The organism is Streptomyces telluris, assembly GCF_024519335.1.
Classification (GTDB): Bacteria; Actinomycetota; Actinomycetes; order Streptomycetales; family Streptomycetaceae; genus Streptomyces; species Streptomyces telluris.
Genome location: NZ_JANIID010000021.1, coordinates 1 through 115343, shown reverse-complemented (window position 1 = coordinate 115343; position 115343 = coordinate 1). Strand labels below are relative to the sequence as shown.

Here is a 115343-nt window from a genome sequence, read left to right as displayed (position 1 = left end):
GGGCGTGTGGACGCTCACCACGGGCGACTTCCGCATCCCCGTGCCCGACGTCCTGCGCGTCCTCGCCGGAGACGGCAACCCCGCGTACACGTACATCGTCCAGGAGCTGCGGCTGCCCCGGCTGCTGACGGCCCTTCTGGTCGGCGCCGCCCTCGGCCTGTCCGGCGCGCTCTTCCAGAACGTCGCCCGCAACCCCCTCGGCAGCCCCGACGTCATCGGCTTCACCGTCGGCTCCGCCACCGGCGCCCTCGTGACCATCCTCGTGCTGGGCGCGGGCACCGCCTCGGTCGCCGCCGGATCGGTCACCGGCTGCGCGGTCACCGGTGCCGCCGTCTACCTGCTCGCCTGGCGCGGCGGCGCGGCCACCTTCCGGCTCGTCCTCGTCGGCATCGGCGTGAGCGCGCTGCTCTCCTCGGCCAACGCCTACCTGATCGCGAAGGCGTCCTTCACCGACGCGCAGAGCGCCCAGGTCTGGCTCACCGGCAGCCTCAACGGCCGTGGCTGGGAGCACGTGGGCACGATGGCCGCCGCACTCGCCGTCCTCGCCCCCGCGGCCCTGTTCCTCGCCCGGCCGCTGCGCATGCTGGAGATGGGCGAGGACACGGCGTCGGCGCTGGGCGTACGGGTCGAGCGGGTCAAGGCCGCGGCGCTCGTCGTCGGTGTGGGGCTCACCGCCCTGGCCACGGCCGTCGCGGGCCCCGTGCCGTTCGTCGCCCTGGTGGCGCCCCAGGTGGTGCGCAGGCTCACCCGCTCCCCGGGCCCCGGCCTCGCGCCGTCGGCCGTCCTGGGCGCCCTGCTGCTGACGGCCGGCGACCTGGCCGCGCAGCGGATGCTGGCCCCCACGCAGCTTCCCGTGGGGGTCCTGACCGGGGTCGTCGGCGGCTGTTACCTGGTGTACGTGCTGGCCCGGCAGTGGCGCGCCGGCCAGGGCTGAGCGGGAACGCCCTCCTCGGAGAGCGGCGCCCCGGGCAGGGGCCGGGCGAAGACGCGGGAGCCGCGGGCGGGGTCGAGGGAGGCCGCCCACGTGCGCGGCGCTCGGGAGGCGTCCGTCTCGCGGAAGCCGCTGCGGAGGAAGGCCTCGCCGTCGCCGGTCGTCGCCGCGAACACCTCGGTCACCGACCGGTCGGAGGCGTGCAGCAGCAGCGCCGTCAGCAGCCGCGAGCCGATGCCGCGGCGCTGGCGGCCGGGCCGCACGCAGAAGTTGTGCAGCACGCCCGCCGGCCCGGTGGCCGACAGGCCGTCGCCGGGGAACGTCCGCAGGGCCACGCACCCTTCGAGGGTCCCCTGGGCATCCTCCGCCACGAAGAACTCGGCGAACCGTGCCGCGTAGACGTGGGGTGTGCGGCGGCGCAGCGCACCGGTCCGCATGAAGGGTTCCGACAGGGCGTACAGCCCGGGCGCGTCGGCGGCCCGCGCCGTCCGTACGCCGCCCGCTGCCGGGAGGGCCGGACGGCCCTCTCCTGTACGGACCGTCAGCGGACCCAGCCTCATAAAGGGCTCCCGGTTCTCACGTTTACCTGGAAAGTGAGGTAAGCCTAACCTAACTAAATCTTGGTTCCGGGAGGGGGTGGGACGGCTGGTTTAGTCAGGAGAAGTCCGGGCACCCGACGGGTTCCAGCACCTGATCAGCAGGAGGCACGAACGATGGACCGGGGAAGCAGCAAGCACGGCGCCAAGCGGGACGACGAGCTGAAGAAGGAAGTGGCGGAGCTGACCCGGTCGGGACGGCCCACCCGGACCGAGGAGTGGCGCGACGCGGAACCCCTGACCCCGGAGGAGCCGGGCGCGGAGCCCGGAGCGGGGGAGCGCAGCGCCCCGGGCGCAGGAGAGGCCCGGCCCGGGCGCTCCCGGCCCTAGGGACTCACCGGGCCCCGCGGCCGGGGTCAGAGGATCTCGTTCGCCGTGCGCCGGTAGGTGGAGCGGCGGTTGTCGATGGCGGGCCAGCGGTCGCCGTACACATTCCGCGTGATGCCCGGCTCCCGCAGGAAGTCGTGCGGGAAGCCCAGCGGCACTGCGCTCACCTCGTCCAGCCGCGCCACGGCGTCGGCGTCGAGGACGACGTCCACCGAGGCCAGGTTGTCGGCCAGCTGGCTCTCCTTGGTGGCCGCGACGATCGGGACGACGTTGCCGGGCCGGCCGAGCAGCCACGCGAGCGCCACCTGCGCCGGACTCCAGCCGCCCTGCTCGGCGACCTCCAGGACGGCCGTGACGATCGCCTCCTCGTTGCCGCCCGGCGCGCCCTGCGGGCTCTCCGTGCTCAGCCTGCCGGTCTCGCCACGGCGGTACTTGCCCGTCAGCTTGCCGGCCGCCAGCGGGCTCCACGCCAGCACCGCCTGGTCGAAGGCGCGGGCCTGCGGGAGCAGTTCGCGCTCGGGCGTGCGCTCCAGCAGGTTGTAGCGCAGCTGCGAACCGGCGAAGGCCGTCCACCCGCGCAGCTCGGCGAGCGTGTTCGCCTGCGCGATCTCCCAGGCCGGCCAGTCGGAGACGCCGACGTACAGCACCTTCCCGCTGCGCACGACGTCGTCCAGGGCCCGCATCACCTCCTCCACGGGCGTGAAGTTGTCGCGCGCGTGCACCCACAGCACGTCCACGTAATCGGTGCGCAGCCGGCGCAGGCTCGCCTCCACCGACTGCACCAGGTTCTTGCGGTGGTTGCCCGCGGCGTTCACGTCCCCCTCGGCGGTGGCGCAGCTGTACTTGGTGGCCAGGACGAAGCGCTCCCGGCGGCCCTCCAGCAGCCCGCCGAGGATGCGCTCCGACGTGCCCCCGGTGTAGATGTCGGCCGTGTCGACGAAGTTGCCGCCGGCGTCGGCGTAGGCGTCGAGGATCCGCCGGCTGGTGTCCTTGTCCGCGCCCCAGCCCCAGTCGTCCCCGATGGTCATGGCCCCGAGGCTCAGCTCGCTGACCCGCAGGCCGGTCCTGCCGAACAGTGTGTAACGCACGAAGTTCCCCTTCGGTCCGGTCGTGTGCGACCCGGTCGCGGGGCCGACGTTACGAGCTGGAGCGCGCTCCAGCGCAAACTCCGCGGTCACGCGGTCCGGACGGCAGCGCCGCCCGTACCGCGGGCAGCGACAGCACCACGGCCACCGCCGCGAGCTGCCAGACCGCGCCGAACCCCAGCACCCCCGACGTCCCCACGAGCACCGAGAGCGGCCCCGCGGCGGCCAGCCCGACCGGCCCGAGCGCGAACGCCCCGAACGAGCCGTAGGCGCTGACCCGGGCGAGCGTGCCGGAGGGCACCTGACGCTGCGTGGCGGTCGCGTAGAGCGTGCCGCAGACCGCCGAACCGGCGCCGGCCGCCAGCGCCCCGGCGCATATCCACGGCAGCGGCTGCCCGGTCGCCAGGGCGGCGGACGGCAGCGACCAGGCCACGGTGGCGGCCGTGGCCACGAGCAGCGGCCGGCGCGGCCGGCGGCCGAGCACGGCGACGCCGCCGGCCACCGCCCCCGCCCCGTACAGCGCCATGACCAGTCCCCACGACGTCGCGCCCCCGAGCCGCCGCTCGGCGACGACCGGCCCCAGCACCAGCAGCGGCCCCCACACGAACAGGTTGAACAGGCAGACGTGCGCCGTGGTCACCCACAGCCACGTGCGCGAGCGGAACTCCGTCCACCCCTCCCGCAGTTCGGTGACGAACGAGGCCCGCGCGGCCGCCTTCCGGTCCGGGCCGGGCAGCAGGCGAAGGACGACGACGCTCACCGCGTAACTGGCGGCGTCCAGCGCGAGCACGCAGGACGGCCCGGCCGCCGCCGTCAGGACGCCCGCGAGGGCGGGCCCCGCGACGGACGCCGCCGAACGCGCCGTGCCCAGCAGCGCGTTGGCGTCCGACAGCGACTCGTCGCGGGCCATCCGCGGCACGTACGCCTCCAGCGCCGGTGTGAAGAGGGCCTCCGCCGCGCCCCACAGGGCGACGAGGACGAGCAGCGTGCCGAGGTGAGGCGCCCCGCCCAGCAGGGCCAGGGCCAGCCCGGCCTGGGTCAGGCAGCGCAGGACGTCGGCGGCCAGCATCACCTGACGGCCGCCCAGCCGGTCGGTGAGGACACCGCCCGCGAGCAGGACGAGCACGAGCGGCAGGATCCGCGCCGACAGCACCAGACCCAGCTCGGTGCCCCCGCCGCCCGCCTGCAGGACGGCGAAGGACAGGGCGATCGAGGCCATCGACGACCCGAACAGCGAGGTGGCGTAACCGGTGAAGAAGAGGCGGAAGTGCCGCTCGCGCAGCACAGCCGGGGTACGGAGATCGATTGACATGCGGGCAGCGTGCAGGGTCCGCGGACGGACACGCCAGGACCGAGCGAAATGAAGTTGAGTCGAAGGAAGTCAACTTATGCTGGCTGCAGGGCCGCTCGGAATTCTGTTTACTGCGGTCAGTGGATGCGCCGAACGGACCTGGGGGCCTCGTGAACCATCCGGTGGAGTACGCCGTAGCCGTCGAGCGGTACCTCGCGGCCTCCGGCCTGGGCGCCGGTTCCCGGCGGGTCTACGGCATCGCCCTCGCCACCTGGGCCTGGGCCCTGGTGGACCGCACGCCGCCCGGAGGCGAAGGCCGCCGCAACGCCGTACCCCCGTCCGTACCGCTCACCCTGCTGGACGCCCAGCAGACGCCCGCCCGCCTGCGCGACGCCTTCACCGCCCGCTCGGCGACGGTCGGCGCCCGCACCGCCAACCGCGAACTGTCCGTCCTCGGCAGCGCGGTGACCTGGTGGCGCGCCCAGGGCTGGCTGACCGCCGACCCCACCGCCGGACTGCGCCCCCTGCCCGTACCGAAGCCGCGCGACGGGGCCGCGCAGCTCCGCCCGCACGAGGTCCGGGCCGTCCTCGGACTCCCCGCCCCGCTGCGCGAACAGGCCTTCTGGCACCTGCTGCACGAGACCCGCGCCCCCATCGAGCGCCTCCTCGCCCTCGACGTCGACGACCTGGACCTTCCCGGCCGCCGCACCAGGACCACCCCGACGGCTCCCGTGCTGCACTGGGGCGACGGCGCGGCGCGGCTGCTCCCGCTGCTCGTCCTCGGCCGCGTCGAAGGCCCCCTGTTCACGACCGCCCGCGGCCGCCTCTCCTACCGCCGCGCCGCGGAGACCTTCACGGCGGCCACCCGCCCCCTCGATCCGCGCGGGCGCGGCTGGACGCTGCGCCGCCTGCAGGGCCCGGGCGGCGGGCCCGGGCATCCCTAGCGGAAGACGCCCGCAGCCCGGGTCCGCCGGGAGGCCGACGCCTGTCCTGACGTGAGCGGCGCGCTGGTCGCGGGGCTGCTCGCCGGTTACGGGATCGCCGTGCCGGTCGGCGCCGTCGGGGCCTACCTCGTCACCCTGTCGTCCCGGACGCCGTGGAGGACCGGCGCGTGCGCCGCCCTGGGCGTCGCGACGGCCGACGGCCTGTACGCGCTGATCGCCGTGGTGGGCGGCAGGGCACTCGCCCCGGTCGTCCGGTCCGCAGAGACGCCCCTGCGCTGGGCCTCCGCGCTCGTCCTCCTGGCACTCGCCGCCCGCACCGGCGTCACCGCCGTCGGCCGGTACCGCGGACGTCAGCCGTCCGGACGAGCCGACGGGACCCCGTCCGGCCCGCTCCGCGCCTACCTCACGCTGCTGGGCATCACCCTGCTGAACCCCGCCACCGTCGTGTACTTCACGGCACTCGTCCTCGGCGCCCGCACCACGGCCGCCGCCGCGACCCGCCCCGACGAGGCGGTCTTCGTCCTCGCGGCCCTGGCCGTACGCCTGCTGGTCACGGGCCCGTGAGGCTGCGGTTGCGGACCCCGCGGACCCGCCACAGGGTGGATTGCGGGAGAAACCCCTTCACCGCACGCACACACAGGGAGGCCCGGTCATGGGCAAAGGCAAGGCGAAGGCCAAGCAGGTCAAGGGCAAGCTCAAGGAGACCACGGGCAATGTGACGGGCGACCGGCGCCTGGAGGCCGAGGGCCGCGCCGAGAAGGTGTCCGGCAAGGTCGAGGAGTCCGCGGAGAGGGCCAGGAAGAACCTGCGCGACCGCTGAGCGCCCACGGACGACCACAACACCCGGAGGACGGGCCGGAGCAACCGGCCCGTCCTTCGCCGTGCCCGCGCCGCGGCCCTCACGCCAGCGGCTGCTCCGCCCAGATGACCTTCCCCTCCGGCGTGTAGCGCGTCCCCCAGCGCTCCGCCAGCTGGGCGACGAGGAACAGGCCGCGGCCGCCCTCGTCCTCCGCGGCGGCGTAGCGCAGGTGGGGCGAGGTGCTGCTGCCGTCGGCGACCTCGCAGATCAGGACGCGGTCGCGGACGATGCGCACGCGGACCGGCCCCGAGGCGTGGCGGATGGCGTTGGTGACGAGCTCGCTCAGGATCAGCTCGGTGGTGAACGCGGCCTCGTCCAGGCCCCACTCGGTCAGCTGCCGGGTGACGTCGGCGCGGGCGCGCGCCACGACCGCGGGGTCGGAGGGCAGCTCCCACTCGGCGGTCCGGTCCGGCTCCAGGATGCGCGTGCGGGCGACGAGGAGGGCGATGTCGTCGCGCTGCCGGGCGGGGAGCAGGGCCTTGAGCACCTCCTCGCAGACCTCGTCCGGCGTCCGGCCTGCGTGGGAGAGCGTGGAGCTGAGGATCGCGAGGCCGGCGTCGATGTCGCGCTTGCGGTCCTCGATGAGGCCGTCGGTGTAGAGGACGAGGCTGCTGCCCTCGCGCAGCTCCAGCTCCCCGGCCTCGAAGGGCAGCCCGCCCAGGCCCAGCGGCGGCCCGGCCGGGAGCTCGGGGAACTCCACCGTGCCCTCGGGGTGCACGACGGCCGGCAGCGGGTGGCCCGCCCGGGCCATCGCGCAGACGCCCGTGGCCGGGTCGTAGATCGCGTACAGGCAGGTCGCGCCCGCGATCGCGTCCTCCCCGCCCATCCCCGCGGACTCCAGGTCGATGCGCCCGACCAGCTCGTCGAGGTGCCCGAGGAGCTCGTCGGGCGGCAGATCGAGGGCGGAGAAGTTCTGTACGGCGGTGCGCAGGCGGCCCATGGTGGCGGCGGCGTGCAGGCCGTGGCCGACGACGTCGCCGACGACCAGGGCCACCCGGGCCCCCGGCAGCGGGATCACGTCGAACCAGTCGCCGCCCACCCCGGCCTGGGCCGGCAGGTAGCGGTAGGCGACGTCGAGGGCGTTCTGCTCGGGCAGGCCGCGCGGCAGCAGGCTGTGCTGCAGGGTCACGGCCATGGCGTGCTCGCGCGTGAAGCGCCGGGCGTTGTCGATGCACACGGCGGCGCGCGCCGCCAGCTCCTCGGCCAGCGACAGGTCGTCCTCCTCGAAGGTGGGGCTGTCCCCCGCCCGCCAGAAGTTGGCGATGCCCATGAGCACGCCGCGCGCCTTGAGCGGCACGGTGATCAGGGAGTGGAAGCCGTAGTCCAGTATGGCCTGCGTGCGCTCGACGTCCTGGGTGCGCCAGCCGGAGGAGTCCGACAGGTCCGCCACGAGGATGGCGTGACCGCTGACGAAGCCCGTCGCCTGCGGGGTGGGCGCGGCGAACCGGTGCATCTCGCCCGCCCGGTACAGCGGGTGGTCGTCGCGGATGCCGCTGAGCGCCACCCGCCGCAGCTCGGGGGCGTCGCTGCCGACCCCCGACCGCGGCTCGTCGCCGCGCAGGACGGGCTCGGCGAGGTCGACGGTGGTGTAGTCGGCGAACCGGGGAGCGGCCACCTGGGTGAGCTCCTCGGCGGTGCGCTGGACGTCGAGGGTCGTCCCGACGGCCACGCTCGCGTCGTACAGCAGCTTCAGCCGCTCCCGCGCGGCCTCGGCCTTTCCGGCGAGGGCGCGCAGCTCGGTGGAGTCCCGCAGGGTCGCCACGCTGCCCGGCGGCCCGCCCCGGCTGTCCGTCGGCCGGTTGTTCACGGCCAGCAGCCGGTCCCCTACGGGCAGCACCTCGTCGTTGGCGACGCGCCGGGACTCCAGCAGCTCGGCCATCCGGGGTTCGAGGTCGAGCTCGGCGACGGCCCGGCCCTCCACGTCCTGCGGCAGGCCCAGGAGCCGGCGCGCCTCGTCGTTGGCGAGCATCACGCGGCCGTCGCCGCCGACGATCACGACGCCCTCGCGCACCGCGTGCAGGACCGCGTCGTGGTGTTCGTACATCCGGGTCATCTCGGCCGGGCCGAGGCCGTGCGTCTGGCGCTGCAGCCGCCGGCTGACCAGGGCGGCGCCACCCGTGGCGAGGGCCAGCGCGGCGCCGCCGGCGGCGAGCACGAGCGGCAGCTGCCGGTCGACCGCGCTGCTCACGGAGGTGACCTTCACCCCGGACGAGACGAGGCCGACGACGTTGCCGTGGTCGTCCTGCACCGGGACGACGGCCTGCACCTCCTCGCCCAGGGGGCCGTTGACGCTCTCGATGGTGACGTGGCCGGCCTGCGAGGGCCCGATCGTGCCGATGAACTGCTTGCCGATGAGCTCGGGCCGGGGGTGCGTGTAGCGGACGCCGTCCCGGTCGGTCACGACGATGAAGTCGACGCCCGCCTCCTTGCGGGCGGCCTCGGTCAGCGGCTGCAGCACCTTGCTGGGGTCCGGACCCTGCAGGGTCTCCACCAGGCCGGGGCTGTGGGCGAACGCCTGTGCGGCGGCGAGCGATCGATCGCGCGCCGCCTGGAATCGGTCGCTCCGCGCCTGGAGCACCAGTGTGACCACCGCGGCGACGACGAGCAGCAGAATGATCAGCAGCTGCAGCAGGAACATCTGACCGGCGACGCTGCGGCTGCGCACCATCGACCGGAGACGTCCCGCCGACGGCGCCCGCGAGCCGTTGCGCGACTGCCCCGGCTCACGCCTGCTGTCTCGGCGCCGACCGGTGAACCAGCGGCCCGAGGGCCCCGAGGAGCGGTCCCGGTTTCGGGCCATATCCCATGTCTACCCCGCTCTCTTCCGCGGCGCGAACGGGAGCCGCCGCCGTGGCGGCCCCGTCACCCGCCGCACAGGGCCCCCGCGGCGGCCGGGGGCCGGACTCAGACCGTGGCGATGGCCGGGTCGCTCACCCCCGCCTCACCCGTTTCGACGTGCCCGGCGAAGCGGCGCAGGAAGGCGGCATCCGCGTCCGAGACCACGGTCAGGTCGTACCAGCGCTTGCTGCGCCGCAGGTCCACCGTGTGGACCAGCCGGCCGCCCGGTCGCACGGTGAAGGTCTCGCGCGTCCCGCCGTACGCGTCGGTCACCGTCAGGTGGCAGTCGGTGCCGCCCGCGTTCGTCATCGTCAGGGCGATACTCCCGGTGCGGGCGTCGTGGCGGGCGGTCACCTCCGGTCCGGTCCGTTTGCCGGGCCCGCGGAAGGTGCGCAGGAAGCCGTTGGGGCCGAAGACGGACAGGTCGTAGACGCCCTTCGAGTAGGCCGTGTTCCAGGTGTCCGAGAGCGTCCTGCCGGCTCCGGCCGTGTACGTCCAGGGGCCGTCCGTGCGGTTGCCGGACGTGACCGTGAAGCACACGCCCGCCGCGTCGCCCCCGCCGAAGGTGAGGGTGAAGCGCCCGGTCGACGGGGTCGCGGCGCCGTCCACCAGCGGGGCGTACGGCAGCGGGCGCGCGGGCCGCGAGCCCTTCTCCTGCCCGGGCAGCGAGGGGGCGGACGGCGGCTTCGGCACGTAGTCCGGGTGCCGCTTGCGGTCCGGCGGCTCGTAGGCCGCGGTGTCCGGCAGGGCGGCGGGCCGCGCGTCAGCGAGGCGGAAGTCGAAGGCCGAGGTCAGGTCGCCGCAGACCGCGCGCCGCCACGGCGAGATGTTCGGCTCGCGCACCCCGAAGCGGCGCTCCATGAAGCGGATGACGGAGGTGTGGTCGAAGACCTCCGAGCACACGAAGCCGCCCGTGCTCCACGGGGAGACCACGAGCATGGGCACGCGCTGGCCCAGCCCGTAGGGGCCGGCGCCGTAGCGCGCGTTCCCGGCGAAGACGTCGAGCGCGGTGTCCACGGTGGAGGCGCCCCGGGCGGCGGAGGCGGGCGGGAACGGCGGCAGGACGTGGTCGAAGTAACCGTCGTTCTCGTCGTACGTGATGAACAGGGCCGTCCTGCTCCACACCTCCGGATCGGAGGTCAGGGCGTCCAGGACCTGCGCGATGTACCAGGCGCCGTAGTTGACCGGCCAGTTCGGGTGCTCGGAGAACGCCTCCGGCGCGGCGATCCAGGAGATCTGCGGCAGCTTGCCGGCCTTGACGTCGGACTTGAGGACGTCGAAGTAGCCGCCGCCCTTCTTGACGTTCGTGCCGGTGCGCGCCTTCTCGTAGAGGGCGTCGCCGGGCTTGGCGCTGCGGTAGTTGTTGAAGTAGAGGAGGGAGTTGTCGCCGTAGTTCCCGCGGTAGGCGTCCTCGATCCAGCCCCAGGAGCCGGCCTTGTCCAGGCCGTCGCCCTCGTCCTGGTAGATCTTCCACGAGACGCCGGCCTTCTCCAGCCGCTCGGGGTACGTGGTCCAGTCGTAGCCGGCCTCCTCGTTGCCGAGGACCGGCCCGCCGCCCTTGCCGTCGTTGCCCGTGTGCCCCGTCCACAGGTAGTAGCGGTTGGGGTCGGTGGCCCCGATGAACGAGCAGTGGTAGGCGTCGCACACGGTGAACGCGTCGGCGAGCGCGTAGTGGAACGGGATGTCCTGCCGCGTCAGGTAGGCCATCGTCCCCGTGCCCTTGGCGGGCAGCCACTGGTCGTACCGCCCCTGGTTCCAGGCCTTGTGCCCGCCCGCCCAGTCGTGGTTGAGGCCCGCGATGAACTGCATGCCGAGGTTCGCGGCGTCCGGGTGGTAGGGCGGCACCTCCTTGGACCCGTCCGACTGGTACCACACCGGCTTGCCGCTGGGCAGGGACACCGGGCGAGGGTCGCCGAAGCCGCGCACGCCCCTCATCGTGCCGAAGTAGTGATCGAAGGAACGATTCTCCTGCATCAGGACGACGATGTGCTCGACGTCCCGGATCGTGCCGGCGCTGCGGCGGGCGGGGATGGCGGCGGCACGGTCGATGCTGCTCGACAGGGCCGCGTAGCCCGCGGTCGCGCCGGCGATCTGGAGGAATCGCCGCCGGTTGAGTTCAGGCATGAGTCTGAGGACCTCTTGGGGAGTCGGGGCTGGAAGCCGGTGTTCCAAGAGCAGCGAGTGCCGGGGAAGGGGCCGTGTCGTCGGTGTGACGGGGCGCGGTACGCGAGGCGAACGTAGCGGACGGCGTGGGAGAAGGGGAGCCCTTGTGAAGGGAGTTCGCGAAAGGGGGGCGGCGGTGCGGGCGCCTGCGCGGGGCCCGGGTCCGCCGCGGCGGACGCTACGGACGCTCGCCCGCGGTGCGCCAGCAGTCGCGCTCCCGGTCGTAGGAGAGCGTCCGGCCCGTGCAGGACTGCAGGTCCAGTTCGAGGAGTTGCCGGTAGGCCGCGACGGGCAGGTCCGCCTCGACGAGGATCCGGGTGGCCGAGTGCGTGTCCTCCAGCAGGAGCGGACGCGGCGGCGCGGGCGGCTCGCCCGGGGCGCGGTGCCACACGCCTCCCAGGATCCGCTTGAGCGCGGTGCAGGCGTCCTGGGCGAGGATCTGCCCGACGTTCTGCAGGAAGCCGCTGAGCGGCAGCACGACGAGCACGAGCCAGGTGAGCGTCTCGCCCCTGAGGGCCCCCAGCGTCGCGCTGTACGTCTGAAGCCCCAGCCCCGTCAGCCCGTCGGTCAGCGACTTGCGCTCCGCCTCGCCGGTGCCGGCGTCGAAGTAGACGTGTGCGGTCATGGGCGGGAGTTCGGCCATGCCTGCAGATGCTAGGGCTCAGGCCGCGGCGGAAGCAGCCAGTCCAAGCCTCCGGGGCCTCCTCGGGCATCCTCTCGGCGGATCTTGGTGGACCGGTCCTCCTCCGCGGGGCGGACAGGGTCCGCCTCAGCGGACGATGCGGGGCTGTCATGTTCAGGGCCAGCATGTCCCTCATGACGACAGCGACCGCTCCCCTCCCCGCCCTCCCCGCCCACACCCCCGCACCCGTCTGGGCTCGCCGCGCCGCCCACGCCGTCGCTCTGTGCGCCCTCCCGTCCGGCCTGTGGCGCATCGCCATGGCGTCGGGCGTCTACGTGGGCTACAGCGACCAGGTGCTGCGCGACGTCTTCGACATCCCGGGCTGGGGCATCGCCTACGTCGTCGGCCTCTCCGTCCTTTCCGAACTGGCCGCACTGTTCCCGCTGCTGCTCGTCAGCGACCGTTGGCGGCCGCTGCGCCCCCGGGCCCTCGCCGCGCTGTCCTGGGCCGTCTCGGGCGTCCTGATCCTGGTGGCGCTGTGGCAAGTCGTGGTCGCCTTCACCGTCGAGAGCCAGACGTACATGACGGGAACCACGGCGCATGCCGTCTGGGGCTTCGTCTTCGCCCCGTTGTTCGCCATCCCCGCCCTGATGACCGCGGTGACCTGGTCCTACGCGAAGCGGCACCGGGCGCGGGCCTAGCCTCTACGGGCACGGGCGGGCCGTTCGCGCTGCGGGCCCGGGCCCGGGGCGGCCCGTTCCGCCGGCGGTCCGGGCCACTCCACCACCAGGCGGCCGTTCTCCTCCGCGACGTCCGTGCCGAAGGCCGCGCAGGCCTGCCGGAACCGCCGGGTGATCCACCCGGTCTCGGCCGCGTCGGCGAGCCGGGTGCGGCAGTAGTCGAGCGCAAGGGGCACCGCTTCCACGCGTACGGGGCGGGTGCCGTCGAACGAGACGAGGAAGAGCAGGCCGAGGTCGTTGCGCAGCAGGTCGTCCGTCGCGTAGTCGTCGACGAAGTCCCCGAGGTCGTAGAGCACGCGGTCCCGGACGCCGTGGAAGACGTGCGCGGAGTGCCCGGCGACGAGCGTGGCGCCCGCGGCGAGGAACTGCTGCGCGGCCCGGCGGATGTAGTCGGCCGGGCCGGAGGTCATGTTCGGGCCCCAGTGCGGCGTGACGAGGGTGATGTCCGTGCCGAGGGCGGTGACGGTGCCAAGGAGCCAGGCGGGGGCGCCGGTCTCCAGGCACGCGTAGGCGACTCCCGGCCGGCCGGGGCCCGCCGCGAAGTCGTGCGGGTGGTCGGTGACCCCGACGACGCCGATCCGCAGCCCGCAGCGCTCCAGGACGGCCGGCCGCCGCGCCGTCTCCTCGTCGCGGCCGGCCCCCGCCCAGGCGATCCCGGCGTCGGCCAGATGGCCGACGGTGTCGAGCAGGGCCTCGGGGCCGTAGTCCAGGGCGTGGTTGTTGGCCAGGTTCACACAGCCGACGCCGAGGTGCCGCAGGGTCTCCGTCGCCACGGGCGGCGCCCGGAAGAAGAACGGCTTGAACGGGTCGCGCCACCGCTCGCCGCGTGCGGAGACCGCGCACTCGAGGTTGAGGACGAAGAGGTCGGCCTCGTGCGCCACGGCCACGACCTCGTCGGCGAACAGGCTCTCCGGCGGGTCCGTGGCGAGGCGCTCGGCGACCTTGCGGCCGAGCATGGTGTCACCGGCGAGTGCGAGCTTCATGGTTCAACCACCTCCTCGCCCGCGTCCACGGCCCCGCGCTCCATTGTAGAAAAAGTGGCTTTTGGGGCGGAAACGCGTCGCAGATGTGTCGTATGTCCAAGGGCGGGGAACAGCAGAGCCATGGCCCGGCCGAACGAAGAGGTCGAGGCGCTGCTGCAGGAGTACGCCGACCTCGTCACCATCACCGGCGGGGACGCCTACAAGGCGCGCGCCTACGAGAAGGCCGCCCGCGCGATCGGCGGCCACCACGCCGATGTCTCCCGCCTCGACCTCAAGGGGCTGCTCGACATCCCCAACGTCGGCAAGTCGATCGCCGAGAAGGTCCTCGAATACCTGCGGACCGGCCGGCTCGCCATGGTCGAGGAGGCCAGGGCGGTCATCCCGGCCGGAGTGCGCGAGCTGATCACCATCCCCATGCTCGGCCCGAAGAAGGCCCTGCTCCTCTACGAGGAACTCCACATCTCCTCCGTCGACGAGCTCCTCGACGCCATCCACGACGAGAAGCTCCGCGACCTCAAAGGCTTCGGCGCCAAGACCGAGGAGAACATCCTCCACGGCATCGCCCTGATGCAGCAGGCGGGCGACCGCATCCTGCTGAACGCCGCCATGGACGTCGCCGAACAGATCGTCGCCGACCTCTCCGGAGTCGACGGATGCGAGCGGTGCACGTACGCGGGGTCGCTGCGGCGGATGCGCGAGACCATCGGGGACGTCGACATCCTCGTCGCGGCCGCCCGGTCGGGCCCGCTCATGGAGGCGATCACCGAGCTGCCGATCACCGCCGAGGTCATCGCGCACGGCGAGAAGAAGACCTCCATCCGTACGACGAAGGGCCTCCAGGTCGACCTGCGCGTCCTGCCGGCGGACGCCTGGGGAGCGGGACTGCTGTACTTCACCGGTTCCAAGGCGCACAACATCCGCGTGCGCGAGATCGCGGTCCGCCACAAGTACAAGCTGTCCGAGTACGGCCTCTTCCACGCCAAGAGCGGCAAGAAGATCGTCTCGGAGACCGAGGAGGAGGTCTACGCCCGGCTCGGCCTGCCCTGGATCCCCCCGGCCCTCCGCGAGGACCGCGGCGAGATCGCCGCCGGCCTGCGCGACGAACTGCCCGAGCTCATCCAGGAAGGCGACATCCGCGGAGACCTCCACACCCACACCGACCTCACGGACGGCGTGGCGACGCTGCAGGACATGGTGACCGCGGCGGCCGAGCGCGGCTACGCGTACTACGCGGTGACCGACCACGCCCCGAACCTCTTCATGCAGCGCATGACGGACGCCAAGATCCTCGCGCAGCGCAAGCGGGTCCGTGAGCTCGACGGGAAACACCGCAGGATGCACCTGCTGCACGGCACCGAGCTCAACATCGGCCCCGACGGCGAAGTGGACTGGCCGGACGACTTCCTCGCGGGCTTCGACCTGTGCGTCGCCTCGGTGCACTCGCACTTCAACCAGACCCGCGACGAACTCACCCGCCGCCTGCTGCGCGCCTGCGAGAACCCGCACGTCAGCATCATCGGACACCCCACGACACGGCTCATCGGCAAACGGCGCGGCATCGACGCCGACTTCGACGCGGTCTTCGAAGCCTGTGCCCGCACGAACACCGCCCTGGAAATCAACGCCCACCCCGAACGGCTCGACCTCTGCGACGAGGACATCCTGCGCGCCAGGCGCTACGGCGTGAAGTTCGCCGTGAACACGGACGCCCACTCCGTGACCCACCTGCCGTACATGCGCTTCGGCGTGGGCACGGCGCAGCGGGGATGGCTGACGAAGGACGACGTCATCAACACATGGCCGCTGCAGAAGCTGCGGCGCTTCCTGCGCAAGGGGCGGAGCGGGTGAGGACCGGCTCCGCGGACGGGTTCGAACGTTTCCCTCGGATCATCCGATCGTTGATCCGGGAGCGTCATCGACCGGCGCGGCAGCGTCAACCCGAGGGGTCCCGTGCCCGGATACGAAGGCATACCCGACATCCGGTCGGCCTACGAGGACGAGCGACGAGGAGGCGGCTGCTTCAGACCGGTCTCGTGTCTGAGCGGCTGCCTGGGCGTAAACCTCCTGCTGCTCATACTGGCAGCGGGATGCGAGATGATCTCCGGGACAGGGGAAGGCTCGTCGGGCCGCGCGGAGATCATCAAGACCAGCGGCTTGGACACGTGCGTCATCCGCCTTGAGCCCAAGTCCTATCGCGAGCCCTACCGCGTGGCTTCGGACGCGGTCCTGAGCCGATGCCGCCAGAACATCGGGAGACAAGTCACCGTGCGCTTCGACTCGTCCTGGCACATCACCCGCATCGAGCCCGTGACCTAGCGGGCGCGGCTGCGCCCGGTTCCTCCGGCCCCGCGTACGCGATGTGCTCGGCGCCTTGATCCTCACGTAACGGGAGGACCTACGGTCCCGAGTCATGAAGATTGTTGTTCATGACACCGCCTCCGCCATGCTCGATCTGCTTCAGCGACCGCTGGAAGAGCGGCCCGGCGCCCTGCGGGAGATGCTCAGCCCGCTCCAGGGCGTGATGGCCCCCGTGATGGGCGATGTGGACCTGGTCGAGATGCACCGCCACAGCAGTGGCTTCCGGCTCGATCGCGACGACCCGCGCTATGTGCCCGCCGTGCGGCAGATGCAGGACGCGGGAGTGTGGCGGCGCATCGAGGACACGCTCGCCGCGGCGTGGGAGCGGATCAGCGGTGCGGTCCCCGGCATCGAGCACGCCGGGACCGTGCACGTCGTCGTGGTGCTCGGCAATCCCGACGACGATCAGCTCATGGGGCGCAGCGCCGGCTACTTCGGTGTGGGCGGGATCCCCGGGGCCATCGAGCTGATCATGTGGCCCACCGACACGAGCCTGGAGAAGATCGGCTACGGCGCCGCGCACGAGTTCCACCACAACGTGCGCTACGCGAACGTCACCTGGAACCCGATGACCGTCACGGTGGGGGAGCACGTCGTCGCCGAGGGGCTCGCCGAGGCGTTCGTGCGCGAGCTGGCCGGCGAGCAGGCCATGGGCCCGTGGTCGAAGGCGCTGACCGGCGCCGGGCTGGACAGTGCCTACGCAAGGATCACTGACGACATCGACGTGGCCGGGATGCAGAACCTGGCCGCGTACGTGCTGGGCGACGCCGCCGCGCGGCGCATGGGCCAGGAGCCCGTGGGGCTGCCGGACTTCGCCGGGTACGGCGTCGGCCTGCGGATCGTGGACGCCCACCTCGCGGCCTCGGGGCTGACCGCCGCCCGGTCCACGGCCCTGCCGGCACGCGAGGTCCTCACCAACGCGGGCGTGCCGACCGGGGCGTGACGGGCGCCCGGACCTACTGCGACGCGGGGCAGAACTCCGCCTGGAAGACGTCCCCCGCCGCGTCCGTGTCGCTCACGGTGTCGGTGTTGAAGTTGAGGACGAGGCTGTGCCGGGTGTCCGCCGAGACGAAGGCGATGCTCTGCGTCCCGACGAACAGGCCGGTGTGCCCCCACACTTCCGTCCCGCAGAGGGTGTACCGGAACAGCCCCAGGCCGTACGCCGCGCCCGAGCCGTCGCCGGTGGGGACGGTCGTCCTCAGCTCCCGCTGCTGCGCAGGCGGCAGCAGTCTGCCCTGCAGCAGGGCGGTGAGGAAGCGGTCGAGGTCGGCGCCGGTGCTGATCAGGTCGCCGGTGGCCCGGATCAGGGAGGGGTCGAAGTCGGTGACGTCGTGCATCCTGCGGTCCGGTTCGTCGGTGAACCAGCTGTAGCTGCGTCCGGCGGGGGCCGGGACCGTGCGCTCGTGGCGCGGCAGGCGGGTGGAGTGCAGGCCGAGCGGTGCGATGATCCGGCGCTCCACCTCCTCCTCGTAGGAACGTCCGGTCGCCTTCTCCACGACGAGGGCGGCGAGGACGTATCCAGTGGGGGTGTACGCGTAGCGGGTGCCCGGCGCGAAGTTCGGCGCGTGGGCCGTCGCGGTCCGCACGATCCGCCGGGGTGTCCAGCGGTCGTAGCGGTGCTCGAGGAACGCGGTGGTGGTGAGGTTCCTCAGGACTTCCGGGTCCGTGGTGTAGTCGAAGAGCCCGCTGGTTTGCTGGAGGAGGTGGCGCAGGGTGATCCTGCTGCCGTCGTTCCCGTTCCCCCGCACCAAGCCGGGCAGCCACTTCTCGACGGTGTCGTCCAGAGTGAGCCGGTGCTCGGCCTCCAGCTGCAGGAGGACGGTGGCGGTGAAGGGCTTGCCGATGCTCCCGGCGCGGAAGCGGTCCACGGCGAGCCTCGGCCGCTTGGTGTGCAGGTCGGCGACGCCGGCGGAGCCGTTCCAGGTGCCGTGCGCGTCGCGGACCCGCGCCAGGGCGCCGGGGACGCCCGCCTTGACGGCGGCGTCCAGGGCGGCCTGGGTGCGCTCGTGCCCGCCGCCGCGCGCGGCGGGCCGGACGTGGACGGTGGCGCCCGCCGGAGCGGGTGCCGGTGCGGCCCCCGCCATCGCGGCGGCCGTCAGGAACGCGGCCAGTACGGCTCGTGCCGTACGGACCGTCCTCGGTGAACGCGGACGCTTCGTCATGACAGCCCTCCTTCAGTGGGGGTCGGCGGTGTCGGATCCGGGCGATGGCGCGGTCAGCGCACGGCGCCGCTCACCTCCTCCGGCGTCGTGGGGAGCCCCCGGTCGTTCTGCAGGGACCACAGTTCCCGGAAGAGGCCGGGGGCTTCGACGAGTTCGGCGAAGGTGCCCAGCTGGATGACCCGGCCGTGGTCGAGGACGACGATGCGGTCGGCGACCGCGACGTTGGCCAGGCGGTGGGTGACGAGGACGACGGCCCGCTCCTCGGCGATCTTGCGCAGTCCGGCGAAGATGCGGTGCTCCGCCCGGGCGTCCAGGGCGCTGGTGGGCTCGTCCATGACGAGCAGGCCCGCCGGGCGGTAGAAGGCCCGCGCGATGGCGATGCGCTGCCACTGGCCGCCGGAGAGCTCCACCCCGCCGTACCACTCGCGGGCCAGGAGGGTGTCGAGCCCGCTGCGGAGCTCCTTGACGACTTCGTCGGCGCCCGCGTGCGCGGCCGCCTGGAGGACGACGCCGTCCCCGTCGTGCGCCTGTCCGAGGGTGATGTTGTCGCGGACGGACAGGGGCCAGTGGGCGTAGTCCTGCGGGACGACGGCGGTCTGCCGCCACATGGCCTGCGGGTCGAATTCACCGGAGTCGACGCCGTCCCAGGTGACCCTGCCCTCGGTGGGCAGGTACAGGCCGGTCAGGAGTTTGCTGAGGGTGGTCTTGCCCGAACCGTTCTCCCCGACCAGGGCCAGGACCTCGCCGCGCCGCACCTCCAGGCTGACCTCGTGCAGGGAGGGGCGGTCGGAGCCGGGGTAGCGGAAGGTGAGGGACTCGGCGCGGACGGCCGCGGGGGCCGCGGGGATCCGGGTGCCGCGCTGCATGCGGTGCCCGCCGGCCTCGTCGATGAACTCGGCCCAGTCGTCGAGGTAGAGGCCGGTGCGGAAGAGGCGGGCGCCGTAGGAGACCATGCCGCGCAGGGACGAGCCGACCGACCGCAGGGCGAAGACCGCCGTGCCGGCCGAGGCGAGCGACATGTGCCCGGTGCCCAGCAGGAGGGCGAGCGCGGCCCACACCAGGCCGGAGGCGAGACCGCCGGCCACGGCGCCCGCGAGCGCGTACCGCGCGCCCCGGTGGACCGCCTTGTCGGTGGTGGTGTGGATGCGGTTGCTGATCGAGCGGTAGCGGCCGAGGAGGAACTCGGCCATGGTGCCCGAGCGCAGCTGGTCGGCGAAGAGCTTGTCGGTGACGTGCCAGCGCAGGTGGTTGAGCACGCGGCGGTCGCCGCTCAGGGCGCGGGAGGTCTGGTAGTGGACCCGCGCCCCCTTCACGCTCGCGATGCCCTGCGGGAGGGTGGCCAGCAGGAGCAGCGGCAGCAGGACCGGGTGCAGGAGCGTCACCACGCCGGCCGCCGCGATCAGCGACGCCAGGCAGGCCATGAGGTCCTGGGATTCGGTGAGCAGGTCCTGGGCGACGTCCGCGCCGCGGTCGGCGGCTTCGCGCTTGTCGTTGAAGCCGGGGTGGTCGTAGGCGGCGAGTTCGGCGTTGATCGCCGCGTCGAGCATCTGGAGCTCGGCCTCGCGGGAGATCCGGGGGGCCAGCCGGCTGGAGATGTTGGCGACGGCGATGGCGAGCAGGGCCCGCGTCCCGGCCGCCCCGGCGAGGAGGGCGAGCGAGGGCAGCGCGTCCATGAGCCGGTCCTCGATGTGACCGGAGGTGATCAGCGCGGTGATCGTGCTGCTGGTGGCCAGCAGGCCGAAGGCCTCGAACGCGCCGGACAGCACCTGGCAGACCAGGAGCGTCAGGACGGCTCGTCTGTCCACGCGCCAGGCCAGGTTCAGCGCCTTGCGGACGAGCTGGGGAAGGCGCCGGCTCATCGCACGGGCGGTGAGCGGGCTCTTCTCGAAGGCGGTCAGGGTCGGGGAGCGGAAGCGTAATTCCTCATGTACCTCGGTGGTCTCGGCGGGCAACGTGATTCCCCTTGGTTGCGGGTGTCGACGGTCCGGTTCCGATGGTGAGCGCCTGCACGATGCCGTATGGCGTGGGCGAGTTGCGGCCGAACGCCCTTAATCCACTCGAAGGTGGGCCTTTTGACTGACCACTTCGGAGTGAGGACACTCACCTTTTGACGCGCCCCTGTCAATCAATGGGGCTGCGTGGGACTCTGCCTCTCGCACCGCGCACCACGCACTCCCGGTACGTGCACGTGCCGTATCCGCACCGCAGAAGGAGTACGCGTGAGACGATCCCGCCGTACGACCGCAGGTGTGCTGCTGGCCGCCTGCGCCCTGGTCGCCGCAGGCGCACAGGCCGCGACGGCCGACCCCGCTCAGGGCGGAGCCCCGGCCCCGGCCGTGCACACCGCCGCGGCCTCGCCGGACGCCCTGCAGGCCGTCGCCGACTACTGGACGCCCGAACGGATGCGCACGGCCGTCCCGCTCGACCCGCCCTCCGTCGTACCCGGCACGCTCTCGGCGCCGGTGGCCCGGGGTGAGACGCTCACGGTCGCCGCCACCGCCCCCGCGGCCGGGTCCCTCGCCTCCTTCCCGCAGCCGGGAGGTCCGTGGACCGGTGGCGGCGCGGTGGCCAAGACGTCGGGCCGGGTGTTCTTCACCATGCAGGGCCGCAACGCCTCCTGTTCGGCCGACGCCGTCACCAGCCGCAACGGCAGCACCGTGATCACGGCCGGGCACTGCGTGAAGTACCAGGGCAACTGGCACACCAACTGGACCTTCGCCCCCGGCTACGACGACGGGAAGACGCCTTACGGCACCTGGGCGGCGACCAAGACGCTGGCCACGCCGCAGTGGACGGCCAGTGAGGACATGAACTACGACATCGGCGCCGCCGTCGTGGCCCCGCTGGGCGGCAAGCGGCTCGCGGACACTGTCGGAGCGCAGGGCCTGCAGTTCAACGGCGCCTACAACAAGCCCATGTACGCCTTCGGCTACCCCGCGGCGTCCCCGTACGACGGCAAGAAGCTCATCCACTGCAGCGGGAACTCCACCAAGGACTTCCTCCTCACCAAGGACCACGGGCTGAGCTGCAACATGACCGGCGGCTCCAGCGGCGGGCCGTGGTTCGCGTCGTTCGACGAGGCGACCGGCACCGGCCTGCAGGCGTCGGTGAACAGCTTCGGGTACACGTTCCTGCCGAACACGATGTTCGGCCCGTACTTCGGCGACGACGCCAAGGCCCTGTACGAACAGGCGCAGACGAGCTGACGTGCGGACGTCACGCGTCCGCACGGGAAAGGCCCCCGCCTTCCGGCGGGGGCCTTTCCCTCTCAAGTGCGCCACCAGGGACTCGAACCCCGGACCTGCTGATTAAGAGTCAGCCGCTCTGACCAACTGAGCTAGCGGCGCGAAATGAATACTACCGTACGAATGACGGTGCATCGCCCGTGGTCCGGAGCGGTCGCGGCCGTCGCGCTACGGCACCGCTGCCGGGGCCTGAGCCGGCCGGGCGCCGCTGTCGGTCCTGCCGTTGTCGACGACCGGGAGGGCGAGCAGGGCCAGGCCGAGGCACGCGGCCACCAGCCCTTGGACGACGACGGTGATGAAGGCCCGGGCGAAGGCCAGGCCGACGGCCGCGACCAAGGCGAACCCGGCGAGGACGGCGGCGCATGTCATCAGCTGCCCGGTGGTGTCCGGGGGCGGGGGCGCGTCGCGCTGCCCGCCGTAATCGGCGTTGTACGCCCAGCCTTTGATGCCCACGACGTACAGGCATCCGACGGCCGCGACGACTTCCATCGCCAGGAGGGCGAGGGCGAGCAGCAGATCCGCGTACCAGGGGACGCCGGTGCTTCTGCCGGCCCGGGACCGGTGCGGGACCACGGCAGGGGGTGCCACGGGAAGAGGTGCCATGACCTCAGTTTTCTCCCGGATCGCGGTGGCGGCATGAGTACGCGTACTCATGCTCACCCGCCTCACCCGCCTCCGTCGCGCTCAGGCGACGCCGCCGAGGGTTTCGAGGCTCACCCGGACCAGGCCCTGGTCGGTGTCGGCGATCTCCTCGAACGCGGCCCGCGACAGGTCGATGCAGCGGCTCGTGTCCCTCGGGCCCCGGTCGTTGATCCTGACCATGACCTCGTCACCGGTCGCGGCGTTGGTGACCCGTACGCGGGTGCCGAAGGGCAGGTCCCGGCTGGCGGCGGTCATCGCCTCCGGGTCGAACGGCTCGCCACTGGCGGTGGGCCATCCGTCGAGCATCTCCTCCGGCGCGCCGTACCACGAGGCGACGCACGTCCGCGGGCCGCGGTCGTCCGCGCCGGCGAGGAAGGGGACGGAGCAGAACAGGACCGTCGCCAGCGCCACCGTGGCAGGGGAGCGGCCGGGCGTCCTGGGGTGCGTCATGCGGTTCCTCGGTCCTCGCTCCTCTGATCCTCGGGTCTGGAAGATCGTGTCCGCTGCGGACGGCTTCCAGTCCTCGGCACGGGACGGAGCAGCCGATCGGCGGCATGCGACCGCACGCGCCGACCGGGCGGGAGGAGGAGGGGCCGGGTGCGGAGGAGCGCCGCCCGGGCGCGCGGGTGAGCGTGCCGTGCGGCCCTCCCCGCCGGCTCAGGCGCTGCCCATCACCGTGGCGAAGGCCGCCGGGTCGGCGTCGAACCCGCGGACCACCGGGCGGTACTCCCACGCGCCCTGCCCGGTGCGCACGAACTCCACGACCGTCGCCGCCGTGGCCCCGGCGACCGCCGCGAAGTCGTCCGCGGCCAGCTCGGTGTACCCCTCCGTGACGCGGACGCCGGTGTTGGCCACGTCCCCGAAGGTCTTGCGCCCGCCGCCCTGCTGTATGGCCACCCCGACGACGACCCGCGCGTACGTGGGCGACAGCCGGTCGAGCTCCAGCGTCATGACCTCGTCCGAGCCCAGCCCCATGCCGGTGCGGCTGTCGCGGTTGAGGAGGATGGTGCCGTCGGGCGACCGGCTGTCGAAGTGCACGAGATAGGCGGGCTTGCCGTACGGCTCCTCCGCGGTGTACGTGGCCGCGATGAGGTCCAGGTCGTTGTCGGGCAGGCCCATCGGGCTCGGGTCCCATCTCAGCGACACCTGGACCTTGCCGAGCCCTTTGCTGAGGCCGCCCGCCCCCTTGTTGAGTCCGCTCACCGGACATCCCCTCCCACTTCCGTGTTCCTGGTGCACTCCCACCTTGCCGTCGGAACGGCTGCTGCCGCTACCCCGGGCGGGAGGCATCGACCGCATCGGGCGACGGCTGCGGCTGCGGCAGGACGGTGCGCGCGCGGCGCCGGGGCGGCGCCGGCAGCCACCAGTTGGCGCGGCCTGCCAGCCGCATCACGGCGGGCACCAGGAGCGGGCGGATGACCACGGCGTCGAGGACGACCGACAGGGCCGTCGTGACGGCGAGGAGCTTCATGAGCGCGACCTCGGCCGTCGCCAGGGCGAGCAGCACCGTCAGGACGAGCGCGGCGGACGCGGTGAACAGCGGCGCCGCCGCCTGGAGTCCGGCGGCCGTCGCCCGCACGGTGTCGCCGGTGCGGGCGTGGGCCTCGCCGATGCGGGCCAGCAGCAGGATCTCGTAGTCCAGGGACAGCCCGAAGGCCAGGCAGAAGGCGACGACGGGCATGACGACGCTGACCGTGCCCGTGGCCGTGAACTCACCCACCAGCCACTTCATATGACCCTGCTGGAAGATGAACACCATCGCGCCGAAGGTCGCGGTCAGGCTGAGCAGGTTGAGCGCGAGTGCCTTCAGGGGCAGGAACAGGCTCCGGGTGAAGGCCAGGAGGAGCACGAACGTGGCCACGGCCATCGCTCCCAGCGCCCACGGCAGCCGCTGCGCGAGGGTGTTCCGGGCGTCCCGGAACTGGGCCGTGGGACCGCCGACGAGCGGCGGTGCCGGTGCCCGGGCCTCCTGCAGCCGGGCGACGAGGGCGGTGGACGCGGGGGCGTACGGGTCCGCCTCGCCGCTGACGGCCAGCCAGGTGCCCGCCGGGGAGGTGAAGTGCCGCAGGGCCGGGCAGCCCGGAAGCGTGCCGCGCGCGGGCGAGGCCTCTGCCGGGCAGGCCAGGGGGGCCTCGTGGCCGAGCACGTACGAGCCGGTCGCGGTCCGCACGCCGAGGACGCCGGGGAGGGCCGACAGCCCTCTCGCGTACGCGTCGAGCTCCGCGACGCGGCCCGTGGCATCGGGCCGCCACCCGGGGAGGGCCACCTCGACGGGGTTGCGCAGCTGGGGGAAGCCGTCCCGCAGGGCCTGGGTGGCCTGCACCTCCGGGGCGTCGCGGGGCAGGACCCGGTCGTCGCTGAAGCCGAAGACCACCTGGCGGAAGGGGAGCGCGAGGACGAGCAGCGCCCCGGTGGCGAGCGCCGTGACGAGCAGCGGGCGTCGCATCACGCGCAGGGCCAGCCGCCGCCACCCGGCTCCGGCGCGGCCCGGCGCCCTGCGCCGGCGCGCGAACAGGTCGCCCCGGCCGATCGCCCGGGGGAAGCAGGCCAGCGCCGCGGGGACGAGCACCAGGGCGGCGAGCGCCGAGAGCAGCACCACGCTGACCCCGGCGTAGGCCATCGACCGCAGGAAGTACAGCGGGAACGCCAGGAGGCCGAGCAGGCACAGGGCGACGGCCGCCGCCGAGACGACGACGATCCGCCCGGCCGACCGGACCGCCCCCGCCAAGGCGTCCTCCGGCGGGCTCCCGGAGGCGATCTCCTCGCGGTAGCGCGCCACCAGGTAGAGGCTGTAGTCGACGGAGAGCGCGAGCCCGACCGCGCCGGTGAGGTTCAGCGCGAACGTCGACACCTCGGTCACGGCGGTCAGGCCGCGCAGCGCCGCCAGGGTGCCCGCCACCGCGACCGCGCCCACCGAGAGGGGCAGGCAGGCCGCGGCCACGCTCCCGAAGACGAACACGAGCAGCAGCAACGTGGCGGGGAGGGCGATCAGTTCGGTGCGCAGCAGGTCGCGCTCGCTGTAGCGCTCCAGGGCGCGGTCGAGGACGGCGTGCCCGGTCGCCCGGACCCGCAGGGGGCCTTGCGGCGCGGTGGCGGTGGGCAGGAGCCGCTCGACGGCCGCCCGCCCGGCCCGCCCGCCCCCGTCCAGGCGCACCGACACCAGCGCGGTGCGGGCGTCGCCCGAGCGCAGCGCGGCGTCGTCCACTGCGGCGCCGCCTCCCGGCGCCCCGCCGCTGCCCGCCGCGGGGCACGAGCCGCGGGTGACCGGGCCGGTCCAGTACGAGTCGACGCCGGTCACCCCCGGGTCGCGGCACAGCCGGCCGACCAGGTCCAGGCCCGCCGCGCGCGCCGCGGGCGCGTCCACCGAGTCCGGTGCGCGGGCGAGCAGCACGACGTCGGGCGCGCCCGCGTGGAAACGGTCCGTCAGCAGGGCCTCGGCGCGGGCCGAGGGGGAGCCCGGCGCCGTCCAGCCGCCGCTCGCCAGCCGGGCCGCCACCCCGTGCCCGAACAGCGCGCAGGCCACGGCGGCGAGCGCGGCCAGGGCGAGGACGGGGCGGCGGTGGCGGGCGCAGGCGCGGGCCAGGGACGTCAGCACGGGGCCTGACCCGCCCGGCCCGCCGGGTCCGCGGCCGGGCCGGGCTGCGGGGGCACGCCGGGGCGGGACGCGGGCTCGGCGCCCGGCGCGGGCTGCGGGGCGGGCCGGTCCGTCCCCATGCCCAGCCGCAGCTGGACGATGCGCGCCATGTCGAGGACTGTGCCGCCGCTGCGCATCAGCTCCATGGGCGGCACCTGGACGTCGAAGCGGCGCCGCAGCGTGGCGAGGAGCTCGGCGGCCATGAGGGAGTCCACGCCGTAGTCCTCGAGCCGCCGGGCCGGGTCGATGCGGCCGGCGTCGAGGTGGAGGATGTCGGCCAGGATCCGTACGAGGCTGCCGGTCAGCGCCTGCAGGGCGTCCGCGGGGCTCAGCACCGACAGGGCCTGCACGATCTCCTCGTGGGTGCGGCCGGTCTCCTCGTCGGGCTCGGGAACCAGCTGCCGGTACCGGGGCGCCCCGAGCGAGGGCAGGCAGGCGCGCATCCGTGCCCAGTTGTACCGGCCGACGCCCGCGACCTCCGTGCCGTCGCTCAGCAGCACGCCGGCCGCGTCGAACACCTCGCGCGGGGTCAGCGCCTCCAGGCCGCCGCTCTCCAGGGCGCGGGCGAGGCCGTTGCGGGCCACGTAGCCGGTGCCGCCGAGGGCGCCCCACCCCACGGCCAGGCCCGGCCTGCCGTCCCGCCGGCGCCTGCGGACCAGCGCTTCGAGGAAGAGGTTGCCCGCGGCGTAGGGGGCCTGGGTGACCTGGCCGACGCGTGCGGCGACGGAGGAGAACATCAGGAACAGCTGCAGGTCCGCCCGGCCGCGCGTGAGCGCGTCGAGCACGGCCGCGCCCCCGGCCTTCGGGGCCAGCACGGCGCGGAACCGGTCGTCGGTGAGCTCCTCCAGCGGGGCGTCGTCCAGGTGCATGGCGCAGTGCACCACGCCGCGCAGCCGGTGCCCGCCCGCGTCGACCTCCTCCACGACGCGCCGCATGGAGGGCAGGTCGGCGACGTCCGCCGCATAGGGCACGGCGCGCACCCCGCGCCGCTCCAGGTCCGCGAGGAGGGTCTCGCATCCGGGGGTGCGTTCTCCCCTGCGTCCGACGAGGGCCAGGTGGCGCGCGCCGTGGCCGGCGAGCCAGTGCGCGGTGGCCGCACCGTAGCCGCCGAGGCCGCCGGTGACGAGGTAGGTCGCGCCGGGGTCGAGGTGCGAGGCGCGGGAGCGGGGTTCGACCAGGGCGGGTTCGTCGAGCGGGTCGAAGGAGACGACGACCTTGCCGATGTGCCGGGAGTGCTGCAGGAGGCGGAAGGCCTCCTCGGCGCGGGCGGCGGGGAAGACCGTGTGCGGCAGCGGCCGGTAGTCGCCCGCCCGGACGCGCTCGGTGACCTCGGCGAACAGGGAGGCCGCCCGCCCGGGGTCGGCCAGCAGGGCGAGGAGGTTGACGCCGAAGAACGCCAGGTCGCGCTCGAAGGGGCGCAGCAGCAGCCGGTTGTTCTCCAGGATGTCGCGCTTGCCGAGCTCGACGAAGCGCCCGCCCGGCCGGAGCAGCTCAAGGCTGCGGGAGACGGCCTCGCCCGCGAGGGAGTTGAGGACGACGTCGACGCCGCGCCCGCCGGTCAGCTCCCGCACCCGCTCTGCGAAGGCCAGGCTGCGCGAGTCCAGGACGTGCTCGACGCCCAGGGCGCGCAGCAGGTCGCGCTTGGCGGCGCTGCCGGCCGTGGCGATGACGTGCGCGCCGTGCAGCCGCGCGTACTGCAGGGCCGCGAGCCCCACGCCCCCCGCCCCGCCGTGTACGAGCACGGTCTCCCCGGCCGCCAACCCGGCCTGCCAACCCAGGCCGTAGTGGACGGTCAGGAAGACCGCGGGCAAGGTGGCCGCCTCGGCGAAGCCCGTCCCGTCGGGGATCCGGGCCACGGCGTCCGCGGAGGTGACCATGTGCGAGGCCAGGCAGTCCGAGCCGCTGGCGAAGACCCGCTCGCCCACGGCGATCCCCGTGACGCCCGGGCCGACGGCCGCGACCGTCCCGGCGCACTCCAGCCCGTACACCGCGTCGAAGCGCCCGTCGGCGGTGTCCTCGCCGGCCAGGGCGCCGGTGGCCAGGACCACGTCGCGGTAGTTCAGCGCGGCCGCCCGCACGGCGACCAGGACCTGCCCGGGGCCCGGCACCGGCCGCTGCGTCTCCACCCAGGCCGGCCGGAAGGACAGCCCGGGGTCGCGGACCTCCAGGGCGAACGCGTCGACCGCCGGGGAGGGCACGAGGGGCCGGGGGAAGTCCCGGTCGCGGGGGACGAACCGGCCGCCGCCGCGCGTCAGGACGACCTCGGTCTCCTCCGGCGGGGCGAGGAGCTCGCGGGCGAGGCGCTCCGCGTCCGCCGCCGTGTCGCCGCTGCGGGCCAGGGAGATCCGGCGCGTCGTCAGCGACGCCTTCTCGTTGGCGAAGGACTGCGCCATGCCCCACGCGGCGGCGTCCGCGGGAGCGGGCCCGGGCGATCCGGGCTCCGGGACGGCCCCGCAGGGCCGCGTCACCAGCCACAGGGAAATCTCGCTGCCGGTCAGCCGTCCGCACGCCACGGCGAGGGCGCGCAGCACCGCGCCGCGCCGGGTCGCCCGCTCCACCACGTCGGCCGGGTCGTCGGCGCCGGCGGGCGCCAGCACCAGGACGATCACCGTCTCCCGGGACAGCAGCGGGGCCCACGCGCCGGGGTCCTCGCCGGCCACGGTGGTGTGCACCTCCACGGCGTCGGCCGCCCGCAGCAGGCCCGCCGTGGTTCCCACCAGCGCCTCCTCCTCCGGGGTCTCGGCCGCCACGACCCAGGCGGTGCCGATGCCCGCGGCGGGAAGCGGCGCGGGCCGCACCGGCCCCCCGGCGCGGGCGGTCAGGAAGACGGAGAAGTCCTCGCAGGCCGGCTCGGCGTCGTCCCCGGTCCGTACGGTGCCGGTGAACCCGCACCGCGCGAGCAGCTCGTCCCACTCCTCGCGGCCGAGCAGGGGCGAGCGGAGCCGCAGCCCGGTGTCCGTGCGGTTCCAGAAGCTCGCCAGCGTGCCGAAAAAGGGCAGCAGGAACAGCGGGTCGTGGCTCTCCAGCATCAGCAGCAGACCGCCCGGGGCGGTCAGCGACGCCACCCGGCGCACCGCCGCCTCCAGGTCGGCGCTCGTGTGCAGGGAGTTGGCCGCGACCACCAGGTCGAACCCGCCGCGGGGCAGGTCCTGGCCCTCGGGGTCGGCGTCGACGTCGAAGGTGCGGTAGTCCACGAAGTCGTACGCGGCGAAGCGCTGCCGGGCCCGCGCGAAGAACGACGACGACACGTCCGTGAAGAGGTAGCGGGTGCGGTCGGCCGGCAGCAGGGGCAGCAGGGCCGCGGTGGTCCCGCCGGTGCCCGCGCCGATCTCCAGCACCCGCAGCGGCCGGTCGGCCGGCAGGCCCGCCACGATCTCCCGCACCAGGGACTGTGCGACACGGTTGTGGAAGCGCAGCACCGGCGCCACGTCGTAGAGCTGTTCGAGGGACGACGTGGCGCCCTCGACCCCCAGCAGGTCCAGCGGGTCGCGAGCACCCCGCAGAATGCCGTCCAGGTGGAGGAACTGGCGCACGACCAGGGTCAGTTCGGTGGAGAACGCCGGCTGCTCCTGCAGCGCCTCCCGCAGCATGCCGATCGCGCACCCGGGCGCGGCCTCCCGCAGCCAGCGGCCGTCCGCGTCCTGCCGCGCCAGCCCGTACCGCGTCATGGCGGTCAGCATCAGCTCCATCGCCTGCCGGTGCCCGGGCAGCATCCCGCCCGCGACCAGATCGCCCACCGTGAACCAGCCGACCCCCTCCGGCAGCAGACCACCGAGCGCGGCGGCGTAGGCGTGGGCCGCCGCCTCCTGCAGCCGGGCGGCGAAGCGCGGGTATCCGGCCGAGCGCCAGTCGCGGCGCAGGGCCAGGATCCGGCCCGCGGCCCGCTCGGCGATCTCCTGCGGGACCGCCACGGGCCCGGGCGCCGACGGGGCGCCGGGACGCGGAGCGGCGCGCAGCACCGTCTCCTGACGGGTCACCGGCGTCCGCCGCGCCCCGGTCAGGCGCCGCATGCGGCACCCCTTCAGCTCCACCGCGACCGAGCCGTCCTCGTCGGTGACGGTGATGTCCCAGCACACCTCGGTCGCCGTCCGGCCCCGCTCGCGCAGGTGCACCGCACCCTTGGGCGCCGGGCTGCGCCACACGCGCACCGCGTCCATCGCCGCCGGCAGGTACGTGTGCCCCGCGAGGACCTCCTCGTCCAGCAGGGGCGCCCCCGTCTGCACCGCCCCGTCCAGCAGGGCCGGGCTGACGTCCAGGCCCTCCAGCGGCCCGGGGTCGCTGTAGAAGGCGACGACCTCGCCCTCGCCCGCCCACAGTTCGCCGAGCACCCGGAACGACGGGCCGTAGCCGAGACCGGCCTCGCCGACCTGCCGGTAGTGCTCCTCACCGCTGACGCGGCGTCCGCACCGGGCCCGGGCGGCGGCCAGGTCGACCGGCGCCGGAGGCCGGCCCCACCGGGCACGCACCCGCCCGCGCGCGTGCCTGCGCTGCGCCGTGACCTGGTCGTCCGTGCTGCTGATCAGCACCACCCCGTCCTCGGGGTCGAACGACACCTGCGTGTGCACCCTGCCCGGCTCGCCCCACGGCACGAACAGCGGCCGGACGAACTCCAGATGGTCGGCCTCCACCGCGGTGTCCAGCACCCGGCGGCCCGCCGCCAGGGCCATCTCCACATACGCGGTCGCGGGCATGACGACGGACCCGCCGAGCCGGTGGTCGGCCACCCACGCCAGCCGGGCCGGCTCGACCGCCCCGTGCCACACCGGCAGCGGCGCCGGCATGCGCTCGCCCAGCAGCGGGTGCTCCGTACGGCCGTCCCCGCTGCTGCGCACCCACGACTCCGGGCCGCCGCTCCAGTGCCGTTCGCGCTGCCAGGGGTAGGCGGGCAGCGAGGCCACCCGCCCCGGGCGCGGGAAGCGGGCGCTCCAGTCGGCCTCGGCGCCGGCCGCGAGCAGGGCGGCCACCGCCGTGCGCATCGCCCGCACGCCGTCGTCGCCCTTGCGCAGGGTACGGGTGACCGCCCGCAGCCCGGGCGCGTCGTGGGCGGCGGTGATGCGCCGCAGGTAGCTCTGCAGCACCGGCTGCGGGCCGATCTCCAGGAAGACGTCGGCGCCGCGGCCGAGGGCCTGCTCGACGGCGTCCGCGAACAGCACCGGTTCGCGGACGTTGCGCCACCAGTACTCCGCGTCCAGTTCGGGCCCCTCCAGCACGTCGCCGGTGACCGTGGAGAGCAGGGGCACGCGCGCGGGGGACGGGCTCAGGCCCGCGAGGGCCTCGTGCAGGGGCGCGCGCAGCGGGTCCATCGCGGCGCTGTGGAAGGCGTGGTCCAGGTCGAGTTCGGCACAGACCACGCTCTGCCCGGCCAGGTGCCCCAGCAGCCGGTAGAGCTGGTTGCGGGGACCGGCGACCGTGACGTCCCGCCGGGTGTTGACCCCCGCGATCTCCAGCCCGGGATATCCGGTCAGCAGGTCCGCGGCCTGCTCCCGGGACATGCCGACGGCCGCCATCCGCCCGCAGCCGGCCACCGCCGCCTGGGCCCGGCTGCGTTCGGCGATCACCCACGCCGCCTGGTCGAGGGTCAGCGCCCCGGCCGCGTAGGCCGCCGCGACCTCGCCGACGCTGTGGCCCAGGACGGCCGACGGCGTGATCCCGTAGGCGCGCAGCACGGCCACCACGCCGGTCTGCAGCGTGAACAGCAGCGGCTGCGCCACCTCCGTGGCCGCCAGGCGCCCGGGCGAGGGCTCCGCCAGCTCACGCGCGACCGACCAGCCCAGCCGCGGGGCCAGCGCTTCGTCCACGGCCTCCACGGCCGCCCGGAAGGCGGGTTCCGCCGCCAGCAGGTCGGCTCCCATGCCCGCCCACTGCGAGCCGTTGCCGGAGAACGCGAACGCGATCCGGCCCTGCCGCACCGCCTCGCCGGTGACGGCCTCGACAACCGGGCCCGCCGGAGCCTGCTGCGGGGGCGGCGCGGAGCGGCGGGCCAGCCGCCCCAGGGCCTGCGCCGCCTCCTGCGGCCCGTCCGCCAGAACGGCCGCCCGGTACGGGTGCTTGCCGCGCCGGGCGCAGCTTGTGTGGGCCAGGTCGTAGAACTCCTCCGGTCCCGCCTGCCCCAGCCGCTCCGCCGTCCGCGCCGCGGCCTGCGCGAGGGCCTCGGGCGTCCGGGCGGAGACCACGAACGGCAGCGTGCGCGGCCCGCCCGCCGCGTGCCGGGCGTGCCGCGCGGGAGCCGGTGCGGCCGCGACGACCGCGTGGGCGTTGGCGCCCCCGAAACCGAACGAGTTGACGCCCACGACCGGACGCCCCCGCACCTCCCCGACGGGACGGGCCTCCGTGGCGGGGGCGAGCCCCAGGCCCTCGAAGTCGATGCCCGGGTTGAGGGGCAGGGCGTGCAGGGAGGCGGGGATCCGGCCGTGCCGGAGCACCAGGAGCGCCTTGAACAGCCCGGCCATCCCCGAAGCCGGTTCGAGGTGGCCCAGGTTGGACTTGACCGAGCCGATCGGCAGCGCGCCCGTGCGGCGGCGCGCCCCCAGCGCCCGGCCGACGGCCTCGCACTCGACCGGATCCCCGGCGGGCGTCCCCGTGCCGTGCGCCTCCAGGTAGACGACGTCGTCGGGATCCACGCCGGCCTGCTCGTAGACCGACCTCAACAGGGCTTCCTGCGCACGGGGGTTCGGCAGGGCCAGCCCCGCCGTCCGGCCGTCGCTGTTGGCCGCCGACGCCAGGATCACACCGTGAATGCGATCCCCGTCGGCCAGCGCGTCGCGCAGCAGCTTCAGGACGACGACCCCGCCGCCCTCGGCCCGCACGTAGCCGTCGGCCGCGGCGGAGAACGACGCGCACCTGCCGCGCGGCGAGAGCATCGACGCCTGCGAGAACCCGACGTACGGGTACGGGCTGAGCAGCACGTTCACGCCGGCGGACACGGCCGTGCGGCTGGTGCCCTCGCGCAGCGTCCGGCACGCGCGGTCCAGCGCCACGAGCGCCGAGGAGCACGCGGTGTCCACGGCCATGCTCGGGCCGCGCAGGTCGAAGGCGTACGAGATCCGGTTCGCCGCGATCGACGCCGCGCCGCCCGCCATCGTGTAGGCGTCGACCCCCTCGATCCGCAGCATCTGCTGTGCGCCGTAGGAGGCGTCGGAGACCCCCACGTACACGGCGGTGTCCGAGCCGGCCAGCGCGGCCGGGTCGATCGCGGCGTCGTCGAGGGCCTCGGCCGTCATCTCCAGGAGCATCCGCTGCTGGGGGTCCATCTGCGCGGCCTCCCGGGGCGAGACGCCGAAGTAGCCGGCGTCGAAGCCCGCGATGTCGTCCAGGAAGCCGCCCGCCGCCGTGTAGCTCTTGCCCGGGCGCCGCGCCGACTCGTCCACGAAGCGGGCCGTCTCGAAGCGGTCCCCGGGGACCCGGGTGATCAGGTCCCGCCCCTGCTCCAGGGCCTCCCACAACCCCGCGAGGTCGCCGATGCCCCCGGGCAGCCGGCAGGCCGCCCCGACGACGGCCACGGCCCGGTCGTTCTCCGCCGAACCCTCTGAGCCCTCCGGATGCACGCGTACGACCTTTCCTGGCGGACCGGGCTCCATCGACGAGCCCGCACGGTTGATGACGCACCGCATCTTGTCGACTACGCAACGTGAAGGCAAGCGGCCGGGGCGGGCGGAGGTCGAATGGGTGACAAGGCGGAACATTTACGGCATCGGGGAGTTACTCAGGGCGCGTTCCTCCGGGAACGCGGACCGAGTGAAAGGTGTGGAAGTGCTCAAGAAGGTGATGGCCGCAACGGCCTTGACGGCCTCGGCGGTCGGCGTGATCGCCGGACCCGCGGCGGCCGCCGGCGACGGCCGGGGGGTGGCCAACGCCAACGGCGCGCGAACCGGCTCCGGTGCGACGCTCACCGGCGGCTACATGAGCCCGCAGACCACCGCGGTCCAGGGCACGCTCAACGACCTGTGCATCGGCGTCGGCAAGATCGGCGTGCAGGGCGTCCTGCTCAACAACGTCGGCCTGCAGGACATCCCGGTGCTCACGTCGCAGCAGCAACAGCAGTGCACCAAGGCATCCGTGATCGACAACGGCGACAACCCGCTGTCGCACTTCGCGGAGCGCATCTCACTGCTGAACCGCAACGGGACCGGCAACCGCCACTAGATCCCCGCGCTACACCTCCAGTTCCGCCTCGATCCGCTTGAGCTGGTGGCGCGCCATCGCAAGATTGGCGCGCCGGGCGTCCAGCACCAGGTAGAGGAAGAGGCCGTTGCCGCCGCGGCCGGTCAGCAGCCGGATCATGTGGTACTGCGATCCGAGCGTGATGAGGATGTCCTCGATGGAGTCCTGGATGTTGAGCATCTCCATCGTCCGCAGCTTGGCCCGGACCACGTCCGTGTTGCCCGCCGCGGCGACGTTGAGGTCGAGGGTCTGCGACCCGCCGAGGGTGCCCAGCGCCATGCCGCTGCCGTAGTCGACGAGGGCCGCGCCGAGGGCGCCCTCGATCGAGCTCATCGCGTCCTTGAGGGCCGTTTCGGTGTTCGTCATGAGGTGATTCCGCTCTGGTTGTCGGGACGGGACGGGAGGGGAGCCTGGCGCGGGCGCTCCAGGGCTCCGTCGATCAAGGGGGCGATGCGGGCGCCGGCCCTGCGGGCCTCCAGGTTCAGCCGGCCGACGTTGGCGCCGGCCGAGGCCAGGAGGGTCAGCACGCAGGAGGAACCGGCCGCGTAGGTCGCCACGTAGCCGCGCTCGCCGCTGACGAGCAGTTCGCGAAAGCCGCCGTGGCCCACGGCGTCCGTCAGCCGCGCGCCCACCCCGAGCGCCGCCGCCGTCAGCGCGGCCACGCCGTCCGGTTCCATGTCGGTGACCAGGTGCGCGATCACCAGCCCGTCGGTGCTGGCCACCATCGCCCCGGTCAGGTGCGGGACCCGGGCGCGTAACCCCTGGAGCTCGGTGAGCACCTCGGGTGCGGCGGTCATCGGCTGTCTCCTTCCGGCGAGCTGTCTGAAGGCGCGCCTCATCATGGGATCGGCAGGTGCGGGCAGGCGTACGGCACGGTCGTGCAGGTCGTGCAGGTCGTGCATTTCGTGCAGGTCATGCAGGCCGTGCAGGTCGGACAGGGAGTCACAGGGCCTCCAGGGCGTCGCGGATCCGGTACAGCAGGGAGATCTCCGGAGCGGTGGGAGGCGGCGGTCCCGGCAGGGCCGGGGCGTCCGCGCGGGGCGTGCGGACCAGACCGGCGGCCGCCAGCCGCCGCACGTCGAGGAGGGTGGCGAAGGCCGAACGCCCCAGTGCCCGCGCGATCTGCAGCGGCGTGCGGACGCCGTCGGCCGCGGCGAGCACCGCCCGCCGCCCGCCCGCGGGGCCCGGGCCGCCGCTGCCGCCGTCGCCGACGGGCACCACCGGCGCCGCGTCCACCTCCGGGCACGGCCAGGCCCGTTCCAGCAGCCTCCGCCTGCGGCCGACCTCCCGCTGGAGCACCGGCACGGGGACGGGGCGGATGGGGCCGAGCCAGTGCCGGGCCTCGCCGAGGAAGCGGTCGGGCGCGCGCTGGGAGCGGTCGAGCGGGGACAGGACGAAGTAGGCCGCGTCGAACAGCGCGCTCAGATGGCACAGTTCCAGCTCGCCGCGGCTGAGCCGGCCGCGCTCCACCAGCAGGCTGCCCGCCCGGTAGCCGGGCCCGCCCTCCGCGACCGCCTCCTCCCAGACCTGCGGGGACAGCCGTCCGCGGGCGGTCAGCCGCCACCCCATGTCGGGCACGACCGGGCTCTCGGCGTGCACCACGGCGCCGTCCGAGAAGTAGAGCGCGCCGACGCGGCCGTGCAGGGCGCCGGTCGCTCCTTCGGCGGCGAGCCGGTCCAGCGTGGGGGCGGGCCGGTCCGGCGTGGGGGCGAGCAGGTCCGGGGCGAGGGCGGGCCGGTCCGGGGCGGAAGCCGGTAACTCCCGTACGGGCAGTTCCCGTACGGGCAGCTCGGGTACGGACAGCTCCTGTGCGGGTGACGCCGCGGGTATGCCGGTCACGCCAGGACCAGCCGCTCGGCGAGGCCCTTGAGCCGGAACAGGGCGACGGCGAGATTCGCCTCGCCGCGATCCAGCCACAGGTAGAGGCAGACGCTGCTGTCGAACTCCGTCTCCACGAAGCGGAGGAGGTGGTAGCTGCCGCGCGCGGTCACGATCAGGTCCTCCACCGGCCCGGTCCGTGCGGTCGCCGCGGTGAACGCGCTGTTCTCGAAGGCGAGCCGGGCCAGCTCGGCGGCGTCGGCGGCCGCGCTCTCGTGGTCGCGCCCGGGTCCCTCGCCCGCTTCCCCCAGCGCGAGCCCGCTCGTCCAGTCCACGAGGCTCGCGCCCCGTGCGCCCGGGATGGTCATGGCCTCGGCCAGGCACCCGTCGATACCGGTCACACGATCCTCTCCAGCCCCCCGTGCCCGATTACCAGTGGCGTCATCGCTGCGACGGAAGGTAATCGATGTGGGTGCTGTGAGGGGAGAGTTTTGGCATTTTCTCTCGGCACATGTGAAGCAGGTGTATGGCGGGATCCGGGCGGTGCGCGGACAGGGGTACGGGGCCCGCCCCGTGGAGGTGGGCGGGCCCCGGAACGAGCGGGACGGGAGGCGGGTCTACTTGACGTTGACCGCGCTCCAGGCCGCCCCGACGGTCTTGTACTCGGTGCTCGTGGTGCCGTACAGCGCACCGGCGGCCGACAGCGTCGCGGTGCGCGCGGCCTTGTAGTTGGTGTTGGACGTCATGTACGAGGTCAGGGCCTTGTACCAGATCTTGGCGGCCTTGTCCCGGCCGATTCCGGTGACCTTGGAGCCGTCGGACGTCGGGCTGTCGTACCGGACGCCGTTGATGGTCTTCGCGCCGCTGCCCTCGGACAGCAGGTAGAAGAAGTGGTTGGCGACGCCCGAGGAGTAGTGGACGTCCTTGCCGCCCACGCCGCTGTACCAGCTGTCGACGGAGTTGCCGTCCTTGGACGGCTTGTCCATGTAGCGCAGCGGCTTCCCGTTGCCGAAGATGTCGATCTTCTCGCCGATGAGGTAGTCGCCGACGTCCGAGGAGTTGTTGGCGGAGAACTCCACCGCGGTGCCGAAGATGTCCGACGTCGCCTCGTTGAGCCCGCCGGACTCGGCGCTGTAGATCAGCTTCGCGGTCGCGGCGGTGACGCCGTGGGTCATCTCGTGGCCCGCGACGTCGATGGCGGTGAGCGGCTTCTTGTTGCCCGTCCCGTCGCCGTAGGTCATGCAGAAGCAGGCGTCGCTCCAGAACGCGTTGACGTAGCTGTTGCCGTAGTGGGCGCGGGAGTAGGCGCCCTTGCCGTCGTTGCGGATGCCGTTGCGGCCGAAGGTGTTCTTGTAGAAGTCCCAGGTCACGGCAGCGCCGTAGTGGGCGTCGACGCCCGCGGTGAGCCGGCCGCCGGCCCAGGTGTCGGTCGCGTTGGAGTAGAGCGAGCCGGTGCCGGTCGTGCCCTGGTTGAGGTCGTAGGTCTTGTGACCGCCGCGCGCGCCGTCGTTGAGCTGGTAGCTGCTGCCGCTCTTGGTCGTGGTCAGCGGCACGGTCCCGCTGTACTGGCTGGTGCCGGTGCCCGTCTCGATCGCCTCGTAGCGGAAGAGCTCGGCTCCGCTCGCGGCGTCGGTGACGACGTGCAGCTCGCTCGGCGTGCCGTCGCGCTGCACGCCCTCGACGACCGTCTCGTAGGCGAGGACCGGCGTGCCGGAGGAGGCCCAGACGACCTTGCGCGGCGTGCCCGCCGAGGGCTTCGCGGTGTGCGCCGCGGAGGCGGCCGACAGCGCGGTCCTCGCCGCTGCGGACGCGGGCTGCGCCGCATCGGTGGAGGTGAGGGAGATGGCTGCTTCGGTGGACTTGGTGACGGAGGTGCGGCCGCCCGCCTCCTGGTGGACGACGAGGTCGCCGCCGAGGACGGGGAGTCCGGCGTAGGTGCGCTCGTAGCGGGTGTGCACGGTGCCGTTCGCGTCCTTGACGACGTCCCGGGCGACCAGCTTCTCCTTGGCGCCGAGGCCGATCCTCCCGGCGGTGGCGGCGGCGTTGTCCTGCGCGCCGCGTATCTCGGACGCCCGCTGGTCGGGGCTCATCGGGACCGCCATGGCGCTCGGGCCGCGCTCGGCCTGGGCGCCGGCCACGCCGGTCTGCACGGCTACTGCGCACAGGGCGGCGGAGGCGAGGAGGGCGGTGCTGCGGACGGTGTGGCTGCGGGGGGTGGTGAATCTCAACTCTGTCTCCTAGCAGGGGCGCCGGGCCGCGGCCCGGCGAGGGATCGGACATCCCAGGGCGGACTGCCCGTTGATGCAGGAGTGAATCGAGAGGATGGTGCCAGCTCGCGCTCGAAGTTGACAGGTGCGCGACAAGGAGTGGCGTGGAGTATTCCTACGATGTCCGGTTCGGTGCCGTCGCCGCCGCCGGAGAGGTGGTATCGGCGGCCCGGCCGGCCCGGGGCGTGCGGCCCCGCAGCGCCGTCCCGGCGCGCGTCCCGTCCGCCGCCCCGCTGTTCACGGAGGGGCGGCGAACGGGGCGGCGAGGATCGGCCGGCGGGGGATCAGCCCTTTCTGTCGCTCCACGCGAGTTGTATGGATTCCAGAATGCGGACGTTGTAGCGGGCCGGGTCGTCGCCGAAGCCGTCCAGTCCGACCACCAGGTCGCGGACCTCGGGGAATTCGATGGCGAGCGGCTTGCGGTCGGGGTGCTTCGCGGCGAGTTGCGCCGCTATCTGCTGGATGTCAGTCCATCGCATGCGCCCGAGTGTGACCTACACCGTTCGAACGGTCCAGGGAGTCAGCCGTGCCGAGCGCGGTGTCGCGCGGGGACGCGGCGGCGAGGGCGGCCAGGAGTACGCCGAAGAGCAGGAAGAGGGCGCAGCCGGGCAGTTCGCCCAGGAACAGGCCGGTCAGGGACGCGCCGAGCGGGGGAGTGGCCATGAACAGCAGGCCGATGGCGCTGTTCGCCCGGCCCTGCAGATGAGCCGGGGTGCGCAGGAGGCGGGCGACCGTCAGCACCGAACCCGAGACGGCCACGGCCAGGGTGCACCCCGCCATCAGCACGGCGAGGACCGGCGCGCTCGCCGTGAAGGCCATCGCCCCGACGAGCAGCGCGCACAGCACACCGGTGGCGGACAGGACCCGGGAGGGGGAGAGGAGCCGGCCCACGCGCGGGGCGAGGACGACCCCGGCCATCGCCCCCACCGCCGACGTCGCCGTGAGCATCCCGACGGACAGCCCCGACGCCCCCTGCCGCGCGCTGATCACGACGATGGCCAGGTACACCCCGTCGAAGACGAAGTTCTGCGCCGACGCGATGAGGGTCAGGCGGCGCAGCAGGCGTTCGTTCCACAGGAATCCGATGCCCGCGGTGAACGACCGCCACAGGCCCTCGCGCCCGGCGTCCGGCGGGGGCGGCCGCGTCCGCGTCCGCAGCGCGGCGATACATCCGGCGGAGACCGCGTAGGAGACGCTGTCCAGCCAGAACGGCCAGCTCGCCCCCGCCTCGAACAGCGCACCGCCGGCCACCGGCCCCAGCAGGAACGCGAACTGCCCCCGCACCTGGTTGACCGCCAGGGCGGTGGCCAGTCTGCTCTCCGGCACGACCTGCCGGACCGCCGGCAGGACCGCTGCGTTGAACGGCGCCGTCAGGAACCCGAGCACCACCCCCGCGGCCAGCAGCACCGGAAGCGGCGAGAAGCCCGTCAGGATCGCGGCCGCCAGGGCCGCGCTCGCCACGGCACGGCCGGTCTCGCAGACCAGCAGGACCGTGCGGCGGTCGAAGCGGTCGGCGACCGGGCCCGCCGGCAGACAGGCCAGCGCCAGCGCACCGGTCCACACGGCCTCCACCAGCCCCACGTGCAACGGCGAGTGCGTGGCCTGCAGGACCAGCAGCGGCAGCGCGACGGCCGAGGCGCCCGAGCCCAGCATCGACAGCCCCTGCCCGGCGCACAGCAGCTGGAAGTCCCGGTTGCGGCGCAGGCTGCCGGAGGGCGGACCGGCGCGCCCGGCCGCCGTGGGCTTCACCGGCCCGGCTCCGGCGGACGCCCGCACGGCGCGGGTGGCGACAGCGCCGGCGGGAGCAACGGCGGCGGCAGCAAGGGCGGTGGGAGCAACGGCGCCGGGAGCAACGGCGCCGGGAGCAACGGCAGCGGCGGGTGCGCCATCCGCGCCGGGCCGCCTGCCAGCGCGGTGTGCACCGCCAGCAGCACGCCCGCGGCGCCGGTCGCGAGGTCCATGGACAGCCGCAGCAGCCCGTCCAGGGCGAAGGCCCGCCGACCCCGGAACCGTACGCAGTGGAGGCCCAGACTCCGCAGGTGCGGGACCAGTGCGGAGTCGGGGCCGGCAAGGTGGGCGAGGCCGTACAGCAGCCCCGCCTGGCCGTCCAGGAGCCCGGGGGAGAGGAGCAGTTCGGTGCCGAGGCCGTCGCGCATGCGGTCGCGCAGGAGGGCGAAGTGCGGGTCGTCGGGGCGGTGCTGCAGGTACGCGTCCAGGGCGAGGGCGATGCCCGCGCTGCCGCGGTCCAGGGTCGACAGCCACCGCTGCCCCTCCCGGACGTGGACCTGACCCTCGCGCGGCGCCCCGCAGTGGCCGAGGTCCCGGGCCAGCGCGGTCTCCGCGTGCCGCAGCCACGCCTGTTCGCCCGTCTTCGCGTACAACCCGGTGAACAGCAGCGCCGGGCCCGACCAGCCGTGCGTGAGGCCCACGGCGTCCGGCTTGCCGGCCAGCTGCTCACGGCCCGCGAGCGCGCGGGCGAGGCGGTCGGCGAGCCGCGCGGCCCCGTCCGCGTCACCGAAGTGCAGGCGGGTCAGCCCGATCCCGGCGAGGCCACCGAACAGGCCCGCACCACAGCCCTGGAGGCCGATCCCGTCCAGCCGCGCGAGCACCTCGCGGGCCTCGCCGGGCCGGCCCAGCTCGTCCAGGACGTAGGCGACGCCGGCCAGCCCGTCGTACAGCCCGGGCCGCGGCCAGCGGGTGCGCTCGCAGGCCCGCACCAGCCAGTCGACGTGGTCGCCGAACGCGGGGTGGTCCGCCCGCCCCGTCACGTACAGGGCGTGCAGCACCCCGGCCGCGCCGAACGCCAGCGACGCGCCCTGATCGTCGAACTGCCGCACGTCCCCGGGGAACAGCCGGTCCTCGCGCTCCGGCGTCGCGCTGAGCAGGATGCCCTCGCGGAGAGAGTCCAGTGCGGCCCGCCCGTCGGCTGTACGCTCCTCCGGCCAGGGCGAGCCGTCCGGCGCGACGTCCGCGAACGGCGTGGCCGCGACCCGTACGGAGTCCGGTGGCGCGAGCTCCCTGCGCAGCCGGTCGCCGAAGCCGGCCGGCACCGGGAACCGCCCCTCCACCCAGCCCGCCAGCTGCGCGTACTTCGCCCGGTCGAAGCGCAGCAGCGGCGTCAGCGGGCAGAACAGCGCGAGGGCCAGGGCGGCGAGCGCGTACGTGTCGACGGCGCGACCCGAGCGGGCCCACGCGGCGGTGAAGCCGGGTGTGCCCAGGGCGGGCCGGGGACCGGCGTCTTCCTGCGCGCAGGCCGGCTCGCAGGCCGGCTCGCAGGCCGCCTCGACGCCTGTCCTGCAGGCCGCCTCGTCGGCTGTTCCGAAAGCCGTTTCGAAGGCTGTTTCGAAGTCGACCAGGCAGACGCCGCCGTCGGGGCGCACGATGACGTTGCCGGGCTGCAGGTCCCCGAAGACGATGCCGCGCGCGTGCAGTTCGGCCACGGCCTTCTCGATCCGCCCGAGGACGTCGCAGGCCCACCGCGCGTACGCGGCGACCTCCTCCTCGCCGGAGCCGTGCCGGAACAGCGGGTGGCGCCTGCCCACCGCCTCTTGCAGGGTCTCGCCCTCGACGAACTCCTCCACGAGGAAGTGGTGCTCCCAGTGGCGCGTCCGCGCGTACACCCGGGGCACGCAGTCGAGACCGGCCAGCCGCTCCAGCACCGCGTGCTCGCGCCCCAGGCGCGCCACGGCGTCCAGACCGCTGTCGTCCAGGCCGGCGTGCGGCCGCGCTTCCCGCAGGACGACCCGCCTGCCGGAGTCCCGCTCCACGGCGCGGTACACGCCACCGCCGTTCGAGAAGTGCAGCGCCTTCTCCACCCGGTACGGAAAGCCCCCGGGCGTGCCCGCAGCGGCCGCCCGGATGCGGGCGCCGAGGAAGGCGGGCGCCTCCACCCACGGCGGCACCCGGAAGGCGGTCCCCCGCACGTCGGGCACGAGCACGCCGCCCGGCCCCTCCATCGCCGGTACGTACTCGCCCTCGGGCGAGAAGCAGTAGGCGAGGCTGAAACCGCCGTAGCGCACGTAGAGCGGGCCCTCGTCCCAGCGCAGGTCGCTCAGGACGTACGGGCCTTCGACGCCGCGCAGCAGCGCCGAGAGGTCCGTCAGCGTCCGCTCCAGCTCGTCCTCGCCGGCGGGGTAGACGGTGACGAGCTTGCCCCCGGCCGAGCGCGGCGCCTGCTTGCTGTTGACCTGCTTGAGGACGGTGGCGCTCCGGAGGAACTTGAAGCAGATGCCGCGCCCGGTGCAGTAGTCCCAGACCGTGTCGACCACGTGCTCCGCCCGGGCGGCCGTGGCGGAGGCGTGGATCTTCCAGCCCTGCCGGGGCAGCCGGGCCTCCGGGCGGTGGATGTTCACCCAGCCGCCGCGCTCGGCCCGCTGCCAGCCCGGGGGCGGTGGGCCGGCCGCGCGGGCGAAGCGGTCGGCGGCGTCCTCGATGCGGTCCAGCGTCTCGACGAAGAAGGGGTCCGCCACGAGATGACCTTGAGCGAGCATGGTGACCTTCCCTTGCGGACCTCTGGAATCCCCTGTGGGCTTCCACCGGCGGACGGGGCCTCTGCGGCCCGGACGTCCGATCGCTGACGACCTGCCGGCCGCGGGCAGCCCACGGCCGGCAGCCGTTACGGAGAACGACGCGTCAGGCGACGCCGCGAGCGCTCTCGTAGCTGTTGGCGCAGGGCCACACGGAAGGGGTCTCCTCCTCCAGCTCCTGCAGCTCCAGGACCTCCGACATGTGCTTCACCTCCTCTCAGGTCTTCTCGGAGCGGTGCATCGCGTGGATCCGGCACACCGGTGCACGGACCGTCAGCCCATGCCGAGGGAGCTGTGGGAGCTGTTGGCGCAGGGCCACAGGGAGGGGGTCTCCTCCTCCAGCTCCTGCAGGTCCAGGATCTCCGACATCCGAATCACCTCCGCTCTTCGGCTCGTCGGGTCGGCGGCCGCGGGTCGAGGTACGGCAGGGCGGGGCCGTTGCCCTCGAACGCGGATCCCAGAGCGAGCAGCACGCCCGCCGAACCGGTGGCGAGGTCCGCCGAAAGCCGCAGCATCCGGAAGCCCGGGAACGCGAGGTGCCCGCGGTAGGAGTGCGCGTACCAGGCCAGGCGGCGGATCTGGGTGAGGACCGCGGGCTCGTCCCCGGCCCCCTCCCTCTCCCCGGCCCTCTCTCCGCTCCCGGGGAGAGGGCCGTCCAGCGCCGCGAGCGTGGCGATCGCGCCCGCCCGTCCCCGCAGCAGCCCGGAGTTGCGCACGTAGAGGGCCCGGCAGGTGTGCCGGACGGCGGCGAGCGTCGCCGCCCTCTCACCCCCGGGGCGATGCCTGAGCAGGCCCTGCAAGGGGAACGCGAGCCCGCTGCTCCCGCCGTGCAGGTACGGCAGGTGGTGGGTGCCGTCGAAGAGGGTGAGGGCGCCGTCGGCCTGGACGGTGCACCGGTCGGCGTCGAGCCCCACCGCGCGGTCGGCGAGATCGAGGTGACGCGTCTGCCCGGTCTCCTCGTACAAGTGCAGGAAGAGGAGGGCGAGTCCCGCCGCGCCGTGCAGGAGGCCGCAGGGCGGGGGGACGCCGCGCCGGGCGGCGAGCGGACCGGCCGTGACGACCCCGGCCAGCTCCTCGGCGGTACGCAGCGCGCTCTCGTGCAGCGCTCCGTCCCCGGTGATCCGCGCGAACCGCAAGAGGTTCAGGGCGATGCCCGCCTTGCCGCCCGCCAGGTCGGGGCGGACCGCCTGCGCGTCGAGCGGGCGGCAGCGGGCGAGGACTTCGAGGGCCTGTTCGCGCCGCCCGAGCAGGTCGAGGGTCAGGGCGACGCCGTGCAGCCCGTCGAACAGGCCCGGCCGAGGGGCGGGATCGCGCTCGGCGGCGGCCACGAGCCACGCGACGTACTCCGCCGGCACCTGCGCGCCCACCCGGTGCAGGGCGTGGAGGACCCCGGCCGCGCCGTAGTCGAACGCGTAGCCGCCCAGGGAGTCCGGGCCGGTCGGCGTGCACGGGAAGAGCCGGTCCTCGCGCTCCGGCGTGGCCATGGCGTGGATGCCGGCGACCAGGGAGTCCCGGACGGCCGGCCAGTCGGGGCGCTCCGCGGCGAGCATCCCGGCGTGGTCCTCGGGGGCGGTGTCGTCCCCGCGTACCGGCCCCGCGCTGTGAGGCGGCGGGCCGGGCCAGCCGGGCGGGCCGTACAGGCCGTACAGGCTGGACAGTCCGGGCCGCAGTCCGGTCATCAGTCCGGTCATCAGTCCGGTCATCAGTCCGTCCCCGAAGCGCGCGGGCAGCGGGTACAGCTCGTCCACGGCCGCGGTGAGGACGCGCAGCGTCGCCGGGCTGCGGTACGGGACGGGCAGCAGGAGCCACAGCCGCAGGGCGTCGAGGAGGAAGGCCGTCGCGTCCGCGCCCCGCAGGCCGGGCGGCGCCGTGAACCCCTCCTCGCCCAGTGCCGGCGCCCTGTCGTCGGACAGGTCCGTGGCGGTCTCGAAGTCGGTGAGGACGACGCGCCCGTCGGCGCGGAGCAGGATGTTCTTCGGGTTGAGCTCCCCGAGGCGCAGGCCACGGGCGTGGAGGGCGCGCAGGGCTTCACTGATTCCGTCGACGGTTTCCAGGGCCCGAGCGGCGTACCCGGCTGCTTCCTCGGCGGCCCGTTCGTCCGAGGTCAGCGGGAACCCGGCGGCCGCGGCTTCGGCCAGCGTGCGGCCCTCGACGTGCTCGACGGCGAGGAAGTGGTGCCCGGCGTGGACGTGGTGGCCGAGGGCGCGGGGCACGCAGTCCAGGCCGGCCAGCCGGGCGAGGACGGCGCGCTCGTGGGCGAGGCGGGTGACGGCGTCGTCGCCGCGCAGGTCCAGGCCGGCGTGGGGCCGCGCCTCGCGCAGGACGACCGTGGCGCCGGTGACGCTGTCGGTCGCGAGGTACGTGCCGCCGCCGTTGGTGAGGTTCAGGGCCTTCCGCACCCGGTAGGGGAACGGGCCGTCGGGGGCGGTGTGCAGGGCCGCCAGGTCCGGGCCGAGGATGCCGGGCAGGGGGACCCAGTCCGGGCAGCGGAAGACCGGGCGGCGGTTCTCGGGGACGAGGCTCCCGTCGGGGCGCCGCAGCGCGGGGACCAGGGCGGGCTCGTCGCCGGACCCGTAGGCCCGGCCGTCGCCGGCGGCCTCGGGACACCGCCGGGCCCCTGAGGAGCCGTAGCGGGCGTACAGGGGGCCGGAACGGTGGCGCAGACCGCCCATGACGTACGGGCCCGGGAGCGTCTCCAGCAAGGTGGTGAGCTCCGTGAGCGCACCGGCGAGTGCGGCCTCGTCGGCGGGGTGGAGCGTCATCAGGTCGGCCCCGGTGAGCCGGTCGGCGTGCTCGTCGCCCAGCGCGCGGGCGGCGGCGACACTGCGGACGACGTCGAAGGGCATGCCGTTGCGCAGGCAGAAGCCCCGGACGATCTCCGCCGCCCGCGGCAGGTGGGGGAGCGTCACGGACACGTGGATCCGCCATCCCTGCGCGGGCGGTTCCACCGCCCGCGGCCGCAGGGTCACCCACGAGCCCGCGTCCGTACGTTCCCAGCCTTTCGGCGGCATCCGGTGTGCGGCGGGCAGCCTTTCCGCCGAGTCGTCGAGCCGTTCGGGGAATTCGAAGAAATCCCGGTCCGCCCGGTAGAAGCGGTCGTAGTCCTTGAGTTTCATCATGGGCGGCCCCTCCGTTCGGTAGCGGCGAGAAATTCCATCGGGTGGGGAGGGCGAAGCGGGGACAGGCCGGGACGGAATCCGTCCGGGTGCCGGGTGCCGGGTGCCGGGTGTCCAGGTATCCGGATATCGCGTGCCCGCGGCTGTCAAAAGGCACCGGTCATTGCGTAACGGCAGCGAATTCCGGGGGATTCGTACGGACCGAGCGCCGGCCGATCCTCGCGTGGTCCTCCGGGGAAGCGAAGCGGAGGTCCATCCGCCGGACGGCCTCCGCCCAGGTCTGCATCGAGTGCACCGAGGAGAGGGTCTCCACGACGAACGGATCCTTCAGCCGGTCCAGCGTGCGCTCCCACAGCAGCGCCGCGGGCTCTTCGAGGAGGCTGCCGACCGTCCCCTCGTAGACCGGGATGCCGCGCACCCTGCCGTCCGGCTCCACCTGCATCACCAGGGTGTCGACGCGGCGCGCCACCCGCTCGGGGGCCATGGCGAGGTTGAAGTTGTCCGTGGTGAAGACCGACACCGAAGCGGGGGCGAGATCGCGCAGCCGGGCCAGTTGTTCCGCGCTGGTCAGCCGGGCCACTTGGGCGTCGTCGAGGAGTTCGCGGCGGCAGAATTCCGGGCGGCTGGCGAGCCCTTCGGGGACGGCCGAATTGAAGGCCAGGGTGCGCAGCCGGGGGAACCGGTGGGCGATGTCGGCGGCGAAGTCCTCCAGCTGGCCGAAATTGCTGCGGATCACCACGCAGTCGATGCCGAAGACCAGCCGGTTCCGCCCCGCCGCCAGGCGCTCCTCCGCCACCTCGTCCAGCAGCGCCAGCGCGGCCATGACCCGGGCGAAGGAGCCGGCCCGGCCCCGGATGCGGTCGTGGACCTCCGGCGTCGCTCCGTCGAGGCTGACGATCACCTCGTCGAAGTGGTCGGCGAGGCGTGCGGCGAGCGCCCGGTTCATCACCCAGCCGCTGGTGTTGACAGACATCCTCACGCCTGCGTCGCGCAGCCGCGCCGCCACCTCGAAGATGCCCTGGACGATGAGCGGTTCGCCGCCGGACAGGGCGACGACCCGCGGCCCGAGCGCGACGAGGGCGTCGGCGACCCGCAGCATGTCCGGCGGGCTCAGCTGCCGGGACGGGCGGCGGCCCGACTCCGAGTAGCAGTGCGAACAGCGCAGAGGGCAGGCGTAGGTGGTGTCCCAGACGATCACTTCGGGACCGGGACCGGGACCGCGGCCGGGACCGCGACCGGGGCCGGACTCGACACGGGGTTCAGAGGAAAGGCCGGCGGGAGGAGCGGCAGATGGCTCAGCGCAAGGCTCGGCACAAGGCTCGGAACAAGGCTCAGGACCGGACTCGGAACCGGAGGAACGACTCATGGCAGCCACCCGTTCTCGAAGGACTGGGGGAACCCGGATAAACCGAAAGGCCGGCGGCGGACCGGAAGACCGGGCCCGGGCGCCCCGGAGGGCGCGCCGTCCCGGGTCCGGTCTCCCCCGTACCGCTTCCCTGATGCGATGCTCCGAGTCTGCTGGGAGCCGCCTTTCCGGGGGACCCGGGGGCCCTCCAATGCGCATGGAGGTTAACCGCCATGCACGACGGGGGATTTCTTCTCTGGACTGCCGTCGGGACGGCCCACGATAATGTCCTTCGTGGCAGCAGCCAGAAGCGGGGGTATGCGCGTCATCGCCGTATGCGGCGGACTGTGCATGCTCTGGGCAACGCTCGTCGGGACGACCCAGCTGCAGAACAGGTATACGCTGCCGTGGATCCTGGGTTCCGTTCTCCCGTGCTATTTCGCCGGCTTGTTCCTTTGGTGGCACGCGCCGTCAAGTCCGGTCGCAAGGCGCCTTTTGCTGATCGGTACCTGGCTTTCGATGACCATTGCGATTCGTTACAGCACCACACTTCTGATCAGGGCCTTCGGCTGGAACCTGCGCCCGCGGCCCTACGCCCTCCTCCTGCCGGCCGACTACGGCCTCCAGGTCCTCAGCCAGACCTGCGACCTGATCGTCAGCATCCTCCTCGTCCGGCTGCTCGCCCTGCTGCCCGACGGCGCCGTCCTCTTCCCCTACGAGCGCCGGTTCCTGCGCGCCCTGTGGGGCATGCTGGCCCTGCCTCTCCTGCTGCCCCTGACCGGGATGTCGCAGCTGGCCGTCCACTACGTCGTCTTCTACTACCCCGAGGCCTGGATGCCGGGGATCGGCGCCGTCCTCCTCGTCGTCCGCTGCCTGCGCGCGCCCGCCGCCGGCCGTCCGGACGTCGCCGCCCTGCTGCCCTTCGCCGCGGCCGGCGCGGCGCTCCTGCTGGTCCGGGCCGCCTCCCGGCTCTTCCGCTCCTGGCAGGGCGAGCAGGGCGTGCTCTACTTCGTCGGCGCCGTCCTCGGCGCGCTGCCCTACGTGGCCGTGTCCCTCGTTATCGTCTACGCGGCCTTCCGCCACCGCCTCCTCGGCGTCGACCTCGTGCTGCGCCGCTCGGCCGTCTACGGGTCCCTGTGGCTCATCATCAACAGCTGGTACCTCGGCATGGCCCTGACCCTCGGGCTCACCGCGGGCCAGTACTTCCCCGTCGGCCTGTCCCTGCTCGTCGCCGTCGTCGCCACGGCCCTCTTCCAGCCGCTGCGCGCCCGCCTCAACGCCCTCGCCGAGCGCCGCGTCTTCGGCAAGCGCCTCAGCCGGTTCGAGCTCCTCGTCCAGTTCGGCACCACCCTGGAGCACGCCTACGACCTCGACCGGCTCGCGCCGCAGCTCGCCACCGGCCTGCGCGAGGGCCTGAACCTGCAGTGGGTCGCCGTCCGGCTCGGCGGCGACGGACTGCCCGTGTCCGCCGCCGAGGCCGGAGAACGGCCCCCCGGCGCCGCGCCCCTCGGGGAGTTCCCCCTCCTGTACGGCGAGGACGTCCTGGGCCTCATCGAATACGGCCCCAAGGCCGAGGGCCGCTGCACCCCCGAGGACCACGACATCGGCGAGACCCTGGCCCGCTCCGCCGCCCTGGCCGTGCACAACGTGCGCCTCGCCGCCGAGCTGTGCGCCCGCGTCGAGGAGGTGCAGCGGCAGGCCGCCGAGCTCGACGCCTCCCGCGCCCGCATCGTCCACGCCCAGGACACCGAGCGCCGCCGCATCGAACGCCGGCTCCACGACGGCATCCAGCAGGAACTCGTCGCCCTCGTCGCCAAACTGGCCCTCGCCCGCAACCGCCTGCACCGCGGCGGCGACATCGACGCGGCCCTGACCGAGGTGCAGGACGACGCCTACCGCGTCATCGACGGGCTGCGCGAACTCGCCCACGGCATCCACCCGCCGATCCTCACCGACCAGGGACTCGTGGCCGCCGTGACCTCCTGCGCCCGCCGGATGCCCCTGCCCGTCACCGTCCACAGCGAGGAGTCGCTGGGCGGGGTGCGCTTCGCCCTCGACATCGAGGAGTCCGCCTTCTACCTGGTCTCGGAGGCGCTCACCAACGTGCTCAAGCACGCCGGAGCCACCCACGTCACCATCCGCATCGCCCGCAGCGGCGGCAGGCTCCTGGTGGAGGTCCGCGACGACGGTGCCGGATTCCCCACCGAGACCACCCGCGGATCCGGGCTCACCGGCATGCGCGACCGCATCGAGGCCGTGGGCGGCGAGCTCACGATCACCAGCGGCACCGGTGCGGGCACCACCATCCGTGCGCGGCTCGTGGAGCGAGTGAGGGAGGAGACCCGTGCCTGACCCCCTGCGCGTCGTCATCGCCGAGGACCACTACCTGGTGCGCGAAGGCACCCGGCGGCTGCTGGAGGACACCGGACAGGCCGATGTCGTCGCCGCGGTCGGCACGGCCGTCGAACTCCTCGACGCCGTCGAGCGCTTCCGCCCCGACGTCGTCATCGCCGACATCCGCATGCCGCCCGGCCACCACACCGAGGGCATCACGGCCGCGCACGCCATCCGCGCGGGACACCCCGGCATCGGCGTCGTCGTGCTCTCCCAGCACGCCAACGAGAACTACGCCTTCGACCTCTTCCGCTGCGGCACCGACGGCCTCGCCTACCTCCTCAAGGAACGCATCGGCGAGGTCGACGAACTGCTGCGCGCCCTGCGCGAGGTGGTCGCCGGGCGCTCCGTGGTCGACCCGCGCATCGTGGAGGTGCTGATGGGCAGCCACGCCCGCGCCGCCGACGCGCCGCTGTCGCGGCTCACCCGCAGGGAGCTCGACGTCCTGCGGCACATGGCGGAGGGCAAGACCAACCGGGCGATCGCCGAGTCCCTGCGGCTGTCGGAGTCGACCATCGAGAAGCACGTCAACTCCACCTTCGCCAAGCTGGGCCTCGCCGAAATACCGCAACTGCACCGGCGCGTCAGCGCCGTCCTGGCCTACCTCCGGCACACGCCGCGGCCGCGGGCAGCGGACAACTGACATTCGTTGTCGGGATCCTGACAAGAAGCGGTGCGTGGTGGCACGCTCTTTCCTGCCCCGCGGATCGCCCACGGAGTCCCTCACCGCCGCAGCAGAAGAAGAAGCCGAAGAAGGTGCCGCCATGCCCCGCAGCAAGCCACGCGCGCTCACCCTCGCCCTGCCGGTCGCAGCAGCCCTCCTCGTGACCGGACTGCAGGCCGGTCCCGCGAGCGCCCGCCCGGCCGGCGAGCCGGCCACCGGCACCGGGTGCAGCAGCTACGGAAGGGTCGCGCTCGACACCACCCGCAACACCGCCACGGGCCTGTACGAGCTCGACGACCCCGGGCGCGGCAACCACAGGACGTACGACATGAAGGGCGCGACGACCGGCAACGGCATGCTGTTCACCGACGCCGACAACGTCTGGTGCGAGGACGGCCCGCAGGCCGACGGCGTCGACGCCCACTACGTGCACTCCGTCGTCTGGGACTACTACCTCGGCACCCACGGTCGCAAGGGCGTCCACGGCAACGGCCGCGGCACGTGCAGCCGCGTCCACTACGGCAACCACTACGCCAACGCCTTCTGGGACGGCACGAGCGGCTGCATGACGTACGGTGACGGCGGCCCGAACAGACGGCTCATCACCATCGAGACCGCCGCGCACGAGATGACCCACGGCGTCACGGAGGCGACCGCCAGGCTGACCTACAGCGGCGAGTCCGGCGGCCTCAACGAGGCGACCAGCACCATCTTCGCCGCGGCGGCCGAGTTCTTCGCGAACAACCCGGCGGATCCGGGCGACTACCTCATCGGCGAGCGCACCGACATCACCGGGAACACCGTGAGCGGCCGCATGGACCACCCTTCCAAGGACGGCCGGTCCAAGGACTACTGGTACCCGGGCATCGGCGGCATCGACGTCCACTACTCCAGCGGCCCCGCCCATCACTTCTTCTACCTGCTCGCCGAGGGCAGCGGCCCCAAGGTCGTCAACGGCGTCGCCTACGACAGCCCCACCTACGACGGCAAGCCCGTGAAGGGCATCGGCCGGTCCGCCGCCGAGCGGATCTGGTACCGCGCGCTCACCGCCCACATGACCTCGAACACCACCTACGCGGCGGCCCGCGGAGCGACGCTGCGCGCGGCGGCGGATCTCTACGGCGCGAGCAGCGGCGAGTACGCGGGGGTCGCCGCCGCGTGGGCGGCGGTCAACGTCAAGTAGGGCGGCCCCGCATCCCGTCCGGGACCTCCCGCGACCACTCCGGTGCGTTATACGATCATCACTTTACGTCCGGGGGCGGTCGGGGAGGGGCGGGCATTCATGGGCGCGGGGGGATCGGCGTGGAAGCGGGCGCAGGAGGCCCGGCGGTACGAACGCGAGCTGCGCGAACAGCTCAGGGCTGCCCAGTGGGAGGTCCGCAACTGGGAAGCCGCCAGCGAGGGCGAACGCAAGGTCGCCGCGAAGCTGCAGGTCCTCACCCGGCGCGGCTGGCGCCTGCTGCTCGACCGGCGCTGGCCCGGCACCCGCTCGGCCAACGTCGACATGCTGCTCGTCGGCCCCGGAGGCGTCTTCGTCATCGACGTCAAGAACTGGCGGCACGCCCCCGAGACGGCCGGCGGGCACCTGACGGCCGGCGGGCGCACCTGCGACCGTGAGGTCGAAAAGCTGCTCAAAGTGACCCGGCTGGCGGAGAACGCCGTCTCCGCACGGAACCTGTCACCCGTGGCCGTCCAGCCGCTGATGGTCTTCGCCGGCCGGTCCCTGAACGCCCGGCTCGGCACCGTACGGCTGCTGGGGGAACGGGACGTGACACCGGCGCTCGTCGCCGAACGGCTGCGGCTGCGCCCGTCCGAGGTGAAGGCCGTCGCCGACCACCTGGAGAAGGTGTTCCCCGGCTACGAGGACACCTCGGCCCGCACCGGGCCCGCAGCGCCGGCGGCATCGGTGGCATCGACGGCACCGGCGGTGTCGGCGGCACCCGCGGGGCCCTCCTCGGCCGGGCCCGGGGACGCACCCTTCGAGGACGCGCCCTTCGGGGACGCGCTCTTCGACGCGGAGGGGATACGGAACGCGGCCCTGGAAGCCGCCCGCAGCGCCCCGATCGAACAGTGGATGACATTCCTCCACCCCGACCAGCTCGCCCTCGTACGCCGCAACTGGTCCGGCCCCGCGCGCGTCAGCGGACCGGCCGGCACCGGCAAGACCGTCGTCGCCCTGCACCGCGCCGCGTACCTCGCCGCACGCACCCCCGGCCGGATCCTCTACGTGACCTTCGCCAACAACCTGCCCCGCGTGCAGCGCACGTTCCTGCGGACGATGGCCCCGGCCGTCGCCGACCGGGTCGACTTCAGGAGCCTGCACTCCTGGGCGGGCGAGTTCCTCCGGGCACGCGGCGTCGCGAGCAGGCTCGACCGCGACAGGGCCGAGGGCGCCTTCGGCAGGGCCTGGCAGAGCCACGGCCGCGGCACGGTCCTGGAGACCCTCGACCCGGCACCCGGATACTGGAAGGAGGAGATCGACTACGTCATCAAGGGCCGGGGACTCACGGCCTTCGAGGAGTACGCCCCGCCCCTGCGGCGCTGGCGCCGCCGCACCAACCTGCGCCGCCCCCACCGCGAGGCCGTGTGGGCGCTGTACGAGGAGTACGAGCGCAACCGCACCGGCAAGGGCGTGCACGACTTCAACGACATCCTCGCCCTCGCCCTCGCCGAGGCCCTCGCCCACCCCGGCGCCACCCCGTACACCTCGGTCGTCGTCGACGAGGTCCAGGACCTCACCTTCGTCGGCGTACGCCTGCTCCACGCGCTCGTCGGCGACGCGCACAACGGCCTGCTGCTCGTCGGCGACGGCCAGCAAGCCGTCTACCCCGGCGGATTCCGCCTCTCCGACGCGGGCATCGACGTCCGCGGCCGCGGACAGGTGCTGCGCAAGAACTACCGCAACGCCAAGGAGATCCTCGACGCCGCCCTCGCCGTCGTCGCCGACGACTCCTTCGACGACATCGACGGCACCCCGACGGCAGGGCGCCGCGACGTCGACCTCGCCTACGGCGACGGCCGGGTCACCAGGTTCACCGCGGCGACCCGGGCCGAGCACGACGAGGCGCTCCTCGCCGCCCTGCACGCCCTCGGCCCCGAGGCGTGGCCCGACTCCGCGGTGCTCTGCCGCACCGGAACGGAGCGGGACCGCTACCGGCGGCTCCTGACCCGGGCCGGCATACCCGCGATCACCCTGGAGCAGTACGACGGCCGCCCGGTGCCCGGTGTGAAGCTGGGCAGCTACCACCGCGCCAAGGGACTGGAGTTCAAGCACGTGCACCTGCCCGACCACGACGCCCCGGCCGCGGCCGGGGCGGGTGACGGCGCCGACGAGGGCGTCGTGCGCGAGCGCCGCGAGCTCCACCGCAGCCAGCTCTTCGTCGCGATGACGAGGGCGCGGGACACGCTGTGGCTGGGCTCGGTGACGCGCGGCTGAGCCGGCGGCGGTGGCAGCGGTCGGCGGGGCGGTGGGGCGGTGGGGCGGTGGGTCAGCGCCCCCAGCGCAGCCCGGGCGTCTGCACGGGCGCGTCCCACAGCCGCAGCAGCTCCTCGTCCACCTGGCAGAGCGTCACCGACGCGCCGGCCATGTCGAGCGAGGTGACGTAGTTGCCGACCAGCGTCCGCGCCACCGGCACGTCGCGCTCACGCAGCACGCGGTGCACCTCGGCGGTGAAGCCGTACAGCTCCAGCAGCGGCGTCCCCCCGGCCCCGTTCACCAGCGCCAGCACCGGGCCGGTCGGCTGCAGGTCGGCCAGCACGGCGTCCACGGCGAAGTCCGCGATCTCGCCCGACGTCATCATCGCCCGCCGCTCCCGCCCCGGCTCGCCGTGGATGCCCACGCCGAGCTCCAGCTCTCCGGCGGGCAGGTCGAAGGTGGGACTGCCCTTGGCGGGAGTGGTGCACGAGGCCAGAGCCACCCCGAAGCTGCGCGACGCCTCGTTCACCCGCCGCGCGATCGCCTCCACCCGCTCCAGCGGCGCCCCCTCCTCGGCGGCCGCACCGGCGATCTTCTCCACGAAGAGCGTGGCACCGGTGCCGCGCCGCCCGGCGGTGTACAGGCTGTCGGTGACGGCGACGTCGTCGTTGACGAGCACGCTGGCCACCTGGATGCCCTCGTCCTCGGCCAGTTCGGCGGCCATGTTGAAGTTGAGGACGTCACCCGTGTAGTTCTTCACGATGAACAACACGCCCTCGCCGCTGTCCACGGCAGCGGCGGCCCGCACCATCTGATCGGGAACGGGCGACGTAAAAATTTCGCCGGGACAAGCGGCATCCAGCATCCCGGCCCCCACGAACCCCCCGTGCAACGGCTCGTGCCCGGACCCGCCCCCGGACACGAGCGCCACCTTCCCGGCCACGGGCGCGTCGCGCCGCACGACGACGCGCCGCTCGACGTCGACACTGAGCTCGGGATGCGCGGCGGCCATACCGCGGAGGGCGTCGGGGACGACGGACTCGGGGACGTTGATCAACATTTTCATGCGGGTTCCCTACTGAGCTGATAGGGGGTCAGCTTTTGGCTGAGGCGCTGGACCTGGGAACAGTATCGAGATCGGCGCCGGACGCGGGAGTGAGGGCAGGCTCGGCCTGAGCGCGTCGCCTCGTCGCTCGCGCCGAGGTGACCTGGCCCCCTTCCCTCAGGGGGGCCAGGTCCACCCATGAGCGGTACCCGGCCCCATTCTCCCGCCCGGAACCGGCCGGAAGGGTGGTGAGTGCCGCCGCAGTCCGGCGGCGAGACCTCAGCGACGGAGTCCGAAATGACCACGCAGCGTGCCCTTTCCCCCTTCGAGACCGGCTACTTCAGCGCATCGGACCGGTTCGGGAGCATCCCGGTCGCCGGCATGCCCCTGTTCATCGGGTCGGTGGTGCGCGGCCACGTGGACGCCCTCCTGCTGCGGCGCGCCCTGGCCGAACTCGCGGCCGTACACCCGCTGCTGCGCTGCCAGGTGACTGCGGAGGGCGGGGACGGCGGGAGCGCCGGGCAGGAAGGCGCCCTCGCGTTCCGGACCCGGGAAGACTTCCGGCCCCGGCTCGACGTCACCGAAGGCGGTGACGACGCGTTCCTCCGGCTGATCAACTCTCCGCAGGACTGGGCGGCCGGCCTGTTCCGGGGATGCCTGCTGCGCGACGGCTCGTCGAGCCGGGTCGTGCTGGTGATCCACCACGGGATCGCCGACGGCCGGTCCGCGTTCGCCCTGCTCGACGAGATGTGGCGCCGCTACACCGCGCTGGCCTCCGGCACGGGCCTGCCCGTGCCGGTCGGGAGCCGGCTGCCGGACGCGGTGGACACCCGGCTCGCCTCCGTCGTGGCCGACGCGGAGGTCGACGAGCTCCCCGGCGTGTTCGCCCGGGCGGCCGCCGGCGGACCGGCACCCGCGATGCTGCGACCGGACGCCGACGGCACGGCCGAGGATCCGCTGGGCCGCTTCGCCCTGGACCGCTTCGAGCTCGACCCCCGGACCACCGAGGGGCTCGTCGCCACCTCCCGCGCATACGGTCTGACCGTCAACGCCCTGCTGTGCGGGGCCGCGCTCGCCACGCTCCGGGCGCTGCTGGAGCCCGTGACGGGCGCGCTGCCGATGATCTGCGGCAACGCCGCGGACCTGCGCTCCTCGCTCCGGCCCGAGCTGCCCGCGAGCACCGTGCTCAACTGCGTCTCCGGGCTCGGCACGATGCTGTCGGTGGACGCCGGCGCGGATCCCGTCGCGCTCGCCCGGGAGATCTCCGCCGACGTCCGCGCCGCCCTGGCCCGGCGTGATCCCGCACGCTTCCTGCTCGCCTCGCAGCGGGTCCGCAGCGCGTCGGAGGCGGCGGCCTTCCGCACTCAGCCGACGGTCGCCGTCTCCAACGTCGGCCGGATACCGCGCCACCCGGCGCCCGCGGGCCTGAGCGTCGTCCGAGACGAGGCGTACGCGATGGCGGCGGGGATGCCTCCGAAGCTGACCGCGTTCACCTACGACGGACGGCTGACCGTGCAGGTCGAGTACGACACCGCCGTGTACGGCCGGGAGCGGATGGGACGGCTGGGCCGTGACCTGGAGGCGGCGCTGCGGGAGATCGCGCTCGCCCCCGCACCGGCCGGCTCCGGCCCCCGCGTCTAGCCGGGGTCGGGGTCGCCGACGCCGGTCATGGTGACGTTGCCGCCCCCCGTCCCGGTCGCACGGCGCTCGTCAGGCGCCGCAGGCGGCCCTCAGGCGGGCGGCGGTGCGGAAGGCGTCGCCGCGCCAGCCGTTGCGGTAGGGGTGACGCGGGCCGTCGTGGCGCGTCTCGCGGAAGGACGCCAGCACCTCCGCTGCCTCTTCAAGGGTGTGCTCCTCACTGCCGAGGAGTTCACGGACCGCGACGAGCGCCTCGATGCAGTGCAGTGCGCGCGCGGCGAGCCACTCCTCGACGGCCGCCATGCCGCCCGCCTCGCGCTCGCCCCGGAGGAGGCCCGTGGTGTACTCGAAGGCCGCGGCCAGTTGTGCGTAGGTGCCGTCCTCCTCCGGGTGGAACCCCGGGGCGAGGGCGACGATCAGGCGCGTCAGCCAACCCTCCCCGTCCTCGGCGAGGGCCGCGTGGTCCTTGGCGAACTCGTCCCAGTCGGCCTCGGTCGCGTGGTAGAGGATGTAGCTGAGGCTCGCGGGCTCGTCCGCCTCGGCCAGCACCCGCTCCAGGAGCGGGTACGGGACCCGGACGTGCTCCGCGAGCAGCACGGCGTCGTAGAGGTCCTTGGCCTCGGGGTGCATGTCCGTCACCAGCCACAGGAGCTTCCACACGAGCGAGAGCTCCGGGCTCGCCGCCGGCATCGGCACCCCGGGGAGCACCTCGGTCCGTACGGGTGGGGCGGGCAGGGTCTCGTTGAAGACGAAGTCGAGCTGGACCGTGCCGGAGGGCACACCGTCCGCGACGGCCGTCCACGGCAGGACCAGGCGCCGGCCCGGCACCCGGTCGTAGGTCCAGATCTCGTCGCTCACCGCGCCCGTCGCGTCGATCCGCACCGGGCTCCCGGTCTCCCGCGAGCGCTCCTCGGCGGCCCGGGCGATCTCCTCCAGCATCGTGTCGGTGCGGGCGTCGCCGAGCTGCCAGGTGTCGGGCACGACGACGAAGTCCAGGTCGCCCGGCTCCCGGGCGGCGTCCCCGAACCACGCCTTGAGCAGCACGCTCCCGCGCAGCACCAGGTGCTCCGCCCACGGGGAGCCCGCGACCGCCGCGAGGGTGAGGCCGAGGGCGCGGCGCCGGGCGGCGTACCAGGTGCCGCCCGTCGCCGGGTCGGTGAACTCGGGCTCGCTCAGCCGCATGCCCAGCGCGTGGTGGTTGGCCGCCGGGTCGTACACCGGGTGCTGGAACACCCCTTCACCCGGCACCGGGAGGAGCGTGCGGGGAAGATCCCGCTTCACCCGGGTCTCCTCGTCCGGCGGCAGCTGCGGGACGACCGCCTCGGCGTCCCACGGCCCGTACTGGAACTGCTCCCACGGTGTCGTCGTCATGCGCCCGTCCCCTCTGCGTCATCGTGGCCCTCGTCGATCCAGCCGGCGTCGAGCGACTCGTCGCTGTCGTGGACGACGAACTCCCGCTCCTCGGAGACGACGGTGTACCCGCCGGCCCGCACGGCCGCCACCAGCGCGTCCAGCCGGGCCCCGGCCGTCCGGCGCCCGACCGCGCGGCAGCGCTGCGTGACGAACCGCTCGGCGCGGCCGTCGGTGCGCACCCGGCGTGCGTTGCGCGACAGGTGCGCGCAGTGGGCGGCGGCGAGGCGGGCCGGCACGACGAGGTCCGTACCGGGGGCGAGCAGCAGTTTCAGGTGGTGCTCGAAGTAGTAGCGCGACCCGAGGGCCGCCGCCTCCGTGTCGGTCTCCGGTACCCCGTCGGCCCACGGGGCCGCCTCGATCTTCGTCCGGACGACCGTGAACCCGGCGCCGTCCAGTCCCCGGGCCGCGTCCTCCACCGCCGCCCGCACGTCCGGCAGCGCGCCGGAGCGGCGCAGGGTGAGCATCGGCTGGCTGGGGGTGCGGCCGCGGTCCAGCAGGATGTCGGTGAACTTCATCCCGTGGTCCGCCGCGTACCGCTGGAGGGCCTGGTCGGCCCCGGCGGTCGTGGAGGGGCGGACGGTCAGATGGGCCTCGAAGTCACCGGCGAAGGCCGGTATCGAGGCGGTGGGCGGGGGTGCGGGTGCGGTGGTGCTCGGTATCACCGGCACATGATCGCAGGTGGGCGGGGCCGCGCTCCCGGAATTCCACCGCCGCCCGCTTGCGGTGGTGCGGCGAGCGGCCCTTCGAGGGGCGGGCGGTGGAGCGGGGGCACCCCGCACGGCCGGGGGTGCACGAGACGTGCGCCGTGCAGGGTGGGTTCGAGGGACGCCGGTGGCGTCAGAGGGCGAGTGCGCCGAGGTCGACGGCGGCGGCCATGGCCAGGGCTCCGGCGTCGTTGAGGTGCATGCCGTCCCCGCTGTCGAACTCGGGGCGGATGTGGTCCGGCCGGGCGGGGTCCTCCACGGCGCGGGCGACGTCGAAGACCGAGTCGAAGGTGTCGCCGGTGCGGAGCCACTCGTTGACCTCGCGCCGGGCGGCCAGGCCCTCGGGGGTGTTGTGGCCCGGGTAGATGGCGCCGGCGAACGGGCCGATGGTCGCCGCGTGGATCGTCAGCCCGGCGTCGTGCGCGCGGCGGGCCAGCTCGGTGAACCCGGCCGTCAGCTCGCCGGCCGTGGCGGGGGGCAGGCCGACCATTCCGGGCAGGCCCAGGTCGTTGATGCCGAAGTTCACCAGAACGTGGGCGGCGCCGGGCACGGACAGCACGTCCTGCTCGAAGCGCGCCAGGGCGTGCTCGCCGATCTCGTCGGTCAGCAGCCGGTTTCCGGCGATGCCCTGGTTGACGGTCCAGCCGCGCTCCAGGCGCCGGTTGAGCGCGTCGACGGAGCGCCGGTTGGCGCCGAGGGTGGTGCCGACGCCCTCGAACCAGGAGTCGCCGAACGCGACGGCGACCGCCGTGCCCTCGGGCGCGAGGACGTCGATCCCGGTCACGTAGAACCTGGCCTGCACCTGTTCGGCTCCGGGGAGGGCCGTGGCCCCGGCCCGGTTCCCGCCGGTGACGTAGGCCGTCTCGACGGGCATGTGCGAGTAGGTGGCCGGGCCGGTCTGCGCCGGCAGGTAGAGGCTGAGCACGAGATCGGCGCCCGCCCGGACGGACAGGCCGACCGGGTCGCTGACCACCTCGCCGCCCGCCGGGACCGTCACCTGCGCCGAGCCGTCGAACCGTACGCAGGTGTCGGTCTCGGCGACGATCTCGTCGGCCGTCTTGCGCTCGGCCACCCGGGCCTCGGCGACGGTCAGCGGGGCGCGGCCGTAGCGGTTGGAGAGCCGCACGCGTATCTGCTCGCCGCCGCCCGCCATGTACAGGACCTGACGGACCGTCTGGTCGTCGAAGCCGCGGGGCTCGGTGAGCCGGATCTCCTCGTACGGGCTGATCACCGCGCTGCGGAATCCCGCCACCCACTGCTGGGTCATGACGCGCCTTTCTCTCGTGTGCCTGTCGTTCGTACGGTCGATTGGGTGAGTTCGCCGGGTGCCGTCTCCCGGGGGAGCGCCGCCCGGGCCGCCACCGTCTCCGTCCCGGTGCCGCGCAGCCGCCTCGCGAGGGCCGCGCTGATGGCCAGCGTGACCAGGCAGAGGACGGACAGCACGAGGGGCAGGGCGCCGACGTCGTACTCCTCGATGACCGCGCCCAGCGTGGGCGGGAAGGCGACGGAGCCGAGCATGGCCGCGGCGATGACGTAGGCCATGGCGTTGCCCGCGGCGGGGGCGGAGCGGTTCAGCCAGTTCAGGCCGTTGGGGAAGATGGGGCCGATGCACAGCCCGGCGGCCGCGTACGCCCAGGGGGCGAGGCCCGGCACCGGTACCAGCAGGACGCTGACGGTCATCAGGGCGCAGGCGCCGGTCACGATCGCGGCGGGCGACCAGCGGCGGGCCAGCGGGGCGACCAGGAAGCGGCCGACGGTCATGGCCAGCCAGTACGCCGACGTCGCGACGGTCGCACCGGTCATGCTCTGACCGAGCGCGTGCAGGTGGGTGGGCTCCCAGTTGCCGATGCCGCTCTGCACCGCGAAGTGCAGCATGTAGACGGCGACGAACCCGGCGAGCACGACGGCCGTGCCGCGTCCGCCGGAGCGGCGGGCGGGGGCGGGGGAAGCCCCGGCGAGTTCGGAGGGCGTCGGGCGGGCACGGATCCCGCGGACGCACGCCAGGGGGATCAGGGTCAGGAAGCCGATCGCGATGAACGTGGCGCCGTAGCGTTCGGGGCCGGTGACGGCGATGACGGCCGGCGCCAGGACCGTGCCGAGGCCGAAGCAGCCGTGCGCCACGTTGAGCAGGGCCGGTCCGCGGGAGCCGAGCCCGATGAGGAACAGCCGGCTGATGGCGAAGTCGACGCCGCCGAGGCCGAGTCCCGTGACGACCGCGGCCGCCAGCATCAGGGGCCAGGTCCCGGAGAGGCCGAAGGTGACGGTGCCCGCCAGCATGGTCAGGTAGGACGAGGTGAGCAGGGCCCGGTTGCCGATGCGGTGATGGACGGCGTTGAAGCCGAGGACGCCCACCACCGCGCCGAGGGACTGGGCGGCCAGCGCCATCCCGGCCGTCGGCTCCGACAGGCCGAACCGGTCGCGCAGCGCGGGGACCACCGGGCCGTACAGGGCGATCAGCGCGCCGATGATGACCATGCCTAAGCAGGACGCCACCACGGCGGTGCGGGAGAACAGCGGCTCCTGCTCGCCTCGGGCAGAAGGCGACCCGCCGCCCGGGGCCGTCACTGCGCGTCCTCGCCGGCCGGCGCGAGCGTGGTCAGGAAGGCGGCCACGTGCTCGGCAGCCGCCTCGCGGGCGGCCTGCGGGTCGCCGCCGTCGATCGCCTCCAGGATGCGGGCGTGTCCCGGGTCCCCGTAGTGCTCCTCGGGCCGGCGCACGCCGCCGACCCGGACCGAGTCCCGGACGGAGCCGAGCATGCTGCCGTACAGACGGGTCAGCACGGGGTTGCCCGCGGCCTCGACGACGGCCGTGTGGAACTCCACCGCCGCCCGGTTGAACTCGCCGGCCCTGCCGTCCCGGTGGGCGGCCGTCTGACGCTCGTACACCGCCGCGAGACGGTCCAGGTCGGCCCGGCTGCGGCGTTCGGCGGCGAGTCCGGCCGCCTCCACCTCCAGGCCGCGCCGGGTCTCGAGGACGTAGCGGAGCTCGACGTCGGCCAGGTAGCGGGTCAGGACGGCGTCGACCTCGTGGGTGCCGCGCACGAACGTCCCGCGGCCCTGCGCCGTCTCCAGCAGGCCCACGTACACCAGGGCCTGTACCGCCTGGCGCAGCGTGCTGCGGCTGACCTCGAGTTCTTCCACGAGCTCGTCCTCGATGGGGATCTTGCTGCCCATCGGCCACCGGCCGCTGACGATCTCGGACTTCAGCCGGTCGATGGTGCCTTCGATCAGTGCTGAACGCGGTACTGCGCGCACTCCGCTCACCTCCTCATAGAACATATCATCATCCCTTAGTTAGGTAACCCTAACTCACGGGAGGGGCCGGCACCGTGCCGACGGCGACGGTGGTGCCCTCGCTGACGTACCCGTGCCGGGAGCGGAGCGGATGGTCCTCCGCACCGGCATCGGCGAACGGCACCATCCGGTGGTCCCAGCCGCTGCCCAAGCCGCGTGCCTGCCGGGCGATCAGGGCGCAGATGCGGGTCCAGAACCGCAGGGTCTCGGGCTCCAGCGGAGCGATGTGCTCGATCACCGTCGTGTGCTGGCGCACCGAGGCCAGGCCGGCCTCGCGCAGCCACCGGTGGAGTTCACGGCTGCGCAGCAACTGCCGGGCGTACGGGCAGGACGGGGCCGCCGCGCGGAAGAAGTCGGTGAGGAGGAACGGATCGCCGGGCCGCACCGCGAGCGCCGTGACGTCCGGCACCTGAACGGCCACCAGCCCACCCGGCCGCACGACCCGGCGCAACTCCCTCAGGGCCCGTTCGAGCATGCCGTCGTCCAGGTGCTGCAGGACGTCGGCGCACCACACGGCGTCGAAGGAGCCGTCGGCGTGGGGGAGGTCGAGGACGTTCGCGTGGCGCACGTCCACGGCGCGCCCGGGATCGTACTGACGCATGCGCTCCTCGGCGATCGCCGTGTTCCGCGCGATCCGGTCCACCGCCGACACGCGCCCTTCGGGGCCGACCAGCTCGGCGAGCCAGGGCAGGAAGTCGCCACTGCCGCAACCCGCGTCGAGTACGTGCCATCCGGAGCCGATCCCCACCTGCTCCAGCGCGGACTGGTAGGACTGCAGGCACGTGGCGGGGCGGGCGTGGACCAGGGTGGGAGCAGCGTGTTCCGGCTCGATGACGCGGTCCAGGGTCAGCATGTCGATGTTCCTTAGGTGTGCTGGTCGGGTGAGGACGAGGCGCGCGGCCGGCTTCAGCTCTTGTCCGCGGCGGCCTCGGCGGGGCGCCGCGCCGCGTGCTCCGTCCCGGGCCGTACGAGCGGGCCGCCCGCGGCCACGGGAACGCTCTTCCGGGAGGAACGCCGCGTCGTCAGCAGGCGCATGGCGGGCATCTCCCACCACCGGTAGACCGCCCAGGCGATCAGCAGGGTGACCGCCGCGAAGGCCGCGGCGAGCGCGGACGCCGTCCAGGCGTTCCAGGACCTGTCGTGGCCGAGCAGGTCGTGCCCGATCCGCAGGACGGTCTGGTGCACGAGGTAGAAGGCGAAGGACACCTCGCCCAGCCACACCATGGACCGGCTCCTCAGGGGGGACTTGCGGCCCTCCAGGTCGGCCATCGTGACGGCCGGGATGAAGAGCGTCAGAGGGATCACGGTGATGGCGGAGAGACCGTAAAGGACGGGGGCCTGGACTGCGGCGGCGTAGCCGATCGCCAGCAGGCCCGTGGCCACCGCCACGGGAATCCGGGGCCAGGCGCCGTCCTTGACCAGCTTCGCCACGGCGATGCCCAGGAGGAACTCCAGGCAGCGCGACACCGGGAAGGCGTAGACCAGCCAGTACTGGCGCACGGACACACCGCTGTCCAGCTCGGGGTGCGACACGTCGAGCGGCATGCCGGGCCCGCCGTGCAGGAGGCCGGCGACCACGGGCAGCAGCCAGACGCCCGCGACGGTCGCCGCGACGACCGTCCAGGTGCCGGTCCGGCCGAGCCGTCCGACGAACCGCGCCAGCAACGGGAACATGAGGTAGAAGAACAGCTCGCAGCACAGCGACCAGCTCGGCCGGTTCACGCTGAAGAAGAAGTCGAGGCGCGGGATCCACGTCTGCACCAGCGCGAGGTTCGCCGTGGCGGATCCCGCGGCGACCTGCTCCCCGAACAGCAGCAGGAGGGGCAGGGTGAGCACCCAGAGCAGCAGGTGGTTCGGGTAGATCTTCGCGAGGCGGCGGCGCAGGAATTCACGGGCGGGCCGGTTCGGTTTCGCCGACCAGGCGAGGACGAATCCGCTGAGGATGAAGAAGAACGAGACGCCGACGCCGCCCGCCGGATTGAAGATCTTCGACAACACCGGGTTCGCGCTGTCGTCGTACAGCTTTTCCACGCTCAGGTGGAAGAAGAAGACCAGCAGGGCCGCCACGAACCTCAGGCCGGTCAGGGACGGGAGCCGCGAGTCGGCGAGTGTCCGTTCGTTTTTCATGTTTCCCCCATGAATTCTTGCTTCTGGTGGTGCAGACGGTGCCGCGCCCGGCCGGGCCGGGCGCGGCACCCGTATCCGTGTCCGTCAGGCGGTGAACTCGACGTCCAGGCCCGAGCCCGCGGTGAGCAGGGTCCCGGCCCCGGCGGTCCCGGTCTCCGGGGACCCGGCCCCGGCCGCTCCGGTCACGGAGAAGCCGAAGCGGCGGGTCAGCTCCGCGACCGAGCCGGCCGGGTCGTCCGAGCCGAAGGTCATGCGGGACGCTCCGACGGCGAGCCGGTCGCCCGTCCGCCGGCCCTCGTCCACCACGTGCTCGAACAGCTCGATGTTGGTGTGCTCTCCGATGCGCACCATGGCCATCTTCGACAGCGCCGCGACGGGGGTCTCGAACTGGCGGCCCATCAGATCCCGGTCGGAGGAGATGACGGACCCCAGGACGCGCCGGCCGCCGAAGCAGCTCGTCAGCAGCTCGACCGCGGCCTCCAGGTCCCGGACGCTGTAGCCCACGTGGTCGATCCCCATCAGGGTGGGGACCGGGGACGCCTCCTGCGGCACCTGGCCGTGGAACAGCTCCGAGGCCTCCGCCGAGGGGGACTCGGGCCACTCCTGCAGCTCGCCGTACGCACCCCAGGGGAAGCGGAAGTACACCCACTTGTGGTGGCGCAGCGCCCCCTCGGGGATCTCCATGACCTCGCCGAGGATCCTGATCCCCGGGCACTGCGCGAGGAACTGCGCGGCCTGCTCGATGTTCCCGGTGCGGAAGCAGAAGTGCGCGGTGCCGATGTCCACGACCGAGGCGTCGAACGCCGCCCCGGCGGTCGCCTCGTACGAGAAGAGGCGGAGCCGGGTCTGCGGGTCCAGCTGCAGCAGGACGCTGCGGGCGGGCACACCGTGGTCGTCCACGGAAACCGCTCCGGGGCCGTCCGCCGTCTGCTCTCCGGGCGCGGCCGGCAGCACCTCGGCGCCGAAGACGGTCCGGAACAGGTGCGCCGCGGCGTCCACGTCCGGAACCGCCATGGAGAAACCGTCCAGGCTGTTCTTCACCGAATGCTCCGATCCATGTGGCGTGAGGGGAAGGGGGGCGCGGGCGGTCACGCGAGCACCGCGGACCGGACGGCGGAGTTGAACGCCTCGGCGGCCCGGGCGACGTCCTCCTCGGTGCTGCGCACGCCGACGCCGAACCCGGAACCGAGGTGCGCGTCCGAGACGCCGACGGAGATGGCGACCGAACGGGACAGCAGGTCGTCGGTGCGGGGGAGGTCGCCCTGCGCGTAGCGGATCGATGTGTTCCCGCTCAGCTGGGGCATGTTGCCGTAGTAGTGGCGGCCGGAGTCGACGAGCGGCTTGGTGGAGAGCCCGGCCGCCACCTCGCGGGCGCGGTCCGCGCTGTCGAAGGTGTGGACGACGACGTTGGCGCAGTCGCCCTCGGCGTCGTTGAGGACGCGCTGCCGCATGCCCTCCTGCGGCTCGATGAGCTCGACCAGCCGGTTCCTGATGCCGCGGGTCCCGGCGAGCACGGTGTCGACCCGCTGCAGCTGGGCACAGGCCACGGCCGCACTCAGCTCGGGCATGCGCAGGTTCAGGCCGAACGTGGCCTCGCCCGTGCCGGCCCCGTTGTTGTCGCGCAGGGGCGGCCAGCCCTGGTCCTGGTAGGCGAATCCGCGGGCGTAGGCCGTGCGGTCGCGGAAGACGGCCATGCCGCCCTCGCCACAGGTGATCACCTTGAAGGGGTTGAACGAATAGGCCCCCGCGTCGCCGATCGTCCCCAGCCGGGAGCCCCGGTAGCTTCCGCCGCAGGCCTGTGCGGCGTCCTCGATGAGCAGGATGCCGTGACGGTCGGCGATCTCCTGCAGCCGTGCCATGTCGCACGGCGCGCCCAGCATGTGCACGGCCATGACGGCACGCGTCCTGGGCGTGATCCTGCGCTCGACGTCCTCGGGGTCGAGGGTCAGGGACTCGTCGACCTCCGCGAGGACGGGCGTCGCGCCGAAGTGGCCGATCGAGCCGATGGAGGCGACGTAGGTGTAGCCGGGGACGATGACCTCGTCGCCGGGGCCGATGCCCAGCCCCGCGAGGACCGTGGCGAGGGCCGAGGTCCCGCTGTTGACCGCGATCGAGGGGCCGCTGCGGAAGAGGGCCTCCAGGTCGCGCTCCAGCCGGCGGACGAAGGAGTGCTTCTCCGGATCGTCGAACAGGTACCGGGTGAGGCTCCAGTTCTCGAGTACCTGGTCGATGTTGCGTCGCTCCTCGTCGCCGAGGAATTCAAATCCTGGACCCGGCACGGGTCTCCTCCTGGTGTGGTGGTGCGTAGGGGGTGCGGTGCTCAGTGCTGCAGGGCGAGGGCGGGCAGGTCCTCGCCGGCGGACTGCGCCACGGCCTTGAGCAGGGCGGTGACCTGGTGCAGCTCGTCCCGGGTCACCTCCTGGGTGAAGGTGCAGGAGCCGATCTCCTGGACGACCGGCAGGTTGAGGCTGCCGTCGCGGTGCAGCCGCGCCTCCTCCATGGCGCGCTCGAGCATGTCGATGTCGTAGAACAGCGGGTGGTCGAGGGGGAGTCCGACGCGGTGCATGGTGCGGGCCACCCGCTGGACGTCGGTGCCGCCGAGCCAGCCCCGGACGTACGAGAGCAGCGCGGTGAACAGGCAGTCGATCGCCACCGCCTCGCCGTGCAGCAGCTCGGGGACGACCGCCATCTCGATCGGGGGGCTGAAGGTGTGGCCGTAGTCGACGATGCGGCGCAGGTCCTTCTCCCAGAGGTTCTGGCGCAGCTCGGACTGCATGCCGTCGATGGCCCGCGTGACGACCTCCTCCGCGGGCTCCGTGCGGAAGTGCGAGGCGACCAGGTCGGGGCCGTGCTCCTCCAGCAGGGAGAACAGGCGGCTGTCCTTGATCATGGCCATCTTGAGGATCTCGCCGCACCCGTTGACCAGGTGCCGCCGGGGCAGCGAGGCGAGGAGGCCGGTGTCGACGACGGTCCGCATCGCGGGGTGGAAGGTGCCCAGGCGGTTGCGGTTGCCCTGGTGGTTCACGGCCGTCTTGGCGGAGACGCTGCCGTCGATCATCCCCAGGAGGGTGGTGGGCACCCGTACCCAGGGAATGCCCCGGCGGTAGATGCTGGCGGAGAAGCCCGCGACGTCGATCAGGACGTTCCCGCCGATCGCGATCGGCGGGTTGCTCTGCCGGCGCGCGCCCGACCGCTCGAGCGCATCGACGATGGCGAGGCACGTGTCGAGGTTCTTGTTGACCTCTCCGGAGTCGACCTCGATCACCTCGACGGCCACGTCGTGGGCGGCGAAGTACGCCTTGACGCGGTCCAGGAGAAACGCGGACAGCGCCGCGTCGAGTATCACGAGCTGCTTTGCGGACGAGGCGCTGCGGTCAACGGTTTCGAGGAGCAGCGGGTTGTCCGGGGAAAACACGTCCCTGGTGATGGCGACGTGGTATTTCACCTGCAGTTCGGCTTCGATGTCCAGCGTGTTCTGGATGGCGGGAGACATGGGTTTTCCCTCCTGGGTGAATACATGAGGGGAACAGGGGAAGCAGCGCATGGGGGAACCACAGGAAAGGGTTTCCAACCGGCCGGGAAAGCCCTTGCGCTGAGCATGTATCGAACCCTAGGCGGGCTTGATCGCCAAGTGAAATTACTACTGCGCATCATTTATTCGGCACACGTATGGACGCATGCGCCGCACGCCTGCTCCTCGCGGGCCCTCGCTCCGCCCGGACCTCTCCCGAGGGAGGATTGCCTGTACAGAAGGGGTGGGATCAAGCCTCCCGGCTCAAAGCCTTCGTCTGTGATCAGCGTCATAAACGCCCCGCCCTTTGGGAAAACTTGACGGATTGCGGTGTTTATGGAGCTGTTGCGGCTCACGCGGGCGTAAGAGGGGTGTTAAAAGTACAGAGTTGGTAAAGGGGAGCTCAAGTGGCTGGGGCGGCCGGGGCCGATGTGGGCCGGTGAGGGGCTGGTTGCGTGATCAACCGGCGTCTCGTCGGCATGGCCCGGGTGCTAGGTTTTCGGTGCGTACTGACCGTAAGAACGGGGGAGCGGCGGGCGTGCAATGGTGCACGCGGGTGCCGCACGGTTATTCAGCGAGAGAACCGGATGAGCGACCGGTTTTCCCGGCGCCGTCACGCAGGCTCCCCTTTTGTGTTGCGTCCTGGTCGATCCGGTATCCCAGGAGCGTATGAGGGGGCTTTGACGATGCGTGAACAGGTGCGTCCGGCTGTCGGGAACACAGATGTCGACCTGTCCCAGTTCCGGTGCTTCATAGCGGTCGTCGAGGCGGGCAGCTTCACCGGCGCCGCCCAGCGCCTCCACGTGACCCAGCCCACCGTCTCCCGCGCCGTCCAGCGCCTGGAGACCGCGCTCAACGCCCGGCTCCTGAACCGCTCCACGCGCCACCTCAGCCTCACCCCGGAGGGCAGGACGTTCCACGCCGACCTCCGGGAGGCGTACGTCCAGCTGGACCGCGCGATCAGTCGGCTGCACTCGTCCTCGGTCCTGCGGATCGGCTTCTGCTGGCTGCTGCCCGAGCAGTTCTCCCGGTTCGTCACGCGGTTCGCGAAGGAAGCCGGGGTCGACTTCGAATTCGTGCGCGACGACACGGCCACGGCCGGCCTGCACAGCGGGCACACCAACGTCGCCCTGCTGCGCCGCATCCCCCGCGACCTGCCCGTCGCCGCGCTCCCGCTGTGGGAGGAGACCCGGGTGGCGGCCGTCGCGCGCAACTCGCCGCTCGCCCGCCGCGACCACGTGGACTGGGCGGAACTCGCCGACTGGCCGCTGGTCCGCAACACGGTGAGCGGAACGACGTCCCCGGACCTCTGGCCGCCCCGGCACCGTCCCGAGGTCGGCGCCGTGTGCAGCAACCACGACGAGTGGCTGGAGGCCGTCGCCGCCGGCCGGGGCATCGGCACGGTGCCGGAGCTGGCCGCCCGGCGCAACAGCCATCCGTCGGTGGTGTACGTGCCGGTGCGGAACGCCCCCGCGGTCCAGGTGTCCCTCGCGCTGCCCGAACGGGGCGCGCACCCCCTGGCCGAGCAGCTTGCGGCTGCCGCGGGCAGGGAGTTCTCCGCGGCCCTGGCCCGGTGAGCCTCCCGGCACCCCGGCCGGCCGGCGCCGCGGCGAGGGAGACCCGCCGCCGCGAAGGGGATCCGCCGCGGCGAAGGAGGCCCGGCCCCGCCCGGGTCAGCCCGTGGTGGCCAGGCGCTCCCGCCACCACTCCACCGTCGCCTTCACCTGCTCCTCGACGGGCGTGGCGCGTACCGTGAACGCGGCCTCGTAGGCGCCGGAGTCGGTCACGAACGGGCGGTCGAACTGGTAGCGGATCTCCCTCAGTTCGCGGAGGAGCGGGGAGAAGAGGGACGCGACGCTCAGGATCGCCGGTGAGAGCCGGCGGACCGTGACCGGGCCCGAACCCGCCTGGGCGCCCAGGCGGGTGATCATCTCGCGGGTGGAGAGCGGGGGTTCCGTCGGGGCGTGCCAGGCCCTTCCCCAGGCCCGTTCCTCGCCCGCGACCTCGACCATGGCCCGGGCTACGTCGGGCAGATAGGTCCAGCTGTGCGGGGCCTCCGGGTCGCCGAGGACGGAGACCGGCTTGCCGCGCAGCAGTCCCGGCACGACCCGCGCGGCCAGGTGCCCGCCGTCGGTCACGCCGGGGCCGAAGAAGTCCGAGGCCCGCACCTCGACCGCCTTGATGCGGCCCTGCTCGTGCAGGCTCCGGGCCTGCTCCCAGACGGCGGCGCGCGCCTTCCCCTTGGGGCCGGTCGCGGAGAGCGGCAGCTGCTCGGTCAAGGGACCGGCCACCGGGCCGTAGCCGTAGAGGTTGCCCAGCATGACCAGGACGGCCCCGGTGGCCTCGGCCGCCGCGCAGAGCGACGAGGCCAGCGGCGGCCAGTCGCTCGCCCAGCGGTGGTACGGCGGCGCGGCACAGCTGAAGATCGCGCTCGCGCCCCGCGCCGCCCCGGCCAGCCGCTCGCCGTCCGTGGCGTCCAGCGCGATGTGCTCGATGCCCGGTTCCGGGCTCCGCCCCGACCTGGTGACGACCCGTACCGCATGGCCCTGCCCGGCCAGCAGCCGGGCGGTGGCCGCACCGGCGGGCCCGAATCCCACGACTACATAAAGACTCACATGCGCACACTAGCGCGAATGCTTACGCCTACCTGTTGGTGAACTCCGGCGGACGCTTCTCCACGAAGGCGGCCATACCCTCCTTCTGGTCCGCGGTCGCGAAGGCCGTGTGGAACAGCCGGCGTTCGAAGCGGACGCCCTCGGCGAGCGTGGTCTCGAAGGCGCGGTCGACGGCCTCCTCGGCCATCGTGGCGACGGGAGCCGACATGCCTGCCACGGTTCCGGCGACCGCCGGCGCCTCGGAGAGGAGCTTCCCGGCGGGCACGATCCTCGACACGAGGCCGGCGCGCTCGGCCTCGCCGGCGTCCATGGTGCGGCCGGTCAGGCACAGTTCCATCGCCTTGGCCTTCCCGACCGCGCGGGTCAGGCGCTGCGCGCCGCCGATGCCCGGGATGATGCCGAGCTTGGCTGGCCGAAGACCGTGGTGTGATCACTTCCCCCGACGTGATCACTTCCCCGGCCTGATCACTTCCCCGGCCCGGTCACTTCCGCGGCCCGGTCACTTCCGCGGCCCGGTCACTTCGGCCGCTTCCCCTACCCCGTCACCCGTCCGCCACCGGGTACGGCACGAACGTGCTGCTGTTCTCGTCGATCGCCAGGGGGCGGCCGAGCGGGGGCACCGCCCGCTGCGGGCAGTCGAGGCGTTCGCAGATGCGGCAGCCCATGCCGATGGGCGTGGCGGCGGAGGCGTTGGCCAGGTCGAGGCCGTCGGAGTAGACGAGCCGGGAGGCGTGCCGGATCTCGCAGCCGAGCCCGATGGCGAAGGTCTTGCCGGGCTCGCCCCAGCCGCCGCGCTGGCGGGTGACGGTGCGGGCGGTCCACAGGTAGCGCTGCCCGTCCGGCATGGCGGCGATCTGCACGTGGATGCGACCGGGCGCGGCGAAGGCCTCGTAGACGTTCCACAGCGGGCAGGTGCCGCCCGCGCGGGAGAAGTGGAATCCGGTCGCGGACTGGCGCTTGGACATGTTCCCGGCGCGGTCGACGCGGACGAACGAGAAGGGCACGCCCCGCAGCCGCGGCCGCTGGAGCGTGCTGAGCCGGTGGCAGACGGTCTCGTAGCCGACGCCGAAGTGGTCGGTGAGCCGTTCGATGTCGTAGCGCAGCTCCTCGGCCGTCGCGAGGAAGGCGCCGTACGGCAGGATCAGCGCGGCGGCCACGTAGTTGGCGATGCCGATCCGTGCGAGCGACCAGGTGGCGGAGCCCTTGTCGTAGTCCTCCGAGGCGAGCGCGGACAACTCGTCGGCGAACTCCAGGAGGGCCAGCTGCGTGGCCATCCGGAAGGCCCGCTGGCCGGGGCGGAGCCGGCCGGACAGGTGCAGGGTCCGGCGCGCCGGGTCGTAGTGGTGCAGGCGGTCGGAGTCCGCGGCGAGCTGTACGGCGTGCCGCCGCGTGAGGCGCTCGGTCAGGGCCGGGAGCACGCCGCCGGGGCGGATGCCGAGGCCGGCGGCCAGCTCCTCGGCGGCGACGTCCAGGCCGTGGAGGTAGTTCTGGCGGCGGTAGAAGAACTCCCTGATCTCCTCGTGGGGGGAGCGGGGCGCGGCCGGGCCGGCGCCGCCGCTCCCGTCCCGGCCGTCCGCGGCCTCCGCCAGGCGCTCGGTCAGGGCCTGGTTGCGGCGGCCCAGGTCGAGGAGGACGGCGGCGACCGCGGGCAGGCGCGAGGCGAGTTCGGACAGGTCCGACGGGGAGACCCGGGCGCCGGCGATCTCGTCGGCGAGCGCTTCCCGCAGGTCGGCGAGGACGCGGGTGGTGCCGGTCCCGGAGAAGAAGGCGGGGTCGACGCCGAACGCCTCGGTCAGGCGCAGCAGGACGGGGACGGTCAGCGGCCGGGAGTCGTGCTCCATCTGGTTCAGGTAGCTCGGGGATATGGCCAGGACGCGGGCGAACTCGGCCTGGCTGAGCCGCCGCTCCTCGCGCAGCCTGCGCAGCCGGGCTCCCGCATACGTCTTGCTCACCGTCGACTCCTGTGTCCGCGTTCCGAAGGGGGAAACTCCCGAAGGGGAATCTTCCGAAGGGGAATTGAACCTTCGCAGACTTGGCGGAACGTGCGGAGAAGATTCGCAACACTTGGCAGAAGGCCACGCTTGATGGCACGCAGTGCCACTGCCAGAGTCGTGGTGCGGCCCAACGGAACACAGCCGGAATCGGGCCGGGACCCCGCAGAACCCAGGGCGGACAGAGCCTTTGCGTACCCGGCCGCGGCACGGCGGGCCATGACATCACAGGGAGAGCGGCTTCCCTTCGCAGGATTGACAGAACTTCGATCGCGTCCGGCCCAGGACACGGCCCAGGACACGGTCCGGAACACGACACCCGGGAGACGAACATGGCGCAGGCACAGGCACAGGCACAGACGGCGGCGGAAGCACTGGCGCGGCGGTGGGCCACGGCCCCCCGCTGGAAGGGCATCGAGCGCACCTACAGCGCGGAGGACGTCGTCCAGCTCTCCGGCAGCGTCCGCGAGGAGCACACGCTGGCCCGCCGCGGCGCCGAGCGCCTGTGGCGGCAGCTCCACGAGCGCGACTACATCCACGCGCTCGGCGCCCTCACGGGCGGCCAGGCCGTGCAGATGGTGCGGGCCGGGCTGCAGGCGATCTACCTGTCCGGCTGGCAGGTCGCCGCCGACGCCAACCAGGCCGGGCACACCTACCCCGACCAGAGCCTCTACCCCGCCAACTCGGTGCCGCAGGTCGTGCGGCGCATCAACAACGCCCTGCTGCGCGCCGACCAGATCGCCACCGCCGAGGGCACCGACACGGCCGTCGACTGGCTCGCGCCGGTCGTCGCCGACGCCGAGGCCGGCTTCGGCGGCCCCCTCAACGCCTTCGAGCTCACCAAGGCGATGATCGCGGCCGGCGCGGCCGGCATCCACTACGAGGACCAGCTCGCCTCCGAGAAGAAGTGCGGCCACCTCGGCGGCAAGGTCCTCGTCCCCACCGCCCAGCACATCCGCACCCTCAACGCCGCCCGCCTCGCCGCCGACATCGCCGACGTCCCCACCCTGATCGTGGCCCGCACCGACGCCCTCGCCGCGACCCTCCTCACCAGCGACGTCGACGAGCTCGACGCACGGTTCTGCACCGGCGAGCGCACGGCGGAGGGCTTCTACCGGGTCGAGAACGGCATGGCGCCCGTGATCGCCCGCGGTCTGGCCTACGCCCCCTACGCCGACCTCATCTGGGTCGAGACCGGCACCCCGGACCTGGCCCAGGCCCGCGAGTTCGCCGAGGCGCTCCACGCCCGCTTCCCCGGCAAGATGCTGGCCTACAACTGCTCGCCCTCGTTCAACTGGAAGGCGGCCCTGGACGACGACCGGATCGCCAAGTTCCAGCGCGAGCTCGGGGCGATGGGCTACCGCTTCCAGTTCATCACCCTCGCCGGCTTCCACTCCCTCAACCACGGCATGTTCGACCTGGCCCGCGGCTACGCGGAGCACGGCATGACCGCCTACGTCGACCTGCAGGAGCGCGAGTTCGCGGCCCAGGCCGACGGCTTCACCGCGGTCAGGCACCAGCGCGAGGTCGGCACCGGCTACTTCGACCTGGTCTCGACCGCCGTCAACCCCGCCTCCTCCACCACCGCGCTGACCGGCTCCACCGAGGAGGAGCAGTTCCACTAGGAGCACCCGCCCCGGCCCGCCCCCACCGCTCCGCCGATGGAGACCCCGCATGCCCATCAACCAACTGACCGCCCGCGTCGAGGTCCTCGGCCCGCCCGGGCACCGCCACGACGAGATCCTCACCCCTGAGGCGCTGGACTTCACCGGCCGCCTCGTCACCGCCTTCGCCGAGCGGCGCACCGAACTGCTCCGGGAGCGCCGCCGCCGCGCCCTGCTCCTCGCCTCCGGCGCGGCCCTGGACTTCCCCCTCGTCACCTCCGCCGTCCGCACCGACCCCGTCTGGCGCGTCGCGCCGCCCGCACCGGGCCTGACCGACCGCCGGGTGGAGATCACCGGACCGCCCGAGCGGCGCATGACCGTCAACGCCCTCAACTCCGGCGCTCAGGTGTGGATGGCCGACTTCGAGGACGCCACCTCGCCCACCTGGGACAACGTCATCACCGGCCAGCTGAACCTGCTCGACGCCGTCGAGCGGCGCATCGACTTCACCACGCCCGGGGGCAAGCGGTACGCGCTCGGCGACCGGCTCGCGACCATCATGGTCCGCCCGCGGGGCTGGCACCTCACCGAGGAGCACCTCACCGTGGGCGGCCGCCCCGCCCCCGCCGCCCTCGTGGACTTCGGCCTGTACTTCTTCCACTGCGCGCAGCGGCAGACCGACGCCGGACACGGGCCCTACTTCTACCTGCCCAAGCTCGAGAACCGCTACGAAGCCCGCCTGTGGAACGACGTGTTCGTCCTCGCCCAGGAACTGCTGGGCATCCCGCGCGGCACGGTCCGCGCGACCGTCCTCATCGAGACGATCACCGCGGCCTTCGAGATGGAGGAGATTCTTCACGAGCTGCGCGAGCACAGTGCCGGGCTCAACGCGGGCCGCTGGGACTACCTCTTCAGCGTCATCAAGAACTTCGCGCACCGCCCCGACTTCGTCCTCCCCGACCGGGCCCAGGTCACCATGACGGCCCCCTTCCTGCGCGCCTACACCGAGCTGCTGGTGCGCACCTGCCACCGGCGCGGCGCGCACGCGATCGGCGGGATGGCCGCGCACGTACCGGGCCGGGACGAGGAGGCGAACGCGGCGGCGCTCGCCAAGGTGCGGCTGGACAAGGAGCGCGAGGCCGAGGACGGCTTCGACGGCTCCTGGGTCGCCCACCCCGGCCTCGTCCCCGTCTGCCGCGACGCCTTCGGCGCGGTCCTGGACGGCCGGCCGCACCAGATCGACCGCACCCGCGACGACGTCGACGTCAGCGCCGCCGACCTGCTCGCCGTCCGCCGCATCAGCGGCCCGCCGACGGACGACGGAGTCCGCACGAACATCGCCGTCGCCCTGCGGTACTTCGACGCCTGGCTGCGCGGCAGCGGAGCCGTCGCGCTCCACGGGCTGATGGAGGACGCCGCCACCGCCGAGATCGCCCGCTGCCAGATATGGCAGTGGATGCGCCACGGCGCCGTCGACCGCGCCACAGTCCTCGCCCACCTCGACGCGGAGACCGCGGCCCTGGCCGCGGAGCTGCCGCACGCACGCGCCGCGCAGGCCCGCGAGATCTTCGAACGCACCGCCCTGGCCAAGGAACTGCCGGCGTTCTTCACCGCCGACGCCTACGCCCGCCACCTCGTCCGGCACCCGGCCCGTCAGCGGGAGGTGCAGCCGTGAACGCAGCCGTGAACGCAGCCGTGAGCGCATCCCCGCGACGCATCGGCGTGGTCGGCGGCGGTCAGATGGGCGCCGGCATCGCCGAGGTCTGCGCCCGCGCCGGGTTCGGCACCGTGGTCTGCGAGGCGGACGCGACCGCCGCGCGCGCCGCACGCGAGCGCGTCACGGCGTCCCTCGCCCGCGCCGTCGAGAGGGGCAAGCTGGACCGGGCCTCCGCCGAGGACGCCCTGGCCCGCCTCGCCTTCACCGGCAGCCTCGACGACCTGGCCGACCGCCACCTCGTCATCGAGGCCGTGGTCGAGAACCCGGACCTGAAGGCCGATGTCTTCGCCGCCCTGGACAAGATCGTCGAGGACCCTGAGGCGATCCTCGCCACCAACACCTCCTCCCTCCCCGTCATGCGCCTCGGCATGGCCACCCGGCGCGCCGACCGCGTCGTGGGCCTGCACTTCTTCAACCCCGTGCCCGTCCTTCCCCTGGTGGAGGTGGTCGCCTCCCTGCACACCGCGCCGGAGACCCTCACCGCCGTCGAGGACTTCGCCGCCGCCCTGGGCAAGACGGTCGTCCGCTCGCAGGACCGGGCCGGCTTCGTCGTCAACGCGCTGCTCGTCCCGTACCTCCTCTCGGCCGTCCGCATGGCCGAATCGGGGTTCGCCACCGCCGCCGACGTGGACGCCGGCATGGAGCTGGGCTGCGCCCACCCGATGGGCCCGCTCAAGCTCGCCGACCTCATCGGCCTGGACACCGTCGCCTCCATCGCGGAATCCCTCTACGAGGAGTTCAAGGAGCCCCTGTACGCACCGCCGCCGCTGCTGCAGCGGATGGTCCAGGCGGGCCTCCTCGGCCGCAAGACCGGCAGGGGGTTCCACGTGTACGACCGGGGCTGAACGGCCGGGCGGTCGGCGGGCGGCCGCCCGGCCGTCGACCCCGCCCGGCGCACATACGTGCCGTATCCGGTGGTGGGGGAGGGCTGATGTCCTTCGGCCCGCCGTGCCCGTTGTCAGTGGTCCCATGCATGATCGCCCCATGACACAGCACACCACCGCCACCGACGCCCTGCACGCGGTCGCCCGTGAACACCTGCCCGCCGACATCGCCGAGCGGTGGATCGGCCTGCTGCGGCCGGGCCTGGGGCTGACCAAGGCCGCGGACGAGGGGGCGCGCGAGGGGACGGACGTGGTCGTGGGCCGGCTCGGCGGGCTGCCGGAGCTCCCCGAGAACGAGGAGTGGCCCGTATGGGAGGGGCACGGCCCCCTCACCTTCATCGCCTCCCTCGACTGCGCCGCGCTCCCCTCCGCGGCCCTCGACATCGCCCTGCCGGAGGACGGCACGCTGTTCTTCTTCTACTTCGACGGGCAGCTGGACGACGGCAGTGCGTGGGTCGCGCCCGACGAGCCCGACACCTGGGCGGGAGCGCGGGTGCTGTACGTCCCGGCGGGCGTCCCCCTCGCCGAGCGCCCGGCCCCCGCGGGAATCCGGCCCTATGCCGAGGTCCGGCTGGCGGCACGCGTGGAGGCGACGGCCCCCTATCCCTGGCACCCGGTGGTCTACCGGGAGTTCGCGCCGATGCCCGACGACCACCCGCTGTGGGACGAGGACTTCCAGGAGGCCCTGTGGGACGTCCCGGGTGCGGGACACCTCGTCGGCGGCCACGCCGACCCCGTGCAGGACGACGTGGAGTCCGAGGTCGCCCGCGGCGCCCTGGGCAACCCGCCGAACGACGACCCCCGCATCAGAGAGGAGGCGTTGCGCTGGACGCTGCTCGCCCAGATCGACTCGGACGACGACGCCGGGATGATGTGGGGCGACTGCGGTGCCCTGTACTGGCTCATACGCCCCGAGGACCTGGCCGCCCGCCGTTTCGACCGTGCCATGTTCACTTGGCAGTGCAGCTGACGCCCCCGGCTCCAGGTCTGCGTGGCTACCGGTCGGCCGATGCCGATGCCGGTGCCGGTGCCGGTACGAGCCCGTCCGCGACCAGTCCGGAGAGCACCGCTTCGCCGAGGGCGTGGACGGCGGACTGAGGGCGGACCATGACCGTGAACTCCTTGATCCGCCCGTCGTCGCCGAAGTGCAGCAGGTCGATGCCGTGGATCTCCTTGCCGCCCGCCGTCGCACGGAACAGCAGGACCGCCGACGGGGCGGGGGTGCCGTCGCCGCTGGTCTGTGCGGTGCCCGTGTGGTTACCGATGTAGCGGAAGTCCTCGAAGGTGCGCAGGAGGACCCCGAAGAGACCCAGCACGTCCGACTTGCCCTCGAACGGCGTGAACTTCACGGGGCTGTAGAGGCGGACGTCCTCGGTGAACAGGTCGTCGAGCGCCGCGAGGTCGCGGTTGTCGACGGCGGCGCGGAAGCGGTCTGCGGTGGTCATGGGCATCCCCTCGGACGGTGGTCGTCACGGTGGTAGTCATGAAGATGACTAGTCATCTTCATGACTACCACGCCCCGCGCGTCCGGCGACAGAGCCGGAGGAAGGCGGAGGGAAGCCGGAGGAGAGGCGGACGAGAGGCGGAGTCCCCGGACGCGGCCGCCGCCGCGCGCGCAACTCCCCGGCGATGTACGTTGAGCGGGATCGGTAACGCCTTCAAGACTCGTACAAGTTACTGAAGGTATTGACGTTTACCGTTCACAAAATTATGGTCGCGGGACTCTCGCAGGAGATCAAAACGACGGAGCACAATGACGTACTCTCCCGGCGCCCGGCCGCGTCCCGTCCGCCTGTCCGTACTGCTGCTCGCAAGCGCGCTCGTCGCCTCGGCAGCGCCCGCGGCCGCCGCCCCGGCGCCACCGCCCCCCATCGCCGACCGTCCCCCCGCCTCCGTCTCCCCGCCCTCCGGCAACTGCCGTACGGACGACGGCTGGACCCTCGAGTCCACCGGCATCGACCCCGGTGACACCCACCACGCCTACGTGGGCAACGGCTACCTGGGCCAGCGCGTGGCGCCCAACGGGTCCGGTTACACCGACAGCAGCGCCAAGACCGGCTGGCCGCTCTTCACGCCGAGCTACGACGGCTCTTTCGTCTCCGGTCTCTACGCGCACAACAAGCAGACCGCCGACGACCGGCAGGCCGTCGCGGCCCTGCCCACATGGACCACGCTCAACGTCGGCACCGGCGGCGAACACGGCGATACCTTCAACTCTTCGACGAACAAGGCCCGTATCTCCGGCTACCGCCAGACCCTCCTCCTGCACTGCGGCATCGTCCGGACGGCCCTGACCTGGACCGCCGCCGACGGACGGAAGACCGACCTGGTCTACGAGGTGCTGGCCGACCGCAACGACCCCCACGCGGGCGCCGTGCGGCTGCGCATGACGCCGCGCTGGAGCGGCGAGGCCACCGTGACCGACCGGATCGACGGACACGGCGCCCGCCGGATCCGGCAGACCGGCGGCGGCGACCGGACCGCGGGGGCCGGCCGGGGCGACCAGGCCGACCGGAACGGCCGGACCATGGACGTCGCCTTCCGCACCGACGGCACGGACACCGACGGCGCGGTCGCCTCCACCTTGCGCGCCGGGCACGGCGTGCGCCCGGCGAAGATCCGGCAGGCGGACGCCGCCGAGGACCTGAGCGCACAGCAGTCCCTCACCTTCCCCGTCCGCAAGGGGCAGGCGTACGAAGTCACCAAGTACGTGGGCGTCGACACCGCGCTGACCTCGCGCTCGCCCCGCCAGGACGCCACGAACGCCTCGCAGCGCGCCGCCCGGCGCGGATGGGACGGCCTGGCGCGCGCCCACAGCGCCGCCTGGGCCCGGCTGTGGCGCTCCGACATCGAGGTGCCCGGCCGGCGCGACCTGCAGGCGTGGGTGCGCTCCGCGCGGTACGGGCTGCTGTCCAGCACCCGGGAGGGCGCCGCCAACAGCATCGCCCCCGCCGGGCTGACCAGCGACAACTACGCGGGCCTGGTGTTCTGGGACGCCGAGACCTGGATGTACCCGGCCCTGCTGGCCACCTCGCCCGAACTGGCCAGGACCGTCGTCGAATACCGGTACCGGACCCTCCCCGGCGCGCGTGAGAACGCCCGCAAACTCGGCTACCAGGGACTCTTCTACCCCTGGAACAGCGGCAGCAAGGGCGACCTGGCCCAGGAGTGCCACAGCGTGGACCCGCCGCACTGCCGCACCCAGATCCACCTCCAGTCCGACATCTCCCTCGCCACCTGGCAGTACTACCTCGCAACCGGCGACACCGCCTGGCTGCGCGAGCGCGGCTGGCCGGTGATGAAGGGCATCGCCGAGTTCTGGGCCGGAAGGGTCCACCGCAACACGGACGGCAGCTACTCCATCAAGGACACCGCCGGCCCCGACGAGTACAGCAACGGCGTCGACGACGCGGTCTTCACCAACGCCGGAGCCGTGACCGCCCTGCGCAACGCCGCGCGCGCCGCCCAGCTGCTCGGCGAGCACGCGCCGGAGGAGTGGAAGACGATCGCCGACCGCATCCGGATCCCCTACGACGCGCAGCGCAAGGTCTTCCAGCAGTACGACGGTTACCCGGGCAGCAAGATCAAGCAGGCCGACACCGTGCTGCTGATGTACCCCCTGGAGTGGCCGATGCCCGAGGGCGCCGCGGCGAGCACCCTCGACTACTACGCCCAGCGGACCGACCCCGACGGCCCCGCCATGACGGACTCGGTCCACGCCATCGCCGCCGCCGGCACGGGCGAACCGGGCTGCTCCACGTACACCTACCTGCAGCGCTCCATCAGGCCCTTCGTCCGCGGCCCCTTCGCCCAGTTCTCCGAGGCGCGCGGCGCCAAGGCGGGCGCCGAGGACCCGCTGGCCGGCTCGCCCGCGCACGACTTCCTCACCGGCAAGGGCGGCTTCCTGCAGACGTTCACCAACGGCCTGACCGGCATGCGCATGCGCGAGGACCGGCTCCGCCTCGACCCGATGCTGCCCCCGCAGCTCGGCCGCGGCGTCACCCTGCGCGGTCTGCACTGGCAGGGACGCACGTACGACATCGAACTCGGCGCCCACGACACCACCGTGCGGCTCACCGACGGCGCGCCCATGACCCTCGACACCCCGCAGGGCGAACAGGTCCTCAGCAAGGCCGCCCCGGCCGTCCTCAAGACCCGCCGCCCCGACCTCGTCCCGACCAACAACCTGGCCCGCTGCACCGCGGTCACCGCCTCCTCCGAGGAGCCCGGCCTGTACGCGGCCGCCGCTGTCGACGGCAACACCGCCACGGCCTGGGTCCCGGACGGGCCGTCCGGCACCCTCACCGCCGACCTCGGCAAGCCCGTACGCGTCACCAAGGTCACCCCCGCCTGGAACGGCCCGGCACCGGCCTCGTACGACGTCCAGCTGTCCGCGGACGGGCGCCAGTGGCGGAACCTCGCCGCCGGTGGCGGGGCGGAAACCGCGCGGTACGTACGGGTGGTGGTCCGCGGCGACGCCGCCGCCACGTCCCGTACGGGCATCGCGGAGCTGACGGTCTCGTAAGGGAGACAAGGCGGGCGGGCCGCAAGGCGGCCCGCTCAGCCGACGACGATCTCCAGCTCCCCGGCTTCGTCGACCCGGGCGGACACGGCGGTCAGGTCGGCGACCGTGACGTCCGCGTCGAGTTCGTCCGGGCGGTGCGTCGTCGTCAAGGCGATGGTCGCCATGCCGGCCGCCCGCCCGGCGGCCAGGCCGGCGGGTGCGTCCTCGACGACGACGCACCGGGACGGGTCGACACCGAGCCGCTCCGCCGCCAGGAGGAAGGGCTCCGGGTGGGGCTTGTAGTGGGTGAGGTCGTCGTCCGACGTGACGAGGAACTTCGGGTGGATGCCCACCTGGTTGAGCCGGGTCTCGGCCACGCGCCGGCTGCTGGACGTCACCACGGCCCAGCGGTCCGCGGGCAGCGAGGCCAGCAGTCCGGCGGCGCCGGGCACGGGCACCACGCCACCGGCGAGCGCGTCGGCCACCTCTGCGTCGGCCAGGCGCCGGAGCCCTTCGGCGACCTCACCGGCGGGCAGGAGAGCGGCGGCGATCTCGGCCGCCGGCCGCCCGTGCACCTCGACGCGCGCCATGGCCTCCTCCAGCGTCATGCCGTACGACTCGACCCAGCTGCTCCAGACGCGCTGGACCGACCGCAGGGAGGAGACCAGCGTTTCATCGCTGTCGAAGAGGAGGGCACTCGCCGAAAATCGCATGGCGGGCAGCGTACATGGCGGGTACATGCAGGCGGGCCGGGGGCTCCCGGGGCGCGGGCCCCGCGGCGCACCCCGCCTTTATCCGGACGTCACTTTCCGTTCATGTTTCCGCCGCCCTGTCGGCGCCGTCCGGGCCACACACTGACCTCATGTCCCGCGCGCGACGGTGACGTTCATCGCCCGCCGCGCCGGTTCCGGGTTCTTCCCCACCCCCCTTCGCTCAAGGATCCGAAGCCCGTGCCCGTACCTGTCACCCTCCGCGGCCACGCCGTCCGGCTCGAGCCGCTCGCAGAACACCACGTCGAGGCCCTGGCCGCGGCCGCCGCCGAGGACCGGGGCAGCTACGCCTTCACACCCGTACCCGCCGGGGTGGAGGCGACGGCCCGCTACGTCGCGGACGCGCTGGAGGCCCTGGAAGCGGGCCGCGCGCTGCCCTTCGCCACGGTGAGGACCGCGGACGGGCGGGTCGTGGGCTCGACGCGCTTCTGCGAGATGGACTACTGGCAGGGCCCGGTGCCCTGGCCGCCGGGGCCGCGCGGCCCGCTGGGCCCCGCGCACCTCGCCGTGCCCGACGCCGTGGAGATAGGCGGCACCTGGCTGTCCGCGCGCGCCCAGGGCACGGGCATCAACACCGAGGCCAAGCTGCTGATGCTGCGGCACGCCTTCGAGACCTGGGGCGTGCACCGCGTGTCCCTGCGTGCGGACGCCCGCAACCTGCGCTCGCGCGCCGCGATCGAACGCCTCGGCGCGGTGCTCGACGGCGTCCACCGCGCCCACACGCGGGGCCTCGACGGCGTGGTCCGGGGCACGGCCTTCTACTCGATCCTCGACGAGGAGTGGCCGCGGGTGCGCGAGCAACTCGGACAGCGGGTGGGCGGCCGCCCGGAGGCGGTGCGCACGCGCCTACTCGTTCCGGCGTGACGAGCGGGGCGCGGATCACCGGCGTTGGAGCCCCGTCCCCTCCCGCCCCCGGCCCGGGCCCCCGGCCGCCCCGCTACGCCTCGATGACCAGGATGTCGCGGACGGGGCGCCGGGGCGTGGTCGTGCCCTGCGGGCCGTAGCCCAGGCGCAGGATCATCTGTACGTGGCCCGTGCCGGTGACGGGGTTGCGCAGGGGCCACCGCAGGTCGGGCCATTCGAGGGCCTGGGTGGAGAACGACGTGGCCAGGCCCTCGAGCGTGGCCAGGAGCAGGACGCGCTCCATGGCCTGGCCGGCGGTCAGCCAGTCCCGCGGAAGGTCGCCCGGCGTGCTGAGCAGGGCGAGGTGGGGGTTGCTCTCGAAGGGCACCGAGCCGAGGCCGCCGGGCGCCTCGCCGCCGGAGTAGTCGCGCATCGGGGCCCGGCCGCCGTGCTTGCGCGGGCCGAAGGCGTATTCCGGGACGCCGTCGGAGGCCGTGTCCGCCTCGGCGGCGCCGGTCCTGGTCCAGCGGGCCAGGTCCTCCTTGCTGCCGTCGTCGGTGAGGTTGCGGGCCTCGGCCTCCTCGGCGAGCTCCTCGATCCAGCGCAGGTGCCAGGAGCCGGGGAACGCCAGGACGGCGCCTTCGGTGTCGGCGGCCTCCGCCAGGGCGGCGCACAGGTCCTCGGGGATGTCGGTCTCCGCGAACGGGTACCGGCTGGTGTGCCGCTCGCGGACCGCGGGGTGCAGTCGCGCGAGGCCGGCGTCCCGGGCGCCGGGCGGGCCCGTTTGTACGGTCGCCAGCAGCGCGGGGTCGGAGGGGTCGGGCAGGAGGGTGACGTCCGGGTGCAGGCCCGCGCTCGCGAGGGCGACGCGGAGGTTGAACAGTGCGGCGCCGCAGCCGAGGTGCAGCGCCCGGTTCCCGGGATCCGAGTGGGGCAGGGTCCGCTCGAAGTCGGCGTACAGCCGGAAGACGCCGCTCTCCCGCGCGTAGCGGAAGCGCCACGGTTGCGCATTGTGCATGGACGGAGCGGCTGCGGCGTCTCCCACCAGCTCGGCCACGCGGGCGTCGTCCAGGGCGAGGGGTGCTGTCACCGGAATCTCCTTTCCGGAACGGCCCGGCTCCGTCGTCGCCAGGATCCCTTCCATGGTCCCTCCGCCGGGCGGGCGCGGCAGCGGCCGAGCGGCCCTCCCCGGCCGGGCCGACCGGCCCGGACGCTCACGCGCGGGCGTGGTCCGCGGCCGCCAGGAGGATCTTCAGGAGTTCGTCGGGGGCGCCCTGCATCACGTTGTGCCCGGAGTCCACGGCGTGCACCCGCCACGCGGGGTCGCGCTGCAGCTGCTCGTACACCGGCGTGAACGGGGAGCTGCCGGGCCAGCCGGTGGCGTACACGTAGTCCTTGCTCCGGAAGCGTTCGAGCCCGCCGTCCAGCTTGATCGCCTGCATCAGGGACGCCAGCGGGTGCGGGGTGGCGCGGGGGTCGAAGAAGGGCAAGGGTGCGCTCGTGTAGCCGTTCTCGCCGACGCCGCCGAGGTACCACTCGCGCTCGTTGTCGGTGACCAGCGACCAGCTGGAGTCCCCGTCCCTCGGCACGACGGCGTCGACGTAGACCAGGCCCGCCACCGTGTCCGGGAGCCGGTCGGCCGCGCCCGTGATGACCATGCCGCCGTAGCTGTGTCCGACCAGGATCACATCGGTGAGCTGCTCGTCCTCCACGTGGCCGACGACGTCCTGTATGTGGGTGTCCAGGTTGACCGAGGCGTTGAGCAGGTGCTTGCGGCTGCCGACTCCGGTCAGGGTGAGGGGGTAGGCCTCGTGGCCTTCCCGGCGCAGGCTGCGGGCGAGGGGCTCGAAGGTCCACGCGCCGTGCCAGGCGCCGGGTACGAGTACGAAGGTGGTCATCGCTCAACTCCTCGGGAGGTCTTCGGGTTCATGATCGCGGAGGCGTGGCCGCGAGGGGAGCCGGGGGCGGGGAGGCCTCCGTCACGCGGCGACGGTCAGGACGATCTTTCCCGTGGTGCGGCCGCCGTCGCCGATCCCGTGTGCCTCGGCGGCGCGTTCGAGGGGCAGTGCCGTGTGGATCAGCGGGCGCAGCCGGCCGGTGCCGGCCAGTGCCGCGATCTCCTGCATGCCCGCCCGGTCGGCCTCCACGATCATGAAGGCGGCGCGGAGCCCGAGCGGGGCCGCTTCCTGCGCGAGCGCGGCCTCGGCGGGGGAGGCGAGGGAGACGACGATGCCGCCGGGGCGCAGCGTCCGCAGCGAGCGCGGGCCGTAGTCGCCGCCGATGGTGTCGACGACCACGTCGACGCCGGAGACCTCCGCGGCGAAGTCGGCCCGCGTGTAGTCGACGAGTTCGTCGGCGCCCAGCTCGCGGAGCAGGTCGTGCTTGGCCGCGCGGGCGGTGCCGATGACGTGCGCGCCGCGGGACTTGGCGATCTGGACGGCGAGGTGGCCGACGCCACCGGCCGCGGCGTGGACGAGGACGCGCTGCCCGGGACGGACGCCGGCGACGTCCACCAGCGCCTGCCACGCGGTCAGCCCCGCCAGCGGCAGGGCCGCGGCCTCCACGTGGGAGAGGCCGGCCGGCTTGCGGACCAGGTGCCGGGCGGGCGACGTCACGTACTCCGCGTACGTGCCCGCGGGGAGCGGATGGCGGGGCAGCCCGAACACCTCGTCGCCCGGCCGGAACACGGTCACGCCCGGGCCGGTGGCCTCGACGACCCCCGAGACGTCCCAGCCCAGCCGGACCGGTGCGGCGCCGCCCGCGAGCCCGCCCGTGGCCCGGTGCCAGGAGTCGGTGGGGTTGACCCCGGCGGCGTGCACGCGCACGAGGACCTCGGCAGGGCCGGGCTCCGGGCGCTCCGCCTCGACGAGCCGGAGGGTCTCCGGGCCGCCGAAGGCTTCCTGGCCGATCGCACGCATGGTCTTGGTCATCGCATCTCCCGCGGGGTGGCGGCCGGCCACTTCGCGTGCCGTCCTCGTGGGACCAAGATTTCCGCAGGTGGCAGGGGTGCAACGAGTGGCAAGACTGCCATTACCTGTAAGAATCTTGCCATGCATCGTGTCGTCGTCCTGGCGCTGGAAGGGGTCTATCCCTTCGAGCTGAGCATTCCGGTCCGCATCTTCGGCACCGCGGCCGGTCCCGCGGGCGAGCCGCTGTACGAGGTCGTCACCTGCAGCGTCGACGGCGGCCCCGTCAGGACGAGCGCGGACTTCGCGATCGCCGTGGAGCACGGTGCCGACGCGCTGCGGACGGCGGACACCGTGGTGATTCCCCCGTTCACCTGCGGTCCTACGGAGGAGAGGGACTGGTTCCCCGACGAGGTGGCCGCGGCGTTCGCCCTCGTGCCGCCGGGCGCCCGCATCGTGTCGATCTGCACGGCCTCGTATGTCCTGGCGGCCGCGGGCCTGCTCGACGGCCGCCCCGCGACCACGCACTGGAACGAAGCCGACCACTTCCAGCGGGCGTTCCCCAGGGTCAAGGTCGACGCGAACGTGCTGTTCGTCGACGAGGGCAGGGTGCTCACCGCGGCCGGGGTCGCCGCCGGCATCGACGCGTGCCTGCACCTCCTGAGGGAGGACCACGGCAGCGACATCGCCAACCGGGTGGCGAGGCTGTGCGTCGTCCCGCCGTGGCGCGAAGGCGGCCAGGCGCAGTACATCGAACGCCCGGTTCCGGAGCCGGCGGACGCCACCACGGCGGCGACCCGCGCATGGGCCGTCGAGCAGCTCCACCGCCCCCTCACCCTGGCCGAACTGGCCGCGCACGCGCGCATGAGCGTCCGCACCTTCTGCCGGCGCTTCCGCGACGAGGTGGGCATGCCACCGGGGCAGTGGCTGCAGCAGCAGCGCCTGCGGCACGCGCGCCGGCTCCTGGAGACCACCGACCTGACCGTGGACCGCGTGGCCGCGGAAGCGGGCTTCGGCACCGCGGCCTCCCTGCGCCAGCACCTGGCCGCCGAGACGGGGGTGTCGCCGACGGCCTACCGCCAGACGTTCCGGGCCGGGGCGTCTTCCGTCTCCCGGTGAGCCGGTGCCTGCCGGCCGGTGAGAGGGCCGCCCGGCTCCGGTTCAGGGCCGGGTGTCGCTGTGGCCGCACACCCAGGCCAGGGCGTCGAGCACTCCGTGGACGTAGTCCCTGGGCACTGTCCGCTGCGTGAAGTCCTCCAACTGCGCTTGCGCGGCGTCCGCTTCGGCCGTCAGGGCCGCCAGGTCCGGGGCCCCGTCCGAGCGGCCGCCGGTGACGGGTGAGACCTGCCCCCGGCCCAGGGCCCAGAGGTAGGCGGTCAGGGCGCCGCGCGTGTACTGGGTCTGCCGGACCGGCCCCGCCGCCTTCCGGTCGAGCCGGCGGTGGGCCTGCTGGACCTCGGGAACGGGCCGTACACCGGCCCTCGGTCCTTCGGGATCGATGAGGTGAGAAGTAGTCATATCGGTACGCGTAGCCCCACCGAACGGTTCTACGCCTGGCGTATCGGTGCCCGGCTGCGGGGGTAGGCGGGGAGAGCGCGTCCCGGCACTCCGGAGAGGGGAAGCATCATGGCGGACCACAGTGCGGCAGAGGTGCCCGGCGGCTCGAGTGACGCCATGGGCAATCCGGCGGTGGAGCGCGGCACGCTCTCGCTGACGCAGTCGGAGGACGGTGTTCCGACGCTGACGGTGAGCGGGGGGAACGCCATCGCCAAGGGAATCCGCGTGGTGGACGACTCGGGCAAGGTGATCGCGGCCTACGTGGGGTTCTGCGTCGACGACCTCAGCGTGGCCAAGTCGATGCAGAGCGCGGTGTCCGGAGCCGTGGCGCACTCCCTCGACGGCATATCCGAGAAGCAGGCCGCGAAGGCCGAGGCCCCGTCGGGCGTCATCACCGGGCACGCCGGCCCCGACACCCCGGTGAAGCTGACTCCCGACGAGTTCCGCGAGCAGGTCGTGACCACTTTGGCGACCGAGCTGATCGACCTCTCCCGCGACCTGCGCCGCTGATCTCCTCCGCGGCCGGGCGGCGGCCAGGCTGCGGTCGACCGGCCCGCGGCCAGGCTGCGGCCGGCCGGCCCGACCGGATGCAGGGGCCTCTCCGGAAGGGCACGATCGGCTCCAGGAGGAGACGCCCATGCCCGGAACGGAACCCCTCGCCACCCTGGACGAGCGCTACAGCAGCGCGCAAGCGACGGCGGCGGACTGGAGCGACGCCGTCACCGCACTGGCCCGTGCGGAGGTCTACTGGCTGACGACCGTACGCCCCGACGGGCGCCCGCACGTCACTCCCCTGATCGGCGTATGGGAGGACGGCGCGCTGCACTTCTGCACCGGGGCGGAGGAGCGCAAGGCGAAGAACCTGCGAAGCAACCCGCACGTCGCCCTCACGACCGGCTGCAACACCCTCCGGGAGGGCTGTGACCTGGTCGTCGAGGGGGAGGCCGTGCGGGTGAGCGAGGAGCGGCGGCTGCGGCGGCTCGCCGGCGCGTGGGAGGAGAAGTACGGCACGGAGTGGCACTTCGACGTGGCGAACGGCGTGTTCGTCCACGGCGCCGGCGAGGCCCTGGTCTTCGCGGTGGCCCCCCGCACGGCCTTCGGCTTCGGCAAGGGGGAGCCCTACGGCCAGACCCGCTGGCGGTTCACCGGGAGCGGGTGACCAAGGTCACGGAGGGGTCAGGCCTGCGGGGCGTCGTCCTGGCCGTCGCGCGCCGCGTTCTTCTCCTTGATGCGCGCCGCCTCCTTGCGGACCTCGGCCTGGGTGGCGCGCTCGCGCTGCAGCCACTCGGGCTGCTCGTCCTTCAGCGCGTCGATCTGCTCCGTCGTGAGGGGCTCGGTGACCCCGCCGCGGGCCAGGCCGGCGATCGAGACGCCGAGCTTCGCCGCCACCACGGGACGGGGGTGCGGGCCGTTGCGGCGCAGGTCCTGCAGCCACTGGGGCGGATCGGCCTGCAGTGCGTTGAGCTCGCTGCGCGAGACGACACCCTCCTGGAACTCGGCGGGGGTGGCCTGGAGGTACACACCCAGCTTCTTCGCCGCGGTCGCGGGCTTCATGGTCTGGGTGGTCTTGTGCGACGTCATGCTGTCAAGGGTATCGAGCATGTGAGCTACCTCTGACCACGACCGGTAACCTGGCGGGGTGACAGGCTCGGAAGATTCCCCTTCGTTCCGGCTCGCGTATGTCCCTGGAGTGACACCCACGAAGTGGGTGCGGATCTGGAACGAGCGGCTGCCCGAAGTCCCACTGACGCTCGTGGCGGTGCCCGCCGCCGAAGCGTGCGAGGCGCTGCGCCGCGGCGACGCCGACGCGGGCTTCGTACGGCTGCCGGTGGACCGGCAGGACCTCAGCGCGATCCCCCTCTACACCGAGACGACCGTGGTCGTGATCCCGAAGGACCACGTGGCGGCGGCGGTCGACGAGGTCTCCCCGGCGGACCTGGCGGACGAGATCGTGCTGCATCCGCTCGACGACGTCCTCGGCTGGGAGACGCTGCCCGGGCAGCCCGCGATCGAGCGTCCCGCCACGACGGCGGATGCCATCGAGCTGGTGGCGGCCGGCGTGGGCGTGCTGGTCGTACCGCAGTCGCTCGCCCGCCTGCACCACCGCAAGGACCTCACCTACCGGCCGCTGTCGGACGCACCCGAGTCCCGCGTCGCCCTGTCGTGGCCGCAGGAGGCGACCACCGACCTGGTGGAGCACTTCATCGGCATCGTCCGCGGGCGGACGGTCAACAGCTCGCGGGGCCGTCCCCTGCCCCAGGCGGCGCAGTCCCAGGCCAAGGACAAGGCCAAGGCGCAGTCCAAGCAGAAGCGCCCCGGTACGGGCGGCGCGCCGCGCAAGCCCGCGACCGGCAAGTCCGGCGGCAAGGCTCCCCGGGGCGGCGCGGCCGGCGCCAAGGGCGGCGCCAAGCGCGGAAAGCCCCGCCGCAAGTCGTGACCCCGGCGTCACCGGTGCCGCGCGAGGGCGCACGGCACCGGTGACGCGCACCTTTCACACGCTGCGTCGGCCTTGCGGGCGATCTCCTACGGGAGGTCGGCCGGGGTGCGGCCGAGCAGCAGCTGGTCGAAGAGCGCGCCGCCGCCGTTGCTGCGCAGGCCGAGGCTGGTGATCCGCGGCAGCCTCCCGCCGGTCAGCGCCCACAGGTCCAGGCGCACGGTCGTCCACGCGGTGGGCAGCGCGGCGACCCTGTGCTCGACGAGGACCGAGCCGGGGAGCCATACGGAATCCCCGGCGGACACCACGACCGCGGGGCTCGGCCAGGCCGGCCCGATCCGCAGCCCGATCCCGGTGGTCTGCGGACCGGCGGTCCTCCAGGCGAACTGGAGGTGGCGGTACTGACCCGGCTCCGGGTTCTCCGCGATCTCGAAGTTCCAGTCGGGGACCGCGTGGCCGAACGCGGCGCCCATGAACAGCGGGTGCGCCTCTCCCGGCCCGGTCAGCTTCAGGCACGTGGCGCCGGAGTACGCGCCGCCCTGCTCGAAGGCGAACGCGGGATTGTGGCCGTGCTGCAGGGCGGCTCGCAGGTCGCCCACCCGTTCGTCGAACAGGACCGCGCGGGGTCGCCGGTTCAGCACGTCACGGTGCGAGTTGCCCAGTACCCGGCCGTGCAGGACCAGCTCGCCGAGGCGGAGGTTGCCCGCGGGCCAGGCGCCCCCGCCGGTGGTGACGAACCGGAACCGCGCGGCCTGCAGCGGCCGGCCGAGCACGTGGCTGTGCACCGCTTCGTCGGACAGCAGCAGGGGCCCGTCGCGCCATAGCTCGCTCTCGGCCTCCCACCACTGGAGCCGGACGTCGCGCAGCCACGACTCGGGGTGCGCGGGGTCCTCGGCGAAGGTGACGCCGGTGAGCTCCACCTGGGTGCGGAAGGTGTCGACGGCCAGCAGGAACTTGCCGTGCCATCCGCTGTCCACGAGGTTGACCACCGACCAGGGCAGCCACGGTTCGGCAGGCGGGTCCGGCCTGCCGTCGTGGAGGATGCCGGTGGGGTTCTGCGCCGTCAGGTCGACGATCCGCACCGGGTCGGTCAGCTCGGCGCGGATCAGCGCGTGCGTGTCCGCGAGCAGGTTGGGCGTCAGCGGCAAGGGCGGGTGCGCCGCGTTGCCCCAGCCGGTCCTGCGCACCACCGGCACCGGGTCCGGTGCGCGCAGCTTCGGCCGGACGTCGGTCTCGGCCGGGGCGAGCCTGCTCTGCCACCGCGGCCGCAGATCGGGCCCGTAGCGGATCGCGGTCCCCGTCCAGGTGGCCGCCAGCAGGTCGCCGCCGGGCAGCCAGGCCGGCACGGGCAGTGCCTTGAGGTCGGGCGCCGCCAGGAGGGTGCCGTCGCGGCTCAGCACCGCCAGGGTGCCGAGCTCGCTGCCCACGGCGACGCGCGTCCCGTCCGGTGCGACGCGGGGGCGCCGCAGGAGGTCGTCGCCGGTGTACGTCCACAGCAGGCCCCCGCCGGCGTCGACCGCCTTGAGCTGCCTGCCGGAGGTGACGGCGATGAACGACCCGTCGGCGGAGACGGAGACCTCTTCGGCGGCGACCGGAACCGTACGGACGAGCACCCCGCCGCGGATCACGAACAGGCGTCCGCCGCCGGCGTCCGACCGGATGACGACCGTGCGCCGGTCCCCGCTGACCACCCCGCCCCCGAACGTCTCCGAGCCGCCGGTGACCGTCATCGACCACAGCGTGGCGCCGTCCGCGGCCGACAGGCCGGTGATCGTGCTCCGGCCGAAGGCGACCAGCGTCGTGGCGTCGACGGCCAGCAGCCGCAGCGGGGTGCGCCGGTCCGCCCACCACTCCTGCGCCCATTTCCGGTTCCCCGCGCCGTCCCACACGGCGAGCCCGAGGTCGCCGGACGTGGCGACCCACGACCCGTCCGGCGCCACCGCGAAGTTGTTCAGCCCCGTGTCGTAGCCCCACTCGCCCCGCGCCCAGTCGGTGGCCCGCTTCGGGAGGCCGAACAGGGCGAAGCGGCGCCGCGGCGCCCCGGCCGCGTCCAGGAGGTAGAGGTGGTAGCCCTCGGCGCTGAGCACGTCGAAGCCCTGCACGGCGAACCCGCCGGCCACGGCCGTGGGGGCGAAGGCGAAGAAGTGCCCGGTCTTCTGCCGCCAGCTCGTCCGGCCGGTGGCGAGGTCGACGCCGTACAGGTTGTGGTCCCAGTTGAAGGCGGTGAGCGCGGCGGTCCGGCCGTCGGACGACACCGCGATGTCGCGCACGTGCGGGCCGAAGGACTCCTCGGGCGCGGACGGCAGCGGTCCGTGCACCAGCGGTACGACGGCGTACAGGCGCGCGGGCACGCTGCGCAGGTCGGCGGTGAACTCGCCGCCGAGCGGGGAGACGGTCCCGCCGGTGAGCAGGTCGACGACCTTGTGCAGCAGCGGGACGTTCAGCTTCAGCTTGGCCGTCACCGGGATCCGGTGGGACGACAGCAGGCCCACCCGCCAGGCCAGGCCCGGCTCCCAGTCGAGCATGGTGTTGTTGACCGCCCAGACGTAGCGGACGCCCCCGGCGCTCCACTCGCTCAGCAGGACTTCCGGGTTGTCGCACTCGGCGACCGGCGGCACGGCGGCCAGGGCCCGGCGCAGCACGTCGGCGTGGCCCAGGAAGTACCGGCGGAAGCGGTAGTACGCCGCGTCGTCGTTCTGCGGCGCCTCGTCGCGGGCGACCCGGTCGAAGGAGGCGCCGAGGGGCGTGAAGCCGCTGAGCAGGTCGGCGCGGCAGGTGCCGTCGAAGAAGACCGGCACGCCGGCGCTGCGCAGCGCCGTCTCCAGCGGCGGGTCCAGGGCGACGCGCTGGCCGACGACGAGCACGGCGCCGTACCGGCGCAGGACGTCGGCGCTGCCGCCCTCGGCGAAGACGAACGAGGCCGGCCGGTGCGCGTACAGGCAGGCGTTGTAGGCCTCGAAGAGCGCGGCGAAGTAGCCGGTGAACACCTTTCCCTCGTCCACCTCCAGGCGCTGCATCCGGGTGGACACCACGATCGCGACGCGGTCGGCGTTCTCGGCGGCGGCGATCGCCGGCCCGAGCCGGGCGATCATGTCGAACGCGGCCCGCAGGACCGACGTCCTGCCCGCGCCCCCGGACCGGGGGTCCCCGGGCTGCGGACCCGGCCCTCCGTTGCGCTCGTCGGCGAGGGCGCGGCCGCCGAGGTGCTGGGCGCCCGCGTCCCCGGTCATGCCCGTGCCGTTCGCGCCGCGCATGACCTGCTGCAGCAGGGTCGGCAGGAACATGCCGCCGGTGCCGTCGTCGTTCCACAGCTCGGGGTGGCCCCACACGGGCTTGCCCGGCCTGCGGTAGAAGTCGACCGCGTGCCCGGTGACCTGCGGCGGCTGGATCTGCTCCGCCTGGTAGTGCAGGTCGACCTCGTCGGCCGGGCCGAAGATGATCTGCGGCGGGCTGTGGATCGCGCGGTAGGGCGCGGTCATCGCACCGATCCTGCCGGTGGACACCGTCCGCAGCACGGCCCGGAAGTGGGCCGCGGCATCGGTCTTGAGGGCGAAGCTCCGGTCGGTGACGGTGTCGAGGACGGCGGACCACGCCCCCGTGGCCCGCGCCGTCTGCAGCGCCGCCAGGTACGCGGCCCTCTCCGCGGGGCTCTGCGCGGCGTTCGCCCCCACCTTGACCACCCACCAGTTCGCCGCCCAGCTCCACCCGCGGAACGCCGCGTAGGGCAGCAGCGCGGCAGTGGTCGCCTTGAGGGCGGCGTCCTTCTGCTCCTGGGTGCGGGGTTCGTGGTTGCGGGGGGTGTCGAACGGCAGCAGGGCGTCGTTGTGGAGCAGGATGGCCTGCTCCTGCATGCCGTACGCGCCGTAACCGGCGATCGTCCGGCGGCTCGGGTCCTCGAAGACGGCCTTCTCCGGCGCCACCGCCACCGGGTCGGCGGTCAGCCGCGCGACGGTCTCCGGGTCGGCCGGCAGCGGTACGAAGCGGGCGGCGAAGTCGATGCCGAGGCGGTCGACGAAGAGGTTCAGGCCGAGCGCGCGGGCGCGGGCCAGGTGCGCGGCGGTCGTGTCCGGCACGTCGGCGAACCGCGGCAGGTCGGACAGGGTCTGGTCCAGGACCGCCCGGCGCGGGTCGGCCGGGAAGGAGAACGCGTAGATGTCGCCGTGCTGCACGAGGTGGAACGCCGGCTTCTCGGCGAGGCCCGGGCCGATCTCGAGGTACTGCGGCGCGACGGTGAAGCCGGGAAGGGCGGCGTCGAGCACGTACCGGCCGGGCTCCCACGCCCCGGTGGACGCGGCGTCGAACGTCAGCTCCCCCTTGCCGCCGCGCAGCGTGACGTCCCGGGCCGTGACCTCACGGCCTTCGCGCAGGACCTTCAGCCGTACGGTCGCGGGCGGCTGCGCCCCGGCGGCCGTCCGTGCGAGAAGGGTGACGGGGACGGCCTCGCCGCGGCCGTAGTAGAAGCGGTTCAGCGGGGTCAGGACGGACAGCGTCCCGCTCGCCCCCGCCGCCCCCGGCGTGCGGATCTCGACTACGCCGTCCACGACGTAGTCGCTGTACCGGCCGCCGACATCGGGCGACACCCGCAGGTGGTGGAGGCCGCGGGCCCCGGGCGGCGCAGAGACCGCGCCGCCGGAGACCGGCAGCTCGGTGAACTCCGGAACCCCCAGCGGGCGCAGCCACACCCTGAAGTGCGGATCCCCGGCCCACCGGCCCCGCTCATGGGTGATCGTCAGCGGCACCGGCGTGCCGGCCGTCCACACCTCCGTCGGGTAGCCGACCACAAGCTTCTCGACGTCGGCGGCCACCCGCCGGAGCAGGGCGCCGGTGCGCCGGTCGTACACCTCGAACAGCGTGGCCGGATCGGACCGTCTCAGCAGGATCTCGTCGCCCCGCAGGCGCAGTTCCGTCGCCGCGTACCGGCTGTCCGGCAGCGCCAGGGCGAGCGAGCCGGCGGGGGCGCCGTCCAGGCCGAAGATCCTGACCTCGCGCCCGGCGGGCAGCACGTGAAGGCGGCCGTCGTCGGCCAGGTCGAACAGCCCCCGGCGGTCGGGCCCAGCCGGCCCGACCCGGACGCTCCACAGCGGCGTGCCGTCGAACGCGGACGCCCACAACACCCCCGACGGCCACAGCGTGTAGAGCCGGGACCGCCCCTCCGCCACCCGCAGGCCCACCGCGCCGCGGTCCGCCACGGCGCCGAGCCGCCCGAGGCCGTGCACCGCCACCACGCCACGGGGGTTCAGCCGGAGCACCCGCAGCCTGTACTGGTCGATGCCGTAGAAGTCGCCGGACTCGCCCGCCTCGACGGCCGACGGAGCGGCGTAGCCGTCCGCGTCGCTGGTGGTGAAGTCGTCGATGTGGCCCAGGGGCGCGAACCCCGCGTCCCAGAAGGCGATGCGGTGCGGGAAGTGCGCCTCCGCGGTGGCGATCACCCCGGCCGCATTGGCCGTGACGGCCAGCACCGCGTACCCGACCCGGCCCGTGCGCGGCGCCGAACCGTCCCGGGCGGTGCGCAGTACGCGGCCGTTGCCCGGGGAGGCCAGATAGACGTTCCCGTCCCGCCCGAGCCCCAGCCGTGCCGCTGCCACATCGAACTTCGGGTCGTACCGGGAGATGGTTTGCTCCAGAACCCTCATGATTGGCACCTTCTTTTCCAAAAAGGCCCGATGTGGCACTCTCAGGCTCCCAGCAGGGGAGCGGCCGGCGCAATGGCCGATGCGGTGGCATGTGACGTGATGGCAGGTACGGGACAGGAGGCATGCGGTGTGAATGCGGCAAGGTTCGCCGGACCGTGCACCCCTCTTGTCGTCGGCCCCGGGCGGGTGTTCGCTGGAACGAGGTAACCGCGCGTCGAAGGAGGACAGCCGGCCATGACCCTTCACGAGCCCGCCCCGGCGAACAGTGCCGACTGCACATGCGGACCGGGCTGCTCATGCTCATGCGCGTGCCACGGCGGCGGATGAGGTAGGACCCCGGATGCGGATCCAAGGCACCCGGACGACACAGGGGCCGGTCGGCGGGTGCCGACCGGCCCTTCGGTGTGGGTGCGGACCGGCAGGGGTCCGTCCTGCGCGCGGGCGGCTGCCGTTTTCGTAAGCCGCCCCCGCTCATGGGATGATCATGCCCATGTGGAACCGCAGGGGCGCATGCAAGCGCTGTGGAAGGGACGGTCGCTTCCGGCGGCGTACGTGTCCGGCCTGCCGGCGTTCGGACCGGGCCGAGATGGCCGTCGACGCCGCGGACACCGCGATCGAGCTCGGTGCCCTGGGCTGGGTGTGGCGGGGCGTGCGGATCGTGGTGCGGGCCCTGACCAACTGAGGCGCGGTGGCAGGGAGTGACCCTGCGGTGCCCCTCGGCGGGCGCCCGCCTCAGGCGCCCGTGGCCCGGCGGACCGTCACGTCGCCGACCGACGTGGTCGCGTACACCTCGGCCGTCTCCTTGGCTCGGCCGGGTCCCTCGGAGGCCGTCAGGAGGTTGTGCACGTTGCCGAACTTCGTCCGGACGTCGAGGCGTGCGGCCGTGCCGGGGCGGATGCCGATCTCGATCTGACCGCTCGACGTGGCGAGGACGGTCGAGCCGCGCACGACCTCGCCGACGCGGATGTCCCCGTGGGCGGTCTTGGCCTCCAGGGCCGCGTGCGCCGTGCCGACGGAGACGCTGCCGCTGGCCGACCGCACCCGCAGGTCCCCGGCCGCCTCGCCGATCCGGCTGTCCCCGTTGGAGTTCTTGATCACCGCCGGCCCCGCCAGTTCACCGGCCCGGATCGCGCCGGTCCCGGTCGTGATCGTGGCGGCGCCGCGCACCCGGTCCGCCGTGACGTCGCCCAGGGAGGTGGTGGCGGTGAGCGGGCCGGTCTCCTGGACCCGGATGTCGCCCGCCGACGTCTTGATGCGGCACTCGCCCAGACGCCCGGCGCAGCGGAAAGCGGTCATCTGCCCCGTGCCCTCGACCGCCGAGTCCGACGGCAGGCCGATCGTCACGTCGACGGATCCGGTCCTGCCGAAGAAGGCGCGCGACTTCGGGCCCTTGACGAGCAGCCGGCCCCCCGCGTACTCGACGCGGGTGTCCTCGGCCGCCTTCGTGTCCGCCGAGCTGCCCGGGTCGCTCGGGCGCACCTCGACGACCGTGTCGGTGCGCTCGTCCGCCTGGAGGCGGACGTCCCCGACCTGGAGGTCGACGGAGACGGAGATGGGCTGCGGCGTCTCGAAAACAGGCATGGTGGTGTCCCCGCTGGTCGGAAGGGTGGCGGTGCTCCGGTACCGGTGGTGATGCTCCGGCACCGGCCGGGCTCAGGTCACCCAGCCCGTGTAGTGCTGGCCGCCCCGCGGCGCGCGCCGCTCGGGGCGCCGCGCCTGCTCGTCGAAGTCGAGCATCGCGGACACGGCCCGCACCAGCCAGGCGTTGACCGACAGGCCCTCGCGCCCGGCGGCCTCCTCGATCCGCGCCTTCAGGTGCTCGGGCGGCCGGAAGTTGATGCGGGACGTGGCGCCGTCCTCCCCGCCCGCCGGCACCGGCAGCGGGGCGGGCAGCGAGGGCACCGCACCGGCGTGCGGGTGCTCGAAGCCGCCCTCGGTCTCGCCGGGGCCGTGGTCGGCGGGGGGAAGGGTGACGACGAAGCTCGGGTCGAGCCCGCGCAGCCGGACCTCGACCGAGCCCGGCGCCAGATCGCTGGTGATCTCGTCCGCGGCGGCGGACAGGGCGTCGAGCAGGACGAGCCGGACGGCGGAGGAGAGCGGCGCGACGAGGCGCTCGGCGACCTCGCGGGTCTCCGCGTCGCCCGCCTCGGCTGCGACCAGGAGTTCCTGGCGCAGATTGTCGACATACCGCATGAGTTCCATGGCGCCATCCTCACACCGCCGTGGCGCCATGTGCAAGCCGCCCGGCCCGCGGCCCCGGCCGGTGGTCCTCTATTCGGAACGGGACTCCCGAATTCCCGTCCGGCTCGAATAACGGATTCCGCGCCGAAAACCGCTGATCGGCGGCCGCGATCAGACCTGTCAACTGGGCACTTTTATGCGGGAGTTCACGGGTATTGACAGCCAACTCACCCTCGATGATAGTCGGGTACCAGCGAACAAGCGAGCGACTGGGTGAGCCTTGCGATCTGATGCAAGGGCGAGATGAGAAATTCTCCGCAGGTACCCTCCCTCAGCTCCGCTGGGGGTGCTCCCGCACGACGTCCCTTTCCGGTCCCTCATGCAGTCGACGCAGCCGGAGCAGCCGAAAAACAAGGGAATCGCTCAATGACCATAGATTTCGTGCCCACGGTGACCGCGGGCGCCATCACCAGGGAAGCCGTCCAGCAACTCCTGGAGGAGTACCGGTCGGCATATGACCGCAGCGACCAGGCGTACTTCGACCTGTTCGCCCCCGACGCCACCTTCTTCATTCTGTCGTCGCCCACCCGCATCGACAGCCGTGAGGAATTCCAGCGGGTGTTCACCCTCGCCGCCGGTACGGCCCGGCGCAGCCAGCTGCTCTCGCCCGAGATCCGGATCCTCGGCGACACGGCCCTCGTCAGCCTGCACTGCCGGGTGGCCCTCGGCGAAGAACAGCAGTACCTGCGCGAGAGCCTCGTGGTGACCCGCGGGGCGCGCGGTGACCTGCGCATCGCCCATCTGCACGTCTCGCCCCAGGACATGCCGTCCGTACCCGACTCGCCCGAGCGCGCCGTCGAGGAGATCTCCGTCATCGAAGAGCGCACGGCCACCACGGCCAGCACCGTCGGTACCCCCAAGTAGCAGCGGGGAACCGGAGCACCCGACGACCGCCGGGGCTCTCGTGCTCACCGGCGAGGGCCCCGGCGGTTCACGTCCGCCCGCGCGCGGGGGAGACGGACGACGACGGAGACGATGGAGGGGTACGTTGCTGCAGCACGTTTCGTCCTGCACGCCCGAATACGCCCGGCGGCTGCCGCCGAGGACCCGGCCGGTCATTCGCTACCGCCGGGAGGACTTCGGCTGGCTGGCCGCATTCCCGGACGGTTCGGTGGCCATGTACGACGAGGGCGCCGAAGCCCTGCTGCGCGCGGGCGAACCACCCGAACGATGCACGGCCCACCTTGTCGAAAGACTCTCCGTGGAGACGGATTTTCATTTCCGGGCACCCGCCATGGTGTGGCTGGAGATCACCCGCTCCTGCAATCTCCGCTGCCCGCACTGCTTCGTCGAGGGCGGCCGGGCGCGCAGCTCCGAATTGCCCACCGAGCTCATCATGCGGCTGCTCGACGAATGGGCGGGCATGGGCGTCTTCTCGCTGATCGTCACCGGCGGCGAGCCCACCATGCACCCCGATTTCTGCGAGATCGTGCAGCGTGCGTACGACCTGGGATTCGTCATCGGCATCGCCACGAACGGCACGACGCTCAGCGAACGCATCCTCTCCCGCATACCGCAGGACGACGTCATCATCAGCATGAGCATCGACGGCCTGCACGGACAGGGGAAATACCGCAACGAAGGCGAATTCGCCTACGTCACCCGCCGGCTCGCCGAACTCCGGGACCGTGGATTCAACACCAGCATCATGACCACCACGACCCATGAGAACGTCGACGACCTCCCCGTCATCATCGACTGGGCGAAGGAGAACGACGTCAGCCTGCGCAGCGTGCCGTTCATCCCGATGGGCCGCGGCGCCCTCCACAAGGACCTCGCCAGTTCGATGCACGACGTCGAGCGCACCGCCCGGTTCTGGATCGACGAGGAGGAGTGGGGCCGGGAGAAGGACCGCACCCTCGGCCTGTGCGCGGGCAAGGTGCTCGACTTCCTCTACACGATGGTCTTCGCCACCCGCCGCTGCATGAGCGCGCGCGGCGTCTGCTACGTGAACTCCGCCGGGGACGTCTTCCCGTGCAGCACCTGCGCCGGGAACAAGGTGCTGTGCGGAGGGAACGTCCAGCTCACCCCGTTCGCCGCCATCTGGGAGAGCGAGGACTGGCTCATCCGGAAGATCACCTGGGACAACTACCGCGACACCTGCGAAGGCTGCCCCATCAACGACGACAAGTACTTCTGCACCGGGCGCTGCCCGAGCCAGTCCAGCATCCTCAACGGCACCTTCGACGGCTGCGGCACCAGCGACTTCCAGCTGCAGAGCATCCTGCGCAGGGAAGAGCTCTTCCGCGCACGCATCATGGCCGAGCCGCGCGTCGAACTGCGCCGCGGCGAACGGGCCGGGCCCGAAGCCCGGGACGCGGCCCCGGCCCCCGCATCGGGCACGGCCCCGGCCCCGGCCCGCAGCACCGTGCCCGGGGAGCGCTCATGATGAAGGTCGCGCTCGCCACGAGCCCGCACCTCAACCACGGCGGGATGTCCCTGCGGACCCGCCCCGGCGACCCGCCGCCCATGCAGAACTTCGTCCCCGTCGGCCTGCTGTCCCTCAAGGCCGCCGCCGACGCGGCCGGAGCACCCGCCGCGATCGAGGTCGTCGAGACCAACCAGCTGCTGCTCGACGGCGCCGTGCCCAACGACGACGCCCTCTACGACAGCCTCGCCCGGTCCGTGCTCGCGGCCGGCGACTCCCTGGTCGGGCTGATGACCGACGCGGACTCCCTCGTCCACACCGTCCTCCTCGGGCAGGCCCTGCGCAGGCGCTCCCCGGACACCCTGATCTGCCTGGGCGGTCCGGCCGTCACCCCCATCAGCGCCGAGTTCCTCGGCCGCTTCCCCTGGGCCGACTTCATCGTGCGGGGCGAGGGCGAGGCGACCTTCAACGAGCTCCTGGAGACCCTGCACGCGGGCGGGGACCCCTCGGGGATCCGCGGCCTCACCCACCGCAAGGGCGGCGAGGCCGTCGTCAACGCCGAACGGCCGCTCTTCCAGGACCTCGCCGACCTGCCCTGGCCCGCTTACTACGCCTACGACATGTCCAAGGGCGCCCGGCTGTACCTCGACGTCGGCCGCGGCTGCCCCTTCCGCTGCTCCTTCTGCGCCACCGCACCCTTCTGGGAGCGCAAGTTCCGCATGCGGCCCATCGACGACATCATCCGGCAGCTGGAGTACGTCCGCGACGTGTTCGGCCGCACCAGCGTGAACTTCTCGCACGACATCTTCACCTGCAACCGCCCCTGGACCCACGAGTTCTGCGACGCCCTGATCGCCCGCGACCTCGGCGTCACCTGGGGCTGCAGCACCAGGACCGACCTCATCGACGCCGCGCTCCTGGACAAGATGGGCGCGGCGGGCTGCGAGGAGATCTACTACGGCATCGAGAGCGGCTCGCCGAAGATGCAGCGCTGGATCAAGAAGAACCTCGACCTCGAACGGTCCCTGGAGGTCGTCCGGGCGACGAAGGCCGCGGGCATCCGGCCCGTCACCGGCTTCATCGTCGGCTACCCGACCGAGACCCGCGCGACCATGTCCGAGACCCTCACCCGCTTCTTCCAGTTCCTGGAGGAGGGCCAGGGCCGCAGCCAGCTCTTCACGCTCGTCCCGCTGCACCAGTCGCCCATGTACAAGCAGTACGCGCCCACCCTCAACCGCCCCGCCGAGTACTACGACATCCCCGTCACCGACCCGCTCATGGGACAGATCCAGCAGTACCGGCGCGAGCACAAGGACCTCTTCTGCACCGACTACCGCTTCGCCTGCCCGGACGTGGGCGACGCGCTGATCGACGCGGCCGAGGAGCTCTCGGGCCACGTCGTCGTCCTCGCGTCCCTGTGGCCGCGGCTCCTGCCGTACTACGACTCGCCCATGGACTGGTACGAGCGCTGGGTGGCCTGGATCGAGGAGTACAACGCCGAGCACTCGCCGGGGACCCGCTTCCGTCACCAGAGCGAGGCACGGGACCTGCTGGTCTTCGCGCAGGAGGAGACCGTCCGGCTCGGCATCGAGGACTCGCCGGCCGCGTCCCTCGTGCGCTACGAGATGATGCGGCTGGCCGCGGCCGACCTGCCCGAGCCGCCCCCGCGCCCCGCCGCTCCCGGCGTGGGCCCCGAATCCGCCCTCCGCGCCGGGGACTTCCTCAGCGCCGAGTTCCCGCACGACCTGCACCGGATGCTGCGCGGCGCGGCCGGGGCACCCGCCGCCGAGGACGGCACGGGCGCGAACGGCAGCAGCTACGTGATCACCCGCAAGAGCGCCCACGACCGGATCGAGACCATCCAGCTGGGCCGCAGCGCGCGCGAAATGCTGGAGCGCGCCGACGGCCGGCGCACCGCGCGGCAGCTCATCGCCGAGGTCTTCCCCGAGGGCTCCGGCGACCCGGACACCACGCTCCGCCGCGGCCTGGAGCTGGTCCGCTCGCTGGCCGGGATGGGCCTGCTGCTGGAGGCGCCGGTCAACGGCGACACCGATGCCCGCTGACGCCCCGGCGGGGGAGAGCGTCGCCTGCGAAGCCGCCGCCGGCTGCGTGGTGACGGCCGGCCCCCGCGGCACGTCGGCCCACCTCCTGGCCACCCGCACGGGCCGCCACGACCGGGGCCCGGGCCGCGGCACGCGCATCTTCTCCGGCGACCCGCCCGGCCCCTGGCGCATCGACCTCCCCGATCCGGAGCCGCCGGAGGACCACGACGAGGTCCTGGCCGCCCTCACCGCCCTGCGCGACCGCTTCGGGGGCCGGGCCGCCCTGCAGTTCTCACAGGTCTCCTCGGTCCGGGTCGTCGCGGGCACGGCCCACGGCACCGGCACCCCCCAGGCACGCCACGTCTGGTCGCTGACCGGCGACCTGCTCACGCCCGGCGGCCACGAGGTCCCCGTCGGGCGCAGCGGCCGCGGCCCGGCGCTGCCCCGGCTCACCGACCCCGCGTGGCGCGAGTCCGCCGCCCGGCTGCTGGCCGCCGTCGACTCGGCCCGCGACGCGGAGCCGGGGGAGTGCGCGGCGGTGCTCATGCCCCAGGCCGCCGGCGTCCTGCTGCACGAGGCGGCGGGCCACTTCGCCGAGGCGTCCCCCGGCGGCACGCCCGCCCTCGCCCACCGGCTCGGCTGCCGCGTGGCCGGCGAGCTGATCACCCTGGACGACGACCCCCTCGCCGAGGGCGGACCGGCCCACTACGACACCGACGACGAGGGCATCGTGTGCCTCGGCCGGCAGCGGATCGTGCACGAGGGCAGGCTCGTACGCCAGTTGCACAGCCTCTCCAGCGCCGCCGCCGAGTCGGCGATGCCCACCGCCAACAGCCGTGCCGCGTCGGTGCTGCACCGGCCGCTGCCGCGCATGTCGAACGTCGTCTGCCGGCCCGGCGACGCCGGGACCGACGCGCTCGTGGAGAACGCCGGCCACGGGCTCCTCGTCCACCGGCTCGCGGACGGCATCCGCACCGGCGCCACCCTGGAGGCCCGCCTGGTGCTCGGCGAGCGGATCCGCTCCGGCCGCCGCACGGGCGAGTACGTCCGCGGCCGCCTGCGCGAGCGCGCCGACGTCCTCACCCGCGTCGTGGAGACGGGCGCGCACACCGAGTTCGGCGACAACGCCCTGTGCGGCAAGGACGGCCAGATGCTGTTCGACGTCGGCATGTGCGCGCCGGCCCTCCGCCTCTCCCGCCTGCGGTGCACGCCGTGACCCCCGCCGTCACCGTCACCCGCAGCCACGACATCGTGCGCCTGGCCGCTGGCACCGGCGAGGCGCGCACCCGGCTGGCCATGACCGCCGCCTCCGACGAGCCCGGCACGTGGCGGCTGTCCTCGACCGGGGCGGTCCGCACCGCCGAGGAGCCGGGGCGCCGCGCCCGGGCCCTCCACCGCGAGCTCCGCGACCGTGCCGCACCCGCGCTCGGCGAGGACGGCCTGCTCGTGGAGACCGGCCGCATCACGACGGACGTCATGTGCGACGGCAGTCGCGTGGCCCTGTCCACGCGTACGTACCTCCTCGTCCGCGACCGCGACCGCGTGCTCCACCTCAAGGACGGGACGGGCCCGCCCCGCTCCCTGCCCTGGGCGTCCGCCGCGGACCCCGGCGACATCCGCCCCGGCGACCCCGTCGTCCTCGGCCCCGCCGCGCTGCTGGCGCTGACCGCGGCCGCCCGGGAGGAGGACGGCACGGCCGGCGGGCCCGGCGGCGGATGCTCCTCGCCCTACCCGCCGCACGACTTCCCCCTCCGCGGGCTCGTCACCGCGACCGGCCGCCGGCACGCCGACCTCTGCCGGGCGTGCGAGCTGCTGGCCGAACCGGACCGCTGGCTGGTGCCGCACGGCACCTTCGGCACCGGCCCCCGCCCCCCGGCCGCACCGGGCCACCGCCTCCGTACGCCCTTTCCCCGGCGCGCCCTCCTCCTCGACTCCCTCACCCCCCGCGGCCGCTCCGCCGACGGCCGCCCCGACTGGCTCGCGGCGTACTGCCTGGTGGACGGTGCGGAAGAGGCCCGGGGGAGAGGACTCCTGCGAGTGCGGGGCGCCCCCGCCGCACTCCTGCGGGAGGCCGGGGCCGCCTGCTCCCCGGCCCGCCCGGCACTCGCCCGCGACCCGATCGGCCGGGAGTCCTACGCGCAGGCCCCCTGCGTGACCACGGCGCTGACGGCCGGCCGGCTGATCGCCGCCCCTGCGCATCCGTAACCCGCGGAGCGCCCCCGCACCCCCCCCGTAGAGAGGAACAGCCATGTCCCGCACGGCTCCCCACGAAGGGGAACAGCTCAACCTCGACGGCTCCCACGACGTGGCCCTGGCGCCCGTCCGGGGCACCGACACCCGGCGCGGCCTGCCGGCGTCGTACTTCGAACGCCGCCCGCGCCGCTTCCTGGCCAAGATCGCCGTCGCCTTCGCCGTGATCGTGGTCTGCTGGACGGCCCTGCTGGAATTCCGCAACCCCGTCACCTGCGCGGCCGCCGTCCTCGTCCTCGGCGTGATGTACGCCTACCTGGTGGAGCTCCAGCACGAGTGCCTCCACGAGCACGCCTTCCACGCCCGGTGGGCGAACCGGACCTGGGGCTTCGTCTGCGGGGTGTTCATGTTCAGCTCGTACTCCCACTACAAGTACGAGCACCTGCGGCACCACGCCTTCCTCGGCACCCCCCGCAACCAGGAGTTCTTCAACTACCGCTTCCACGGCCTCGACAGCCTGCACGGCTTCGCCCTCGCCGCGTTCCACCCCGGCCGCTACGCCGACGTCCTGCGCAACCTGGGCCGCGGCGCCGCCCGGCGCCCCATCCCCGGCGTCGAACGGCCGCGCGCCGGACGGGCCGTCCAGAACGAGTACGCCCTGCTGCTCGTCCTGCTGGCCGGCGCGGTCGCGGCCGGTGTGCTGACCCGCGACTGGTTCGTCGTCCTGGCCTGGTTCGCCCCCGCCCTCCTCGTGAGCGAGGCCGCGCACTTCCTGATCGAGATGCCCGAGCACTTCGGCCTGAACACCCAGACCGACGACAACGTCCTGAGCAACACCCGCACCATCCGTGCCTCGCGCTTCGCCCGCTGGCTCACCAACTACAACAACCTGCACACCGCGCACCACTACCACCAGGGCGTTCCCATGGTGAACGTGCCGCAGCTGCACGCCGCCATGCAGGAGAAGATCCTCGTCACCGAAACCTCGTACTGGAGCTTCTACCGCAAGGTCATCAAGGGGGAGATCGCCTACCAGGGCGGCCGCGAGAGCGACGAGAACTGCATGACCCGCTAGCACCGTCCCCGTCGCCCCGCCGCCTCTCACGGAAGCTCACGGAAGGAAGCCCCCTCATGCCCGTGGTCTCCTCGCACAACGAATGGGACCCGCTGGAGGAAGTCGTCGTCGGCAGGGTCGACGGTGCGATGACGTCGTCGTGGGAGGTGCTCGACCGCATCTCCGTACCGCCCGCCGCGCAGGAGCACCTCGGCGCCGCCGCCGGCACCCGGATGCCCCAGGAGGTGGTGGAGGAGGCACAGCGCGGCCTGGAGGAGCTCATCGGCATCCTCCACGACGCCCACGTCACCGTGCGCCGCCCCGACCCGCCCGACACCTCCCGCCCGTTCGCCACCCCCGCCTGGGCGGTCGCCAACGGCATCTCGGCCGCGAACCCCCGCGACCTCCTGCTCGTCGTCGGGGACGAGATCATCGAAGTGCCGATGGCCGACCGCAACCGGTACTTCGAGACCTGGCCCTACCGCGGCCTGCTCACCGAGTACTTCGAGCGCGGCGCCCGCTGGACCGCCGCCCCCAAGCCCCGCCTCCTCGACGCGCAGTACCGCCCCGGCTACGAGATCCCGCCCCCGGGCGAGGAGATGACGTACCTGGTCACCGAGGCCGAGCCGGTCTTCGACGCGGCCGACGTCATGCGCTGCGGCCGGGACCTGTTCATGGAGCGCAGCCACGTCACCAACGCCCTCGGCCTGGAGTGGCTCCGTCGGCACCTCGGCCCGGACTACCGCGTCCACGAGGTCGTCTCGCGCTACCCGCGGGCCATGCACATCGACACCTCCCTGCTGCCCCTGGCCCCCGGAAAGGTCCTGGTCAACCCCGAGTTCATCGACCCGGAAGGGCTCCCTTCCGTCTTCCGGTCCTGGGACGTGCTCATCCCCCCGGACCCGGTCGTCACCCCGGTCATGCAGCGGGGGCTGATGAGCGCGTGGAGCAGCCTGAACGTGTTCATGCTCGACCCGGACCACGTGGTCGTCGAACGGTCCCAGACACCGCTCATCAAGGCCTTCGAACAGTGGGGGTTCGACCCCGTCCCCTGCACCTTCGAGCACTACACGGCCTTCGGCGGCGCCTTCCACTGCGCCACCCTGGACATCCGGCGCACCGGCCCCCTGGAGACGTACTTCTGATGGCCGCCGCCCAGCCCGCCGGGCAGCCCGCAGCGCCCGTCCCCTGGCCCGCCCAGCAGTATTCGCCGGGCACCGGCGCCCGCCCCGCCCTGCCCGCTTCGGCCCTGCCCGGACCCGTCGCCGAGCGGCTGCGCCTGCTCGCGGAGGAGGCCGGGCCGGAGCCCCTGTGCGCGTACGTGCACGACCCGCCCGCGGCCGGCCGCAGGGCGGCGCTGCTGCGCGCCCGCCTCCCGGACTGGGCGGAGGTCTTCTACGCCGTGAAGGCCAACTCCTTCCCGGCCGTGCTCGAAGCGCTCGCCCCCGCCACCGACGGATTCGACGTCTCCTCCGAGGGCGAGGCCGGAGCGGCCCGCGCAGCCTCCGCGCGGGCCCTGATCGCCACCGGGCCCGGCAAGACCGACGCCATGCTGACGGCCCTGGCCCGGACGGGCGTGGACTTCGTCAGCGCCGAGAGCACCCTCGAACTCCACCGGATCGCCGCCGCGGCCGGCCGGGCCGGCCGCCGCGTCCCGGTCGTGCTCCGCGTCAACGCGGCCACCGGGCCGCTGCAAGGCGCGCTGTGCATGGACGGCCACGCCACCCAGTTCGGCATCGGCGAGGACGCGCTGCCGGAGGCGGCCGCCCTCGCGCGCTCCCTGCCCGGCCTCGACCTCGTCGGCTACCACTTCCACGTGGTGTCCAACAACCTCGACGCCGCCGCCCACGCCGCCCACGTGCAGGCACGGCTGCACTGGGCCGTACGGGCCGCCCGCGCGCACGGATTCGCCCTGCGCGTGCTCGACGCGGGCGGCGGCCTCGGCGTCGCTCCGCGCGGCGAGGCACCCTTCGACCTCGGCCGGTTCGCCGCCCGGCTGCGCGCCGCCCCGCCCCCGCCGGGCGTACGCGTGGTCCTCGAACCAGGGCGCTGGCTCGTCGCGGACAGCGGCTACTACGCGGCCCAGGTGACGGACGTGAAGGAGGTGGCCGGCAGCCGGTTCGCCGTCCTCGCCGGCGGCATCAACCACTTCATGCTGCCCGCCCTCCTGGAAGTCGCCCTCGACGCCGCCGTCGTGGACGTCGACCACTGGCCCTACGCGTGCCCCCGCCCCGCCCTGACGGACACCACCGTCGCCCTCGCCGGACCGCTGTGCACACCCGAGGACATCCTCGCCCGCGGCATCCGGGTCGGCCGGCTGCGCGCCGGGGACCTCGTGGTCTTCCCCCTGGCAGGCGCCTACGGCTGGGAGTTCGCCCTGCGCGGCTTCCTCGGCCGCCGGCCGCCGGTGCACACGGTGGTGAGCACGCCTCAGCGGGTGTCGGCCCGCTCGGGCACCGGCCCGGCGGCAGCGGCGGGAGCGGAGCCCTCGCCGGTGGAGGACAACAGCAGGTAGAGGCCCGGCAGCCCGGCGCAGCAGGCCATCGTCACGGCCGCGGCGGTGAGGTTGCCGCCCGCCAGCAGCGGGGCGGCGATCACCGCCCCGAGCGGCGCCGTGCCCGTCATCAGCGTGCGCAGCCCGGCGAAGGCCCGCCCGTGCAGCTCCGGCGGGATGCGCCGCATCCGCAGCGACTGCGCCCAGACGGTCATGGGCGCACTCAGCAGGCCCACCGCGAAGAAGCCGGCGCCGACCACGAGTTCCCGGGGCGCTCCGAGCACGCCCAGGAAGGCGAGCGCGGCCCCCGTCTGGACCAGCCCGATCAGCCGCACCGACGCGGGCCCGAGGCGGCCCCCGCCGGCCACCGCCGCGCCGAGGACCTCCCCGGCCGCCAGGGCCGCCGTCAGCGCGCCCAGGACCGAGGCGCCGCCGTGGAGCTCGTTCTTCGCCAGCCACGGCCCGACGACCAGGATCAGCATCCCGTCGGCGATGTTGAAGAGCATGAAGGCGACGGTCGTGGAGACGATCACCCGGTCGCGCGCGACGCCCTTCAGCGACGCCTTCGGCGCCTGCTTCCCCGCCTGCCGCCCGGCCCGCGAGGGAGGCGACAGCGGCCGGCGCACGGTCGCCACCAGCGCCGCGAAGACCAGATAGGACGCCGCGTCGACGAGCAGCACCTGAGGGGCGCCGATCGCCCCCACCAGGACGCCGGCCGCCGCCGGGCCGACGACCGTCGCCACGCTGAAGCTCAGCGATTCGAGGGCGTTCGCGGTGTCGAGGTCACGGTCCCCGACGAGCTGCGGGATCGCGGCGGGGAACCCGGCGAGCGGCACCATCTTGAGCAGGCCGTAGACCGCCGCCACCAGGAACGGCAGCCACACCGGCACCCCGCCCGCGGCCGCCGCGAGGGGAACCGAGGCCACGCACGCCGCCCGGAACACGCTGTCCGCGATCAGCAGCGTGCGCTTGTCGAACCGGTCGAGCAGCGGCCCCACGAGCAGGCCGCCCACGACGACCGGCGCCGTGAAGCAGACCCCCAGCAGCCCCAGCCGTCCAGTGCCGCCCTCGTCGAGCACCAGCCACGCCAGCGCGAGGAACGTCATCCCGTCACCCAGCAGCGACACGGACGCGCCCAGCCACAGCCGCCCGAAGTCCCCCGACCGCAGCACCCGCCAGTACGCGTTCACCGGCTGCCCGCACCCCTCTCGTGATCGAGCAGCCACCGCTTGACCGCGAGGCCGTAGTAATAGCCGCCGAGCGAGCCGTCCGAGCGGCGGATGCGGTGGCACGGGACGACCAGCGGCACCAGGTTGTACGCGCACGCGGCGCCCGCGGCCCGCGCCGCGCCCGGCTTCCCCGCGGACGCCGCCAGCTCCTGGTAGCTGACCGTCGTACCGGGCCGCACCCGGCGCATCTCCCGCCAGGCCGCCGTCCGGAAGCCGCTGCCGCTCTGCACGACGGGCAGCGCGTCGATCGCCTCGACCTCGCCGTCGAAGTAGGCGGCGAGCGCGGACGCGTACGGCTCGGGCACCTCCGCCGGCACCGGCTCGTGCTCGCGCCACGGAGCGGGCAGCTCGGCCAGCAGGCCGTTCGGTTCGGCCGTGAACCCCGCGGCGAGGATGCCGTCCTCGACGGTCAGCAGGCTGAAGGGGCCGAGGGGTGTGGGCAGCGTCGAGCTGCGCATGCCTTGCGCTGTCATCGTTCTCCTCAGGCTCCGGGCTCCGCCCGGTGGACAGTCGGTCGGCTGCGGGCCGTGGGTGGCTGGTCGCGCAGTTCCCCGCGCCCCTTATGGGGCGCGATGCTGCTCAGCACGTGGTTCCAGGCCGGACGGGCGCCGCCTCCCGCAGATGCAGCGCCGCGTACGAGCGCCACGGCTGCCAGGCGCGGGCGCGCTCCGCCAGCCGGCCGGCGTCGCGGGCCCCGGCCAGGCCCAGGGCCTTCGCGGCGGCCCGCACCTGCGGGTCCTGCGGGGCGAACGCGTCGGGGTCGCCCAGGGCGTGCATCGCGATGCGCTGCGCCGCCCACCCGCTCACGCCGGGCAGCTCGCGCAGCCGCACCGCGGTCTCCTCCCGGTCGGCGTCCCGTTCGAGGGACAGCTTCTCCGCGGCCACCGCACCGGCCAGGGCCCGTACGGCGGCCGCCGGTCTCCCGGCGAGGCCGAACGCGGCCGGATCGGCGTCCGCCAGCGCCTGGGCGGAGGGGAAGAGCCGGCAGGGGCGGCCCTCGCCGGCCGCCGTGACCGGCTCTCCGCAGTGCGCGGCCATCCGCGTGCAGACCGCGCGCACCTCCGCCAGGGAGGCGAACTGTTCGAGGACCACGCGCAGGGCCGGCTCGAAGCCGTGCGTGCACCCGGGCATCCGCAGCCCCGGCGCGGCCCGCACCAGCGGCCCGATCCACGGGTCGGGGCGCAGGGCCTCCCCGATCGCCGCGGGGTCGGCGTCGAGGTCGAGCAGGTCGCGGCAGCGCCGTACGGCGGCCGTCACGTCGCGCAGGTCGGCGAGCGTGAGCCGCAGCGTCACGTGCTGCTGCCCGGTCCGGCCGCGCGCGGCCGCCGCGACGGTGAGGTCGAGTTCGGCGGTGCCGCTGCCCCGCGGCAGGCGCAGCGTACGGCGGTAGCGGTTGCCCTCGGTCTCCTCGACGCCGGGCACGGCCCGCTCGCGCAGCCACGCCAGCATGCCCGCGCCGTCGAAGGGCGGCCGGTAGCGCAGGCGCAGCACCAGCGGCCCGGACCGGCCGGGGGCACGGTCTCCCGCCCGCTGGTCCGCCCGGGCCCCGCAGGCCCTGCGCAGCTCCGTGGGCGAGCAGCCGAAGGCCGCGCGCATCCCGTCGTTGAACTGCCGGACGCTGGAGTAGCCTGCGGCGAGGGCCACTTCCGACAGCAGCAGCGCACTGGACTCGATCAGCAGCCGGGCCACCTGGGTCCGGCGGTTCAGCGCCAGGGCGAGGGGGCCGACCCCGACCTCGGCGACCAGCTGCCGGTGCAGGTGGCGCTCGCTGACCGCCAGCTGCCGGGCCACCCCGGCCACCCCGATCTCGTCGACCGCGCCGCCCGCGATGAGCCGCAGCGCTCGCGCCACCAGGTCGCCGCGCACGTTCCACTCGGGGGAGGAGGGCGCCGCCTCGGGCCGGCACCTGCGGCACGCCCGGAACCCCGCGGCCTCGGCCGCCGCGGCGATCCGGAAGAAGCGCACGTTCTCCGGCTTCGGGGTCCGCGAGCCGCACACCGGGCGGCAGTAGACGCCGGTGGTGGTCACCGCGACGTAGAAGGACCCGTCGAAGCGTGCGTCGCGGCTGGCCATGGCCCGGTAGTAGCTGTCGAAGTCGAGCACGTGGTCATTGTTCCCACGCCGCGCCCGCCTGTCTGGCGGTCATCGGACATGGTGATGGGGCGGCCCGGGGGCCTTTCCGCAGACTCCTTGGCCGCCGCGAGGCCGCCGCATACGATGTCCCGGCGCGCATGTCCGAAGGTCTTTTTCCCGGCCGTCCGGGCCGGAGCCGGCCGCGGCCGGCGCAAGGTGGGGGCTCGATGACGACGGATCAGCGAAACGGGCGGCAACCGCGGGCCGTGGTGGACCAGGGGGAAGCAGAGCGTTTCGTCCGGCAGTTCCACGACGAGTCCGGGCTGGACGACACCGCACTCCACACCCGGCTGATCGCGATACGCCGGCAGATAGCCGAGACCGGTACCTACCGCCACACCCCCGAAGAGCTCGTCTTCGGCGCCAAGGTCGCCTGGCGCAACTCCGCCCGCTGCATCGGCAGGCTCTACTGGCAGAGCCTGCGCGTCCGCGACCGCCGGCACGTCACGAACGCCGCCGACGTCGCCGCCGAGTGCCTCGCCCACTTGCGGACGGCCACCAACGCCGGGCGGATCAGACCGGTCGTCACCGTCTTCCCGCAGGACGACGCCGAGGGTCCGCCCGTCCTCATCTGGAACGAGCAGCTCATCCGCTACGCCGGCTACCTGCGCTTCGAAGGCGGCTACACCGGCGACCCCGGCGGGTTCGGGCTGGCCGAACTGGCGGCCAAGCTGGGCTGGGAGGGCGCGGGCGGCCGCTTCGACGTACTGCCCCTGATCATCCAGACCAGGGGGAACGCCTTACAGATGTTCGAGGTCCCGCCGGAGGACGTGCTGGAGGTCCCGCTCAGCCACCCCGCCCTGCCCTGGTTCGCGGAGCTCGGCCTGCGCTGGCACGCCGTCCCCGCCATCTCCCACATGCGGCTGCGCATCGGCGGGATCTCCTACTCCGCGGCGCCCTTCAACGGCTGGTACATGGGCACCGAGATCGGCGTCCGCAACCTCTGCGACGCCGACCGCTACGACATCCTGCCGGAGGTCGGCCGCAGGCTCGGCCTGGACACCTCCAGCACCCGCACCCTCTGGCGCGACCAGGCGCTCGTCGAGGTCAACCGGGCGGTCCTGCACTCCTTCGACGCCGCCGGGGTGACCATCGCCGACCACCACACCGAATCCGCCCGCTTCCTGCGCCACCTGGCCAGGGAGGAGCTCGCCGGCCGCAGCTGCCCGGCGGACTGGTCGTGGATCGTCCCGCCCATGTCGGGCGCGCTCACCCCGGTCTTCCACCGCTACTACGACGAGAGCCGGCCCCGCCCCGACTTCCACCTCGACGACGGCGCCCGGCTGCGCGCCCGGGGCGTCCCCGCCCCGCCGTACCGGCGCTGCACGGGCCCCGGCCCCGCCTGGTGCGACGCGACGCAGGCCCGCGGCGGCGGCCGGATCACCCCCTGAGCCCGCCCGGCAGCCGGCGCACGACGGCCGGGCCGGACAGGAACGGAGCGGTGTACGGCTCGACGTCCACGTGCGAGCCGCTCACCAGGAAGGCCCGCAGCCTGCGCCCTGCCGGGCCGTCCGCGCGGCCGCTCGCCCCGCCGTCGCCGCCGGAGCCGCCGTCCGCGTAGCCGAGCATGAGCACCGGGTCCGTCAGCGCGTCCAGCGACAGCACCAGATCGGCCTCGTCGAAGCCCGCCGGATCCGCGAAGTCCTGTGACGGGACCGCTTCGAAGGCCATGCTCGCCTTGAAGGTGAACAGCCCCGGACGGGGGATGTGGCCGTAGAGGTTGGGGTCGTCGCCCATCGTGGCCCACGCGTATCCCTTCTCACGGGCCACCCGCATCGTCGCGCAGTAGAGGGCGCGCGGAAGGCTCGCCCGCCGCGCCGCCTCGGTGACCGCGGACCAGCGCAGCCTGACCGCGCTCTCGTCCGGGGACTCCAGCGCGAGGGTGCCGCCCTCCAGCGCCTCCCCCCGGTACAGGAACACGGCGAAGTACTTCTCCGGGCCGTGCAGGATGGTCTCCCGGAACCTGCGGGCGAAGGCCACGCCGTACGGCATCCGCGCCACCCGGTCCTCGTAGAGGTCGAGGAAAAGGTCGAGGCCCTCGGGCGATATCCGGTCCTCGACGACCTCCCGCAGGCCGTCCCGCACGATCGTACGGCGCGCCTGGTGGATGCGCTGCCGGGACTTGCGGGGAAGGCGCCGCAGGAACTCCTCCTCGCCCCCTCCGAGGGCCGCCCGCCACGTCACGGTCGAGGGCTTGCGCACGAAGCCGCGGCGGGCCAGTTCGCCGTGGAGCTCCGGCGGGGGGTCGGTCATCCGGACGACGGCCACGGACTTCGGGTCGGCCCGGGTCCAGGGGGCGGCGGCGAGCTCACCGGCGCCGATCATGGCGACCGGAAGACCGAAATCGTCGGTGATCTCCATCATCCAACTCCCGCAGCCCCGGCGTGCGTTCAGGTATCCGGGGTCTATCAGCCCCCACCGGGCGGGGTCAAGGAAGACGGGCCCCGCACGCGGCTTTCAGACCGGGGGAACCAGGGTGGCGTAGCGGTCCAGGACCGCCCGGTCGCCCCGCACCGCGAGCCGGCCGGCGGGGATCCGGCCCCAGAGGAACAACATCAGCTCCGAAGCCGTACCGGACACTTCGACGTCACAGGCCTCCTGCCCGCCGGTGCCGTCGCCGGACCGGACGTCGTCCCCGTCGAAACGCACCGTCCACACCCCGGCGCCGTCCGTCCGCCGGAAGCGGTACCGCTCCCCGGAGCCGGGCGGTGCGGCGGTGCGGGTGCGGCTCCACGGCACCATCACCTCGAAGGAGTGGTCCACGGCCTCCGCCGCGAGCGCGGCGTCGACCGGCCCGGGCGCCCCCAGGGCGTTCTCCGCGTCCCAGCGGTGCACGGCCGCCTCGATGGTCTGCACCCGCAGCCAGAATCCGGTGGTCCGCTCCCGCGACCACGTCCAGGCGGGCTCCTCCGGAGCGCGGCTGCGGAACAGGGCCTCCAGCGCGGCCGCCCCGTCCGCGAACCAGTCGGCCAGGCTCTGCGGCAGCGGCCCGTGGTTGGGCGCGTGCTCCGGCCGCGGCCAGTCCGCGGTGTCCTCGGGGAGCCCGGCGGAGAAGGCCGGGTCGCAGGCGTCCGGCGGGCCCGTGAGCCGGTCCCTGATGATGTGCGCGACGCCCCGGTGCACGCTGCCCAGGTGCACCACCAGGTCCGACACCGACCAGCCGGGGCAGGAGGGGACCGGCGGCGCCCCGCCCGCGGCGGCCGCCCGGCGGGCCGCGGCCTCGAACGCCCGTACCTCACGGTGGAAATGGGGAAGGAGGTCCACCCGGCCATTCTGCCACCGGGACGCCCTCCGCCTGGGATGATCCGTCCGGAGCGAGGGGGAGCGGGAGATGACGCGCGCGACGCTGCGGGAACGGCTGCGGTACTGGTTCGACGCCACCATGGACCGCGGGACCCCCGCCCTCATCGGCTGGCTCGCCCTGGCCTCGCTCCTGCTGGTCGGCTCCACCACCGTCCTGGTGGTGCTGTGGACCGACGAGGACACCGAGGCCAACGGCGGCTGGGCCGGGGTGGCCTGGATGAGCATGCTGCGCACCCTCGACCCGGGCACGATGGGCGGCGACACCGGGGGACCGGCGTTCCTGGTGCTGATGCTGCTCGTGACCATCGGCGGCATCTTCATCGTCAGCGCGCTCATCGGCGTCCTGACCACCGGCCTGGACATCCGGCTCCAGCAGCTGCGCAAGGGCCGCTCGCGGCTCGTCGAGCGCGGGCACACCATCATCCTGGGCTGGTCGGAACAGGTCTTCACGGTGGTCGCCGAGCTGGTCGAGGCCAACCAGAGCAAGCGCCGCTCGTGCGTGGTGATCCTCGCCGACCGCGACAAGGTCACGATGGAGGAGCAGATCCGCACCCGCGTCCCCGTCACGGGCCGCACGCACGTCATCTGCCGCTCCGGCAACCCCCTCAAGCGGGCCGACCTCGAGCTCGTGAGCCCCGACACCGCCCGGTCGGTCATGGTGCTGCCGCCCGGCGGGGACGACAGCGACACCAGCGTCATCAAGGTGCTGCTGCTGCTCAACAACCGCACCTGGCGCGCCTCGCGGCCCCACGTCGTCGCGGCCGTGCAGGACTCGGACAACCTCTCCGTGGCGCGCCTCGCGGCGGGGGAGACCGGCCTGGTCGTCGACGCCGAGGACTTCGCCGTCCGGCTCGTGGTCCAGTCGCACCGGCAGGCGGGGCTCTCCGCGGTCTGCGACGAGCTGCTCAGCTTCATCGGCAACGAGATCTACCTCCGGCCCGAACCGGCGCTGACCGGCACGACCTACGGCGACGCACTGCATGCCTACGAGCTCGGCATCCCCATCGGGCTGCGCAGGCCCGGCGGCGAAGTGCTGGTCAACCCTCCGATGGACACCGTGATCCAGGACGGGGACAGCGTGGCCGTCGTCGCCGAGGACGACCTGCTCATCCGCCTGGCCGACACCGGCGTCCCCGTCGTCCGCACGGCCATCTCCTGCCTCCCGGGCCCCGCGCCCGCCCCCGACCGAACCCTGCTCATCGGCTGGAACTCCCGCGCCCCGAAGATCGTCAGCCTGCTGGACCAGTTCGTCCGGCCCGGCTCCGTCCTCGACATCGCCGCACCGCGCTGGCCCGTGGAGGCCCTCGGCACCCCGCGGGAGAACCTCACGGTCCGTCACCGCCCCTGTGACCCCACCAGCAGGAGGTCGCTGGAGTCCCTCGGTCCGGGTGGTTACCAGCACGTCGTCGTCCTCTCGGACGAGAGCGTTCCGCCCGACCTCGCTGACGACCGCACCCTGGTCACCCTGCTCCACCTGCGCGACATCGCGGTCCGCCTTGGCGACCCGTACTCGATCGTCACGGAGATGAACGACGACAGCAACCGCGAGGTGGCCCAGGTCACCAAGGCCGACGACTTCATCGTCAGCACCAAGCTCGTCTGCCTGCTGCTGACCCAGCTGGCCGAGAACCCCGACCTCCACGACGTGCTCGCCGACCTCTTCGACCCCGCCGGCTCCGAGATCTACCTCAAGCCCGCGCCCCGCTACCTGCTCCCGGGCGCGGAAGCGAACTTCGCGACGGTCATCGAGGCGGCCCGGCAGTGCGGGGAGACCGCCATCGGCTACCGGCTCCACGCGCTCAGCGACCGGCCGCCCTTCTACGGGGTCTTCCTCAACCCGCCCAAGGCCGCCGCCCTCACCCTCGGAGAAGAGGACCACGTGGTCGTGCTCGCCGAGGAGTGAGCGCGGGCAGGATGGACGCATGGAGCCTCAGAACCCCTCCGGGGACACGTGTGCGAGCGGCCATCCGCGGGA

88 protein-coding genes, 1 tRNA gene and 2 pseudogenes (1 of these 91 running past the window's edge) are annotated in these 115343 nt (G+C 73.5%); 37 read left to right on the top strand and 54 right to left on the bottom strand.

What is annotated here, in order from left to right:
* Positions 1–934, top strand: the 3' portion of a protein-coding gene (locus NQU55_RS22335) for a FecCD family ABC transporter permease (RefSeq protein ID WP_308402263.1). It extends 185 nt beyond the left edge of the window; 934 of the gene's 1119 nt are visible here — the last part of the coding sequence; its start codon lies off the left edge, out of view; the stop codon is at positions 932–934.
* On the opposite strand, the gene NQU55_RS22330 is transcribed toward NQU55_RS22335, so the two are convergent.
* Complete coding sequence (locus NQU55_RS22330; protein ID WP_256791006.1) at positions 886–1491, bottom strand: GNAT family N-acetyltransferase; 606 nt, start codon at positions 1489–1491, stop codon at positions 886–888. The two genes, NQU55_RS22335 and NQU55_RS22330, sit on opposite strands and share 49 nt — an antisense overlap.
* A gap of 153 nt (positions 1492–1644) precedes the next feature.
* Here NQU55_RS22330 and NQU55_RS22325 point away from each other — a divergent pair, with 153 nt between their 5' ends.
* Positions 1645–1857, top strand: a complete 213-nt coding sequence (locus NQU55_RS22325; protein WP_168096987.1) for a hypothetical protein — start codon at positions 1645–1647, stop codon at positions 1855–1857.
* Between the two features lie 26 nt (positions 1858–1883).
* Here the strand turns inward: NQU55_RS22325 and NQU55_RS22320 are convergent, their stop codons facing one another.
* Positions 1884–2942 (bottom strand): aldo/keto reductase, encoded by a 1059-nt coding sequence (locus NQU55_RS22320; protein WP_256791005.1) that lies wholly within the window; start codon positions 2940–2942, stop codon positions 1884–1886.
* A gap of 49 nt (positions 2943–2991) precedes the next feature.
* The gene (locus NQU55_RS22315; RefSeq protein WP_168094135.1) at positions 2992–4251 is read right to left on the bottom strand and encodes an MFS transporter; all 1260 of its coding nucleotides are present in this window, start codon (positions 4249–4251) and stop codon (positions 2992–2994) included.
* A 149-nt stretch (positions 4252–4400) separates the two neighbouring features.
* Here NQU55_RS22315 and NQU55_RS22310 point away from each other — a divergent pair, with 149 nt between their 5' ends.
* The 3 genes and pseudogenes from NQU55_RS22310 to NQU55_RS22300 all read left to right on the top strand — a co-directional run bounded on the left by NQU55_RS22310 (position 4401) and on the right by NQU55_RS22300 (position 5994).
* Complete coding sequence (locus NQU55_RS22310) at positions 4401–5174, top strand: site-specific integrase (RefSeq protein WP_168094136.1); 774 nt, start codon at positions 4401–4403, stop codon at positions 5172–5174.
* 51 nt (positions 5175–5225) lie between these two features.
* Positions 5226–5711, top strand: a pseudogene (locus tag NQU55_RS22305) (LysE family transporter); the annotation flags it as partial.
* Positions 5712–5826: 115 nt separating this feature from the next.
* Positions 5827–5994 (top strand): CsbD family protein, encoded by a 168-nt coding sequence (locus NQU55_RS22300; protein WP_168094138.1) that lies wholly within the window; start codon positions 5827–5829, stop codon positions 5992–5994.
* Between the two features lie 79 nt (positions 5995–6073).
* Here NQU55_RS22300 and NQU55_RS22295 read toward each other — a convergent pair whose 3' ends face one another.
* The 3 genes from NQU55_RS22295 to NQU55_RS22285 form a co-directional block, all read right to left on the bottom strand.
* Positions 6074–8701 (bottom strand): SpoIIE family protein phosphatase, encoded by a 2628-nt coding sequence (locus tag NQU55_RS22295; RefSeq protein ID WP_206329606.1) that lies wholly within the window; start codon positions 8699–8701, stop codon positions 6074–6076.
* A gap of 236 nt (positions 8702–8937) precedes the next feature.
* Complete coding sequence (locus NQU55_RS22290; RefSeq protein ID WP_168094140.1) at positions 8938–10995, bottom strand: phosphocholine-specific phospholipase C; 2058 nt, start codon at positions 10993–10995, stop codon at positions 8938–8940.
* Positions 10996–11212: 217 nt separating this feature from the next.
* On the bottom strand, positions 11213–11677 hold the full coding sequence (locus NQU55_RS22285; protein WP_168094141.1) for a hypothetical protein: 465 nt from the start codon (positions 11675–11677) through the stop codon (positions 11213–11215).
* A 164-nt stretch (positions 11678–11841) separates the two neighbouring features.
* Here NQU55_RS22285 and NQU55_RS22280 point away from each other — a divergent pair, with 164 nt between their 5' ends.
* On the top strand, positions 11842–12357 hold the full coding sequence (locus NQU55_RS22280) for a hypothetical protein (protein ID WP_168094143.1): 516 nt from the start codon (positions 11842–11844) through the stop codon (positions 12355–12357).
* On the opposite strand, the gene NQU55_RS22275 is transcribed toward NQU55_RS22280, so the two are convergent.
* Entirely contained in the window at positions 12354–13379 is a 1026-nt protein-coding gene (locus NQU55_RS22275) for a CapA family protein (protein ID WP_168094142.1), read from the bottom strand. The two genes, NQU55_RS22280 and NQU55_RS22275, sit on opposite strands and share 4 nt — an antisense overlap.
* A 120-nt stretch (positions 13380–13499) precedes the next feature.
* Between NQU55_RS22275 and polX the strand changes: the two genes are divergently transcribed.
* The 3 genes from polX (at position 13500) to NQU55_RS22260 (ending at position 16680) form a co-directional block, all read left to right on the top strand.
* Positions 13500–15227 (top strand): DNA polymerase/3'-5' exonuclease PolX, encoded by a 1728-nt coding sequence (gene polX, locus NQU55_RS22270; RefSeq protein ID WP_256791004.1) that lies wholly within the window; start codon positions 13500–13502, stop codon positions 15225–15227.
* Between the two features lie 102 nt (positions 15228–15329).
* A complete protein-coding gene (locus NQU55_RS22265; RefSeq protein ID WP_256791002.1) occupies positions 15330–15695 on the top strand; it encodes a hypothetical protein in 366 nt (121 codons plus the stop codon).
* A 94-nt stretch (positions 15696–15789) separates the two neighbouring features.
* Positions 15790–16680 (top strand): DUF2268 domain-containing putative Zn-dependent protease, encoded by an 891-nt coding sequence (locus NQU55_RS22260; RefSeq protein WP_168094156.1) that lies wholly within the window; start codon positions 15790–15792, stop codon positions 16678–16680.
* 13 nt (positions 16681–16693) lie between these two features.
* Here NQU55_RS22260 and NQU55_RS22255 read toward each other — a convergent pair whose 3' ends face one another.
* Positions 16694–17899 (bottom strand): serine hydrolase domain-containing protein, encoded by a 1206-nt coding sequence (locus NQU55_RS22255; RefSeq protein ID WP_168094157.1) that lies wholly within the window; start codon positions 17897–17899, stop codon positions 16694–16696.
* Between the two features lie 53 nt (positions 17900–17952).
* Positions 17953–19851: an ABC transporter ATP-binding protein gene (locus NQU55_RS22250; RefSeq protein WP_372504767.1), complete on the bottom strand. Its 1899-nt coding sequence runs from the start codon at positions 19849–19851 to the stop codon at positions 17953–17955.
* A gap of 267 nt (positions 19852–20118) precedes the next feature.
* On the opposite strand from NQU55_RS22250, the gene NQU55_RS22245 reads away from it, so the two are divergent.
* Positions 20119–21105, top strand: a complete 987-nt coding sequence (locus NQU55_RS22245) for a trypsin-like serine peptidase (RefSeq protein ID WP_168094158.1) — start codon at positions 20119–20121, stop codon at positions 21103–21105.
* A gap of 67 nt (positions 21106–21172) precedes the next feature.
* On the opposite strand, the gene NQU55_RS22240 is transcribed toward NQU55_RS22245, so the two are convergent.
* The 6 genes from NQU55_RS22240 to NQU55_RS22215 all read right to left on the bottom strand — a co-directional run bounded on the left by NQU55_RS22240 (position 21173) and on the right by NQU55_RS22215 (position 32964).
* Positions 21173–21246: transfer RNA gene (locus tag NQU55_RS22240), tRNA-Lys, on the bottom strand.
* A gap of 66 nt (positions 21247–21312) precedes the next feature.
* Positions 21313–21747 carry a DUF6234 family protein gene (locus NQU55_RS22235; protein WP_168094159.1) on the bottom strand — a complete coding sequence of 145 codons (435 nt, stop codon included), beginning with the start codon at positions 21745–21747 and terminating at the stop codon, positions 21313–21315.
* An 81-nt stretch (positions 21748–21828) separates the two neighbouring features.
* On the bottom strand, positions 21829–22236 hold the full coding sequence (locus tag NQU55_RS22230) for a septal ring lytic transglycosylase RlpA family protein (protein ID WP_168094160.1): 408 nt from the start codon (positions 22234–22236) through the stop codon (positions 21829–21831).
* Between the two features lie 207 nt (positions 22237–22443).
* Positions 22444–22989, bottom strand: a complete 546-nt coding sequence (locus NQU55_RS22225; RefSeq protein ID WP_256791001.1) for a TerD family protein — start codon at positions 22987–22989, stop codon at positions 22444–22446.
* Between the two features lie 67 nt (positions 22990–23056).
* Positions 23057–25381: an MMPL family transporter gene (locus tag NQU55_RS22220; RefSeq protein WP_168094162.1), complete on the bottom strand. Its 2325-nt coding sequence runs from the start codon at positions 25379–25381 to the stop codon at positions 23057–23059.
* Entirely contained in the window at positions 25375–32964 is a 7590-nt protein-coding gene (locus NQU55_RS22215; RefSeq protein ID WP_256791000.1) for a type I polyketide synthase, read from the bottom strand. The genes NQU55_RS22220 and NQU55_RS22215 overlap by 7 nt, the downstream gene beginning before the upstream one ends.
* Before the next feature lie 205 nt (positions 32965–33169).
* On the opposite strand from NQU55_RS22215, the gene NQU55_RS22210 reads away from it, so the two are divergent.
* The gene (locus NQU55_RS22210; RefSeq protein WP_168095015.1) at positions 33170–33562 is read left to right on the top strand and encodes a rodlin; all 393 of its coding nucleotides are present in this window, start codon (positions 33170–33172) and stop codon (positions 33560–33562) included.
* A gap of 9 nt (positions 33563–33571) precedes the next feature.
* On the opposite strand, the gene NQU55_RS22205 is transcribed toward NQU55_RS22210, so the two are convergent.
* The 10 genes from NQU55_RS22205 to NQU55_RS22160 form a co-directional block, all read right to left on the bottom strand.
* A complete protein-coding gene (locus NQU55_RS22205; RefSeq protein WP_168095016.1) occupies positions 33572–33946 on the bottom strand; it encodes a hypothetical protein in 375 nt (124 codons plus the stop codon).
* Positions 33943–34377 (bottom strand): roadblock/LC7 domain-containing protein, encoded by a 435-nt coding sequence (locus NQU55_RS22200; protein ID WP_256790996.1) that lies wholly within the window; start codon positions 34375–34377, stop codon positions 33943–33945. Before NQU55_RS22200 ends, NQU55_RS22205 begins: the two co-directional genes overlap by 4 nt.
* 145 nt (positions 34378–34522) lie before the next feature.
* Complete coding sequence (locus tag NQU55_RS22195) at positions 34523–35296, bottom strand: transcriptional regulator (protein ID WP_168092069.1); 774 nt, start codon at positions 35294–35296, stop codon at positions 34523–34525.
* A gap of 119 nt (positions 35297–35415) precedes the next feature.
* Positions 35416–35799: a hypothetical protein gene (locus NQU55_RS22190; protein ID WP_168092065.1), complete on the bottom strand. Its 384-nt coding sequence runs from the start codon at positions 35797–35799 to the stop codon at positions 35416–35418.
* Between the two features lie 216 nt (positions 35800–36015).
* Entirely contained in the window at positions 36016–37626 is a 1611-nt protein-coding gene (locus NQU55_RS22185; RefSeq protein WP_168092064.1) for a M4 family metallopeptidase, read from the bottom strand.
* 323 nt (positions 37627–37949) lie between these two features.
* The gene (gene iscX, locus NQU55_RS22180) at positions 37950–38144 is read right to left on the bottom strand and encodes a Fe-S cluster assembly protein IscX (protein WP_168092063.1); all 195 of its coding nucleotides are present in this window, start codon (positions 38142–38144) and stop codon (positions 37950–37952) included.
* Positions 38131–39414: an MFS transporter gene (locus NQU55_RS22175; RefSeq protein ID WP_168092062.1), complete on the bottom strand. Its 1284-nt coding sequence runs from the start codon at positions 39412–39414 to the stop codon at positions 38131–38133. Before NQU55_RS22175 ends, iscX begins: the two co-directional genes overlap by 14 nt.
* Positions 39411–42155, bottom strand: a complete 2745-nt coding sequence (locus NQU55_RS22170; protein ID WP_168092061.1) for a class III lanthionine synthetase LanKC N-terminal domain-containing protein — start codon at positions 42153–42155, stop codon at positions 39411–39413. The genes NQU55_RS22175 and NQU55_RS22170 overlap by 4 nt, the downstream gene beginning before the upstream one ends.
* Before the next feature lie 410 nt (positions 42156–42565).
* Complete coding sequence (gene lanKC, locus NQU55_RS22165; RefSeq protein WP_168092060.1) at positions 42566–45310, bottom strand: class III lanthionine synthetase LanKC; 2745 nt, start codon at positions 45308–45310, stop codon at positions 42566–42568.
* 157 nt (positions 45311–45467) lie between these two features.
* A complete protein-coding gene (locus tag NQU55_RS22160) occupies positions 45468–46505 on the bottom strand; it encodes a radical SAM protein (RefSeq protein WP_256790995.1) in 1038 nt (345 codons plus the stop codon).
* A 666-nt stretch (positions 46506–47171) separates the two neighbouring features.
* Between NQU55_RS22160 and NQU55_RS22155 the strand changes: the two genes are divergently transcribed.
* The 4 genes from NQU55_RS22155 (at position 47172) to NQU55_RS22140 (ending at position 53146) form a co-directional block, all read left to right on the top strand.
* Positions 47172–49004, top strand: coding sequence for a sensor histidine kinase (locus tag NQU55_RS22155; RefSeq protein WP_168092768.1), 1833 nt, complete (start codon positions 47172–47174; stop codon positions 49002–49004).
* Positions 48997–49689 carry a response regulator gene (locus NQU55_RS22150; RefSeq protein ID WP_256790994.1) on the top strand — a complete coding sequence of 231 codons (693 nt, stop codon included), beginning with the start codon at positions 48997–48999 and terminating at the stop codon, positions 49687–49689. The genes NQU55_RS22155 and NQU55_RS22150 overlap by 8 nt, the downstream gene beginning before the upstream one ends.
* Positions 49690–49810: 121 nt before the next feature.
* Entirely contained in the window at positions 49811–50893 is a 1083-nt protein-coding gene (locus NQU55_RS22145) for a M4 family metallopeptidase (protein ID WP_168092769.1), read from the top strand.
* Between the two features lie 99 nt (positions 50894–50992).
* Complete coding sequence (locus NQU55_RS22140; protein WP_168092770.1) at positions 50993–53146, top strand: nuclease-related domain-containing DEAD/DEAH box helicase; 2154 nt, start codon at positions 50993–50995, stop codon at positions 53144–53146.
* A gap of 52 nt (positions 53147–53198) precedes the next feature.
* Here NQU55_RS22140 and dhaK read toward each other — a convergent pair whose 3' ends face one another.
* A complete protein-coding gene (gene dhaK / locus NQU55_RS22135) occupies positions 53199–54191 on the bottom strand; it encodes a dihydroxyacetone kinase subunit DhaK (protein WP_168092771.1) in 993 nt (330 codons plus the stop codon).
* 276 nt (positions 54192–54467) lie between these two features.
* Between dhaK and NQU55_RS22130 the strand changes: the two genes are divergently transcribed.
* Positions 54468–55811 (top strand): phthiocerol/phthiodiolone dimycocerosyl transferase family protein, encoded by a 1344-nt coding sequence (locus NQU55_RS22130; RefSeq protein WP_168092772.1) that lies wholly within the window; start codon positions 54468–54470, stop codon positions 55809–55811.
* A gap of 69 nt (positions 55812–55880) precedes the next feature.
* On the opposite strand, the gene NQU55_RS22125 is transcribed toward NQU55_RS22130, so the two are convergent.
* The 10 genes from NQU55_RS22125 to NQU55_RS22080 form a co-directional block, all read right to left on the bottom strand.
* Complete coding sequence (locus NQU55_RS22125) at positions 55881–57179, bottom strand: nucleotidyl transferase AbiEii/AbiGii toxin family protein (protein ID WP_168092773.1); 1299 nt, start codon at positions 57177–57179, stop codon at positions 55881–55883.
* The gene (locus tag NQU55_RS22120; protein WP_256790992.1) at positions 57176–57883 is read right to left on the bottom strand and encodes a hypothetical protein; all 708 of its coding nucleotides are present in this window, start codon (positions 57881–57883) and stop codon (positions 57176–57178) included. The genes NQU55_RS22125 and NQU55_RS22120 overlap by 4 nt, the downstream gene beginning before the upstream one ends.
* Positions 57884–58058: 175 nt before the next feature.
* Complete coding sequence (locus NQU55_RS22115) at positions 58059–59192, bottom strand: GDSL-type esterase/lipase family protein (protein WP_168092774.1); 1134 nt, start codon at positions 59190–59192, stop codon at positions 58059–58061.
* A complete protein-coding gene (locus tag NQU55_RS22110) occupies positions 59189–60490 on the bottom strand; it encodes an MFS transporter (protein ID WP_256790991.1) in 1302 nt (433 codons plus the stop codon). The genes NQU55_RS22115 and NQU55_RS22110 overlap by 4 nt, the downstream gene beginning before the upstream one ends.
* Entirely contained in the window at positions 60487–61179 is a 693-nt protein-coding gene (locus NQU55_RS22105) for a FadR/GntR family transcriptional regulator (protein ID WP_168092775.1), read from the bottom strand. Before NQU55_RS22105 ends, NQU55_RS22110 begins: the two co-directional genes overlap by 4 nt.
* Before the next feature lie 49 nt (positions 61180–61228).
* On the bottom strand, positions 61229–62071 hold the full coding sequence (locus tag NQU55_RS22100) for a methyltransferase domain-containing protein (protein ID WP_168092776.1): 843 nt from the start codon (positions 62069–62071) through the stop codon (positions 61229–61231).
* Positions 62072–62124: 53 nt separating this feature from the next.
* Positions 62125–63345, bottom strand: a complete 1221-nt coding sequence (locus tag NQU55_RS22095; RefSeq protein ID WP_168092777.1) for an acyltransferase family protein — start codon at positions 63343–63345, stop codon at positions 62125–62127.
* Positions 63346–63429: 84 nt separating this feature from the next.
* The gene (locus tag NQU55_RS22090; RefSeq protein WP_168092778.1) at positions 63430–64386 is read right to left on the bottom strand and encodes a VOC family protein; all 957 of its coding nucleotides are present in this window, start codon (positions 64384–64386) and stop codon (positions 63430–63432) included.
* Positions 64387–64433: 47 nt separating this feature from the next.
* A complete protein-coding gene (locus NQU55_RS22085) occupies positions 64434–65624 on the bottom strand; it encodes a DegT/DnrJ/EryC1/StrS family aminotransferase (protein WP_256790990.1) in 1191 nt (396 codons plus the stop codon).
* A gap of 41 nt (positions 65625–65665) precedes the next feature.
* Positions 65666–66838, bottom strand: a complete 1173-nt coding sequence (locus tag NQU55_RS22080; protein WP_256790989.1) for a sedoheptulose 7-phosphate cyclase — start codon at positions 66836–66838, stop codon at positions 65666–65668.
* A gap of 704 nt (positions 66839–67542) precedes the next feature.
* Here NQU55_RS22080 and NQU55_RS22075 point away from each other — a divergent pair.
* Positions 67543–68433, top strand: coding sequence for a LysR family transcriptional regulator (locus tag NQU55_RS22075; RefSeq protein WP_168095266.1), 891 nt, complete (start codon positions 67543–67545; stop codon positions 68431–68433).
* Between the two features lie 96 nt (positions 68434–68529).
* Here NQU55_RS22075 and NQU55_RS22070 read toward each other — a convergent pair whose 3' ends face one another.
* The 3 genes and pseudogenes from NQU55_RS22070 to NQU55_RS22060 form a co-directional block, all read right to left on the bottom strand.
* Positions 68530–69471, bottom strand: coding sequence for an NAD-dependent epimerase/dehydratase family protein (locus tag NQU55_RS22070; RefSeq protein WP_168095265.1), 942 nt, complete (start codon positions 69469–69471; stop codon positions 68530–68532).
* Between the two features lie 28 nt (positions 69472–69499).
* Positions 69500–69880, bottom strand: a pseudogene (locus NQU55_RS22065) (enoyl-CoA hydratase-related protein); the annotation flags it as partial.
* A gap of 133 nt (positions 69881–70013) precedes the next feature.
* Positions 70014–71423 (bottom strand): short-chain fatty acyl-CoA regulator family protein, encoded by a 1410-nt coding sequence (locus NQU55_RS22060; protein WP_168095264.1) that lies wholly within the window; start codon positions 71421–71423, stop codon positions 70014–70016.
* Between the two features lie 371 nt (positions 71424–71794).
* Between NQU55_RS22060 and aceA the strand changes: the two genes are divergently transcribed.
* The 4 genes from aceA to NQU55_RS22040 all read left to right on the top strand — a co-directional run bounded on the left by aceA (position 71795) and on the right by NQU55_RS22040 (position 76637).
* The gene (aceA, locus tag NQU55_RS22055; protein ID WP_256790988.1) at positions 71795–73087 is read left to right on the top strand and encodes an isocitrate lyase; all 1293 of its coding nucleotides are present in this window, start codon (positions 71795–71797) and stop codon (positions 73085–73087) included.
* 49 nt (positions 73088–73136) lie between these two features.
* Positions 73137–74741: a malate synthase A gene (gene aceB, locus NQU55_RS22050; protein WP_168093730.1), complete on the top strand. Its 1605-nt coding sequence runs from the start codon at positions 73137–73139 to the stop codon at positions 74739–74741.
* Between the two features lie 20 nt (positions 74742–74761).
* Positions 74762–75628, top strand: coding sequence for a 3-hydroxybutyryl-CoA dehydrogenase (locus NQU55_RS22045; protein WP_168093740.1), 867 nt, complete (start codon positions 74762–74764; stop codon positions 75626–75628).
* Between the two features lie 139 nt (positions 75629–75767).
* Positions 75768–76637, top strand: coding sequence for a YwqG family protein (locus tag NQU55_RS22040; RefSeq protein ID WP_168093731.1), 870 nt, complete (start codon positions 75768–75770; stop codon positions 76635–76637).
* A 25-nt stretch (positions 76638–76662) separates the two neighbouring features.
* On the opposite strand, the gene NQU55_RS22035 is transcribed toward NQU55_RS22040, so the two are convergent.
* On the bottom strand, positions 76663–77112 hold the full coding sequence (locus tag NQU55_RS22035; protein WP_168093732.1) for a nuclear transport factor 2 family protein: 450 nt from the start codon (positions 77110–77112) through the stop codon (positions 76663–76665).
* A 308-nt stretch (positions 77113–77420) separates the two neighbouring features.
* Here NQU55_RS22035 and NQU55_RS22030 point away from each other — a divergent pair, with 308 nt between their 5' ends.
* The gene (locus tag NQU55_RS22030) at positions 77421–80192 is read left to right on the top strand and encodes a discoidin domain-containing protein (protein WP_168093733.1); all 2772 of its coding nucleotides are present in this window, start codon (positions 77421–77423) and stop codon (positions 80190–80192) included.
* Positions 80193–80227: 35 nt separating this feature from the next.
* On the opposite strand, the gene NQU55_RS22025 is transcribed toward NQU55_RS22030, so the two are convergent.
* Positions 80228–80884, bottom strand: coding sequence for an HAD-IA family hydrolase (locus NQU55_RS22025; protein WP_168093734.1), 657 nt, complete (start codon positions 80882–80884; stop codon positions 80228–80230).
* Between the two features lie 237 nt (positions 80885–81121).
* Here NQU55_RS22025 and NQU55_RS22020 point away from each other — a divergent pair, with 237 nt between their 5' ends.
* The gene (locus tag NQU55_RS22020; protein ID WP_256790987.1) at positions 81122–81805 is read left to right on the top strand and encodes a GNAT family N-acetyltransferase; all 684 of its coding nucleotides are present in this window, start codon (positions 81122–81124) and stop codon (positions 81803–81805) included.
* A gap of 73 nt (positions 81806–81878) precedes the next feature.
* Here the strand turns inward: NQU55_RS22020 and NQU55_RS22015 are convergent, their stop codons facing one another.
* The 3 genes from NQU55_RS22015 to NQU55_RS22005 form a co-directional block, all read right to left on the bottom strand.
* On the bottom strand, positions 81879–82874 hold the full coding sequence (locus NQU55_RS22015; protein ID WP_375790159.1) for an Acg family FMN-binding oxidoreductase: 996 nt from the start codon (positions 82872–82874) through the stop codon (positions 81879–81881).
* 124 nt (positions 82875–82998) lie between these two features.
* The gene (locus NQU55_RS22010; RefSeq protein WP_168093736.1) at positions 82999–83682 is read right to left on the bottom strand and encodes an alpha/beta fold hydrolase; all 684 of its coding nucleotides are present in this window, start codon (positions 83680–83682) and stop codon (positions 82999–83001) included.
* A gap of 81 nt (positions 83683–83763) precedes the next feature.
* Positions 83764–84714: an NADP-dependent oxidoreductase gene (locus tag NQU55_RS22005; RefSeq protein WP_240976484.1), complete on the bottom strand. Its 951-nt coding sequence runs from the start codon at positions 84712–84714 to the stop codon at positions 83764–83766.
* A 120-nt stretch (positions 84715–84834) separates the two neighbouring features.
* Here NQU55_RS22005 and NQU55_RS22000 point away from each other — a divergent pair, with 120 nt between their 5' ends.
* Entirely contained in the window at positions 84835–85809 is a 975-nt protein-coding gene (locus tag NQU55_RS22000) for a GlxA family transcriptional regulator (protein WP_168093737.1), read from the top strand.
* 42 nt (positions 85810–85851) lie between these two features.
* Here the strand turns inward: NQU55_RS22000 and NQU55_RS21995 are convergent, their stop codons facing one another.
* On the bottom strand, positions 85852–86208 hold the full coding sequence (locus NQU55_RS21995) for a hypothetical protein (protein WP_168093738.1): 357 nt from the start codon (positions 86206–86208) through the stop codon (positions 85852–85854).
* A 108-nt stretch (positions 86209–86316) separates the two neighbouring features.
* Here NQU55_RS21995 and NQU55_RS21990 point away from each other — a divergent pair, with 108 nt between their 5' ends.
* On the top strand, positions 86317–86757 hold the full coding sequence (locus NQU55_RS21990; protein WP_256790986.1) for a hypothetical protein: 441 nt from the start codon (positions 86317–86319) through the stop codon (positions 86755–86757).
* 127 nt (positions 86758–86884) lie between these two features.
* Positions 86885–87406, top strand: coding sequence for a pyridoxamine 5'-phosphate oxidase family protein (locus NQU55_RS21985; protein ID WP_168091797.1), 522 nt, complete (start codon positions 86885–86887; stop codon positions 87404–87406).
* A gap of 17 nt (positions 87407–87423) precedes the next feature.
* Here NQU55_RS21985 and NQU55_RS21980 read toward each other — a convergent pair whose 3' ends face one another.
* On the bottom strand, positions 87424–87828 hold the full coding sequence (locus tag NQU55_RS21980) for a DUF5997 family protein (protein ID WP_168091796.1): 405 nt from the start codon (positions 87826–87828) through the stop codon (positions 87424–87426).
* 58 nt (positions 87829–87886) lie between these two features.
* On the opposite strand from NQU55_RS21980, the gene NQU55_RS21975 reads away from it, so the two are divergent.
* On the top strand, positions 87887–88684 hold the full coding sequence (locus NQU55_RS21975; RefSeq protein WP_168091795.1) for a LysR family substrate-binding domain-containing protein: 798 nt from the start codon (positions 87887–87889) through the stop codon (positions 88682–88684).
* A gap of 86 nt (positions 88685–88770) precedes the next feature.
* On the opposite strand, the gene NQU55_RS21970 is transcribed toward NQU55_RS21975, so the two are convergent.
* From NQU55_RS21970 to NQU55_RS21960, 3 genes are all read right to left on the bottom strand, one after another.
* Entirely contained in the window at positions 88771–94314 is a 5544-nt protein-coding gene (locus NQU55_RS21970) for a hypothetical protein (RefSeq protein WP_168091794.1), read from the bottom strand.
* 732 nt (positions 94315–95046) lie between these two features.
* Positions 95047–95895: a DUF4097 family beta strand repeat-containing protein gene (locus NQU55_RS21965; protein ID WP_168091792.1), complete on the bottom strand. Its 849-nt coding sequence runs from the start codon at positions 95893–95895 to the stop codon at positions 95047–95049.
* A gap of 72 nt (positions 95896–95967) precedes the next feature.
* The gene (locus tag NQU55_RS21960) at positions 95968–96516 is read right to left on the bottom strand and encodes a hypothetical protein (protein WP_168091791.1); all 549 of its coding nucleotides are present in this window, start codon (positions 96514–96516) and stop codon (positions 95968–95970) included.
* Between the two features lie 405 nt (positions 96517–96921).
* Between NQU55_RS21960 and NQU55_RS21955 the strand changes: the two genes are divergently transcribed.
* The 8 genes from NQU55_RS21955 to NQU55_RS21920 all read left to right on the top strand — a co-directional run bounded on the left by NQU55_RS21955 (position 96922) and on the right by NQU55_RS21920 (position 106724).
* Positions 96922–97419: a nuclear transport factor 2 family protein gene (locus NQU55_RS21955; protein ID WP_168091790.1), complete on the top strand. Its 498-nt coding sequence runs from the start codon at positions 96922–96924 to the stop codon at positions 97417–97419.
* 124 nt (positions 97420–97543) lie between these two features.
* A complete protein-coding gene (locus NQU55_RS21950; protein ID WP_168091789.1) occupies positions 97544–98944 on the top strand; it encodes a radical SAM/SPASM domain-containing protein in 1401 nt (466 codons plus the stop codon).
* On the top strand, positions 98941–100986 hold the full coding sequence (locus NQU55_RS21945; RefSeq protein WP_168091788.1) for a B12-binding domain-containing radical SAM protein: 2046 nt from the start codon (positions 98941–98943) through the stop codon (positions 100984–100986). The genes NQU55_RS21950 and NQU55_RS21945 overlap by 4 nt, the downstream gene beginning before the upstream one ends.
* Complete coding sequence (locus NQU55_RS21940; RefSeq protein WP_168091787.1) at positions 100976–102181, top strand: metallopeptidase TldD-related protein; 1206 nt, start codon at positions 100976–100978, stop codon at positions 102179–102181. Before NQU55_RS21945 ends, NQU55_RS21940 begins: the two co-directional genes overlap by 11 nt.
* Entirely contained in the window at positions 102178–103170 is a 993-nt protein-coding gene (locus NQU55_RS21935) for a hypothetical protein (RefSeq protein WP_168091786.1), read from the top strand. Before NQU55_RS21940 ends, NQU55_RS21935 begins: the two co-directional genes overlap by 4 nt.
* A 43-nt stretch (positions 103171–103213) precedes the next feature.
* Positions 103214–104230 (top strand): fatty acid desaturase family protein, encoded by a 1017-nt coding sequence (locus tag NQU55_RS21930; RefSeq protein WP_168091785.1) that lies wholly within the window; start codon positions 103214–103216, stop codon positions 104228–104230.
* A 56-nt stretch (positions 104231–104286) separates the two neighbouring features.
* Complete coding sequence (locus NQU55_RS21925) at positions 104287–105354, top strand: amidinotransferase (protein WP_168091784.1); 1068 nt, start codon at positions 104287–104289, stop codon at positions 105352–105354.
* Positions 105354–106724 carry an alanine racemase gene (locus tag NQU55_RS21920; RefSeq protein ID WP_168091783.1) on the top strand — a complete coding sequence of 457 codons (1371 nt, stop codon included), beginning with the start codon at positions 105354–105356 and terminating at the stop codon, positions 106722–106724. The genes NQU55_RS21925 and NQU55_RS21920 overlap by 1 nt, the downstream gene beginning before the upstream one ends.
* On the opposite strand, the gene NQU55_RS21915 is transcribed toward NQU55_RS21920, so the two are convergent.
* From NQU55_RS21915 to NQU55_RS21905, 3 genes are all read right to left on the bottom strand, one after another.
* The gene (locus NQU55_RS21915) at positions 106640–107893 is read right to left on the bottom strand and encodes an MFS transporter (protein WP_168091782.1); all 1254 of its coding nucleotides are present in this window, start codon (positions 107891–107893) and stop codon (positions 106640–106642) included. The genes NQU55_RS21920 and NQU55_RS21915 overlap by 85 nt on opposite strands.
* Positions 107890–108405, bottom strand: coding sequence for a methylated-DNA--[protein]-cysteine S-methyltransferase (locus NQU55_RS21910; RefSeq protein ID WP_206329074.1), 516 nt, complete (start codon positions 108403–108405; stop codon positions 107890–107892). The genes NQU55_RS21915 and NQU55_RS21910 overlap by 4 nt, the downstream gene beginning before the upstream one ends.
* Before the next feature lie 106 nt (positions 108406–108511).
* Entirely contained in the window at positions 108512–110035 is a 1524-nt protein-coding gene (locus NQU55_RS21905; RefSeq protein ID WP_256790985.1) for a bifunctional transcriptional activator/DNA repair enzyme AdaA, read from the bottom strand.
* A gap of 197 nt (positions 110036–110232) precedes the next feature.
* Between NQU55_RS21905 and NQU55_RS21900 the strand changes: the two genes are divergently transcribed.
* Positions 110233–111456 (top strand): nitric oxide synthase oxygenase, encoded by a 1224-nt coding sequence (locus NQU55_RS21900; RefSeq protein ID WP_168091781.1) that lies wholly within the window; start codon positions 110233–110235, stop codon positions 111454–111456.
* On the opposite strand, the gene NQU55_RS21895 is transcribed toward NQU55_RS21900, so the two are convergent.
* On the bottom strand, positions 111446–112429 hold the full coding sequence (locus NQU55_RS21895) for a GNAT family N-acetyltransferase (RefSeq protein ID WP_168091780.1): 984 nt from the start codon (positions 112427–112429) through the stop codon (positions 111446–111448). The two genes, NQU55_RS21900 and NQU55_RS21895, sit on opposite strands and share 11 nt — an antisense overlap.
* Positions 112430–112522: 93 nt before the next feature.
* Positions 112523–113329: a maleylpyruvate isomerase family mycothiol-dependent enzyme gene (locus NQU55_RS21890; RefSeq protein WP_168091779.1), complete on the bottom strand. Its 807-nt coding sequence runs from the start codon at positions 113327–113329 to the stop codon at positions 112523–112525.
* A 67-nt stretch (positions 113330–113396) separates the two neighbouring features.
* Here NQU55_RS21890 and NQU55_RS21885 point away from each other — a divergent pair, with 67 nt between their 5' ends.
* On the top strand, positions 113397–115271 hold the full coding sequence (locus tag NQU55_RS21885; protein ID WP_256790984.1) for a CASTOR/POLLUX-related putative ion channel: 1875 nt from the start codon (positions 113397–113399) through the stop codon (positions 115269–115271).
* The last annotated feature ends 72 nt before the right edge of the window (positions 115272–115343 follow it).

Coding starts and splice junctions, on each gene's coding strand:
- NQU55_RS22330 (WP_256791006.1), bottom strand. CDS start 1,491: ATGAGGCTGGGTCCGCTGACGGTCCGTACAGGAGAGGGCCGTCCGGCC.
- NQU55_RS22325 (WP_168096987.1), top strand. CDS start 1,645: ATGGACCGGGGAAGCAGCAAGCACGGCGCCAAGCGGGACGACGAGCTG.
- NQU55_RS22315 (WP_168094135.1), bottom strand. CDS start 4,251: ATGTCAATCGATCTCCGTACCCCGGCTGTGCTGCGCGAGCGGCACTTC.
- NQU55_RS22300 (WP_168094138.1), top strand. CDS start 5,827: ATGGGCAAAGGCAAGGCGAAGGCCAAGCAGGTCAAGGGCAAGCTCAAG.
- NQU55_RS22295 (WP_206329606.1), bottom strand. CDS start 8,701: ATGGTGCGCAGCCGCAGCGTCGCCGGTCAGATGTTCCTGCTGCAGCTG.
- NQU55_RS22290 (WP_168094140.1), bottom strand. CDS start 10,995: ATGCCTGAACTCAACCGGCGGCGATTCCTCCAGATCGCCGGCGCGACC.
- NQU55_RS22285 (WP_168094141.1), bottom strand. CDS start 11,677: ATGGCCGAACTCCCGCCCATGACCGCACACGTCTACTTCGACGCCGGC.
- NQU55_RS22280 (WP_168094143.1), top strand. CDS start 11,842: ATGTCCCTCATGACGACAGCGACCGCTCCCCTCCCCGCCCTCCCCGCC.
- NQU55_RS22275 (WP_168094142.1), bottom strand. CDS start 13,379: ATGAAGCTCGCACTCGCCGGTGACACCATGCTCGGCCGCAAGGTCGCC.
- polX (WP_256791004.1), top strand. CDS start 13,500: ATGGCCCGGCCGAACGAAGAGGTCGAGGCGCTGCTGCAGGAGTACGCC.
- NQU55_RS22260 (WP_168094156.1), top strand. CDS start 15,790: ATGAAGATTGTTGTTCATGACACCGCCTCCGCCATGCTCGATCTGCTT.
- NQU55_RS22255 (WP_168094157.1), bottom strand. CDS start 17,899: ATGACGAAGCGTCCGCGTTCACCGAGGACGGTCCGTACGGCACGAGCC.
- NQU55_RS22235 (WP_168094159.1), bottom strand. CDS start 21,747: ATGGCACCTCTTCCCGTGGCACCCCCTGCCGTGGTCCCGCACCGGTCC.
- NQU55_RS22230 (WP_168094160.1), bottom strand. CDS start 22,236: ATGACGCACCCCAGGACGCCCGGCCGCTCCCCTGCCACGGTGGCGCTG.
- NQU55_RS22205 (WP_168095016.1), bottom strand. CDS start 33,946: ATGACGAACACCGAAACGGCCCTCAAGGACGCGATGAGCTCGATCGAG.
- NQU55_RS22200 (WP_256790996.1), bottom strand. CDS start 34,377: ATGACCGCCGCACCCGAGGTGCTCACCGAGCTCCAGGGGTTACGCGCC.
- iscX (WP_168092063.1), bottom strand. CDS start 38,144: ATGCGATGGACTGACATCCAGCAGATAGCGGCGCAACTCGCCGCGAAG.
- NQU55_RS22170 (WP_168092061.1), bottom strand. CDS start 42,155: ATGCTCGCTCAAGGTCATCTCGTGGCGGACCCCTTCTTCGTCGAGACG.
- lanKC (WP_168092060.1), bottom strand. CDS start 45,310: ATGATGAAACTCAAGGACTACGACCGCTTCTACCGGGCGGACCGGGAT.
- NQU55_RS22155 (WP_168092768.1), top strand. CDS start 47,172: ATGACCATTGCGATTCGTTACAGCACCACACTTCTGATCAGGGCCTTC.
- NQU55_RS22145 (WP_168092769.1), top strand. CDS start 49,811: ATGCCCCGCAGCAAGCCACGCGCGCTCACCCTCGCCCTGCCGGTCGCA.
- NQU55_RS22140 (WP_168092770.1), top strand. CDS start 50,993: ATGGGCGCGGGGGGATCGGCGTGGAAGCGGGCGCAGGAGGCCCGGCGG.
- dhaK (WP_168092771.1), bottom strand. CDS start 54,191: ATGAAAATGTTGATCAACGTCCCCGAGTCCGTCGTCCCCGACGCCCTC.
- NQU55_RS22130 (WP_168092772.1), top strand. CDS start 54,468: ATGACCACGCAGCGTGCCCTTTCCCCCTTCGAGACCGGCTACTTCAGC.
- NQU55_RS22125 (WP_168092773.1), bottom strand. CDS start 57,179: ATGACGACGACACCGTGGGAGCAGTTCCAGTACGGGCCGTGGGACGCC.
- NQU55_RS22115 (WP_168092774.1), bottom strand. CDS start 59,192: ATGACCCAGCAGTGGGTGGCGGGATTCCGCAGCGCGGTGATCAGCCCG.
- NQU55_RS22100 (WP_168092776.1), bottom strand. CDS start 62,071: ATGCTGACCCTGGACCGCGTCATCGAGCCGGAACACGCTGCTCCCACC.
- NQU55_RS22095 (WP_168092777.1), bottom strand. CDS start 63,345: ATGAAAAACGAACGGACACTCGCCGACTCGCGGCTCCCGTCCCTGACC.
- NQU55_RS22080 (WP_256790989.1), bottom strand. CDS start 66,838: ATGTCTCCCGCCATCCAGAACACGCTGGACATCGAAGCCGAACTGCAG.
- NQU55_RS22075 (WP_168095266.1), top strand. CDS start 67,543: ATGCGTGAACAGGTGCGTCCGGCTGTCGGGAACACAGATGTCGACCTG.
- aceA (WP_256790988.1), top strand. CDS start 71,795: ATGGCGCAGGCACAGGCACAGGCACAGACGGCGGCGGAAGCACTGGCG.
- aceB (WP_168093730.1), top strand. CDS start 73,137: ATGCCCATCAACCAACTGACCGCCCGCGTCGAGGTCCTCGGCCCGCCC.
- NQU55_RS22040 (WP_168093731.1), top strand. CDS start 75,768: ATGACACAGCACACCACCGCCACCGACGCCCTGCACGCGGTCGCCCGT.
- NQU55_RS22035 (WP_168093732.1), bottom strand. CDS start 77,112: ATGACCACCGCAGACCGCTTCCGCGCCGCCGTCGACAACCGCGACCTC.
- NQU55_RS22030 (WP_168093733.1), top strand. CDS start 77,421: ATGACGTACTCTCCCGGCGCCCGGCCGCGTCCCGTCCGCCTGTCCGTA.
- NQU55_RS22025 (WP_168093734.1), bottom strand. CDS start 80,884: ATGCGATTTTCGGCGAGTGCCCTCCTCTTCGACAGCGATGAAACGCTG.
- NQU55_RS22010 (WP_168093736.1), bottom strand. CDS start 83,682: ATGACCACCTTCGTACTCGTACCCGGCGCCTGGCACGGCGCGTGGACC.
- NQU55_RS22005 (WP_240976484.1), bottom strand. CDS start 84,714: ATGACCAAGACCATGCGTGCGATCGGCCAGGAAGCCTTCGGCGGCCCG.
- NQU55_RS22000 (WP_168093737.1), top strand. CDS start 84,835: ATGCATCGTGTCGTCGTCCTGGCGCTGGAAGGGGTCTATCCCTTCGAG.
- NQU55_RS21995 (WP_168093738.1), bottom strand. CDS start 86,208: ATGACTACTTCTCACCTCATCGATCCCGAAGGACCGAGGGCCGGTGTA.
- NQU55_RS21990 (WP_256790986.1), top strand. CDS start 86,317: ATGGCGGACCACAGTGCGGCAGAGGTGCCCGGCGGCTCGAGTGACGCC.
- NQU55_RS21985 (WP_168091797.1), top strand. CDS start 86,885: ATGCCCGGAACGGAACCCCTCGCCACCCTGGACGAGCGCTACAGCAGC.
- NQU55_RS21980 (WP_168091796.1), bottom strand. CDS start 87,828: ATGACGTCGCACAAGACCACCCAGACCATGAAGCCCGCGACCGCGGCG.
- NQU55_RS21970 (WP_168091794.1), bottom strand. CDS start 94,314: ATGAGGGTTCTGGAGCAAACCATCTCCCGGTACGACCCGAAGTTCGAT.
- NQU55_RS21965 (WP_168091792.1), bottom strand. CDS start 95,895: ATGCCTGTTTTCGAGACGCCGCAGCCCATCTCCGTCTCCGTCGACCTC.
- NQU55_RS21960 (WP_168091791.1), bottom strand. CDS start 96,516: ATGGAACTCATGCGGTATGTCGACAATCTGCGCCAGGAACTCCTGGTC.
- NQU55_RS21955 (WP_168091790.1), top strand. CDS start 96,922: ATGACCATAGATTTCGTGCCCACGGTGACCGCGGGCGCCATCACCAGG.
- NQU55_RS21945 (WP_168091788.1), top strand. CDS start 98,941: ATGATGAAGGTCGCGCTCGCCACGAGCCCGCACCTCAACCACGGCGGG.
- NQU55_RS21940 (WP_168091787.1), top strand. CDS start 100,976: ATGCCCGCTGACGCCCCGGCGGGGGAGAGCGTCGCCTGCGAAGCCGCC.
- NQU55_RS21930 (WP_168091785.1), top strand. CDS start 103,214: ATGTCCCGCACGGCTCCCCACGAAGGGGAACAGCTCAACCTCGACGGC.
- NQU55_RS21925 (WP_168091784.1), top strand. CDS start 104,287: ATGCCCGTGGTCTCCTCGCACAACGAATGGGACCCGCTGGAGGAAGTC.
- NQU55_RS21920 (WP_168091783.1), top strand. CDS start 105,354: ATGGCCGCCGCCCAGCCCGCCGGGCAGCCCGCAGCGCCCGTCCCCTGG.
- NQU55_RS21910 (WP_206329074.1), bottom strand. CDS start 108,405: ATGACAGCGCAAGGCATGCGCAGCTCGACGCTGCCCACACCCCTCGGC.
- NQU55_RS21900 (WP_168091781.1), top strand. CDS start 110,233: ATGACGACGGATCAGCGAAACGGGCGGCAACCGCGGGCCGTGGTGGAC.
- NQU55_RS21895 (WP_168091780.1), bottom strand. CDS start 112,429: ATGATGGAGATCACCGACGATTTCGGTCTTCCGGTCGCCATGATCGGC.
- NQU55_RS21885 (WP_256790984.1), top strand. CDS start 113,397: ATGACGCGCGCGACGCTGCGGGAACGGCTGCGGTACTGGTTCGACGCC.